86 protein-coding genes, 1 pseudogene and 1 riboswitch (1 of these 88 running past the window's edge) are annotated in these 115,343 nt (G+C 71.3%); of the genes and pseudogenes, 33 read left to right on the top strand and 54 right to left on the bottom strand.

The window, feature by feature from the left end; translation table 11 throughout:
• On the bottom strand, positions 1–415 hold the 5' portion of the coding sequence (gene hemG / locus AB0L56_RS15560) for a protoporphyrinogen oxidase (protein WP_365423450.1). It extends 1,043 nt beyond the left edge of the window; the window shows 415 of its 1,458 coding nt (coding positions 1–415); its start codon is at positions 413–415; the stop codon falls past the left edge of the window.
• 177 nt (positions 416–592) lie between these two features.
• Here hemG and AB0L56_RS15555 point away from each other — a divergent pair, with 177 nt between their 5' ends.
• Together AB0L56_RS15555 and AB0L56_RS15550 are read left to right on the top strand one after the other, a co-directional pair.
• Positions 593–1,558 carry a DUF4349 domain-containing protein gene (locus AB0L56_RS15555; RefSeq protein WP_365423447.1) on the top strand — a complete coding sequence of 322 codons (966 nt, stop codon included), beginning with the start codon at positions 593–595 and terminating at the stop codon, positions 1,556–1,558.
• A gap of 50 nt (positions 1,559–1,608) precedes the next feature.
• Complete coding sequence (locus tag AB0L56_RS15550) at positions 1,609–3,006, top strand: FAD-dependent oxidoreductase (RefSeq protein WP_365423444.1); 1,398 nt, start codon at positions 1,609–1,611, stop codon at positions 3,004–3,006.
• Between the two features lie 12 nt (positions 3,007–3,018).
• Here AB0L56_RS15550 and AB0L56_RS15545 read toward each other — a convergent pair whose 3' ends face one another.
• Positions 3,019–3,348, bottom strand: a complete 330-nt coding sequence (locus tag AB0L56_RS15545; RefSeq protein ID WP_365423441.1) for a hypothetical protein — start codon at positions 3,346–3,348, stop codon at positions 3,019–3,021.
• 134 nt (positions 3,349–3,482) lie between these two features.
• On the opposite strand from AB0L56_RS15545, the gene AB0L56_RS15540 reads away from it, so the two are divergent.
• Entirely contained in the window at positions 3,483–4,307 is an 825-nt protein-coding gene (locus tag AB0L56_RS15540; RefSeq protein WP_365423438.1) for a rhomboid family intramembrane serine protease, read from the top strand.
• Between the two features lie 44 nt (positions 4,308–4,351).
• Here the strand turns inward: AB0L56_RS15540 and hemE are convergent, their stop codons facing one another.
• Positions 4,352–5,446: a uroporphyrinogen decarboxylase gene (gene hemE / locus AB0L56_RS15535; protein ID WP_361033946.1), complete on the bottom strand. Its 1,095-nt coding sequence runs from the start codon at positions 5,444–5,446 to the stop codon at positions 4,352–4,354.
• A 145-nt stretch (positions 5,447–5,591) separates the two neighbouring features.
• On the opposite strand from hemE, the gene AB0L56_RS15530 reads away from it, so the two are divergent.
• The 5 genes from AB0L56_RS15530 (at position 5,592) to AB0L56_RS15510 (ending at position 12,350) form a co-directional block, all read left to right on the top strand.
• A complete protein-coding gene (locus AB0L56_RS15530; protein WP_365423435.1) occupies positions 5,592–6,266 on the top strand; it encodes a DUF3000 domain-containing protein in 675 nt (224 codons plus the stop codon).
• Between the two features lie 268 nt (positions 6,267–6,534).
• Positions 6,535–7,197 (top strand): response regulator transcription factor, encoded by a 663-nt coding sequence (locus AB0L56_RS15525; RefSeq protein ID WP_004923664.1) that lies wholly within the window; start codon positions 6,535–6,537, stop codon positions 7,195–7,197.
• Between the two features lie 171 nt (positions 7,198–7,368).
• Positions 7,369–8,658: a ribonuclease D gene (locus AB0L56_RS15520; protein WP_365423432.1), complete on the top strand. Its 1,290-nt coding sequence runs from the start codon at positions 7,369–7,371 to the stop codon at positions 8,656–8,658.
• Between the two features lie 348 nt (positions 8,659–9,006).
• On the top strand, positions 9,007–10,224 hold the full coding sequence (locus AB0L56_RS15515; RefSeq protein WP_365423429.1) for an acetyl-CoA C-acyltransferase: 1,218 nt from the start codon (positions 9,007–9,009) through the stop codon (positions 10,222–10,224).
• Positions 10,221–12,350: a 3-hydroxyacyl-CoA dehydrogenase NAD-binding domain-containing protein gene (locus AB0L56_RS15510; RefSeq protein WP_365423426.1), complete on the top strand. Its 2,130-nt coding sequence runs from the start codon at positions 10,221–10,223 to the stop codon at positions 12,348–12,350. The genes AB0L56_RS15515 and AB0L56_RS15510 overlap by 4 nt, the downstream gene beginning before the upstream one ends.
• A gap of 59 nt (positions 12,351–12,409) precedes the next feature.
• Here the strand turns inward: AB0L56_RS15510 and AB0L56_RS15505 are convergent, their stop codons facing one another.
• On the bottom strand, positions 12,410–13,900 hold the full coding sequence (locus AB0L56_RS15505) for a hypothetical protein (protein WP_365423423.1): 1,491 nt from the start codon (positions 13,898–13,900) through the stop codon (positions 12,410–12,412).
• A gap of 71 nt (positions 13,901–13,971) precedes the next feature.
• On the opposite strand from AB0L56_RS15505, the gene AB0L56_RS15500 reads away from it, so the two are divergent.
• The gene (locus AB0L56_RS15500) at positions 13,972–14,865 is read left to right on the top strand and encodes an endonuclease/exonuclease/phosphatase family protein (protein WP_365423420.1); all 894 of its coding nucleotides are present in this window, start codon (positions 13,972–13,974) and stop codon (positions 14,863–14,865) included.
• A gap of 62 nt (positions 14,866–14,927) precedes the next feature.
• Here the strand turns inward: AB0L56_RS15500 and AB0L56_RS15495 are convergent, their stop codons facing one another.
• Positions 14,928–18,737 (bottom strand): bifunctional glycosyltransferase family 2 protein/CDP-glycerol:glycerophosphate glycerophosphotransferase, encoded by a 3,810-nt coding sequence (locus AB0L56_RS15495; protein WP_365423417.1) that lies wholly within the window; start codon positions 18,735–18,737, stop codon positions 14,928–14,930.
• A gap of 390 nt (positions 18,738–19,127) precedes the next feature.
• Between AB0L56_RS15495 and AB0L56_RS15490 the strand changes: the two genes are divergently transcribed.
• Entirely contained in the window at positions 19,128–20,216 is a 1,089-nt protein-coding gene (locus AB0L56_RS15490) for an LCP family protein (RefSeq protein WP_365423414.1), read from the top strand.
• Positions 20,217–20,246: 30 nt separating this feature from the next.
• Here AB0L56_RS15490 and AB0L56_RS15485 read toward each other — a convergent pair whose 3' ends face one another.
• The gene (locus tag AB0L56_RS15485) at positions 20,247–21,362 is read right to left on the bottom strand and encodes a hypothetical protein (protein WP_365423411.1); all 1,116 of its coding nucleotides are present in this window, start codon (positions 21,360–21,362) and stop codon (positions 20,247–20,249) included.
• 211 nt (positions 21,363–21,573) lie between these two features.
• Positions 21,574–22,438: pseudogene (locus AB0L56_RS15480) on the bottom strand (hypothetical protein).
• Between the two features lie 65 nt (positions 22,439–22,503).
• On the opposite strand from AB0L56_RS15480, the gene AB0L56_RS15475 reads away from it, so the two are divergent.
• Positions 22,504–22,875 carry an NTP pyrophosphohydrolase gene (locus AB0L56_RS15475; RefSeq protein WP_365423408.1) on the top strand — a complete coding sequence of 124 codons (372 nt, stop codon included), beginning with the start codon at positions 22,504–22,506 and terminating at the stop codon, positions 22,873–22,875.
• A gap of 619 nt (positions 22,876–23,494) precedes the next feature.
• Here AB0L56_RS15475 and AB0L56_RS15470 read toward each other — a convergent pair.
• The 9 genes from AB0L56_RS15470 to ngcE form a co-directional block, all read right to left on the bottom strand.
• Complete coding sequence (locus AB0L56_RS15470; protein WP_365423405.1) at positions 23,495–24,997, bottom strand: amino acid permease; 1,503 nt, start codon at positions 24,995–24,997, stop codon at positions 23,495–23,497.
• 147 nt (positions 24,998–25,144) lie between these two features.
• Positions 25,145–27,073, bottom strand: a complete 1,929-nt coding sequence (gene dxs, locus AB0L56_RS15465; protein WP_361037392.1) for a 1-deoxy-D-xylulose-5-phosphate synthase — start codon at positions 27,071–27,073, stop codon at positions 25,145–25,147.
• A 261-nt stretch (positions 27,074–27,334) separates the two neighbouring features.
• Positions 27,335–28,627 (bottom strand): sugar ABC transporter permease, encoded by a 1,293-nt coding sequence (locus AB0L56_RS15460; RefSeq protein WP_361037390.1) that lies wholly within the window; start codon positions 28,625–28,627, stop codon positions 27,335–27,337.
• A complete protein-coding gene (locus AB0L56_RS15455) occupies positions 28,624–29,415 on the bottom strand; it encodes an ATP-binding cassette domain-containing protein (RefSeq protein WP_361037388.1) in 792 nt (263 codons plus the stop codon). The genes AB0L56_RS15460 and AB0L56_RS15455 overlap by 4 nt, the downstream gene beginning before the upstream one ends.
• Before the next feature lie 181 nt (positions 29,416–29,596).
• A complete protein-coding gene (locus tag AB0L56_RS15450) occupies positions 29,597–30,709 on the bottom strand; it encodes a sugar ABC transporter substrate-binding protein (protein ID WP_361037386.1) in 1,113 nt (370 codons plus the stop codon).
• Positions 30,710–30,829: 120 nt separating this feature from the next.
• Positions 30,830–32,041, bottom strand: coding sequence for an ROK family transcriptional regulator (locus AB0L56_RS15445; protein WP_365423399.1), 1,212 nt, complete (start codon positions 32,039–32,041; stop codon positions 30,830–30,832).
• A 190-nt stretch (positions 32,042–32,231) separates the two neighbouring features.
• Positions 32,232–33,155, bottom strand: coding sequence for a carbohydrate ABC transporter permease (locus AB0L56_RS15440; RefSeq protein WP_365423396.1), 924 nt, complete (start codon positions 33,153–33,155; stop codon positions 32,232–32,234).
• A gap of 4 nt (positions 33,156–33,159) precedes the next feature.
• A complete protein-coding gene (locus AB0L56_RS15435) occupies positions 33,160–34,086 on the bottom strand; it encodes a sugar ABC transporter permease (protein ID WP_365423393.1) in 927 nt (308 codons plus the stop codon).
• A gap of 82 nt (positions 34,087–34,168) precedes the next feature.
• A complete protein-coding gene (gene ngcE, locus AB0L56_RS15430) occupies positions 34,169–35,638 on the bottom strand; it encodes an N-acetylglucosamine/diacetylchitobiose ABC transporter substrate-binding protein (RefSeq protein WP_365423390.1) in 1,470 nt (489 codons plus the stop codon).
• Positions 35,639–36,012: 374 nt separating this feature from the next.
• Here ngcE and AB0L56_RS15425 point away from each other — a divergent pair, with 374 nt between their 5' ends.
• Positions 36,013–39,825: a GH92 family glycosyl hydrolase gene (locus tag AB0L56_RS15425; RefSeq protein WP_365423387.1), complete on the top strand. Its 3,813-nt coding sequence runs from the start codon at positions 36,013–36,015 to the stop codon at positions 39,823–39,825.
• A 520-nt stretch (positions 39,826–40,345) separates the two neighbouring features.
• Here AB0L56_RS15425 and AB0L56_RS15420 read toward each other — a convergent pair.
• The 3 genes from AB0L56_RS15420 to acnA all read right to left on the bottom strand — a co-directional run bounded on the left by AB0L56_RS15420 (position 40,346) and on the right by acnA (position 45,112).
• Positions 40,346–41,848 (bottom strand): caspase family protein, encoded by a 1,503-nt coding sequence (locus AB0L56_RS15420; RefSeq protein ID WP_365423384.1) that lies wholly within the window; start codon positions 41,846–41,848, stop codon positions 40,346–40,348.
• Positions 41,849–41,858: 10 nt separating this feature from the next.
• A complete protein-coding gene (locus AB0L56_RS15415) occupies positions 41,859–42,266 on the bottom strand; it encodes a hypothetical protein (RefSeq protein WP_365423381.1) in 408 nt (135 codons plus the stop codon).
• A 122-nt stretch (positions 42,267–42,388) separates the two neighbouring features.
• Entirely contained in the window at positions 42,389–45,112 is a 2,724-nt protein-coding gene (gene acnA, locus AB0L56_RS15410) for an aconitate hydratase AcnA (protein ID WP_365423378.1), read from the bottom strand.
• Between the two features lie 311 nt (positions 45,113–45,423).
• On the opposite strand from acnA, the gene AB0L56_RS15405 reads away from it, so the two are divergent.
• The 4 genes from AB0L56_RS15405 to AB0L56_RS15390 all read left to right on the top strand — a co-directional run bounded on the left by AB0L56_RS15405 (position 45,424) and on the right by AB0L56_RS15390 (position 48,947).
• Positions 45,424–45,630, top strand: a complete 207-nt coding sequence (locus AB0L56_RS15405; protein ID WP_365423375.1) for a DUF4236 domain-containing protein — start codon at positions 45,424–45,426, stop codon at positions 45,628–45,630.
• Between the two features lie 64 nt (positions 45,631–45,694).
• On the top strand, positions 45,695–47,224 hold the full coding sequence (locus tag AB0L56_RS15400) for a UDP-N-acetylglucosamine 1-carboxyvinyltransferase (protein WP_365423372.1): 1,530 nt from the start codon (positions 45,695–45,697) through the stop codon (positions 47,222–47,224).
• Between the two features lie 338 nt (positions 47,225–47,562).
• Positions 47,563–48,189 (top strand): RHS repeat-associated core domain-containing protein, encoded by a 627-nt coding sequence (locus AB0L56_RS15395; protein WP_365423763.1) that lies wholly within the window; start codon positions 47,563–47,565, stop codon positions 48,187–48,189.
• 200 nt (positions 48,190–48,389) lie between these two features.
• On the top strand, positions 48,390–48,947 hold the full coding sequence (locus AB0L56_RS15390) for a hypothetical protein (RefSeq protein ID WP_365423369.1): 558 nt from the start codon (positions 48,390–48,392) through the stop codon (positions 48,945–48,947).
• Between the two features lie 606 nt (positions 48,948–49,553).
• Here the strand turns inward: AB0L56_RS15390 and AB0L56_RS15385 are convergent.
• The 4 genes from AB0L56_RS15385 to AB0L56_RS15370 all read right to left on the bottom strand — a co-directional run bounded on the left by AB0L56_RS15385 (position 49,554) and on the right by AB0L56_RS15370 (position 57,977).
• Entirely contained in the window at positions 49,554–50,816 is a 1,263-nt protein-coding gene (locus AB0L56_RS15385; protein WP_365423366.1) for a TIGR02679 family protein, read from the bottom strand.
• A gap of 89 nt (positions 50,817–50,905) precedes the next feature.
• On the bottom strand, positions 50,906–55,129 hold the full coding sequence (locus tag AB0L56_RS15380) for a TIGR02680 family protein (RefSeq protein WP_365423363.1): 4,224 nt from the start codon (positions 55,127–55,129) through the stop codon (positions 50,906–50,908).
• An 8-nt stretch (positions 55,130–55,137) separates the two neighbouring features.
• Positions 55,138–56,373, bottom strand: coding sequence for a TIGR02678 family protein (locus AB0L56_RS15375; protein ID WP_365423360.1), 1,236 nt, complete (start codon positions 56,371–56,373; stop codon positions 55,138–55,140).
• Complete coding sequence (locus AB0L56_RS15370; RefSeq protein ID WP_365423357.1) at positions 56,370–57,977, bottom strand: TIGR02677 family protein; 1,608 nt, start codon at positions 57,975–57,977, stop codon at positions 56,370–56,372. Before AB0L56_RS15370 ends, AB0L56_RS15375 begins: the two co-directional genes overlap by 4 nt.
• Positions 57,978–58,323: 346 nt before the next feature.
• Between AB0L56_RS15370 and AB0L56_RS15365 the strand changes: the two genes are divergently transcribed.
• Both AB0L56_RS15365 and AB0L56_RS15360 read left to right on the top strand, forming a co-directional pair.
• Positions 58,324–58,920, top strand: coding sequence for a hypothetical protein (locus AB0L56_RS15365; RefSeq protein ID WP_365423354.1), 597 nt, complete (start codon positions 58,324–58,326; stop codon positions 58,918–58,920).
• 177 nt (positions 58,921–59,097) lie between these two features.
• Positions 59,098–59,706, top strand: a complete 609-nt coding sequence (locus AB0L56_RS15360) for a dihydrofolate reductase family protein (protein ID WP_365423351.1) — start codon at positions 59,098–59,100, stop codon at positions 59,704–59,706.
• 57 nt (positions 59,707–59,763) lie between these two features.
• On the opposite strand, the gene AB0L56_RS15355 is transcribed toward AB0L56_RS15360, so the two are convergent.
• Entirely contained in the window at positions 59,764–59,949 is a 186-nt protein-coding gene (locus AB0L56_RS15355; protein WP_365423348.1) for a DUF397 domain-containing protein, read from the bottom strand.
• Entirely contained in the window at positions 59,946–60,836 is an 891-nt protein-coding gene (locus AB0L56_RS15350) for a helix-turn-helix transcriptional regulator (RefSeq protein WP_365423345.1), read from the bottom strand. The genes AB0L56_RS15355 and AB0L56_RS15350 overlap by 4 nt, the downstream gene beginning before the upstream one ends.
• 340 nt (positions 60,837–61,176) lie before the next feature.
• Here AB0L56_RS15350 and AB0L56_RS15345 point away from each other — a divergent pair, with 340 nt between their 5' ends.
• The 3 genes from AB0L56_RS15345 (at position 61,177) to AB0L56_RS15335 (ending at position 63,429) form a co-directional block, all read left to right on the top strand.
• Positions 61,177–61,644 carry a hypothetical protein gene (locus AB0L56_RS15345; RefSeq protein ID WP_365423342.1) on the top strand — a complete coding sequence of 156 codons (468 nt, stop codon included), beginning with the start codon at positions 61,177–61,179 and terminating at the stop codon, positions 61,642–61,644.
• 121 nt (positions 61,645–61,765) lie between these two features.
• On the top strand, positions 61,766–62,755 hold the full coding sequence (locus tag AB0L56_RS15340) for a hypothetical protein (RefSeq protein ID WP_365423340.1): 990 nt from the start codon (positions 61,766–61,768) through the stop codon (positions 62,753–62,755).
• Between the two features lie 122 nt (positions 62,756–62,877).
• Entirely contained in the window at positions 62,878–63,429 is a 552-nt protein-coding gene (locus tag AB0L56_RS15335) for an ATP-binding protein (RefSeq protein WP_365423337.1), read from the top strand.
• Here AB0L56_RS15335 and AB0L56_RS15330 read toward each other — a convergent pair.
• Positions 63,352–64,290 carry a helix-turn-helix domain-containing protein gene (locus AB0L56_RS15330; protein ID WP_365423335.1) on the bottom strand — a complete coding sequence of 313 codons (939 nt, stop codon included), beginning with the start codon at positions 64,288–64,290 and terminating at the stop codon, positions 63,352–63,354. The two genes, AB0L56_RS15335 and AB0L56_RS15330, sit on opposite strands and share 78 nt — an antisense overlap.
• Before the next feature lie 322 nt (positions 64,291–64,612).
• On the opposite strand from AB0L56_RS15330, the gene AB0L56_RS15325 reads away from it, so the two are divergent.
• Positions 64,613–65,107, top strand: a complete 495-nt coding sequence (locus AB0L56_RS15325; protein WP_365423332.1) for a DUF6010 family protein — start codon at positions 64,613–64,615, stop codon at positions 65,105–65,107.
• Positions 65,108–65,206: 99 nt separating this feature from the next.
• On the opposite strand, the gene AB0L56_RS15320 is transcribed toward AB0L56_RS15325, so the two are convergent.
• Positions 65,207–66,274: a tellurite resistance/C4-dicarboxylate transporter family protein gene (locus AB0L56_RS15320; protein WP_365423329.1), complete on the bottom strand. Its 1,068-nt coding sequence runs from the start codon at positions 66,272–66,274 to the stop codon at positions 65,207–65,209.
• An 83-nt stretch (positions 66,275–66,357) separates the two neighbouring features.
• Positions 66,358–67,320 carry a WYL domain-containing protein gene (locus AB0L56_RS15315; protein ID WP_365423326.1) on the bottom strand — a complete coding sequence of 321 codons (963 nt, stop codon included), beginning with the start codon at positions 67,318–67,320 and terminating at the stop codon, positions 66,358–66,360.
• Positions 67,321–67,442: 122 nt separating this feature from the next.
• On the opposite strand from AB0L56_RS15315, the gene AB0L56_RS15310 reads away from it, so the two are divergent.
• Positions 67,443–68,129, top strand: a complete 687-nt coding sequence (locus AB0L56_RS15310; protein WP_365423323.1) for an alpha/beta hydrolase — start codon at positions 67,443–67,445, stop codon at positions 68,127–68,129.
• A 46-nt stretch (positions 68,130–68,175) separates the two neighbouring features.
• Here the strand turns inward: AB0L56_RS15310 and AB0L56_RS15305 are convergent, their stop codons facing one another.
• A complete protein-coding gene (locus AB0L56_RS15305) occupies positions 68,176–68,685 on the bottom strand; it encodes a hypothetical protein (protein WP_365423320.1) in 510 nt (169 codons plus the stop codon).
• Positions 68,686–68,766: 81 nt separating this feature from the next.
• Between AB0L56_RS15305 and AB0L56_RS15300 the strand changes: the two genes are divergently transcribed.
• Positions 68,767–69,870, top strand: coding sequence for a hypothetical protein (locus tag AB0L56_RS15300; RefSeq protein WP_361026394.1), 1,104 nt, complete (start codon positions 68,767–68,769; stop codon positions 69,868–69,870).
• A gap of 44 nt (positions 69,871–69,914) precedes the next feature.
• On the opposite strand, the gene AB0L56_RS15295 is transcribed toward AB0L56_RS15300, so the two are convergent.
• Positions 69,915–70,466, bottom strand: coding sequence for a YciI family protein (locus tag AB0L56_RS15295; protein WP_365423317.1), 552 nt, complete (start codon positions 70,464–70,466; stop codon positions 69,915–69,917).
• Between the two features lie 226 nt (positions 70,467–70,692).
• Positions 70,693–71,052, top strand: a riboswitch (cobalamin riboswitch).
• Positions 71,053–71,081: 29 nt separating this feature from the next.
• Here AB0L56_RS15295 and AB0L56_RS15290 point away from each other — a divergent pair.
• Genes AB0L56_RS15290 through AB0L56_RS15275 form a run of 4 tightly spaced genes read left to right on the top strand, consistent with a single transcriptional unit; the run spans position 71,082 to position 73,774 of the window.
• On the top strand, positions 71,082–71,792 hold the full coding sequence (locus AB0L56_RS15290) for an energy-coupling factor ABC transporter permease (protein WP_365423314.1): 711 nt from the start codon (positions 71,082–71,084) through the stop codon (positions 71,790–71,792).
• Complete coding sequence (locus tag AB0L56_RS15285) at positions 71,789–72,160, top strand: energy-coupling factor ABC transporter substrate-binding protein (protein WP_361026385.1); 372 nt, start codon at positions 71,789–71,791, stop codon at positions 72,158–72,160. Before AB0L56_RS15290 ends, AB0L56_RS15285 begins: the two co-directional genes overlap by 4 nt.
• Positions 72,161–72,167: 7 nt before the next feature.
• Positions 72,168–72,917, top strand: coding sequence for a cobalt ECF transporter T component CbiQ (cbiQ, locus tag AB0L56_RS15280; RefSeq protein WP_365423310.1), 750 nt, complete (start codon positions 72,168–72,170; stop codon positions 72,915–72,917).
• The gene (locus tag AB0L56_RS15275; RefSeq protein WP_365423307.1) at positions 72,914–73,774 is read left to right on the top strand and encodes an ATP-binding cassette domain-containing protein; all 861 of its coding nucleotides are present in this window, start codon (positions 72,914–72,916) and stop codon (positions 73,772–73,774) included. The genes cbiQ and AB0L56_RS15275 overlap by 4 nt, the downstream gene beginning before the upstream one ends.
• Before the next feature lie 15 nt (positions 73,775–73,789).
• Here AB0L56_RS15275 and AB0L56_RS15270 read toward each other — a convergent pair whose 3' ends face one another.
• The 4 genes from AB0L56_RS15270 to AB0L56_RS15255 all read right to left on the bottom strand — a co-directional run bounded on the left by AB0L56_RS15270 (position 73,790) and on the right by AB0L56_RS15255 (position 82,792).
• The gene (locus AB0L56_RS15270; RefSeq protein ID WP_365423304.1) at positions 73,790–74,305 is read right to left on the bottom strand and encodes a hypothetical protein; all 516 of its coding nucleotides are present in this window, start codon (positions 74,303–74,305) and stop codon (positions 73,790–73,792) included.
• Between the two features lie 140 nt (positions 74,306–74,445).
• Entirely contained in the window at positions 74,446–75,240 is a 795-nt protein-coding gene (locus tag AB0L56_RS15265; protein ID WP_361026373.1) for an SGNH/GDSL hydrolase family protein, read from the bottom strand.
• 262 nt (positions 75,241–75,502) lie between these two features.
• A complete protein-coding gene (locus AB0L56_RS15260; RefSeq protein ID WP_365423301.1) occupies positions 75,503–80,407 on the bottom strand; it encodes a DNA repair ATPase in 4,905 nt (1,634 codons plus the stop codon).
• A 339-nt stretch (positions 80,408–80,746) separates the two neighbouring features.
• Positions 80,747–82,792: a flotillin family protein gene (locus tag AB0L56_RS15255; RefSeq protein ID WP_365423299.1), complete on the bottom strand. Its 2,046-nt coding sequence runs from the start codon at positions 82,790–82,792 to the stop codon at positions 80,747–80,749.
• Positions 82,793–83,327: 535 nt separating this feature from the next.
• Here AB0L56_RS15255 and AB0L56_RS15250 point away from each other — a divergent pair.
• Positions 83,328–84,386 (top strand): helix-turn-helix domain-containing protein, encoded by a 1,059-nt coding sequence (locus tag AB0L56_RS15250; protein ID WP_361026364.1) that lies wholly within the window; start codon positions 83,328–83,330, stop codon positions 84,384–84,386.
• Between the two features lie 340 nt (positions 84,387–84,726).
• On the opposite strand, the gene AB0L56_RS15245 is transcribed toward AB0L56_RS15250, so the two are convergent.
• A complete protein-coding gene (locus tag AB0L56_RS15245) occupies positions 84,727–85,167 on the bottom strand; it encodes a DUF6299 family protein (RefSeq protein WP_365423296.1) in 441 nt (146 codons plus the stop codon).
• A 230-nt stretch (positions 85,168–85,397) separates the two neighbouring features.
• Between AB0L56_RS15245 and AB0L56_RS15240 the strand changes: the two genes are divergently transcribed.
• Positions 85,398–85,592, top strand: a complete 195-nt coding sequence (locus AB0L56_RS15240; RefSeq protein WP_361026358.1) for a DUF5999 family protein — start codon at positions 85,398–85,400, stop codon at positions 85,590–85,592.
• Between the two features lie 575 nt (positions 85,593–86,167).
• On the opposite strand, the gene AB0L56_RS15235 is transcribed toward AB0L56_RS15240, so the two are convergent.
• The gene (locus AB0L56_RS15235; protein WP_365423293.1) at positions 86,168–86,566 is read right to left on the bottom strand and encodes a RidA family protein; all 399 of its coding nucleotides are present in this window, start codon (positions 86,564–86,566) and stop codon (positions 86,168–86,170) included.
• Positions 86,563–87,690 carry an acyl-CoA dehydrogenase family protein gene (locus tag AB0L56_RS15230; RefSeq protein WP_365423290.1) on the bottom strand — a complete coding sequence of 376 codons (1,128 nt, stop codon included), beginning with the start codon at positions 87,688–87,690 and terminating at the stop codon, positions 86,563–86,565. The genes AB0L56_RS15235 and AB0L56_RS15230 overlap by 4 nt, the downstream gene beginning before the upstream one ends.
• Positions 87,691–87,805: 115 nt before the next feature.
• Between AB0L56_RS15230 and AB0L56_RS15225 the strand changes: the two genes are divergently transcribed.
• A complete protein-coding gene (locus AB0L56_RS15225) occupies positions 87,806–89,416 on the top strand; it encodes an AMP-binding protein (protein WP_365423287.1) in 1,611 nt (536 codons plus the stop codon).
• 34 nt (positions 89,417–89,450) lie between these two features.
• Positions 89,451–90,275, top strand: a complete 825-nt coding sequence (locus tag AB0L56_RS15220; RefSeq protein WP_365423284.1) for a PaaX family transcriptional regulator C-terminal domain-containing protein — start codon at positions 89,451–89,453, stop codon at positions 90,273–90,275.
• A 15-nt stretch (positions 90,276–90,290) separates the two neighbouring features.
• Here the strand turns inward: AB0L56_RS15220 and AB0L56_RS15215 are convergent, their stop codons facing one another.
• Both AB0L56_RS15215 and AB0L56_RS15210 read right to left on the bottom strand, forming a co-directional pair.
• On the bottom strand, positions 90,291–92,606 hold the full coding sequence (locus AB0L56_RS15215; protein WP_365423281.1) for a bifunctional salicylyl-CoA 5-hydroxylase/oxidoreductase: 2,316 nt from the start codon (positions 92,604–92,606) through the stop codon (positions 90,291–90,293).
• A 4-nt stretch (positions 92,607–92,610) separates the two neighbouring features.
• Positions 92,611–93,438, bottom strand: a complete 828-nt coding sequence (locus tag AB0L56_RS15210) for an enoyl-CoA hydratase family protein (RefSeq protein ID WP_365423278.1) — start codon at positions 93,436–93,438, stop codon at positions 92,611–92,613.
• A gap of 310 nt (positions 93,439–93,748) precedes the next feature.
• On the opposite strand from AB0L56_RS15210, the gene AB0L56_RS15205 reads away from it, so the two are divergent.
• Positions 93,749–94,192, top strand: coding sequence for an ATP-binding protein (locus tag AB0L56_RS15205; protein WP_365423276.1), 444 nt, complete (start codon positions 93,749–93,751; stop codon positions 94,190–94,192).
• A gap of 10 nt (positions 94,193–94,202) precedes the next feature.
• Here the strand turns inward: AB0L56_RS15205 and argF are convergent, their stop codons facing one another.
• The 15 genes from argF to AB0L56_RS15130 all read right to left on the bottom strand — a co-directional run.
• Complete coding sequence (gene argF, locus AB0L56_RS15200) at positions 94,203–95,210, bottom strand: ornithine carbamoyltransferase (protein ID WP_365423273.1); 1,008 nt, start codon at positions 95,208–95,210, stop codon at positions 94,203–94,205.
• 72 nt (positions 95,211–95,282) lie between these two features.
• Entirely contained in the window at positions 95,283–96,506 is a 1,224-nt protein-coding gene (locus AB0L56_RS15195; RefSeq protein WP_365423270.1) for an arginine deiminase, read from the bottom strand.
• A gap of 29 nt (positions 96,507–96,535) precedes the next feature.
• Positions 96,536–98,320, bottom strand: coding sequence for an HEXXH motif domain-containing protein (locus AB0L56_RS15190; protein WP_365423267.1), 1,785 nt, complete (start codon positions 98,318–98,320; stop codon positions 96,536–96,538).
• Positions 98,321–98,410: 90 nt separating this feature from the next.
• Positions 98,411–98,632 carry a hypothetical protein gene (locus AB0L56_RS15185; RefSeq protein WP_365423264.1) on the bottom strand — a complete coding sequence of 74 codons (222 nt, stop codon included), beginning with the start codon at positions 98,630–98,632 and terminating at the stop codon, positions 98,411–98,413.
• Between the two features lie 721 nt (positions 98,633–99,353).
• Positions 99,354–103,889: an FxSxx-COOH system tetratricopeptide repeat protein gene (fxsT, locus tag AB0L56_RS15180; RefSeq protein WP_365423261.1), complete on the bottom strand. Its 4,536-nt coding sequence runs from the start codon at positions 103,887–103,889 to the stop codon at positions 99,354–99,356.
• Position 103,890: 1 nt separating this feature from the next.
• On the bottom strand, positions 103,891–104,976 hold the full coding sequence (locus AB0L56_RS15175) for an AAA family ATPase (RefSeq protein WP_365423258.1): 1,086 nt from the start codon (positions 104,974–104,976) through the stop codon (positions 103,891–103,893).
• A complete protein-coding gene (locus tag AB0L56_RS15170; RefSeq protein WP_365423255.1) occupies positions 104,973–106,529 on the bottom strand; it encodes a hypothetical protein in 1,557 nt (518 codons plus the stop codon). The genes AB0L56_RS15175 and AB0L56_RS15170 overlap by 4 nt, the downstream gene beginning before the upstream one ends.
• Positions 106,530–106,806: 277 nt before the next feature.
• The gene (locus AB0L56_RS15165) at positions 106,807–109,362 is read right to left on the bottom strand and encodes a polynucleotide kinase-phosphatase (protein ID WP_365423252.1); all 2,556 of its coding nucleotides are present in this window, start codon (positions 109,360–109,362) and stop codon (positions 106,807–106,809) included.
• Positions 109,359–110,822, bottom strand: coding sequence for a 3' terminal RNA ribose 2'-O-methyltransferase Hen1 (locus AB0L56_RS15160; RefSeq protein ID WP_365423249.1), 1,464 nt, complete (start codon positions 110,820–110,822; stop codon positions 109,359–109,361). Before AB0L56_RS15160 ends, AB0L56_RS15165 begins: the two co-directional genes overlap by 4 nt.
• A 163-nt stretch (positions 110,823–110,985) precedes the next feature.
• Entirely contained in the window at positions 110,986–111,909 is a 924-nt protein-coding gene (locus AB0L56_RS15155) for an LLM class F420-dependent oxidoreductase (protein WP_365423246.1), read from the bottom strand.
• 456 nt (positions 111,910–112,365) lie between these two features.
• Complete coding sequence (locus AB0L56_RS15150; RefSeq protein ID WP_365423243.1) at positions 112,366–112,836, bottom strand: DUF6099 family protein; 471 nt, start codon at positions 112,834–112,836, stop codon at positions 112,366–112,368.
• A 200-nt stretch (positions 112,837–113,036) separates the two neighbouring features.
• Entirely contained in the window at positions 113,037–113,411 is a 375-nt protein-coding gene (locus AB0L56_RS15145; RefSeq protein WP_365423240.1) for a nucleotide pyrophosphohydrolase, read from the bottom strand.
• Entirely contained in the window at positions 113,404–114,582 is a 1,179-nt protein-coding gene (locus AB0L56_RS15140) for an ATP-binding protein (RefSeq protein ID WP_365423237.1), read from the bottom strand. The genes AB0L56_RS15145 and AB0L56_RS15140 overlap by 8 nt, the downstream gene beginning before the upstream one ends.
• Before the next feature lie 121 nt (positions 114,583–114,703).
• A complete protein-coding gene (locus AB0L56_RS15135) occupies positions 114,704–115,099 on the bottom strand; it encodes a cell division protein SepF (protein ID WP_361026286.1) in 396 nt (131 codons plus the stop codon).
• 52 nt (positions 115,100–115,151) lie between these two features.
• The coding region (locus AB0L56_RS15130; protein ID WP_365423780.1) for a hypothetical protein at positions 115,152–115,343 on the bottom strand (192 nt) is incomplete at its 5' end.

Here is a 115,343-nt window from a genome sequence, read left to right as displayed (position 1 = left end):
GGGGCAGGTCGGCGTCGCGCCCGATCCGGGCGACCCCTTCGTCGGACAGCACGCCGGCCAGCGCCGCCGCGGTGCCCGGTACGCCCATGACATGGCCCTTGGGCATGGGCCGCAGCATGCCGCGGGTCCACAGCGCCGCCGTGGCGGTGGCCGGCGGCTGGAGCCGGTCGGCGAGGCCCACGGCCCGGGCGAGGGCGACCGCCTCGGGACGGCGCGCCAGCAGCGACTCCGCGCCGAGGTCGACACGGGCGCCCGCGATCTCGCCGGGCAGCAGCTTGCCGCCGACCCGATCCGAGGCCTCCAGCACGGTGACCCGCGCCCCGCTCTCCAGCAGCCGGTGCGCGGCCGCCAGACCGGCGATTCCGGCACCCACGATGACGATCCGCCGCCCGCCGGCCGCTTGTGATCCGCTCATGACTCCACCCTCTCAAACGCCACCGCGGCTCCCGCCAGGGCCATGTGGCCCTGCCGAGTCCCTACCGTGACCGCATCGGGACCGTCCCACGCCAACGTCCCGGGCCGTTCGGGCGTCAAAGAATCGTCAGTCATCACAACGACGTCGGTCGTCGTCACGACGCTGGGGGAGTCCCATATGCGCACACCACGGTCCCTACGACCCGCCCAGGCCCTGTCCGGGGTCCTGCTGGCGGCGACGCTCGCGGTCGGCGGGTGCAGCGCCGGCCTCGGCGACTCCGCCGATTCCGGGGGCGACGACAAGGCCGCCGCCGCGCCCGCCGAGGGAGCTGCCGCGGACGCGGGCGGGAAGCAGGACGCCCCGGGCGGCTCGGCGGGCGGCGGCAGGGCGACCGCGCCGCCGAAGGCCACCGCGAACCACATCATCCGCACCGCCTCGCTGACCGTGCGGGTCAAGGACGTGTCCAAGGCACTGGACGAGGCCCGCGCGACGACCGAGAACGCGGGCGGCTACGTCGGCGACGAGACCACGCGCCGGGACGCGGAGGGCCGCGAGCACACCCGTGTGGTGCTGCGCGTGCCCGTCGACAGATACGCGGAGGTCCTCGACGATCTCGAGGGCGCGGGCAAACTCGTCGAACGCCGCGCCAAGGCGGAGGACGTCACCGACGAGGTGGTCGACGTGGAGAGCCGCATCGCGTCGCAGCGCGCCAGCGTCGCCCGGATCCGCGAGCTGATGGACCGGGCCACCAAACTCAGCGACGTGGTCACCCTGGAGGCTGAGCTGAGCACCCGCCAGGCGGACCTGGAGTCCCTGCTCGCCCAGCAGGCGTCCCTGAAGGACCGCACGAGCCTGGCGACCATCACCCTCTCCCTGTCCGGGACATCGGCGGAGAAGGCCCAGGAGGAGAACGACGATCCCGGGTTCGTGGACGCGCTCGCGGGCGGCTGGAACGTGTTCTGGACGCTGCTGCGCTGGCTGATGCTCGGGATCGGCGCCATCCTGCCCTTCGCGGCGGTCGCCGCGCTGCTGATCCTGCTCTGGCGGAAGGCCGTACGTCCCCTGCTGCCGCGGCGCCCGCAGACGGCCACCCCGCCGCCGGCGACCGGCGGTCGGGACGACGAGGAGCGGGACGAGGAGTGAACCGAACGGTCCCCGAACGCAGGGAATCGCCCGGCCCGTAGCGTGGGGCCATGGACACGAGCGATGCGCGCGGGGCACGGGAACGGCTGGTGGTCGTCGGCGGTGACGCCGCGGGGATGTCCGCGGCGTCACAGGCCCGCCGGCTGAGGAGCCCGGGGGAGCTGGAGATCGTGGCGTTCGAACGCGGCCACTTCACCTCCTACTCGGCGTGCGGCATCCCCTACTGGGTGAGCGGTGACGTCACCGACCGGGACCGGCTGATCGCGCGCACCCCCGAGGAGCACCGTGCGCGAGACATCGACGTGCGGCTGCGCACCGAGGTCACCGAACTCGACCTCGACAAGGGGCGGGTCCGCGCGCGGGAGCTCGACTCCGGCGCCGAGTCCTGGACGTCGTACGACAAACTCGTGATCGCCACCGGCGCGCGGCCCGTCCGCCCGGAACTGCCCGGCATCCACGCCCCCGGCGTGCACGGCGTGCAGACCCTCGACGACGGACAGGCGATGCTCGACACGCTGGCCGCCACACGCGGCCGCCGCGCGGTGGTGATCGGCGCGGGATACATCGGCGTCGAGATGGCCGAGGCGATGATCAAGCGGGGCTACGAGGTCACGGTCGTCAACCGCGGCGAGGAGCCCATGGCGACCCTGGATCCCGACATGGGCCGACTGGTGCGCCGGGCCATGGAGGGCATGGGCATCACCATGGTCAACGGCGCCGAGGTCACCGAGCTGCTGACGGGGGACGACGGCAGGGTGCGGGCGGTCGCCACGGAGCAGGCCGAGTACCCGGCCGACGTCGTCGTCCTCGGCATCGGGGTGCGGCCCGAGACGACCCTCGCGCGGGCCGCCGGACTCCCCCTCGGCGAGCACGGCGGGCTGCTCACCGACCGGTCGATGCGGGTGCGCGGGTACGAGAACATCTGGGCCGGCGGCGACTGCGTGGAGGTCCTCGACCTGGTCTCCGGGCAGCAGCGCCACATTCCGCTCGGCACGCATGCCAACAAGCACGGCCAGATCATCGGTGCGGGCGCCGCCGGCGGCTACGCCACCTTCCCGGGCGTGGTCGGTACGGCGGTCAGCAAGGTGTGCGACCTGGAGATCGCCCGCACCGGGCTGCGGGAGAAGGACGCCCACCGCGTGGGCCTGCGTTTCGAGACGGTCACCATCGAGTCGACCAGCCGCGCGGGCTACTACCCCCACTCCTCCCCCATGACGGTGAAGATGCTCGGGGAACTTCGCACGGGCCGCCTCCTCGGCGTCCAGATCGTCGGCCGCGAGGGGGCGGCCAAACGCGTGGACATCGCGGCGGTCGCCCTCACGGCCGGTATGACGGTGGACCAGATGACCGCGCTCGACCTCGGCTACGCGCCCCCGTTCTCCCCGGTCTGGGACCCGGTCCTGGTGGCAGCCCGCAAGGCGGCGACAAAGATCATGCCGACCTTGTGAGGGGCCGTCCCTTCACCCCGTCCCGTTGATCCTCTCGATCGCCTGCCGCGCCTGCTCCGCGGGCGGCCGGGACGGCAATGAGGACACCGAGGACACCGACGCACTGGACGGCACGGGGGGCGGCTGCTCCCCCGCCGGCCTCGCATGCGCGGCAGCCTTCACGGAACGCAACCGGTGACTCACCGCCTCGTCCAGCGTGACCGGCCGCTGCATCTGGGACGCGAGCCGCCCCGCGTCCTGGCCGAGCCGTGCGATGTCCTCCCAGGGGAGACGCACCACCAGCGTGAGCTCGGCCTCGCCGTCGGGCAGCGCGTGTATCGCGGGAGTCACTCGGTCGTTCATCGCCAGTTTCCTCACGTCGGCCCCGCGGACCCCTTCCCCGCGCCGCGGGCGGTTGACGAGTGATACGCACGGCCGGACGGCGGTGTTCAGCGGTACCGCGGATTCACCCGCCCCCGCCCGGGCACCTGTGGAACGTGGTCATCCCCGTCCATGACGTGAATCCGGTGCGGCGCACCCCCTGGGTGACGTACGCGCTCATCGCCGCCAATGTCGTCGTCTTCGTGGCCCTCACCCCGGGCGTCGTCGATTCGCTGACCGGCGGGAGCAGTCTGGCCGACCTCTGCCGCCTCGAGGCCTTCCTGGAGCGGTACGCGGTGGTGCCGAGGGAGCTGATCCACCACCAAATGCCGAACCTCGTGCCCACGGGCGACACCGCGGTGGGCCCGCAGGGCCCGGGGTGCGTGGTGGACCAGCCCGGCTACGAGAAGTCTCCCGAGCTGAGCGTGCTGACGTCGATGTTCCTGCACGGCAGCTGGCTGCATCTGCTGGGCAACATGCTGTTCCTGTGGGTCTTCGGGAACAACGTCGAGGACCGCATGGGGCACGTGCGGTACCTGCTGTTCTACCTGGTGTGCGGGTACGCCGCCGCATACGTGTTCGCCCTGGCGTACTCCGGATCGGGCGAGCCGCTGATCGGGGCGTCCGGGGCGGTCGCCGGTGTCCTCGGCGCGTATCTGGTCCTGTATCCGAAGGTCAGGGTCTGGGTGCTGGTGCCCTTCCTGATCTTCCTGCCGCTGCGGCTGCCCGCCTGGCTGGTGCTGGGCTCCTGGTTCGTCCTGCAGGCGGTGTACTCGTCCGGTGCGGGCGTCACGGGGGCCGGCACGGTGGCGTATCTGGCCCATGTCGCCGGCTTCGTCGTGGGCATGCTGCTCGCCTGGCCCCTCAGGCCGGCCACTCCCCCACCGCAGGTCCCGGACCACCCGCTGTACGGCCGGCAGGCGCGGCGCACCTGGCCGTGATGCCAGGTGCGTGTCGCACGGCGCGCGCTGCGCGCGCGGGTGGGTCAGCGCGCGGTGCGCGTGTGGACGTACTCCGTGAGGCGGGTCAGGGCGTCCGGGTCGGTGGACGGCATCACGCCGTGGCCGAGGTTGAAGATGTGGCCCTCCAGGCCGGCCGCGGAGTCCAGCACCTCCTGCGTCTTGGCCTCGACGGCGTCGGACCCGGCGAACAGGACGGTCGGGTCGAGGTTGCCCTGGAGTGCCTTGCCGGGACCGACGCGCCGGGCGGCCTCGTCCATCGGGACGCGCCAGTCGACGCCGACGACGTCCGCGCCGGCCTCGCCCATGAGCTTCAGCAGCTCACCGGTGCCGACGCCGAAGTGGATGCGCGGGACGCCGTGATCGGCCACCGCGCGGAACACCTTCGCCGAGGCGGGCAGCACCGAGCGCCGGTAGTCGGCGGGGGCGAGCGCTCCGGCCCAGGAGTCGAAGAGCTGGACGGCGGAGGCGCCGGCCCGGATCTGGACGTCGAGGAACGCGGCCGTGATGTCGGCGAGGCGGTCGAGCAGATCGGCCCAGAGCGCGGGGTCGCCGTACATCATCGCCTTGGCGTTCTCGTACGTGCGGGAGGGGCCGCCCTCGACGAGGTAGCTGGCGAGGGTGAAGGGGGCGCCCGCGAAGCCGATCAGCGGGGTGGACCCGAGTTCACGGGTCAGCATGCCGATGGCCTCGGTGACGTAGGAGACGTCCTCGGGGGTGAGGTCACGCAGCCGGGCGAGGTCGGCGCGGGTGCGGACCGGCTGCTCGACGACCGGGCCGATGCCGGGCCTGATGTCGAGGTCGATGCCGATGGCCTTGAGCGGGACGACGATGTCGCTGAAGTAGATCGCCGCGTCGACGTGGTGGCGGCGCACCGGCTGGAGCGTGATCTCGGTGACCAGGTCGGGGCGCATGCAGGAGTCCAGCATCCCGATGCCCTCGCGCACCTTGCGGTACTCCGGCAGCGAGCGCCCGGCCTGCCGCATGAACCACACCGGCGTGTACGGCACCGGCTCGCGACGGCACGCCTTGAGGAAGGCCGAATCCTTGACTGCGTCGTTCTTGACGGGATCGGTGGTCGCGGTCGGCGGCTGGCCCGTCGGGCTTGCGTTGGCACTCACACCGGCCAGTCTCGCACGCCCCGCGAGCCTCCCCGGACGCCAGGTCGCCCGGTGTGCGCTGCGCGCGGGGCACGATCCGGACACCCCCCGCCGCCGCGGGTGTCTCTCCCTGCACGGGGGCGCCGTTCCGCTTAATCTTCCCCGCATGGCTGCGGCTCAGGGACGACTGTCGGACGGCGCTGGCGGAATGGACGAGGCGAAGGGGACCGAGAAGGATCCCGGGCACGGGGGCGCGCCCCCGCCGCCCTTCCGGGCGGCCGTCGACTCGCTGCGCGGCGCTCGGCTGCGGCCGCGGGTGGAGGTCGATCCCGTGCCCGCGCCGAAACGCCTCGCTCCGCACGCGTACGCGCTGGAGGCGGCGGTCGTCGACGGCGAGGAGGACCTGGCCGACGGCCGGCTGGTGCTGCTGTACGACCCGGCCGGGCACGACGGCTGGCGGGGCACCTTCCGGCTGGTGACGCTGGTGCGCGCGGAGCTGGAGCCGGAGATGGCGGCGGACCCGCTGCTGCCGGAGGTGTGCTGGTCCTGGCTGACCGGTGCGCTTTCGGCACGCGGTCTGACGTACGGCGAGCCGAGCGGCACGGTGACGCGGGCGAGTTCACACTACTTCGGCGGGCTGGCGGAGCGGCCCGCAGCCTCGCAGATCGAGATCCGGGCCTCCTGGACGCCCCGGGAGGGTCCCGCCGGGGTACCGGACGCGGGGGCCCATCTGGTCGCGTGGTGCGATCTGCTGGCGCAGGTGGCGGGGCTGCCGCCGGCCGCTCCCGGGGACGCGTCGGTGGTGACGCTGCCGCAGCGCAGGGGACCGCAGCCGCGCTGAGCTTCCCGCTTTGAACTCCGCGCAATCATCACTGACCGTCTCTTTGTCGATACGGCCACTTTCGGAAGCGTTGCGACGCAGACCGAAACCGTTCGATCTTCGAATGATCGATCGCGCGTCCGAATTGCCCGGATTGTTACTCATCACTTCGTGATCATTCGTTAAAGGACACCAGGTTTGTTGCCGAAGACGACTGTGACCTTGAAAGCACGGTTCGTCCCGGCTTCACCCCCCACGAGCCGGCCCCGTCCCGCACCCAGGAGGCCTGGTGTCCGTTCTCCTCGAGCAGCCCGCAAGCCTGGTCGCCTACCGCCCGAACAAGCCGACCGCCATGGTGGTCGTGGCCGACCCGCGCGTCCGTTCCACCGTCACCCGCCATCTGTGGGCGCTCGGTGTGCGCGATGTCATCGAGGCCTCGTCCGTCGCGGAGGCTCGTCCCCGCATCGGCAACCCCCGCGACATCTGCGTCGCCGAAGTCCATCTGCCGGATGGTTCCGGCCTCACCCTCCTCTCCGAGACCCGCGCCGCCGGCTGGCCCAACGGCCTGGCCCTGTCCGCCGCCGACGACATCGGCGCCGTGCGCAACGCGCTCGCCGGCGGAGTGAAGGGATACGTCGTCACCGGCACCCGCACCAACCTCGGGCTCCCCACCCGACCCGGTGCCGCCCCCATCGGCGCCGCCGCCGCCCGTCTCCACCGCCGCCCCCCGGGTGCCCCGAGCCACCCGGGCGGCTACCGCGAACTGTCCGGCCGCGAGGTCGAGGTGCTGCGGCTGGTGGCGGAGGGCCAGTCGAACAAGGCGATCGGCGTCTCCATGGGCCTGTCCGCCCTGACCGTCAAGAGCCACCTCGCCCGCATCGCGCGCAAGCTCGGCACGGGCGACCGCGCCGGCATGGTGGCCGTGGCCCTGCGCACCGGCATCATCCACTGACCCCCCGGCCCGGCCCCCTGCGACCTGCCCGCGCCCGTCGGCACCGCGGTCGGCGGGCGCCCGCGCGTGCGCCGTCGTCAAGGGAGCCGCCGAGGCCTGTTTTCGCCGGTCGGCCCCGCCCACGCGCGTAGGGGCAGGTCAGGCCCCGGCCCGTGCGGATACTCTTGACAGGTGACCGACGCCCACGACACCGCAGCAGACAGTTCACTGCGCACCACCGGAGGCGCCCCTCCGGACGACGGCGGATCTTCTGCTACGGAGGCGCCGATCCCCTTGCTGGAGCCGCGCGAGGGCATTCCGCCCGTCGTCGCGGACGAGGCCGCGCTCGCCGAGGTGATCGCCGCCTTCGCCGCCGGGACCGGCCCCGTCGCCGTGGACGCCGAGCGCGCCTCCGGCTACCGGTACGGCCAGCGCGCCTACCTCGTCCAGCTGCGCCGCGAGGGCGCGGGCACCGCGCTGATCGATCCGGTCGCCTGCCCCGACCTGTCCGGTCTCGGCGAGGTGCTGTCCGGCACCGAGTGGGTGCTGCACGCCGCCACCCAGGATCTGCCGTGTCTGCGCGAGATAGGCATGGTGCCCACGCGTCTCTTCGACACCGAGCTGGCCGGACGCCTGGCCGGGTTTCCCCGGGTCGGTCTCGGCGCGATGGTCGAGAACGTGCTCGGCTTCGTCCTGGAGAAGGGACACTCCGCCGTCGACTGGTCCACCCGCCCGCTGCCCGAGCCCTGGCTGCGTTACGCCGCCCTCGACGTCGAGCTGCTGGTCGACCTCCGGGACGCGCTGGAGAAGGAGCTGGAACGGCAGGGCAAGCTCGACTGGGCCCGCCAGGAGTTCGAGGCGATCGCCTCGGCGCCGCCGCCGGAGCCCCGCAAGGACCCTTGGCGGCGCACGTCCGGCATGCACAAGATCCGTCGCCGCCGGCAGATGGCCGTCGTCCGGGAGTTGTGGCAGACCCGCGACCGGATCGCCCGCCGCCGGGACGTCTCTCCGGGCAAGGTGCTGTCGGACGCGGCCATCGTCGAGGCCGCGCTGGCCATGCCGGCCAACCCGCACGCGCTGGGCGCGCTGAACGGGTTCGGGCAGCGGGTCGGGCGGCGGCAGCTGGAGCAGTGGCAGGCGGCGGTCGACCGGGCGAAGGCGCTGAGCGAGGACCGGCTGCCCCAGGCCGGCCAGCCGGTCACCGGTCCTCCGCCGCCGCGGGCGTGGGCCGACAAGGATCCGGCGGCGGCGGCGCGGCTGTCCGCGGCGCGGGCGGGGGTGACTGCGCTGGCCGAGCGGCTGGGGATGCCGGCGGAGAATCTGATCGCGCCGGACACTGTGCGCAGGGTGTGCTGGGAGCCTCCGGCGGTGGTGGATGCGGAGTCCGTGGCGGCGGCGGTTGCCGGTCATGGGGCGCGGGCGTGGCAGGTTGAGCAGGTCACCCCGGTGCTGGTTGCTGCGCTGGCGGCGGCGCCTGCGTAGTCGCCGGTTCGGCTGGTCGTCGTACGGGGGTGCGGGTACGGGGTTCCCCGTGAGGGGTTGTCGCCCCCGCCGCCCCTTCCCGTCCCGTCCCTGGGGGCTGCGCCCCCAGACCCCCCTTTCGGCCCTTCGGGCCTCGTCCTCAAACGCCGGACGGGCTGACTTCCAGCCCCTCCGGCGGTTGAGGAGCGGGGGTCCGGGGGCAGCGCCCCCGGGACGGGACGGGAAGGGGCGGAGGCCAAACGTGTGATGTTCGCCGCTCCAGGTGGTGGGGGTGGGCAGTTACGTTACTCGTTAGTAGCATGGCCCTTAAGCAAGCGCTCAGCATCCCGTACCTGGAGGAGAGCCATCGTGCCTCGTACCGTCAGGGACGTCGTCTTCGTCGACGGCGTCCGCACCCCGTTCGGCAAGGCGGGCCCGAAGGGCATCTACCACGAGACCCGCGCCGACGACCTTGTCGTGAAGGCGATCCGGGAGCTGCTGCGCCGCAACCCCGGTCTCGACCCGAAGAGGATCGACGAAGTCGCCGTCGCCGCGACCACGCAGATCGGTGACCAGGGCCTGACCATCGGCCGTACGGCCGGCATCCTCGCGGGTCTGCCGCAGTCCGTGCCGGGCTACTCCATCGACCGCATGTGTGCCGGCGCCCTGACCGCCGTCACCACGGTGGCCGGCTCCGTCGCCTTCGGCGCGTACGACGTCGCCATCGCGGGCGGTGTGGAGCACATGGGCCGTCACCCGATGGGCGAGGGCGTCGACCCCAACCCGCGGTTCGTGTCCGAGAAGCTCGTCGACGAGTCCGCCCTGTTCATGGGCATGACCGCCGAGAACCTGCACGACCGCTACCCGAGCATCACCAAGCAGCGCGCCGACGAGTACGCCGTGCGCTCCCAGGAGAAGGCCGCCAAGGCGTACGCCAACGGCAAGATCCAGGCCGACCTGGTGCCGATCTCGGTGCGCCGCACCAACGAGGAAGCCGGTGAGACCGGCTGGGGCCTGGTCACCGCCGACGAGCCGATGCGTCCGGGCACCACCCTGGAGAACCTGGCGAACCTCAAGACGCCGTTCCGCGTCCACGGCCGGGTCACCGCGGGCAACGCGGCCGGTCTGAACGACGGCGCCACCGCCTCCCTCATCGCCTCCGAGGACTTCGCCCGCGAGAACAACCTCCCGGTGAAGATGCGCCTGGTCTCCTACGCCTTCGCGGGCGTGGAGCCGGAGGTCATGGGCTACGGCCCGATCCCGGCCACGGAGAAGGCCCTCGCCCAGGCGGGGCTGTCCATCTCCGACATCGGCCTGTTCGAGATCAACGAGGCCTTCGCCGTCCAGGTCCTCGCGTTCCTGGAGCACTACGGCATCGCCGACGACGACGCGCGCGTCAACCAGTACGGCGGCGCCATCGCCTTCGGCCACCCGCTCGCCTCCTCCGGCGTCCGTCTGATGACGCAGCTGGCCCGCCAGTTCGAGGAGCAGCCGCAGGTCCGTTACGGCCTCACCACCATGTGCGTCGGCTTCGGCATGGGCGCCACGGTCATCTGGGAGAACCCGCACTTCGAGGGGGACAAGTGAGCACCACCGCAGAGCTTTTGAAGGGTGCGGCCGAGCTGTTCCCCGGCGAGGTCGTCACCAGCGCGCACGTACGCCACTTCGACCTGCCGCTCGGCGCGGGCCGGTTCGCGCTGATCACGCTGGACAACGGTCACGACCACACCAAACCGACCACCCTCGGCCCGCAGTCGCTCGCGAACCTCGACGCCGCGATCGACCGGGTCGAGAAGGAGGCCGCGGACGGCGAGATCGTCGGCGTCGGTGTCACCGGCAAGCCGTTCATCTTCGCCGTCGGCGCCGACCTCAAGGGCGTAGAGCTGCTGAAGCGGCACGAGGACGCGCTCGCCATCGGCAAGGGCGGCCACGACGTCTTCAAGCGGCTGGCGAACCTGGCCGTGCCGACCTTCGCGTACTACAACGGCGCCGCCATGGGCGGTGGCGTCGAGGTCGGTCTGCACTGCACCTACCGCACGGTGTCCGCGGCGCTCCCCGCCTTCTCGCTGCCCGAGGTGTTCCTCGGTCTGGTCCCGGGCTGGGGCGGCTGCACGCTGCTGCCGAACCTGATCGGCGCCGACCGGGCCGTCTCGGTGATCATCGAGAACAGCCTCAACCAGAACAAGCAGCTCAAGGGCGCGCAGGTGCACGGGCTCGGGATCGCCGACGCGATCTTCGAGGGCGCGGACTTCCTGGAGCAGTCGCTGATCTGGACCGCGTCCGTCCTCAAGGGTGAGCTCGTCGTCGAGCGTCCGGTGATCGACCGCGGTGAGGCCTGGGACCAGGCCGTCGCCAAGGGCCGTCTCATCGCCGACTCCAAGGTGCACGGCGCCGCCCCGGCCGCCTACCGCGCGCTGGACATCATCGCCGCCGCCAAGAACGGCGACCTCCAGCAGGGCTACGACGCCGAGGACAAGGCGCTCGCCGACCTGATCATGGGCGGCGAACTGCGCTCGGGCATCTACGCGTTCAACCTGGTGCAGAAGCGCGCCAAGCGCCCCGCGGGCGCCCCGGACAAGAACCTGGCCCGTCCGGTCACCAAGGTCGGTGTCGTCGGCGCCGGTCTGATGGCCTCCCAGCTCGCGCTGCTGTTCCTGCGCCGCCTCGAGGTGCCGGTCGTGCTGACCGACATCGACCAGGAGCGCATCGACAAGGGCGTCGGCTACGTCCACGCCGAGATCGACAAGCTGCTCGGCAAGGGCCGGATCAACCAGGACAAGGCCAACCGCCTCAAGGCGCTGGTCACTGGCGTGCTGGACAAGGCCGAGGGCTTCGCGGACGCGGACTTCATCATCGAGGCCGTGTTCGAGGAGATGGGCGTCAAGCAGAAGGTGTTCGCGGAGGTCGAGGCGGTCGCGCCCGAGCACGCGATCCTCGCCACCAACACCTCCTCGCTGTCGGTGTCGGAGATGGCCTCGAAGTTGAAGCACCCCGAGCGGGTCGTCGGCTTCCACTTCTTCAACCCGGTCGCGGTCCTCCCCCTGCTGGAGATCGTGCGCGGCGAGAAGACCGACGACGCCTCGCTGGCCACGGCGTTCGGCGTCGCCAAGAAGCTGAAGAAGACCGCGGTGCTGGTGAAGGACGCCCCGGCGTTCGTCGTCAACCGCATCCTGACCCGCTTCATGGGCGAGATCCAGAACGTCATCGACGAGGGCACCCCGGTCGAGGTGGCCGAGAAGGCCATCGAGCCGCTCGGCCTGCCGATGTCGCCGCTGGTGCTGCTGGAGCTGGTCGGTCCCGCGATCGGTCTGCATGTGTCCGAGACCCTCAACCGCGCGTTCCCCGAGCGGTTCACCGTCTCCCCGAACCTCAAGCGGGTCGTGGAGGCGGGCAAGCGCGGCTTCTACGTCTACGACAGCGGCAAGCCGGAGCTGGACCCGGAGGTCGCCGCGCTGCTGAAGCAGGGCGACACCGTCCTCACCGAGGAGCAGGTGCGTGCGCGGGTGCTGGACGCGGTGGCCCAGGAGATCGGGCTGATGCTCGACGAGGGCGTCGTCGCCGAGGCCCAGGACATCGACCTGTGCCTGATCACGGGCGCCGGCTGGCCCTTCCACCTGGGCGGAATCACTCCGTACCTGGACCGCGAGGGCGTGTCGGAGCGGGTGAACGGGAAGCGGTTCCTGGAGGCGGGGGTGGCTTCGGTTCCGGCGTGACGCGGACGTGACGCATGAAGGGGCCTCCGCCTTGGGCGGGGGCCCCTTCGTCGTGGGTGTCAGCGTGCTCCGTCGTAGGAGAGGGGTGAGGCAGCGCCGGCCGGGAGGCCGAGGACCGTGAAGGGAACCGGGGTGGCCGGCGACTCCGCGCCGCTCGCGGTCACGGCGAACACCTCGACGAAGTGGGCGCCCTCGCCCCAGGCCCAGCCGGAGTCCCAGGACCACGTCCCGTCGGGCGCCACCATCGCGCCGCCCAGGAGCACACCGTTCTCACGGAAACCGACCTGCGCCGCGCCCGGAGCGGACCCCCTGAACACCACGCGGGCGTCCATGACCTGTTCGTGCACCCCCGGCACCGTCACCGTCGGCGCCGCACCGTCGCCCGCGGGCAGCCCGGCGCCCCGCGGCATGACGGGCGCGTCCACGACGACGAAAGAGACCTCGGTCCGCTCGGAGTGGAAGCCCTGCGCGTCCACGGAGAACAGCCGGACCAGGTGCTGGCCCTTCGTCCAAGGATTGTTCGCCTCCCAGGACCAACTGCCGTCGGGGGCGACGGGCGGCGAGGCCAGAAACTTGCCGTTCTCCCACAGGCTCACCCGCACGGCACCGGGAGCGACGCCGCAGAGGCGCACCGCCGAGGCGGGGACCTCCTCGTTGACGGCGGGGGTGGCGACCATGGGCGGCGGGAAGGTCTCCCGGCCCTTCAGCTGGGACGTCGAGGCGAGGTACGCGTCGATGGCGGACCTGTCCCGGTCGGGCTCCTCGTAGCCGTTGCGCACGAAGCCCAGACGGGGAGGTGTGCCGTCGGCCAGCAGGTTGACGATGCCCATGAGGGCGGGGACATTGCGCCGGGTGACCTGGGTGTGGTCGGTGATGAACGGGGACTCGCTGAACAGGAAGTTGAAGTTGCCGTAGTTCCGGAACAGCCCGAGGAACGGCTCCACCTGCACCGGGTACTGCTCGTCCTGCGGTGAGGAGAGCAGGTAGATGTTGGCGTCACGGTTGACCTCGGCCCGCACCAGATCGGGCAGCAGGGCGTCCAGCGCGCGGACCTTCTCCTGCGGCACGCCCTCGCCCAGCATGTAGGCGGCGACCTTCGGATGCACGGTGCTCACGTACGTCCCGATCAGGAACTGGGGCACGATCGAGACGATGTTTTGGAAGCCGTAGCGCAGTCCGAAGTACAGGGCCGCGCTGCCGCCCTTCGAGCCGCCCCACATGGTGACGTCGGCCGGGGTCAGCGACAGCGCCTCCATGACGTTGAAGATCAGGCCGGCGACGGACTGCTCCAGGGAGAAGTCCATCTCCTTGCACAGGTAGTAGCTGTTCATCCCGTCGAACCGGTCGCGGATCCAGAGGATGTTGGCGCGGACGTTGTCGAACACGCCGTTGGACCACCCGTAGTCGTCGGGCGCGGAGAAGTTGGCGAAGACGACGACGAGGTGCCGGTTGCCGTTCTTGGCATGGGCGAACCGGTACTCGACGGGGAACGTCCCCGAGGCCTCGATCCCGTTGAGCAGGGGCCGCCCGGTCGTAGGTGCCTTGGACATGTACGGACTCCACACTCTCAGGGATGTTGCGTGTTTTGGCTGGTCATCGGCGGATCGGTCATGATGGCGGGATGCTCCGACGCCCCGCTCCCGTGTTCCGCGCGCCGGGACGGCGACTGCTCGCCGCCCTCCTGCCGGCGGTCGTCCTGGCGGGGCTCACCGTGTCGGGAGACGGGCGGACCGGGACGGTCCCCTCCCCCACCGAGGCGGGTCCTCTCACCGTGGCCACCTGGAACATGTGCGGGGTGCTCCGGTGGAACTGCGCGGGAACGGGCGACCGTGACGCCAAGCGGGAGCAGATGGAACGGCTCGCCACCGAGTCCGGGGCCCGGGTGATGTTGCTGCAGGAGACCTGCGCGGCCGATGTGGAGGCGGTGCGCGACGCCCTCGGGCCGTCGTGGCACTCGGCGTTCCGGCCCTACACACGGCGTGGGTCCGACGGGCAGCGATCCACGGTCCGCTGCGGTGCGTCCGGAGGAGGGGACGCCGGCTACGCCCTGCTGTCGGCGTACCCGCTGACGGACGTGCGCACGGTGTCCTCGCCGCAGCCGGACACCGGAGTGCGGCGCGGCATCCTCTGCGCGTTCGTCGCGGCGTACGACGTGACGGTGTGCACCGCGCATCTCGCCCCGCACGTGGGCGAAGGCATGCCTGCGCAACGGGACTTCCGTGGTGATCAGCTGAAGGCACTGGCGGACGCGGTGCCCGAGCGGCGGACCGTGTACGGCGGCGACCTCAACGTGGACCCGCCCGGGGAACACAACCCGGACTCCTGGGTCTGGCCGGAACGGCCGTACGGCACACATCGGGAGTGCGACCAGGGCTCGGCCCGGGCGACCCACGACTCGCTGCACAAGCTGGACCACCTGTTCACCGGGCTGCCCCGTACCGGGTGCCGGGTGATCGACACAGGAGTCTCCGACCATCGGGCCCTGGTGATCGAGGTCGACAGCCGTGCCGGCTGAGGCGGCGCAGCGGTGACCGCCGCCCGGCGCGCAGGAGACGGCACCGGGCGGAGCCGCCGGGGTCACACGATCACGCCTTGGTGGTTCCGGTCGTCGGCGGGCGGGGTGTGCTGCCCCGGAGAGGGCTGGGAAGGTACCCCTCCCATCAGCCCCGTGGACGGCTGCCGGCCGGTGAACCACTGCGACTTGCCCGACCGCACGGGCGTCATCGGACGGCCCGCCTGCCGCACGTCGACGGTGCCGACCGCGGGCGCCCGCGCCGCCTCCGGCCGGAGGTCTCCCCCCGCGACGAGCATCCGGTCCGCGAGCCGCGCGGCGGCGTACCCGTCGTCCAGGTCGCAGAACTCGCGCTGGAACCACTCGTACCGCTCGGCGTAGAGGTCCTGGATGCGGTCGATGTCGCGGATGGCCGCCACCAGTTCCTCGGACGTGTGGAGGAGCGGTCCGGGGGCGCTGGTCTCGAAGTCGAAGTAGAAGCCGCGCAGTGTGTCGCGGTAGTGGTCCAGGTCGTAGGTGAAGAACAGGATGGGCCGCCCCGTGTTGACGTAGTCGAACATCAGGGAGGAGTAGTCCGTGATCATGACGTCGGTGATGAGCGACAGATCGGCCATGTCGGGGTAGTCGGAGACGTCGAAGACGAAGCCGTCACCCGCGCCCGGGACCGGGTCCACCACGTTGGGGTGGCGGCGCACCATCAGGACGTGGTCGGAACCGAGTTGCTCACGCGCGACCTCCAGGTCGATCCGGAAGTCGAGCTTGTACTTGCCGGGCGCGTAGAACTGGTCGTCGCGCCAGGTCGGCGCGTACAGCACGACCCGCTTGCCCTCCGGCAGACCGATCCTGCGGCGGATCTGCTGCTCCTTCGCCTCCATGCCGGGCCGGCGCAGGACGTCGTTGCGCGGGTAGCCGCTCTCCACCATCTCGCCGGGGAAGCCGAAGGCCCGCTTGAGGATCGGGGTGGAGAAGCTGTTGGGCGACACGAGCATGTCCCAGTTCTGCACCTCCTTCTCCACGCGTTCCAGGTAGCGCTGGTCGGCGAAGTGGATCGACTCGATGTCGTGGCCGATCTTCTTCAGGGGCGTGCCGTGCCACGTCTGCACGACGACCTGGCCGTCCCGCTTCTTGAACCAGTCCGGGAGGTGGTTGTTGGCGACGACGTACCGGCTGGTGGCCAGGGCCTCGTACCACTCCGGAGACCACATGCGGACGGGCGTCGCCGTGGGCGGCACCTGCACCTGGTCGTCGCGCACCACCCACAGGTGTTCGAGGCCGACACGGCGGCGCACGAGTTCCTCGTGCAGGGCACGGGGACTGTCGGAGTACTGGGTGCCCTTGAAGGCGTCGAACAGCACGGCGTCGCGCACCGGCTTGCGACGGGCGTCGGGGTAGGCCTTCGTGCGCAGCAGCTTCTGCCGGTACGGACCGCGGGCCTCGTCGGGCATCGCCGAGTGGACGAGCAGCGACAGCCTGTCCCAGGCCTCGGCCTGCATCTCGTACCGGCGTTCGCTGCGCTCGTACTCCAGCGGGAACGCCCTGACGAGGTCCTGGTCGATCTTCACCATCAGGTCCTCGAGGCGGTCCTCGCGCGCCACGGCGGACAGGTCCTGGCGGCGCAGGAAGAAGTCCCACCGCCCGGACGCCAGCGGGATGTCCCCGGCCAGGGTCCGCATGGCGGCGGGGGTCAGCACGGAGCGGAACTCGTCGCCGTTCCAGGTCAGCGGCACGGAGCGCTCCGCACCGTGCGCGCGCGAACGGACCACCATGTGTGCGGCCCGGTACTCGTCCTCGGTCAGCCGGTCGGCCGCCAGGTAACGGCCCCGGATCTCCAGGGATCCGTCCTCGTGCCACTCGCATTGCGTCGCGACGGGGAGGGTGGCGCGCTCGAAGAGCACGAGATACCCGGACCCGTTACGGTGGACGACGACCTCGCGGTCGCCCTCCCCGGTCTGGAGCGACGCGGGCATGCGGTAGTGCCCGTCGGTCGTCTCCTCCGCCATGACCGGGTACATGGCCGTCTTGCGGCCCTCGACATGGAAGGTCGTCTTCCACCCGTTGCTGCCCATGCCCCAGGACTGCGGGACGTCCGCGTCCGTCGCGGCGTTCGCACGGGACTTGGGCACGAGGCTGCTGAGCGGCACCCTGGTGGAGAAGGTGCACCATCCGTCGCCGCCGGGCGTGAAGTACACCCGGGCGTCGTGCCGGCCGGCTCCGTTCAGGCTGGTGACGCGGAACTTGCCCCATTCCGGCACCTTGGGGCCGAGGTGGACGCCGCGCAGCTCCACCTGGTCGCCCACGAGGCGGTGCTGCGTGATGCGGCAGCGCACGACCTCGACGCGGAGCTTGAACTTGCCCTGGACGAACACCGGGAGGACCCGCGTGTTCTTGTCGACGTACCGGTAGGGCGGGTTGGCGGCGGAGCCCGCGCCCCCACGGTCGATGCCCCGGTACCGGAAGAGTCCGCGGCTGAGTACGCCGGCGGCCACGTCCCAAGTGCCCTCGACCCACTGGCCCTTGCGCTTGAGGCGCGTGGTGTCGATCCGCGACTCGAATCCGGCCCAGTCGTAGCAGTAACGATTCTGCTTACTGTCCTCGGTGGCGCGCGGCGCATAGACCGTCTTCGCCGGGGTGACCAGCATGCGGCCCTGCTTCTTGTTCCGCAGAGCGATCGCCTTGACCGACATGTGCTTCTTGTGCACGTTGATGAAGCGGACGTAGGCCGTTCCCGACACCACGAGCGTGTCGGACTGACCGTCCCACCGGGCGTCCGACAGGGCGCCGTGCAGGGACAACTCCTTGTCCAGCCGGTAGGCCTTCTTGTCGAGACCCACCGCCCGGTCACCGAGGTAGGGGTAGTTCAGATAGCGCCGGAACCGCCGCTGCACCGGCATGGGACCGCCGCGGCGCTCGAACTCGATGACCTCGAGGAGCTCCGCCAGACGCCGCTCGCGCACCAGCAGCCACTTGACGCGGGCGTCCGCGGGCAGTTCGTCGATGATGGTGAGATCGGTCTCGTCCAGAAACTCGTTGGCCCACTGCACGAACGAGTCGCGGTACTCGTCGTCGGCGTCCGGCAGCACCTTCAGGTGCAGCATGAGGTCGGACTTCAGGCAGGCGAGGTCGTACTTCCGCTTGCTCTGCGCGTACACCTCGGCGTTCTGCTCGCCGAGGAAGCTGCTGACGGACTTCACCGCCGCGACCCGGTCGCGCAGGTTCGACAGTTCCGAGTGGCGCTGGGTGATGGACGGCGCCGCGCCGCCCTCGCGGCGACGCCAGAAGTAGACGACGTCCGATATGACGTCGACCTTCGTGGCGCTGAAGTGGGCGTACATGTTCACCCACGAGTCCTCGTACATCACGCCCTCGGGAAACCTGATGGAGCGGCCGTCCCAGAAAGAGCGGCGGAACAGCTTGTTCCAGACCGTGCGGTCGTAGATCAGCGCGTCGAACTCCGTGATGTGCGTGCCGCGGCGGTTCTTCTGCATCGGGCCCTTGTGCAGGGGCGACTGCCACTTCTTGGTGGAGTTCATCATCTGCACGTTGCCCGAGACGAAATCCGCCTCGGATTCCTCGAGGGTGCGCACGAGGAGTTCGTAGGCGTACTCGGGGATGACGTCGTCACCGTCCACGAAGGCCAGGAACTCCGACGCGGGGTGGGTGTTGCGCAGTCCCACGTTACGGGCGTGGCCCGGGCCGTGGGCGTGCTGGCGCACGAGGCGGAAGCGCGGGTCGGCCGCGCAGAAGTCGCCGGCTATCCGCACCGAACCGTCCGTGGACCCGTCGTCCACGAGGACGACCTCGAATTCGCGGAACGACTGGCGCGCGATCGACTCCAGGCATTCGGCCAGATAGGCCTCGACGTCCTGAAAGGGCACGACGACACTCAGGCGCGGCCGAACCACCAACTCGTACTCCCACCAAGACAATTCGCCCACCGGACTTCAGCAGCCCGCACTGGACGCCCACCCCGTTACGCGGCTGACGCACACACCGCCGGGTCACGCCGATCCGGCACCTGTCGACCGTGTGAAACTGTTGACCATGCAGTCACAGGATGCGCACATCTTAGGCCAACTTTGAACAAGGTCAAGACCGTTTCACGGTGCACACAACGCCCTGACGCGGGACAACCCCACTGGCCACGGGGCAGGATCCGCTGCTTATAGTTCTCCCCCTGACGTGATCGCATCAGTGGACCGGCTCCTCCCCCCACCCGGGCCCTGCCACTCCGCTGCGCGGAGCCCGCGAGGAGAGGAACCGCACACATGGCACACAGCACCACCACGGAGCCTCGGCATGCCCAGCCGGAGGACGGCGGCGGACGCCGCAGGTCCGGGCGGCCCCGCCGCCGCTGGGGCCGTATCGTCCTGCTGTCGCTGGTGGTCCTGCTGCTCGCCGCGGGCGGCACGGGCTACTGGCTCTACAGCGGCCTGAACGGCAACATCACGGGCCTCGACCTGGACGAGGCGCTGGGCGAAGACCGTCCGGAGAAGCTGCCCACGTCGGGGCAGAACCTCCTGGTCCTCGGCTCGGACTCACGCGCCGGCAAGAACGGCGAACTGGGCGCCGGGCGCGCACCGGGCGCCCGGTCGGACACCGCGCTGGTCGTGCACATTCCCGAAGGACGCCGTGCGGCCGTCGCCGTGAGCATCCCGCGCGACACGCTCGTCACGCGCCCGGAATGCACCAAGTCGGACGGCTCGGCCCTGCCCGCCGCCGACCGCGTGATGTTCAACTCCGTCTACTCCACGGCCGGTCCGGCCTGCGTGGTGAAGACGGTGGAGAAGATGTCCGGCGTCCGCATGGACCATTACATGGAGATCGACTTCGCCGGCTTCAAGGGACTGGTCGACGCGATCGGCGGCGTGACCGTGACCGTCGACAAGCCCATCAAGGACAAGTCCAGCGGCCTGGACCTGAGCGCCGGTACCCACAAGCTGGACGGCACCCAGTCCCTGGCGTTCGTGCGTACCCGGCACGGCGTCGGCGACGGCAGTGACCTGGGCCGCATAGGCCTCCAGCAGCAGTTCATGGTCGCCCTGCTGACCGAGGTGAAGCGGCAGGACCTGTTCGGCAGCCCCACCAAGACCTACAAGATCGCCGACACGCTGACGTCGGCGCTGACCACCGACGCCGAACTGGCGTCGCTGACCAGCCTGGCCGAGTTCGCGCGCAGCATGAACGGGGTCGATCCCTCCACCATGGAGACGATCATGCTCCCGGTGGCGTACGACAAGGTCGACCCGAACCGGGTCGTGGCCGCCCAGCCCCAGGCCGGCCAGCTGTGGGAGGCCGTCCGCACCGACTCGGACATCCCCGAGTCCGCGAAGAAGTCGCCCGCCACGGGCGGGTGACCCTCCACGGCGCCCCGGCGGCGAGGCCGTTCAGCTCCCGAGCGTGGTCCAGCGCGTGAGCGCGAGGCCCTCGCCGTCGCCCTGCCGGGCGACCCGCGGCCGCCCGTCGGCGCCGATCAGGGCCATCACCACACGATCCCGACCGTCCAGCGCCAGGGCCGGGGTGCCCTGGCAGGTCTCGGCCAGTTCGTACCACCAGAACCCGTCGGCCTCCTTCTCGGTGCCGCCCATGCCGAGCACGGCGGCACCGCCACGGCTGCGGTGGGCGAGAACGACGCAGTCGTACCCGTCGACGGTGGTGCGGAGCGCCGCGTACGGGCGGTCGGCCGGGGTGCCGCCCAGGGCGGCCGGCCAGCCGCCGACCCGCCAGGCCATGGCGCCGTCGCTCTCGGCGTCCGTCCAGAAGAACGTGGCGCGGCCGGGGCCCGTCTCCAGAGCCGCGACCGTGCCCGGCTCGGGCCGCAGGGAGAAGGCGCGAGGACCGGCGAAGTCACCGCCTGGTTCGGCCTGTCGCCAGACCAGAACGCCCGTTTCCGCGGCGGCGCACACCTCGACGCGTCCGTCGGTCAGCGCGATCGCCGCGGGCGAGTCGTGGACGGCGCCTCCGGGCAGCACCTCCCAGTTCCGCCATTTACCGTTCGGAGCCTCGCGCCGGAGCTTCAGTCCTCCGCGGTCGCCGTGGACGACGACGTGCACGCTGCCGTCCCGTGCGACGGCCCCCGCCGGTGCGGCAGGCGCGGCGGAGGCGTCCGTGTACGGGTTGCCGAGAGAACGCCAGTCGGAGAAGGCAAGGCCCGTCTGGTACTGCACGGCGTGCGCGAGATCGGTGCTCCGTGCGCCGTCGGCGCCGGCGCGTTCCCTGCGGCCGAGGAAGTGCACGTAGGTGTTGGCCCCCTGGAGCACCGTGAGATGTGTGACACCGGGGGCCGGGACGAGGTGCGGGCCCGTCCAGTCAGGGCCGCCGACGGTGGTCTCCGACCAGCGCACCACGCCGTCCTGGGCGAGCGCGTACAGCGTCAGCTTGCCGTCCTTGCCCCGGGTGAGCCACTGCCCGTGGGCCGCTCCGACGGCGGGCCCGGACTGCTCCGCGGCATTGCGCCCGCCCTCGCCGGGAGTGCCCGTGAGACGTGCCGGCCTCTTTCCCATCGCCTGGTGAAACCTTCCTGCAGCCCGCCGCGCCACCGACACGGAACCTCGGCATTTTGCACATCATATGTGCACGGTTCACCGGTAGCGCGTGGTGCGCCGTCGGCTCCGCCTGCGCACCTTCGGCGCGTGACGTCCGTGGGGGACCGGCCAGTCCGCGGGTGCGGGGAGCTGTCGGGCCGGGCCCCCTCCGGGCCCTTCCCCGGACCCCTCAGACCTCCCGCCACGCCCGGAGGGCAAGCCCCGGCTCGTCCTGGCGGCGGGTGAGCAGGAGGGTGCTGGTGGACGGGGTGAGGGAGGCCGCGACGATCTCGTACTGCTCGTCGAGGGCGACGGGCACCAGCGCGTCGACGGGCAGTTGGGGACCGGACACGGTCCACCAGGCGCCGGCGGACTCCTGCTGGGTGGGGTACGCCGCGAACGCGACACGGCCGCTCACCGAACGCTGGGCCAGTACGGTGCAGTTGTGGCCGTCGATGTCGCAGCGCAGGGCGGAGACGGGGCCGGGACCCGCTGCGGCGATCAGGCGGACCGGTGTGCCGCCGGGGCGCCAGGCGCACACCTCCCCGCGCTCGCCGGTGAAGAAGAGGGTGGTGTGCTCGGCCGATGTGGCGAGGGCGCGCAGGGTGCCGGGCCGTACGGGTACGTCGATGCCCTCCGTCCGCACCGGCCGCGTACAGCTCGACTGGGCCCGACTCCCCGGTGACGGTGGCGAGTTGCTCGTGAACGTCCTCCCCGCCGAGCCGGTCCCACGACTCCCAGCCGGGGCGCGGCCCCGGTCGTCGATGGCGACGGCCGGAGTGCCGGTGCGCTCGCCCTTCTTGTCGGGGTGGCCGACGGGGGTCCAGTCCAGCGGGGCGAGCCGGGGGCAGAAGTGGGTGGAATGGACCAGGCCGGCCTCACCGTTCGCGGTGGGCCGCCAGGCGACGAGATGGCCGTAGCCGTCGGCGCCCTGGCCGACGGCGGCTCCAGGCGCCGCCGGGCGCGAGTTCCGCGCGGCACAGGACGGCGTCGTCCGACGGCAGGTAGACGGTGAGGCGGCCGTCGCGGCCGCGCAGGAGCCAGTCGCCGTTCACCGCTTCACCCTATGCACGACAGTTCGCGGGGCGCGGGCGGGGCGGCCCCGTGGGACCCTGACGGCATGAACGACACCGCCGCCCCGCTCGTGATCGTCGACGCCGCGAATGTCGTCGGGTCGGTGCCCGACGGATGGTGGCGGGACCGCCGGGGCGCCGCGGAGCGCCTGCGCGACCGGCTGGCCACGGAGGGCGTGCCCGGCCTGCCCGGGCCCGTGGAGATCGTCCTGGTGGTCGAGGGAGCGGCCCGGGGAGTGGAGTCGGTGCCGGGCGTCCGCGTGGAGTCCGCCCCGGGCAGCGGTGACGACCACATCGTCGACCTGGTCGCCGAGGCGGGCGACCGCCCGGTCCTGGTCGTCACGGCCGACCGCGAACTCCGCCGCAGGGTCACCGCCCTCGGCGCCGAGACAGTGGGCCCCCGCACGATCCGCCCCTGACCCCGGCTCCGCTGGTCGAGCACCGCCCCCCGCCGTCCGCCCCCGGGCGCGGGTACTGACCTCCGGGCGGTCCGGCACCCCGCCCCCGGCGCCGCCGCCCGGCCCGACCACCGCGACCCCAGCCCAACGAACCCCGGACACCCGGCAAACACCACGCAACAGCCGCCCACCGAGCACGGACCCGCCGCGGATCCACTCCCCCGGGGCCTGGGTCCCGACCTTCGGGCGGTCCAGCACGCCACGCCCCCGGCGGCCGCCGCCCGGCCCAACCACCCGCGACCCCAGCCCGACAAACCCGGGACACCCGGCAGATACCACGCAACAGCCGCCCACCGAGCGCCAACGCGCCGCAGATCCGCTCCCCCGAGGCCGGGCCCCCGGGGTCCCTGCACCCCACGCCCCCGGCCCGGACCACCCACAGCCCGACGAACCCTGAACAGCCGGCAGACACCACACAACAACCGCCCACCGAGCGCGGACGTGCCGCAGATCCGCTCCCCCGGGCGCGGTCGGGCCTCCTGACGCTCCGGCGCCCCGCGACCTCGGCGCGCCGCCGGTGTGGCGGGCATGGGGCTGCCCCGTGGCCCTTCGGAGGGGGCACGGGGCCGGGGGTCGGTTGTCAGCGGGTGGGTGGGGTGGGAGTTTGGTCCGGGGTTTGGGCCAGGCGGCTGTGGGTGCGGCTGTAGAGGAAGTAGACGACGATGCCGATCGCCATCCAGATGCCGAAGCGGACCCATGTCTCCGCGGGCAGGTTCAGCATCAGCCACAGGGACGCGCAGACCGACACGATCGGCAGGACGGGCACCCAGGGGGTGCGGAAGGCGCGGGGCAGGTCGGGCCGGGTCCTGCGGAGGATGATCACGCTGATGGCGACGATGACGAAGGCGAACAGCGTGCCGATGTTCACCAGTGCGGCCAACTCGTTCAGCGGGGTGAAGCCGGCCAGTACGGCGATGAGGACGCCGAGCAGGATGGTCGGGCGGTGCGGGGTCCTGAACCGGGGGTGGACGCGGGAGAAGAAGCGGGGCAGCAGGCCGTCGCGGCTCATCGCGAAGAAGACCCGGGTCTGCCCGAGCAGCAGGATCATGCAGACGGTCGTCAGGCCGACGGCGGCGCCGAAGCTGATGAAGCCCGCGAACCAGGGATGCCCGGTGGCTTTGAAGGCGTCCGCGAGCGGGGCGTCCACGGACAGTTCGCTGTAGTGCTGCATACCGGTGACGACGAGCGATACCAGGACGTACAGCAGGGTGCAGATCAACAGGGATCCGAGGATGCCGCGGGGCATGTCGCGCTGCGGGTTCCTGGTCTCCTCGGCGGCCGTGGCGACGATGTCGAAACCGATGAAGGCGAAGAACACCACCGAGGCGGCGGTGAAGATGCCCATCACGCCGAAGTTGGCCGGGGCCCAGCCGAACATCAGCTGGATGAGCGGCGAATCGAGGCTGTCCCCGGCGGGCACGGGCTTCGATTCCGGGATGAACGGGTCGTAGTTGTCGGCGCTGATGAAGAAGGCCCCCGCGATGATCACCACGAGGACCACGGTCACCTTGACGGCGACGACGACTGAGGTGACACGGGCGGACAGCTTCATGCCGAGGACGAGGATGCAGGTGAGCACCAGCACCAGGACGGCGGCGAGGATGTCGAAGCCAAAGGCGTCGGATCCCTCGCGGCTGCCCAGTGCCGCGGGCATCTCCCAGCCCGCGTTCTCCATGAGCGACTGGATGTAGCCCGACCAGCCGACGGCCACCACCGCCGTACCGAGCGCGAACTCCAGGACCAGGTCCCAGCCGATGATCCAGGCGGGCAACTCACCCAGGGAGGCGTACGAGAAGGTGTAGGCGGAGCCCGCCACCGGCACGGTGGAGGCGAACTCGGCGTAGCAGAGCGCGGCGAGCGCGCAGACGACACCGGCCACCACGAAGGCCAGGGCCGTGGCCGGCCCGGCGTTGTTCTTGGCGACCGTACCGGTGAGGACGAAGATGCCGGTGCCGATGATGACACCGACACCGAAGACGGTCAGATCCAGCGCGGAGAGGGACTTCTTGAGCGCATGCTCCGGTTCCTCGGTGTCGCGGATGGACTGCTCTACCTTCTTCGTCCGGAAGAGGGGGCTTGTCACGGGTACCTCCCACGCTTGTCGTCCTCGACATGATCGAGAGGGGGCGTAGGTCGTATGCCCCGGAGCGTGCGCCTTCACGCAAACGGGCCGCCCGCGCCACTCTTCACAGTGGCACGGGCGGCCCATCCGGGCGACGCGTGGTACGGGTCAGTCGCGGGCCGGCTGCACCGCGTCGACCGCGGAGCGCTCGGTGGGGAGGCCGTCGAGCTTGGCGACCAGGCCGGTGACCTGACGGGCGATGTCGGGTGCGGTCAGCCCGATCTCGGCCATCACCTCCGCGCGGGAGGCGTGGTCGAGGAAGCGGGGCGGGATGCCGAAGTCGCGCAGCGGTACGTCCACGCCGGCGTCGCGCAACGCCTGGGCGATCGTGGAGCCCACACCGCCGACGCGGGAGTTGTCCTCGACGGTGACGACGACGCGGTGCTTCTCGGCGAGCGGGGCCATCGCCTCGTCGACGGGCTTGACCCAGCGCGGGTCCACGACGGTGGTGGAGATGCCCTGCCGGTCGAGGAGGGCGGCGATCTCCAGGCACATCGGGGCGAGGGCTCCAACGGACACCAGCAGCACGTCCGGGGCGTCCGTGCCGGGCTCGCGCAGGACGTCCATGCCGCCGACGCGGCCCACGGCGGGCACGGCGGGTCCGACGGCGCCCTTGGAGAAGCGGACCACGGTCGGGGCGTCGTCCACGGCCACGGCCTCGCGCAGCTGGGCGCGGACCTGGTCGGCGTCGCGGGGGGCGGCCAGCCGCAGCCCGGGGACGACCTGCAGGATCGACATGTCCCACATCCCGTTGTGGGAGGCGCCGTCCGTGCCGGTGACACCGGCACGGTCGAGCACGAAGGTCACGCCGCACTTGTGCAGGGCCACGTCCATCAGCACCTGGTCGAAGGCACGGTTCAGGAAGGTGGCGTAGACGGCGAAGACGGGGTGCACACCGGCGTGGGCGAGGCCCGCCGCGGAGACGGCGCCGTGCTGCTCGGCGATGCCGACGTCGTAGACCCGGTCGGGGAAGCGCTTGGCGAACTTGTCGAGACCGACCGGCTGGAGCATGGCGGCGGTGATGGCGACGACGTCCTCGCGCTCCTCGCCGAGCTTGACCATCTCCTCGCCGAAGACGGACGTCCAGTCGGCGCCCGAAGTGGCGATCGGCAGGCCCGTGTCGGGGTGGATTTTGCCGACGGCGTGGAAGCGGTCCGCCTCGTCCTGGAGGGCGGGCTGGTAGCCGCGGCCCTTCTCGGTGAGGCAGTGCACGATCACCGGGCCGTTGAAGCGCTTGGCCCGGGCCAGCGCGGACTCCAGGGCCTCGATGTCGTGGCCGTCGATCGGGCCGACGTACTTCAGGCCGAGGTCCTCGAACATGCCCTGCGGGGCGATGAAGTCCTTCAGGCCCTTCTTGGCGCCGTGCAGGGTGTCGAAGAGGGGCTTGCCGACGACCGGCGTGCGCTCCAGGAGGTCCTTGGTGCGGGTCAGGAAGCGCTCGTAGCCGTCGGTGGTGCGCAGGGTCGCGAGGTGGTTGGCGAGGCCGCCGATGGTGGGCGAGTAGGAGCGCTCGTTGTCGTTGACGACGATGACGAGCGGGCGGTCCTTGGCGTCGGCGATGTTGTTCAGCGCCTCCCAGGCCATGCCGCCGGTGAGCGCGCCGTCGCCGATGACCGCGACGACGTGGCTGTCGTCCCGCTTCATGAGCTGGTTGGCCTTGGCGATGCCGTCGGCCCAGCCGAGCACCGTGGAGGCGTGGCTGTTCTCGATGACGTCGTGCTCGGACTCGGCCTGCGAGGGGTAGCCGGACAGGCCGCCCCTCATCTTCAGCTTGGAGAAGTCCTGCCGGCCGGTCAGCAGCTTGTGTACGTACGACTGGTGGCCGGTATCCCAGAGCACCTTGTCCCTGGGCGACTCGAAGACCCGGTGCAGGGCGATGGTGAGCTCCACCACACCGAGGTTGGGGCCGAGGTGGCCGCCGGTCTTGGAGACCGCGTCGACGAGGAAGGTCCGGATCTCCCCGGCCAGCTGGACGAGCTCCTCCGGGCTGAGCCGGTCCAGATCGCGCGGTCCCCTGATGCGGGTCAGCAGCGGCACCCGTGCCTCCTTGCAGTAGAGCTGATCGAGCTGTTGCCGGGCGGGTCGAGTCTAATGTTCCGCTCGACCGGAACGACTCCGGGCAGTGCGTCGTACGTCACCCGGTCAGCGGTACCCCGATTGCAACCGCCCCCTACATGCCTGTTGCCCGGTACCTGAAAGGCACCGGGCAACAGGGACGTACTTAAGGGGCGCGGGATTCGATGTGCGGCTCCCCCGCTTGGGCGCGATCAGCCACAGCACACCCCCGCAGCAAAAACACTACGCGCGCCCCGCGGTCTTCTGCGTCTTGCGCGTGACCGCGTCGATCACGACCGTGGCCAGCAGCACACCACCGGTGATCATGTACTGCACCGGCGAGGCGATGCCCTCCAGGGCCAGACCGTAGGTGATCGAGATGATGACCATCACACCGAGCAGCGCGTCCCAGGTGCGGCCACGACCGCCGAAGAGCGACGTACCACCGATGACGGCCGCGGCGATGACGTTCATCAGGAACTCACCGGTACCCGCGCCCTGGTTGGCGGAGGCGATCTTCGAGGCGACGAACAGACCGCCGATGGCGGCGAAGGTACCGGCGATCGCGAAGACCGAGATCCGGACCATCTCCACGTTGATACCGGCGCGGCGGGACGCCTCGACGCTGCCGCCGAGCGCGAAGACCTTGCGGCCGTAGGAGGTGCGGCGCAGCACGAAGTCCGTGAGGACCAGGAAGACCAGGAAGATCACCACGGCCAGGGGCAGGCCCTTGTACTGGTTGAAGACGATCGCGACGGCGAACGCCAGGACGGCGAGCAGCACGGTCCGCACGATGATCTCGTTCAGCGGGCGGGACGGCACACCGGCGGCCTCGCGGCGGCGGTTGTCGGAGAACGCCAGCAGGAAGTAGCCCACGGTCGCGAGGATCGCGAGTCCGTACGCGGCGGCCACATCGCTGAAGTAGTAGCTGGTCAGCTTGACGACGATGCCCTCGGAGTCGAGGTTGATCGTGCCGTTGCTGCCGAGGATCTGCAGCATGAAGCCCTGCCAGAACAGCAGTCCGGCAAGGGTCACGGCGAAGGCCGGGACGCCGATGCGGGCGAAGATGAAGCCGTGGATGGCGCCGGCCACCGTGCCGGTGAGGACCGCCAGCACCAGGGCCAGGATCTCGTTCATCCCGTGGGTCACGCTGAGGACCGCGAAGGTGGCGCCCGCGACACCGCTGACCGAGCCGACCGACAGGTCGATCTCGCCGAGCAGCAGGACGAAGACGATACCGACGGCGATCATGCCCGTGCCGACCATGGCGACGGACATGTCGGAGAAGTTGCCGGCGGTGAGGAAGTTGGGGTTCAGGCTGGTGAAGATGGCCCAGATGATCAGCAGGCCGACCACGACGGGTATGGAGCCGAGGTCACCCGCCTTCATCTTCCGCTTGAACTCGTTCCAGTAGCCCAGGAAACCCTGTTCACGGACCAGCAGCCGGGGGTCCACCACGGTGACCGCGGCCGCGGCCGCCTCGGGGTTCTCCACGGCGTGGTCCTCGACGGGGGCGGAGGTCTTTTCGGTGCTCACTTCTTGATCTCCCCATTGGTGCGCGCCGCACGACGGGTCACGGCGTTGTCCGTGGCGCCCGTGATGGCGGAGATGATCTCTTCCTGCGAGGTCGACTTGACCTCGAAGACGCCGTTGTTGCGGCCGAGGCGCAGCACGGCGACCTTGTCCGCCACGGCCTTCACATCGGCCATGTTGTGGCTGATGAGGATGACCGCGTGACCGCGCTCGCGCAGCCGCTCGACGAGGTCGAGGACCTGGGCGGTCTGCTCGACGCCGAGGGCGGCGGTGGGCTCGTCGAGGATGACCAGCTTGGGCTCGCCGAGCATGGACCGGGCGATGGCCACGACCTGGCGCTGTCCTCCGGAGAGGGAGGCGATCGGGATCCGCACGCTGGGGATGCGGATCGAGAGCGTGTCGAGGAGCTCGCGGGAGCGGCGCTCCATCTCGACCTCGTCCAGGACACCGCGCCGGCGCAGTTCCCGTCCCAGGTAGAGGTTGCCGACGACATCGATGTTGTCGCACAGCGCGAGGTCCTGGTAGACCGTCGCGATGCCCAGGTTCTGGGCGTCGTGCGGCCTGTTGATCTGGACCGTCCTGCCGTCCCACTCGATGACGCCCTCATCGATGGGATGCACGCCGGCGATCGTCTTGACCAGCGTGGACTTTCCGGCACCGTTGTCGCCCACCAGGGCGACCACCTCACCGGCGTGGACCTCAAGCTCTACGTCGGTGAGCGCCTGGACGGCACCGAACCGCTTGGAGACCCCGCGCAACGCCAGCACGGGCGTAGCGGACACGTGAACCATCTCCTTCGCCGCCTGACCCGGCGGGAGGTTGTGCAGAGAATTTGGGGGGTTGTTCCGTCCGGCGCCCCACGTAGCTTGCGGGGCTGTGGTGTGCGGGGCGCCGGCGGAAGCGCGGGGCAGTCGTCCCTTCGGGGAGTCCGGGTCACGGACTCCCCTGTGTGTCACGGGACTTGACGACTGCTTACTTGAGGCCGATCTTGTCGCAGGCGGCCTTGTACTTGTCCGTGCAGATCTCCTGGACGGTGTAGATGCCGTCCTTGATCACGGTGTCGTTGATGTTCTTCTGGGTCAGCGACACGACCGGGACGAGAACCGACGGCACACCCTTGGTGGTGGGGCTGTCGACCTTGTCCTTGGCGAGGGAGTCCAGCGACTTGCCCTGGGCGAGCAGGACGGCCATCTCCGCGGCGACGTCCGCCTCCTGCGGGTAGGGCTTGTAGACGCTCATGTACTGCTCACCGGTGACGATGCGCTGCACGCCCGCGAGTTCGGCATCCTGGCCGGTGACCGGGATGTCGTCGATGCCGGCCGCCTTGAGGGCGGTGATGATGCCGCCCGCCATGCCGTCGTTGGCGGAGTAGACGCCGACGATCTTCTTCTTGCCGAGGGCGGAGATGGCGCCCTCCATGTTGGCGTTGGCGTTCTCCGGCTTCCACTCCTTGGTGTCGTACTCGCGGCCGACCTTCACCTTGCCGTCGAGGACGGAGTGCGCGCCCTTCTTGAACATGGCGGCGTTCGGGTCGGTGGAGGAGCCGTTCATCATGACGATCTGGCCGTCCTTGGCCTTGTCGCCCAGGGCCTCCAGCAGGGCCTCGCCCTGCGTCTTGCCGACCGTCTCGTTGTCGAACGAGGTGTAGGCGTCGATCGGGCCCTCGGCGAGGCGGTCGTAGGCGACGACCGGGATGCCCTGGTCCTTGGCCTTCTTGACCGAGCCGGCGATGGCCTTGGAGTCCACCGCGTCCACGATGAGCACGTCCACCTTGTTGGTGATCATCGTGTCGACCTGCTGGTTCTGCAGGCTGGCGTCCTGCTTGGCGTTGGCGTAGACGACCTTGCCCTTGTTGTTCGTGAGCTCCCTGACCTTCTTCTCGATCAAGGGCTTGTCGAACTTCTCGTACCGCGCGGTCTGGTTCTCCGGCAGGAGCAGACCGACCGTGATGTCATCGCCCTTGGCGGCGGAAGCGCCCTTGTCCTTCTTGTCGCCCGCCTCTTCGGCGCTGCCACAGGCAGCGAGCGAGACGGCCATGGCACCCGCGGCAATGGCGATAGCAGCACGACGCATACGCGTGTTCATTCAGAAACCTCCCTGACGAGGCCGCGTCGTTGCGGCCGAGGTGGCTGGAAGTCAACTCGGCCACACGTGCGACGTCAAGAAGTAAATCCTTAACGAGATGGCAACGGTGCCATCCGTTCTCTAAGTGAAGGCAGAACCGACGGTGGCGAGTGACCCCGTAGCAGTTCCATCCAAAAGGGTTGAATCGCCCATTTCGCTCAGTGCGAGAGCGAGCGCTCCGAGCACCTCCGCACGGCCCCCAAGTGCCCCGGGGAGCACGGACAGTTGACGTGCCGCACTGGGGATCGCATAGCGGCCCACGGACTCCCGGATCGGCCCGAGAACCAGCTCGCCGGCCTCGGCGAGATCGCCGCCGAGCACCACCCGGCTCGGGTTCAGCAGGTTGCAGAGATTGGCGACTCCGCTGCCGACATGGCGGCCGACGTCGGCGATCACTCGACGGCAGCCCGGGTCACCGTCCCGGGCCAGCCTGACCACGTCTTCCATCGTCAAGTCGGTGCCATGGCTGGGCTGGAGGAGCGGGAGCACATAGCGCGCCGCCGCGAACGTCTCCAGGCAGCCGCGGTTGCCGCAACGGCACACGGGGCCGGCCTCATCGAGAGTGATATGCCCTATTTCGCCCGCGGTGCCGCCCGGCCCGCGATAGATCTTCCCGCTGATCACCAGACCCGCTCCGACACCGCTGGCGACCTTGATGTACGCCAGGTCGCGTACGCCCCTGCCGCTGCCCCAGACCATCTCGCCGAGGGCGCCCAGGTTGGCGTCGTTGTCCACGTGCACCGGCACGCCGAGCCGCCCCCGCAGCTCCTCGGCGGGCCTGGTGCCGGTCCAGCCGGGCAGGATCGCGGTCGAGCCCAGCGTGCCGGACTCCACGTCGATCGGGCCGGGTACGCCGAGGCCCACCCCGGCGACCTTGGAACGGTCCACGCCGGTGGCCTCGATCAGCCTGCTCACCAGCTGTTCCGCCCGGTCGAAGCCCTGTGTCGAGGAGGCGTCCACGTCCAGGGGTTCGGACTCCTCGGCCAGCACCTGATGGGCGAGGTTCCCGATCGCGACCCGCAAATGGGTGTGCCCGAAGTCGACCCCGATGACGATGCCGGCGTCCCCGCTCAGCGAGACGCTGCGGGCCCGGCGGCCGCCCGACGAGGTGGGGGTGACCTCCACCGTTCCGCCGTCCTTCAATTCCCGGACGATGTTGGAGACCGTGGCCGCGGACAGGCCGGTCGTCCTCGCGATCTCCGCCTGGGTGAGGGAACCCGCAAGACGTACTGCCCGCACGACCCGCTCCAGGTTGGCTCGGTGCAGCGACGACTGCGACCCCGGAGTCTCCACGACGACCTCCTGCGCGGGGCCGCATCGGTGAGGCCCCTCTCATGTCCAACTAGTGAACTCTAAGATGAGCCGTTCGGGTCGCCTCCCGTCAAGAGGTTGAACCGTTTCGGGGGACGACAGGGACAACGGTCACAGACACGGACGCCGCCCCCGGGGCGGGAGCGGCGCGTGCGGGAGCGGCTGCGCAGCGTTACTTCAGCGCACCCGCGGTGAGGCCCTGGACCACCTGGCGCTGGAAGACGATGTAGGCGGCGAGCACCGGGAGCATCGCCATCACCAGGCCGGCGAACAGCCCGGACCAGTCCCCCTTGTAGCCCTGGCTGACCGCCAGCTGCACCAGGCCCTGGGTGAGGACGTGCTTGTCCTCGTCGGTGTTCAGCACGGTGGGCAGCATGTACTGGTTCCACTGGCCGAGGAAGTTGAAGATGCCCACGCTGATCAGGCCCGGCTTGGCCATCGGCAGCATGATCTGGAAGAACGTCCGGCTGTGCGAGGCGCCGTCCACGAAGGCGGCCTCGGCGACGGAGGTCGGCAGGCTGCGGAAGAAGGCGGTCAGGAAGAACACCGTGAACGGCAACGAGTAGGCGATGTAGACCAGGATCAGGCCGTGGATGGTGTTCAGCAGTCCCATGTTGTTGACCACGTAGAACAACGGGACCAGGGCGAGCATGATCGGGAAGCTCATGCCGCCGATGAACAGGTAGTAGATGAACCGGTTGCCCGGGAATTCGAAGCGGGCCAGCACATAGGCCGCCATCGAGCCCAGCACGAGGGTGCCGATGAGCGAACCGCCCACCACCAGGACGGTGTTGAGGAAGTAGTCGCTCATATGGGCCTGGGTCCAGGCCCGCGACCAGTTCTCGAAGTGCAGCCGGTCCGGGAGCGACCAGGGGGAGCCGAAGATGGAGGCGTCGTCCTTGAAGGACGTCATCACCGCCCACACCAGCGGCATGGCCACCATGATCGCCCAGACGACGAGGATGCCGTGGGAGAAGACATTGAGGACGGTGCCCTCCCGCTTCTCACGTGCCGGCCCGGGCGCCGGCAGGCCGGCCTTGGTGACAGGGGCGCCGGACTCGGCGGGTACCGGAGCGGAGGTCTCGGTCGTCTGCATGTGATCAGTACTCCAGCCGCTCGCGCCGCCCCAGCCGCATCACGACGGCGGCGAAGGCCAGCGTGACGACGAGCAGGGCGACACCGATGGTGGTGGCATAGGCGGCCTGACCGTCACGGAACGCCTTCTGGTACACGTACAGGACCATGACGGTGGTCGAGTAGTCGGGCCCGCCGGGTCCGGTCGTCATGATCTGTACGACCGCGAACGACTCGGCGCCCAGGGCGAGGATGCCCATGTACACCCAGCCGGACTGCACGGTGTCCCACAGCAGCGGCAGGGTGACGCGGAAGAACATGGTGAAGCGATTGGCCCCGTCCAGCAGCGCGGCCTCGTACAGGTCCGCCGGGATGGAGGCCATACCGGCGGAGAACAGGACCACGAAGAAGCCGACCGTGGACCACACGAGCACCGCCATCACGGCCCACAGGGCGAGGTCCGGGTCGCCCAGCCACAGCGGCTGGACGTCGTCGATGCCGACCGCCCGCAGCACGGAGTTGATCGCACCGCTGTCCGGGTTGTACGCGAACGCGAACAGCAGGGCGACGATGGCGATCGAGAGCACCTGCGGGAAGAAGTAGACGATCTTGTAGAAGCCGGAACCGCGGACCCCGCTGATCACCGGTCCGCCCCGGCGCCGCCGGCCGCCCACATTGATCATGAACGACAGGAACAGCGCCAGACCGAGCGTCACCACCGGCACCAGCAGCGCGAACAGCAGGCTGTGCTGCAGCGACTTCCAGAAGATGGAGTCGTCCCACATGCGCTCGTAGTTGGCGAAGCCCACCATCGAGAACTCGGGACTCAGACCGGTCCAGTCCGTGAACGAGTAGTAGATCGACTGGATGAACGGCCAGATGACGAAGAGCGCGTACAGCCCCAGGGGAACCGCGAGGAACTCCACGATGAACCGGTACTTGCCGTGCTGCATTCCTAGCGACCCCGTTCTGCGCGCGGGTGCCGCCAGGGCCAACCCGGCGCGGCTGCGCCGGGCCGGCCCTGGGGACGGGTTCTCACTGGTGCTTGTAGTGCTTGACCGACGAGTCCTTGGCGGTCTCGTCGGCGAAGGCCTGGATCTTCTTGATGGCCTCGGCCGGGGTGATGCGGCCGGCCATCATCTCGCCGAGGCCCGCCACACCGATCTTCTCCTTCTGCAGCTGCACGTACCAGTCCTGCAGGCGCGGGTTCAGGACGTTCTCGCCGGCCAGTTCCAGCGCCGCGACACCGGACGTGAGGCCGGGGGTGAGCTCGATGCCGTCGGTGCCGCCGTTGTAGGCGGTCAGCGACTTCACCTTGCTGGTGAAGTTCTTCGAGGAGGCCTCGCTGAGCATGATGCGCAGCTGCTCCATGCCGCCTTGGCCGTTCTTCGCCTTGGCCGGGACGATGAAGGGCTCGCCGCCGGAGGCCCAGATGGCGCCGAAGGGCATCTTGTCGCTCTCGTCGAGGCCGGTGGGCGCGGACACCGTGACCTCGAAGTCCGCCGGGATGACCTTGGCCGACTCGTTCTCCACCCAGGAGCCGTTGGGGAGGAACAGCGCCTTGCCCTTCGCCCAGGCGGTCTGGGACTGGATGTGGTCGAGGCCGGGCGTGCCCTTGAGGATGTAGCCCTTCTTGTAGAGCTCGTAGTAGGCCTCGAAGCACGCCTTGACCGCCGGGTGCTTCCAGGCGTTCGGCTCGAGGTTGTCGATGGCGTCGAGCACCTCGCGGCCGCCGACCTTGCCGATCATCGGGTAGAGCGAGAAGGGGATGTAGTACGGGTACTTGCCCGCGTACGTCCAGCCCGCCATGCCCTTCTTCTTGGCCTTGGCGCAGACGGCGAGCATCTGGTCCCAGGTCTTCGGGTACTCCTCGTCCAGCGAGTCCAGGGCCTTCTTGGAGTACCAGACGCCGTAGACCGTGTAGGCGTAGTAGAGGATCCAGACCTTGTCGCCGTCGAACTGGCCCATCTCGACGATGCCGGGGCGCAGCGTGTCGCGGACCTTCTTGTTCGGGTCGTCGTAGGACGGGGAATCCAGCAGCGGGGTGAGGTCGGCGAGCTGGTTCTTGCCGACGAGGACGCCCATGTCCATCTGCTCGGCACCGGAGTTGTCGATGAGGTCGGGCGGGTTGCCCTGGTTGAAGCGCGGCTGCAGGGTGGACTGGATCTTCTGCGTCGCGGAGAACTTCACCTTGGCCTTGGGGAAGTTCTTCTCATAGATCTTGACGGCGTCCTCGGCGTACTCCTTGCCGAAGCCGCCGTCGAAGAGGACGAATTCCATCTGCGCGGTGTTATTGACGCCGAGCGGGTTCTTCGCGGTCTTCTTGCCGGCCTTGGCCTTGCCCTGATCGCCGCCCCCTCCCCCGCTGGCACAGGCGGACAGGAAGCTCATCGTCGGTACGGAAATCAGGCCGAGCGCGGCGGACCGCTTGATCAGTGCGCGGCGTCCCACGCCGGCCATGCTGTTCTCACCGGTGCCGTTGTTGTCGGCGGATGTGGATCCCATGCTCAAGTCCTCGCCTTCTCCAGGACTCAGGCGGTGAACCGGATCCTTCCCGGCACCGCGTTCGGGTCTAGCTGGGTCGTGCAGGAAGTGCGGCCGTACAAGGTCGGGTGCGGTGAAGATGCCCCGGAATGCCGACAGGTATAGTCCAGTTCGCGCCAAGGGGGCAAGATCGAATGCAAGGTTCATCGCACGTCTTTTCCGAGTTGAGACCTCGCGGAAATATGGGCGTCCGGCGACTTCCATAGCGGAAATGTCCTTATCGCCGGACGCGAATGCCACAAGCAACCCCTTGACACCATGGGCCACTTGGCCCACTACTGGTCACTGCGCACCGCGATTGACAACGTTGTCCAGCGCAGGGAGGGTGCTCGCGCATGGAACAGAGGGTTCGGCACAGATGGAGCACGGCGGTCGTCACGGCGACCGCCTTCGCTTTGGCCGCGGGCTCACAGGGCGTGGCCGTGGCGCTGCCTCAGGCGCCGCCGAAGACGGACCATGAGTTCGCGTCGTCGTTCGAGTCCGGGGACCCCGCCCCGGACTGGCAGAACACCGTCGACACCGCACCGGGCGGCGGGAAGCGTGCCTCTGGCGTGGACGGTGGGTTCACGTCCGGCATCCCGGGCAATGTCACCGAGCATGTCACGGGGGTGCGCGCCAGCGGGGAGAACACCGGCGGCAGGGAGGTGAAGGGCAATCTCTTCGACGGCGAGTCCGGCACCAAGTGGCTGACCTTCGCGCCGACCGGCTGGATCGAGTTCGACCTGAACGAACCGAAGAAGATCGTCCAGTACGCCCTCACCTCGGCCAACGACCACGACGAACGCGATCCCGTGGACTGGACGCTGAAGGGCTCCGCGGACGGCGAGACCTGGCAGACGGTGGACACCCGCTCCGGACAGTCGTTCGAGGAGCGCTTCCAGACCAGGACGTTCGACCTCGCCGAGCCGGCCGAATTCCAGCACTGGCGGGTGGAGTTCACCAAGAACAACGGGGCGCGCGACGCTCTGCAGCTGTCCGAGATCCAGTTGTCCACCGGCGTCGCCGATCCGATACCGAAGGACATGCTTTCGCTCGTCGACAGCGGCCCGGCCGGCTCGCCGACGGCGAAGGCGGACGCCGGCTTCACCGGCAAGCGGGCCCTCAGATACGCGGGCCGGCACACCACAAACGGCCGGGCGTACTCGTACAACAAGGTCTTCGACGTCAACGTGACGGTCGACCGCCGCACGGAGCTGTCGTACAAGATCTTCCCGTGGATGGCGGACCGCGAGCTCGACTACGACGCCACGAACGTCTCCGTCGACCTGGCCTTCACCGACGGCACCTATCTGAGCGGCCTGAAGGCGACGGACCAGCACGGCTTCCCGCTGACGCCGCGCGGCCAGGGCGACTCCGAGGTGCTGTACGTCAACCAGTGGAACAGCGTGCGCTCCGCGATCGGTTCGGTCGCCGCCGGAAAGACCGTCGACCGGATCCTGGTGGCGTACGACTCCCCCAGGGGCCCGGCGAAGTTCCGCGGCTGGCTGGACGACGTGGCGCTGAAGCGGGTGGCGCCCGAGCGGCCGAAGGCCCATCTGTCCGACTACGCGGTGACCACCCGGGGCACCAACTCCAGCGGCGCCTTCTCGCGGGGCAACACCTTCCCCGCGACGGCCGTGCCGCACGGTTTCAACTTCTGGACCCCGGTCACCAACGCCCGCTCGACGAGCTGGCTGTACGACTACGCGGGCGGCAACAACGACGACAACCTCCCGACCGTCCAGGCGTTCAGCGCGAGCCATGAGCCCAGCCCCTGGATGGGCGACCGGCAGACCTTCCAGGTGATGCCCTCGGTCGCCTCCGGCACCCCGGATCTCGGGCGTGAGGCACGCGAGCTGGCGTTCCGGCACGAGAACGAGACCGCGCGGCCGTACCACTACGGGGTGCGGTTCGATAACGGTCTGAAGGCCGAGATGACGCCGACGGACCACGCGGCGATGATGCGCTTCACCTTCCCGGGCGACGACGCGAGCGTGCTGTTCGACAACGCCGGCGACGAGAACAACCCGGAGCGGGGCGGTCTGACCCTCGACAAGGACAACGGCACCTTCTCCGGCTACTCGGACGTCAAGTCCGGCGGGTCCACGGGAGCGACGCGGCTGTTCGTCCACGGCGAGTTCGACAGCGAGGTCACCGGCGGTGACTCCAGCGGCCTCCGGGGCCATCTGCGCTTCGACGCCGGCCGGGACCGCACGGTGACGCTGCGCCTGGCCACCTCGCTGATCAGCGTCGACCAGGCGAAGGACAACCTGCGCCAGGAGCTGCCGAGCGGCGCCTCCTTCGACAAGGTCAAGCGCGACGCCCAGCGCCAGTGGGACCGCATCCTCGGCAAGGTGGAGGTCGAGGGCGCCACCCCGGACCAGCTGACCACGCTGTACTCCAGCCTGTACCGGCTGTACCTGTACCCGAACTCGGGCCACGAGAAGGTGAACGGGACGTACCGGTACGCCTCCCCGTTCTCGAAGGCGGAGGGCCCCGACACCCCGACGCACACCGGCGCCAAGATCGTCGACGGCAAGGTGTACGTCAACAACGGTTTCTGGGACACCTACCGGACCACCTGGCCGGCGTACTCCTTCCTGACCCCGTCGAAGGCCGCCGAGCTGGCGGACGGGTTCGTGCAGCACTACAAGGACGGCGGCTGGACCTCCCGCTGGTCCTCCCCGGGCTACGCAGACCTGATGACCGGCACCTCCTCCGACGTGGCGTTCGCGGACGCGTACGTCAAGGGCGTCGACCTCGACGCGAGGACGGCGTACGACGCGGCGGTGAAGAACGCCACCGTGGTGCCCCCGTCCTCCGGTGTGGGCCGCAAGGGCATGGCCACCTCGCCGTTCCTCGGCTACACGAGCACCGAGACGCACGAGGGCATGTCCTGGGCGCTGGAGGGCTTCCTCAACGACTACGGCATCGCCAAGATGGGCGAGGCCCTCTACAAGAAGACCGGCGAGAAGCGCTACCAGGAGGAGTCCGCGTACTTCCTCGACCGCGCCCAGGACTACGTCAACCTCTTCGACCCCGAGGCCGGGTTCTTCCAGGGCCGCGACCTCAAGGGCGACTGGCGCGTGAAGTCCTCGGCGTACGACCCGCGGATCTGGGGCCACGACTACACCGAGACCAACGGCTGGGGCTACGCCTTCACCGCCCCGCAGGACAGCCGCGGCCTGGCCAACCTCTACGGCGGCCGCAAGGGCCTCGCCGACAAGCTCGACGAGTACCTGTCCACGCCCGAGACGGCCTTCCCGGAGTTCAAGGGCTCCTACGGCGGGGTCATCCACGAGATGATCGAGGCGCGGGACGTGCGGATGGGCATGTACGGCCACTCCAACCAGGTGGCCCACCACGCCCTGTACATGTACGACGCGGCCGGGCAGCCCTGGAAGACGCAGAAGAACGTGCGCGAGGTGCTGGCCCGCCTGTACACCGGCAGTGACATCGGCCAGGGCTACCACGGCGACGAGGACAACGGCGAGCAGTCGGCCTGGTACCTGTTCTCCTCGCTCGGCTTCTACCCGCTGGTCATGGGCAGCGGCGAGTACGCCATCGGCTCCCCGCTGTTCAAGAAGACGACCGTGCACCTGGAGAACGGCCGCGAGCTGGTCGTCAAGGCGCCCAGGAACAGCGCGGAGAACGTCTATGTGCAGGGCGTGAAGGTCAACGGCAAGCGCTGGAACTCCACTTCGCTGCCGCACTCGGTGATCGCCAAGGGCGGGGTCGTCGAGTTCGACATGGGCTCACGTCCGTCGTCGTGGGGCACCGGCAAGAACGCGGCGCCCGTGTCGATCACCCAGGACGACGAGGTGCCCACGCCCCGCAAGGACGCCCTGAAGGGCGAGGGCGAGCTGTTCGACAACACGTCGGCGACCGGTGCCACGGTGTCCACCGTGGAGCTGCCCGTCACCGGGGAGACCAAGGCGGTGCAGTACACGCTGACCTCCTCGGACCACACCAAGGCGCCCACGGGCTGGGTGCTGCAGGGTTCGGCCGACGGGGAGACGTGGACGGACCTGGACAAGCGGACGGACGAGTCCTTCCGCTGGGACCGGCAGCTGCGCGCCTTCTCCGTCGACGCGCCGAAGGCCTACGGCCACTACCGGCTCGTGCTGAGCGGTGAGGCGGCGCTGACGGAGGTGGAACTGCTGAGCTGACCGCTGCGCGCGCGGCGGGTCCGGGTGTCGCCCGGATCCGCCGTTTCTCCGTGGACGGTCCGTCCTCGCTCGTCCGGCACCCCGGACTTGCGCAGGAAGTAGCAGGTGCGGCGCCAACTGGACTGGCTGAGCGCGGGGTTGTGCCTCTGATGGGAGGCGGGGGCGGCTGCGGGGTCATGGATCGAGCACGGGCGTGCGGGTGTGCGGGCCGGGCGAAGTGGCAGCGTCTCTGCGTCGGCGGGTTCCGGTCCACCGGATCGTGGGAGCGCTCCCACCACGCCCGTGGGTGGGACGGTAGCGCCGTGTGGCGCCAACTGGACCGGCTGAGCGCGGGGTTGTGCCTCTGATGGGCGGCTGGGGCGGCTACGGGGTCACTGATCGGGCACGGGCGTGCGGGTCGGGCGAGGTGGCAGCGTTTCCGTCGGCGGGTTCCGGTCCACCGGGTTATGGGAGCGCTCCCACCACGCCCGTGGGGGGACGGTAGCGCCGTGTGCCGCCGTTGTAAACGGCCCCCGGGTGGTCAGTCGGTGGCGAGCGCGCGCCGGCCGAGCTCGTCTGCCTCCCGGTCCCCCTCGAAGACGCGGACGACCTCCATCAGCGTGCGCTCCCCTCCCTCCACGGCGAGGACCGGCCGCAGGATGCTCACCACGTCCTCACGCAGACGTACGCCCCGGACATCGACCGGGCGGCCCAGCTGCTGTCCCAGCGCGGCCGCGAACTGCATGCGGTTCGGCCCGTCCTCCATGCACGACAGTTCACACATCGCCTCGGTGAGCCGCACCAGGGTGCGCAGGCCCAGAAGGCGGCCGAGGCCGCCGAGTTCGGCCCCGGAAGGAGGCTCGTACGCCCCGTCCGGGGACGGACTGTGACTCAGAGCGAGCCGTGCCGCGTCGTCCCGCTCCAGCCGCCCCCGCACGTCCATGGCGACCGCCCGCCCCTCGAAGACCTCGATCACCAGGAGCAGGACGTGCAGCCCCCCGGGGACCTGCTGGGCGGCACGGACCAGCGTGACCGCGTCCATCCTCAGCCGGACGCCGCGCACATCCACCCGGCGGCCCAGGTGGTCTCCCAGCACCGTGGCGAAGAGCGCGCGGCTGCGCGCGTCCTCCATGCACGGCAACCCGCACATCGCCTCGGTGAGCGACACCATCTGGCCCAGTGCCGCCCGGGGGCGCCGGCCCGGCGGTCCCTCCGTGCGGGGTGGGACGTGCGCCGACTCCCGGCCCGGCGGGAGCGGGTGTGGCGTCGCTGCCTCGTCGTCCCCACGGTCCGGCGGGCGGGACCGCAGGACCGACCGCGCCACCACGACCCGGTGCTCCAACTGGACCCACATCTGGGGGCGCTGGGCGACGCGGCCCGCCTGCAACCGCTCGTACACGTAGTCGTACAGCTCGTCCACGCCGATCAGGCCGTCCGCGTTCCGGTCGGCCTCTCCCGTGCGCAGCCCCTCGATGACGGCTCCGGTGAACCGGGAGGGCTCCGGGTCCAGTTCGCTGAGCCGCTCCCCCTCCCAGGCGTACTCGGTCCGGTTGGTCGCGGTGATCACCACCCGGCCGTGTCCGGCGAGTTCGTCCTGGATGTGCACGGTGGTGTCGCCCTTGCCGCCGGGCAGGAAGGCGCCGCTGTAACAGCAGTCGAGGAGCAGGACGATGGACCGCGCCCGGCAGCGGCGCATCTGGGTGTGCAGGAACGCCGCGGACACGGACGTGGACGCGAGCAGTCTGCGGTCGGTGTCGGCGGCGGCGAAGTGCAGTTCACCGTTGTCGTCCTTCAGGCCGTGGCACGACAGGTGCAGCAGGAGCAGGTCGTCCCTGCGGCGGTCGAGGAAGAAGTCCTCGATGGCGCGGGTCACTTCGTGGTGGGGCCCGTCGACGAGCGTGCGTACGTCGAAGTCGCCGATCCGCGGGTCCCGGAGCACCTGTTCCAGCCCGTCGGCGTCCCGGGAGGGCGAGCGCAGGCGGGCCAGCGACGGGTTCTCGTACCGGCCCGTGGCTACGAGCAGGGCGAAGCGGCGCCCGGACACGGCCGTCGCCTCAGTCCGCCGGGCCGGGTGCGGCATCCGGACGTCGCGTGCCGTCCTCGGGTGCGGGGGCGCGCGCGGCCAGGAAGGCCTCGATGAGCCGCTGCTGGTCGGCGGAGGAGACGGCCTCCAGGTCCAGGCTGTCCTCGCCCAGGGTGATGCTGACCGTGCGCACCGGGCGGGTCTCGATCCAGGTCCGCACCAGGTCGAGCACCGAGCGCAACGCGATGGGTGCCACGGTCACGGCGAGCGCGCCGACGGCGATCGCGTCGACCGGTTTGGCGCCGGCGGGGACGGCCCCGGAGCGGCTCGGTTCGACGTCGTCGACGTCCAGTTCGAGCAGCCGCTCGCGCAACTGGAGGGTCAGTTCGTCTAGTTCTTCCTGATCGCTGTCCTGACCGCCGGTCAGGACAAGGTGCAAGCGCTCCGTGCGGCCCACCGCCACCCCCGTCATCCGGTGAGACTTCAGCGTACAACGGGGGCGACGACGGGGGCCGCACCCCCTTGGCGGGGATGCGGCCCTCAACTGTCGTGCTTCTGCGCCTACTTGCGGATCAGGCTGCGCAGCACGTACTGCAGGATGCCGCCGTTGCGGTAGTAGTCGGCCTCACCGGGGGTGTCGATGCGGACGACCGCGTCGAACTCGACGCCCGTGTCGGTGGTGACCTTGACCGTGCTCGGGGTGGTGCCCTCGTTGAGCGCGGTGACGCCGGAGACGGAGAAGGTCTCCTCGCCGGTCAGGCCGAGGGACCCGGCGGTGTGGCCGTGCGGGAACTGCAGCGGCAGGACGCCCATGCCGATGAGGTTGGAGCGGTGGATGCGCTCGTAGGACTCGGCGATGACGGCCTTGACGCCGAGGAGCGCGGTGCCCTTGGCGGCCCAGTCGCGGGAGGAGCCGGAGCCGTACTCCTTGCCGGCCAGGACGACCAGCGGGATGCCGGCGGCCTGGTAGTTCTGCGCGGCGTCGTAGATGAAGGAGACCGGGGCGCCCTCCTGCGTGAAGTCACGCGTGTAGCCGCCCTCGGTGCCCGGCGCGACCTGGTTGCGCAGGCGGATGTTGGCGAACGTACCGCGGATCATGACCTCGTGGTTGCCGCGGCGCGAGCCGTAGCTGTTGAAGTCGCGGCGCTCGATGCCGTGCTCCATGAGGTACTTGCCGGCCGGGGTGTCGGCCTTGATGGCGCCGGCCGGGGAGATGTGGTCGGTGGTGACCGAGTCGCCCAGCTTGGCCAGCACGCGGGCGCCGGTGATGTCCTCGACCGGGGCCGGCTCCATCCGCATGCCCTCGAAGTAGGGGGGCTTGCGGACGTAGGTGGACTCGGGGTCCCACTCGAAGGTGTCGCCGGTCGGGATGGGCAGCGCCTGCCACTGGGCGTCACCGGCGAAGACGTCGGAGTAGGACTTGGAGAACATGTCCTCGCCGATGGCGTTGGCCACGACGTCGTTGACCTCGGCCTCGGAGGGCCAGATGTCCTTCAGGAAGACCGGGTTGTTGTCCTGGTCGTAGCCGAGGGCCTCGCTGGTGATGTCCACCTTCATGGAACCGGCGATCGCGTAGGCGACGACCAGCGGCGGGGACGCCAGGTAGTTCATCTTGACGTCCGGGTTGATCCGGCCCTCGAAGTTGCGGTTGCCGGAAAGCACCGAGGTGACCGCGAGGTCGTGCTCGTTGACGGCCTTCGAGACCTCCTCCGGCAGCGGGCCGGAGTTGCCGATGCAGGTGGTGCAGCCGTAGCCGACGAGGTTGAAACCGACCTTGTCGAGGTACGGCGTGAGGCCCGCCTTCTCGAAGTAGTCGGTGACGACCTTGGAGCCCGGGGCGAGGGTGGTCTTGACCCACGGCTTGCGGGTCAGGCCCTTCTCCACCGCCTTCTTGGCCACCAGCGCGGCGGCGACCATGACGTAGGGGTTGGAGGTGTTGGTGCAGGAGGTGATGGCCGCGACCGTCACCGCGCCGTGGTCCAGGGTGTAGGTGGTGCCGTCGGGGGCGGTCACCTCGACCGGGTTGGACGGGACGCCGTTGGAGACCGCCGGGGCGTCGGAGGCCGGGAAGGACTCCAGGATCGCCTCGTCGACGTCGCCGCCGTCCTTGACGTAGGCGCGGACGTCCTGCCCGAACTGCGACTTGGCGTCGGCGAGGACGATGCGGTCCTGCGGGCGCTTGGGGCCGGCGATCGAGGGGACGACCGTGGACAGGTCCAGCTCGAGCTTCTCGGAGAAGTCCGGCTCGGCCTTCGGGTCCAGCCAGAGGCCCTGCTCCTTGGCGTACGCCTCGACCAGCGCGACCTGCTGCTCGGAGCGGCCGGTCAGGCGGAGGTAGCTGAGGGTCTCGTCGTCGATCGGGAAGATCGCGGCGGTGGAGCCGAACTCCGGCGACATGTTGCCGATGGTGGCGCGGTTGGCCAGGGAGGTGGCGGCGACGCCCTCGCCGTAGAACTCGACGAACTTGCCGACGACGCCGTGCTTGCGCAGCATCTCGGTGATGGTGAGCACCAGGTCGGTGGCGGTGGTGCCGGGCTTGAGCTCACCGGTGAGCTTGAAGCCGACGACGCGCGGGATCAGCATGGAGACCGGCTGGCCGAGCATGGCGGCCTCGGCCTCGATGCCGCCGACGCCCCAGCCGAGGACGCCGAGACCGTTGACCATCGTGGTGTGCGAGTCGGTGCCGACCAGGGTGTCGGGGTAGGCCTTGCCGTCACGGGTCATGACGACGCGGGCCAGGTGCTCGATGTTCACCTGGTGGACGATGCCGGTGCCGGGCGGGACGACCTTGAACTCGTCGAACGCGGTCTGGCCCCAGCGCAGGAACTGGTAGCGCTCCCTGTTGCGGCCGTACTCCAGGTCGACGTTCTGCTTGAACGCGTCGTTGGTGCCGAACTTGTCGGCGATGACGGAGTGGTCGATCACCAGCTCGGCCGGCGCCAGCGGGTTGATCTTCGCCGCGTCGCCGCCGAGCTCCTTCACGGCCTCACGCATGGTGGCGAGGTCGACGACACAGGGCACGCCGGTGAAGTCCTGCATGATCACGCGGGCCGGCGTGAACTGGATCTCCTGCGACGGCCGCGCCTGGGAGTCCCAGCCGCCCAGGGCACGGATGTGGTCGGCGGTGATGTTGGCGCCGTCCTCGGTGCGGAGCAGGTTCTCCAGCAGCACCTTCAGGCTGTAGGGAAGGCGCGCGGAGCCCTCGACCTTGTCCAGCCGGAAGATCTCGTACGACTCGTCGCCCACCTGCAGCGTGCTGCGGGCGTCGAAGCTGTTCGCCGACACGACAGTCTCCTTCATTGATGTGCGCGTTACCACCGCATCCTGCCGCCACGCCGCCCTGGCCGATCCGCTAAGGTAAGGCTAAGTTAGGTAACCCTCACCAGGGTGGCGGCTGCGGTGCGCCTCGGCAGATATCTCGATGTCGAGATAACTCTAGTACACCGGGCCCGGATGGTCATGCCCGGGCTCCGGCGCGCCCTCCTTCCCCTCCCCACCCTCCCGCCATACCGCCGCGGATGCCATCAGGACGCCGAAGCGGGGTAACCGACTGAGACGAAGTCAGTTTCAGGTACAACCGACAGGGAGGCCCAGGGATGCCGCTCACGTTTCGCAAAAGTTTTCGGATCCTTCCGGGGGTGCGGCTGAACATCAACAAGCGGTCGTGGTCCATCACCACCGGGGGCAGGAACGGCCCTCGCCACACCCGCAGCAGTACAGGACGTCGTACGACATCGATGGATTTGCCCGGACCTTTCGGATGGCGCCGGACCACGCGTAGCCGTCGGACCAGGGGACATTGACGTCATGTCACCCGAATGGACCCCCCAAGAGGTGCCATCTCATATCTGAGATAGCCTCAACCTCATGGCAGACGACTACCTCGTACGCATCGGCAAGCTCATCCGTGACGCCCGGCAACACCGCGGCTGGACGCAGACACAGCTCGCCGAGGCGCTCGGTACCAGCCAGAGCGCCGTCAACCGCATCGAGCGCGGCAACCAGAACATCAGCCTTGAGATGATCGCCCGCATCGGCGAGGCGCTGGACAGCGAGATCGTCTCTCTCGGCTACGCGGGCCCGATGCATCTGCGGGTGGTGGGCGGCCGCAGGCTCTCCGGCTCCATCGACGTCAAGACGAGCAAGAACGCGTGCGTGGCACTCCTGTGCGCCTCGCTGCTCAACAGCGGGCGCACGGTGCTGCGCCGCGTCGCCCGCATCGAGGAGGTGTACCGCCTCCTCGAGGTGCTCAACTCCATCGGAGTGCGCACCCGCTGGATCAACGACGGCGTCGACCTCGAGATCGTGCCCCCGGCCGAGCTGAACCTCGCGGCCATCGACGCGGACGCGGCCCGCCGCACCCGCTCCATCATCATGTTCCTCGGCCCGCTGCTGCACCGCATGGACCGCTTCATGCTGCCGTACGCCGGCGGCTGCGACCTCGGCACGCGCACCGTCGAGCCGCACATGATCGCGCTGCGCCGCTTCGGCCTGGAGATCGCCGCGACCGAGGGTCAGTACCACGCGGTGGTCGACCGCGCCGTCGCCCCCGACCGTCCGATCGTGCTGACCGAGCGCGGGGACACCGTCACCGAGAACGCGCTGCTCGCCGCCGCGCGCCACGACGGCATCACCGTCATCCGCAACGCCTCCTCGAACTACATGGTCCAGGACCTGTGCTTCTTCCTGGAGGCGCTGGGCGTCAAGGTCGACGGCATCGGCACCACCACGCTCACCGTGCACGGCGTGCCCGCCATCGACGTCGACGTCGACTACTCCCCCTCCGAGGACCCGGTCGAGGCGATGAGCCTGGTGGCCGCGGCCGTGGTGACGGAGTCGCAGCTGACGGTCCGCCGGGTCCCCATCGAGTTCCTGGAGATCGAGCTGGCGGTCCTCGAGGAGATGGGCCTCGACCACGACCGCACCCCGGAGTACTTCGCCGACAACGGCCGCACGCGCCTTGTGGACCTCACCGTCCGCCCCTCCAAACTCGAGGCGCCCATCGACAAGATCCACCCGATGCCGTTCCCCGGCCTGAACATCGACAACGTCCCGTTCTTCGCGGCGATCGCGGCGGTGGCCCAGGGCAAGACCCTGATCCACGACTGGGTCTACGACAACCGCGCCATCTACCTGACCGACCTCAACCGCCTCGGCGGCCGCCTCCAGCTCCTCGACCCCCACCGCGTCCTGGTCGAGGGCCCGACCCGCTGGCGCGCCGCCGAGATGATGTGCCCCCCGGCCCTGCGCCCGGCCGTCGTCGTCCTGCTCGCGATGATGGCAGCGGAGGGCATGTCGGTGCTGCGCAACGTGTACGTCATCAACCGGGGGTACGAGGACCTGGCGGAACGGCTGAACTCGATCGGGGCGCAGATCGAGATCTTCCGGGACATCTGATGTGCGAGTGCCGCCGCACCCCGTCTGACCTGCTACTTAGCGGGACAGGGAGGAGTGTGGCGGCATCTCTGGGACTTCTCTGGGACTTTGCGCCTGCGGCGGTCTACGAGCCATGGTCCACAGGCTCTGGCGACCGGCCTCGGTTACGCGAAGATTGCGTCGGTGGCGGCGCTGCCTCGTGCACCAGCGCGGGCAGGAAGTGGGAGTACTTCCGCAGCGTGAACCCGGGATCGGAGTGCCCCAGCCAGCGTGCCAGCGAGACGACCGATTGTGCTGCCGGATGGCCCGGGCGACGCTGGACGGCAGCGGCACGTCCCTGACCTTGCGCCCCGACGGTCCTGGACACCGACGAGTTCGGCAACGCCCGGGCTGGCCAGCAGGCCACCCGGTACAACTGGCTCGGCGCGCACCAGCGTTCGTCGGAGACGGTCACCGGGCTGTCGCTCATGGGCGCCCGCCTGTACGACCCGGCCACCGGCCGTTTCCTGTCCGCCGACCCCGTCCAGGGTGGCAGCGCCAACGCGTACGACTACGCCAATGCCGACCCGGTCAACCAGTTCGACCTGGACGGTCGCTCAGCGGCGAAGAAGCGTGCAGAGGGCAGGGCATGCTGGAGCCTGGGATACAGCGGGTGCGTCTTCGCGTCGTACCTGTCGGGCATCCTGCTGTGGAACATCGGCACCAGCAAGTCACGCAACAACGCCGTCCGTCACTTCATCTGGCAGGCAGCACTGACCTTCTTCTTCGGCGCGGCTGCCGCCAAGCGGCTCGGCGACGCCCACGAGTACGGCGACCACAGCCGCGACTCCCGCAAGGACCAGTACAACAACCGGCAGGCACGCGCCTTCGTCGGCAGCAGCTGGAACCGCAGGCAGATGGTCTACTGCAACAGCCGTGGCCGCCTGTTGCAGTACCTGTACACAGTCGGGAACTGGCTCTACAACCGGGGATACCTGGCGAGGTGATCCCACAGCGGTCATGCGACCCTTGTGTCCGCTGACCTGCCCCGGCACCCGCGCATCACCTCCGGCGCCCGTCGCCTCCTCAACACCGTCCGGCCCGAGCCCGTCGCGGCTTCCCTCCGGACCGGCTGCCCACCCCCGCACCAGCCCTTCGAGCCCGCACCCACGCCCTCCGGGAGACCCTCATGCCGCTGCGTTCGCCGATGCGCCCAGCACGTTCGACCGCACTGCCCACCACACTGCTGCTGGCCACCGCTCTCATGACCGTGGGCCTGACCGGCTGTTCCTCCCTGACCCCTTTCAACACCTGCGAGGGGACCGAAGCACGGGTGAAGGAACTGAGTGCGCAGCCCATACTGACCTCCGTCCCACCCGGCGCTACCGTCCCGAAGGACCTCGCCTCGGTGGACACGGAATGCGTCGACGACAGCGGTGACGCCTGGTTGTACGCCGAGCGGACCTACGCCTTCCCCGGTTCCCGGCAGAAGGTCGTCGACTTCTACCGCACCACCGCCAAAGCGGGTGGCTGGCGCCTGCAGTCCGACCCCGCGGACCCGGACGTCGCCGACACGGTAGCCGGACTGTGCTTCACCAAGGGCGGGGACGGCCACGCATTGATGCTGACCGTGCGGTTCACGACCGCCCGCCAACTGAAGATCGAGTACGACTACGACGCCGGGCCGGAGTTCGACTCGGGCTCCGGATTCCACGTCGAGGTCGGCTCCGAGACGGACGGGGCGAAGACCGGGTGCTTCGACTGAAGCTCCCCGGGAGTCGTGGTGTAGGAGCGGGCCGCGTTCCTGCGGGCCGGCCGGGCGCGGCTGAGCGGCGACACGAGCACGAGGGGCTGCCCTCCGTCGGCGGGACCACCCGCCGAAACAGCGTCCACAACTCGTCCGGCACCAACCGCTCCACCAGATCCGTCATGCACGACTCAACGAACGATCACGCCCGTCGCAAGACCGGAGTGCACGCGTCCGCGCGGCCCATACGAGGCGGAAAGATCACCCGCTGGCGCTGGGAGTCTCCTGGGACTTTTCTGGGACTTTCGGCTGCATCAATAGGGCAAGAGCGTGAATCAATCGAAAGATCATTCCCGCAGGTCAGCGCCCCCTTACCACCCATCACCGCAGGTCACAAAGCTGGCTGGTCTCTTCCGGGACATCTAGCGTTTTCACAGAAACCACCGCCACGCCCCTCCAGGGGGTGTGCAGGCGCATCCCGGACTTTCTGGGACTCTGGGGCCGGGCGTGAAGGCTTTCGAGCCACACACACTCCACACGACGCATCGTCGGAAAGATGCGCACGGCGAGGGAGTGAGTCGGTACTCGTGGTACTTTGCGCCCGCCGCGGCCCCGAGATACGCCTCAGCGGGCCCCCGTGCCGAGGTCCGTGAGCAAGTCGTTCAGCACCGTTTCCTCCTCGACCCGGACACCGCACTCGGCCAGAGCGACGGCCAGAGCCGGGTCCCAGGGGGTTGCGGCGGGCGGGCCCGTCAAGTCCTGGGCTTCGGCCATTGCGGTCACTGCTGCTCGGTATTCCGCCGCCGTGTAGCGCCACGGCCGCCAGGGGACGCTGCGTGCCAGTGCTGTGGCGATGCGCACCCCGCCCCAGTCGAAATCGCCGTGATAGAGAAGGCGGACTCCCCGCGAAGACTGGTCGCGCAGCAACGTGAGCGCGGCAGCCGACGGTTGCCCCTGAAGGCACACCATCGGCGGGCACGCCCGGCCGAGGGTGTCGGCGGCGGCGGACAGTACCGCGGGGTTCTCGCAGATGTGAACGGTGCCCGTCAGGGGAGTGGAGGCAACGGGTGCGCGGCAGCCGGTGAGTGAGCGGAGCGTCAGCACCGCCGGCTCCCCCGCGTCGGCCATCCAGTCGAGGGCTGGGGTACCGCGCAGGTTGAGGGTGAGGACAGTCGATGACAGGTCGTCCATGAGCAGGCCTGCCGAGGTCCACGCCGCCCGCCGCCACTGCGCCCCGGAGCCGTCGGGGAAGCCGGTGAGGCAACGGATGCCCGACAGGACAAGAGTGGCGAGCGGCGTCCCCTCGTCCAGGGCATGGGCGCCCGAGAGGTTTCGTGCCGCGAACGCCGCCCGCGACATCGGGGGTGACGCGGGCAGTGCACGCAACGCGCGCACGGCGCCCTCCACCAAGAGGGCCGCCGCCTCCGGTGTCCGGGCGAGGCGTCGTACAAGACCGTCACCGCGGATCCGTTCGGCCCAGTGGGCCAGCTCCGGGTCGAGGGTGTCGAGCGGGGTGTACGCCTCCTCCCAGGCCCGTTCCTCTCTGTTCCGCTTCTCGGCATGGAGTACGACCGGACCGGCGAGAGCGACGACGGCCGCCGCCAGTCCGCCCGGGCTGACACCGGAGCGACGCAGGATCTCATCCACGGTGTCGAGGCGAATGCCGAGGGAGCCGCGGGCTCGCGGTGCCCGTCCCAGGAGGCGTTCCGCGGCACGACGTTGGGATTCCTCGGGGTTGGTCAAGGTGACGGTGCCGGTGAGAGGCCGGCCGCGTGCCATCCGTTGCCGCACGCGGTCCACGAACCAGGTGAGGCCGGGATCCCCGAGCAGGCGTGCGAGGCGCTCGGTGTCGACTTCGGTCCGGGCTTCTGCCGGTGCGGGCCCCATCGGCACTGTGTCCGCGGCTGCGTCCGGCGGTGTCGTGCGTCCGGACGCCGCCCGGCCTCCGTCGCGGTCAGGCGGGGTCGCCGCATGGTTCACCTCCACGGGGCCGCCTGTCCGCCGGCACTGTCGACCACGGCGGTCCGCCCTGGCTCACGGGATGGACGCACAGGCCCGTCGGACCACTCGCCGGAGTGTCCGGCACCGGCAGCCGCCGCGAACGCGTCCGGCCGGGCACCGGGCTCCGTGCCGCGCCGCCGTTCACTGCCGTCCCATTCCCACCGTGTCACCAGTACGGCGTCGATGTCGTCGACGCGGGAGAGCTGGACGATGGCGATACCTGGCACCTGGGGGTAGCAGGCCCATTCACGTTCACTGGTCATGACGACGTCGAGGTCGAAGGCGCGCAGCAAACCGAGGCACTTGGCGCGTGAGTCGTCGTCGACGCCGGCGAACGCCTCGTCCAGGGTGACCAGGCGCGGGGCGTGCGCTCCGCCCGCGCTCGCGTAATGCGAGGACGCGGCCGCGAACAGGGGCACGGACGCGGCCAGCACCCGCTCCCCGCCCGAGGCCGGACCAGTGGCCGGCACCCACTTGCCGTGCTGGTGGCGTTCGACGCCGAACTCGTGCCAGGACCGGTAGTCGAGGGCGGCGGTGAGATCCTCCAGCCAGCTGCCGGCACTGTCGTCGGCCTGCCGATGGGCGATCTGCTCTTGGAGGAACGCGCCGACTGCGGCCCGGTCCTCGGGCGACCACGCGTCGGCCGACTGACGCAGCCGTTCGCGGGCCTGAGCCAGCCCCTGCGGAGCCCGGCGGGACGCTTTCCACACCAGCCGCAGCTTCATGCCCGTGGAGGTCGGGCGCTCCTCCAGCTCCCTGTTCATGGCGGCCACCTGCCGTTCGGCCGCCCCGATCAGTTCCTGGAGCGTCCCGGCGACCTCGGTGATCAGATGGGTCTGGAGGATCTCGCGCTCGCGTGCTGACAGGATGCGGGTCAGTTCGGCGACCTCCACGGCGAGCGCCTCCGCGAGTTCGGGCACGGCCCGTTCCCGGCCCTGATAGACGATGTCGACTCGCATGCCGTCCTCGCTCGGGCGGGCGGTGGCGGTGTGCCCGTGCCGCGACAGCGCGTCCTGGAGCTTTCCGAACTCCTCGCTCAGCCGCTTCTGCAGGCGCTCCCACGCCGCGTCGGTGTCGTCGATCGCAGAGAGTCGGGACTCCACTGCTCGCGCGAGAGCGACGGCGGGGGTGGCCGCCCACGTCCCTCCGCCGACGTCCGGTACATCGATGTCGGGCAGTGCGACGGCGAGCAGCCCCGTTGCGGCGAACCGCTGGAGCGCCGCGACCGCTTCCTCCCGCGCGGCGGTCGCCTCGCTGACGTCCTCGGCGAGCCGTTCGATGCGCCCCTCGGCGCGGCTGGCCCGCCGGTCGGCGTCGCCGTATTCCTCGCGGGTCTGCCGCTGCTCGTGCTCGCAGACCCGGGCAGCCTCCGCCGTCTCCTCCAGTTGCCTCTGGAGTTCGGCGACGGCCGCTCCGACGGTGGAGCGGAGCGTCCTGAGGTGTTCGTCCGCCGCCGCGCTCGACCGAGCCGCGTCCGTGGCGCGGGCCGCGAGTTCTGACACGAGGAGTTCAGCCCGGCCGGTCTCCTCCTGCTCACCGGCCACTGCGCGCTCGGCCTCCGCGCGTTCGCGCAGTGCCGGCCACAGGGCCGCCAGGAGGGCGGTGTGGTCGGCGAGCGCCTGGCGCACGGCGCCAAGTTCCGTGGGGTCGGCGGGGAGGTTCAAGGCCTCTGCGGTGTCGGCGAGTTCGGCCGCCGCGCGTGCGGCGCGCTCCGCGGCCGGAGCCAGTTCCGCGGCCCTCTCCTCCCGCCGGGCCCGGGCGCGACGGACCGCTTCGGTCGCGGCGGTGACGCGTGCGTGTGCGTGCCGCAGGTCGTCGTCGCCGGGCAGTGCGGCGAGTTCGGCGTCCAGCACGGCTCGGCGCCGGATCATGACGCGGGACTCCTCGGCGAGTCGTTCCCGCTCCGCCGTCAGGTCGTCGATTTCGGCACGCAGTTCCCCGATGCGGACGCGGCGAGCCTGTTCGCGTGCTCCTTCCCCCAGGTACTGGGCGCTGTCCTTCGCCCAGCTCCCGGTGAGCGCCCCGACGCGGAAGCGCCCGTCCGCGCAGACCCAGGTGTCGTGCCCCCCGGCCTCCCCGGAGGCCTTGCCGGCCCCGTCGCCATCGCCCGCGACCAGCCCGATCGAGGCGAGCAGGCGCGCGACCGTCTCCTCCCCCACGGCGGCGGCCCCCGCGTCCGCGGGGTCGACGGCCGGGCACAGCGCGCGGTCGAGGCCGGTCCCGCCGAGCAGCCCGACCGGGTCGAGCAGTACGTCGTGTCCGTCCGCCGCGACCGCGGAGCCGTCCGGCCGCACCCAGGCGTCGAGGAGCCCGGACGCCTGCAGCGCGGCTTCCAGTCCCGCCCGGTCGGCCCCGGTGACGTGCGGGTGGAAGTCGACCAGCCGCCACAGCGGGGCGCCGGGGCCCCGGTCCCGCACGCCGGGTGTGCGCGTGGGAGGAGCTGCGGGGCCGCGCTCCCCGCCCGCTTCCAGGGCGGTCAGTTCCTCCTCCGCCCGTTGCTGCCGCTCCGCCGTCGCCGCCTCTTGGTGGGCCAGTCCGGCCGCCCGGTCGGCCAGGAGGGAGGCGGCGGCGCGATACGCCTCGCTCGCCGCCGTACGGGCCGGCATCGGGCCGTCCAGAGAGCTCGACCAGTCCTGTACGGCGTCCAGGATCCCGGGGAGCCCGGGCACCCGCAGCTCCACACACCCGGAAAGACGCTCTCGTACGGCCGTGACCAGCGCCCGCCCTTCCCGGGCGACGTGCTCCTCCGCTTCGACCAGTCGCTCCTCCCCGTGCACGACCTCCTCGTCGGCCTCGTCGACGCGCAGCCGAACGGCACGGTGCCGCTCCTCGGCCTGCTCGGCCCGCGTGACGAGCTCCGCCACGTGCTCGACGGCGCGCTGCCTGCGCGCGGTCGCCTCGTCCGCCTCCCGGCGCAGAACCGCGTCGGGGGCTCCCTCCGTCCTGGGGAGCTCGAGCCGGGCGGCCACCGCGCTGTCGGCCACACGGTCCCGGATCCCGTCCAGCGCCTCCCGGGCCGCGGTGAGCCGGTTGTCCGCGGTGGCGAGCCGGCCAAGGGCCCGGGTATGTGCCTCGGCCGCCGTACGCCGGTCCGCCTCGGCCCGCTTCAGGTCTGCGGCCGTGCGGGAGGCGTCGTCCGCCGCCCGGTCGAGCGCGCGGGCGTCGCGCATCTCGGGCCGCGACCGCAGCGTGGCGTCCTGGGCGGCCAGTCGTGCGGCCCGCTCGTCGAGGGCGGTGCCCCTCGCGGCGGCCTCCTCGCGTTCCGCCGAGGCCCGGTCCCGGTCCGCCTGTGCCCTGGCCAGTTCCCGTTGCAGGTTCTCGTACCGGGCGTGTTCGCGGCGGGGCAGGCGGGCGCGGCGCCGGGAGGCGAGGCGGGCGTAGCGGCGGTAGTGGTCGAGGAACGCCGAGGACGCCTGCTCGGCCTCGCGGGCCGCCCGTAGTTCCTCCTTCTCCTCGTCCAGCGACCGGAACGCCTCCGCCGCGTCGGCGACGACCGCCTGGTCCATCGGCGGCAGCGCCTCGGTCAGTGCCCGGGAAAGGGCGGCCTCGCTGGGGCGCTTGGACAGCTGGGGCTGGCGCAGCTGGATCAGGAGGTCGACGAGGGCGCCGTAGCGCCGCTCCCCCAGCCCGAACAGGGCTTCGTCGACGGCCCTGCGGTAGGCCTTCGCCGTGTCGTACACCATGCCGTGGGCGCCGACGGCCTCGGCGAGCCGGTCCCGGGACAGGGCGGTCCGGGTCGGGTCCAGCAGATCGAGGCCGGCACCGACGCGCTGGTCGGTGACCGCGAACCAGTGACGGGCGATGCCGCGTCCGGCGACCGCCTTGAGTCCGCACAGCAGCGTGCGGAAGTGCGCCTCACCCGTGCCGGCGTCACGTCGTCCGAACTCGATCCAGGTGTAACCGAGCCGTTCGGGGTGCGGATGCGCGCCACCCAGCAGGAGGTTCCACTCCATGCGCTTGCCGGGGTCGCCGTCGGGTTCGACGCGGCGGGCGGAGAGGTCGCCGTCCAGGAGGAACGGCAGGGTGAGGGCCAGCACCTTCGACTTGCCGGTGCCGTTGTTGCCGCGCAACAGCAGCCGGCCGTCGCGGAACCAGAACTCCTCGACGTCGTAGTGGAAGAGATCGACGAGTCCGATGCGCAGGGGCCGCCACCGGCCGGGCGCGGGAGTGGGCAGCACGGGGGCGGGGAGCGCGGTCACGGGGCGGTTCACCTTTCGTCCTGCACGTTCACGGCCGGGCGGCGGGCCCGTCCGGGTTCCCTGACGACGGGTTCGCCGACCGCGTACCGGGCGAGGGCCGGCCGCGGGACGACGCCCCGCTCCGTGCGTTCGGCGAGTCCCAGCGCCACCAGCCTGGTCAGCGCCTTCTCCACCAGTTCGGGTTCCGCTCCCGGCTCTCGCGCCGACTTGGACCAGAACGTGCCGTGCTCCGCGACCAGTTCTCGCACACGGTCGGCCAGTTCCGCCGGTGCGACGGGCCCGGCCGCCCGTGTCAGGTGCCCCGCGAGGAGCAGGGTGATGTGGCCGTGGGTACCCTGCTCCGGCATGCGCACGTCCGTGAGGTCGTCCAAGGGGTCGACCATGGCGATGCCCTCGGCCCGGATCTCCGGAACAAGTCCGGTCAGTTCGTTGATGCGCGCCGTGATGAAGCCGCGCTGCCGGGTGAGGTAGGCAAGTTCGTCGTCGGCGAGGTCGTCGTAGTAGAGCACCGGGTCGTCCAGGAGGACGCGGGTCAGCTTCCAGCGGATCGCCCGGAATCTGAGCTCGTCGCTGTCGAGCGCGGTCCGCGCCGTCATCTCCGTCAGGCGCTCCTCGAAGCCCTCGGCCTCGACCATGGAGGGACCTCGCAAGGACGCGGGCATCCCGGCCAGCACGCGCCGCCGCACGTCGTACAGCACGTCCCCCGATCCGCTGACGTAGGCGTCCTCGTCGCCGGCGACCCGCCGCAGCACGCCGAGCCGCAGCAGGAGGCGGACGACGGCCGCGAGGTCGAGGCGCTCGTCGCGCCGTTCCATAGTGAACCTGATCCCGGCGGCCGCGAGTTCAGGATCGGCGGCGGCCAGGACGACCTGCTCGGCGAGGCGGCCCAGCGCCACCTGCGACTCGCCCCGTTCCAGCGCGGCCAGGGCCAGGCAGAGCAGGACGTAGCGACGACGCGTGAAGGGGAGGGCGCTGCGGGTGGCCTCGCGCGCCGGGTGTGTGGCGTTGGTGAGGGTGCCCGGCGTCTTGCGCAGCCGTGCGGCGTCGGCGTCCGTGCGCAGCGCCCAGCCGACGTTGCGTTCGAACCACTCCCGCAGCTCGGCGGTGTGCCGGCGCACCAGCTTGAACTCGTCCGCGTACGGTCCGTCGGCGGTGAGCAGCGGCTCTTTCAGCAGAACGCGTGCGGCCTTCTGGAGGTCGGCCTGCCGCTGGCCGTCGAGGACCTCGGCCAGGGGACCACTCATCGGTCCTCCATGAGTTGGGGGGCGGTGTCCCGTCGCGGGGCGGGGAGGGAAACGGGCGCCGATGGCGATGCACGGTCACCCTGTCCCGCCGTGAGGTCGACGATGTCGATCAGGTGGTCGGGGCCGCTGAACACACCGTCGGGAGTGCGCACTTCTGCTGTCGAACCGTCGTCGAGGGCGGTCAGCCGAATCTCCATCGATCCGTCCCCGCTGGTGGCGACCGTGGTGATGGTGCCCGGCCGCCAGGTGGCGAGCGCGTCGCCGAGCAGCCGCAGGAACAGCTGGAATGCATGGGGGTCGAGTCCTCCGAGCCGGGACAGGCGCACCGGTCCGTCCGTCACGAGACGGTCCCGCGCCCGCCTGGTCTCCTCCGTCTGCCGGGCCGCGATCTCGGCAAGCCGGCGCTTCGCCTCTCCCCGGTCGGCCACCCGGCGCGGCTTGCCGCGCCTCTCATAACTGCCGGTGCGGCGCAACTGGGGGCTGATCCTGAGCGGTCGCGCCTCGCTCCACGAGGTAGAGGCCGGCTCCGGGGCGGCCGTCCGTTCGGCGAGGGTGTCGGCGTCGACGGTCAGGTGCCGGGAGGAATGCAGCCCGAACGCCACGCGCCAGAGCCGGTGCCGCGCCTCGTCGTCCGGGGCCTCGGCGAACCAGCGCGCGAGGGTGCGGAAGTCGGCGGAGCGGTCCGAGCGCCCGGCCCGCCGCTCGTTGAGCTGCCGTACGACGCCCAGAAGCTGCGGGATCGAGCCGAGCGCCCGCCCGCGCAGCAGTCTGGCCTGTGACTCCCGCCCCTCTCCCGACACGAACCACTCGGAGAGCCCGGACCACCGGGCGGCCCACCGCTCGTACGCCACCGCCTCCGCCCGCTCGGCGTCCTCGGGAGCGGCGTCGGCGGCCTCACGGGCGGCGGCGAGCCGCAGCAGCGGACCGACCCGCTCCGGCTCCTCCAGCTCCCCGATGAGCAGGGCGATCCGCCCGCCGAGGGTGATGAGGTCCTGGATGAACCGCTCCAGGTACTGGATCAGCCGGTCCTTGTAGGCGAGGAACGCCTCGACCTCGATGTCGTGCAGGTCGATGGTGCGCTGGAGCGAACCCATGAAGGCGCGGGCGTTGTCGGCGAGGTCGGTGAACCGCGCCGTCAGCACGGACAGGGCGACGTAGGTCTTGGCCGGGTCGGGTTCGTCCTCCGCGGCGATCACCAGGAGCGCCCGAAGCTGTGTGACGATGTCGTGCAGCGCGACCGCCTGGAGCTCGCCGCGCCGCCCCAGCACCTCGTCGTACGTCCCCAGCGCCGCCTCGGCCGCCTCACCGGCCCGGGTGAGCTGGTAGATGAACCGCCTGCGGTAGAAGTCCTCGACCGCCGTCACGCGCGCGTGATCGGGGTCGGCCCGCAGGTTGCCCCACTCCACGAGCTTGTCCAGCGCCTGCGTCACCGCCTCTGCGTCGGCGGGCCGACTCCCCGCGTCCAGCGCCGCGTACACGTCCTCCGGCCGTAGATGCACCGCGAACCGCTCCTTGGCGGCGAGGAAGGCGCGCACCACCTGGCGGTAGAGGGGGGCGTTGGGGGTGGTGAGGTGGGCGAAGGGGGTGTAGTCGGCGGAGGTCATCTCGGCACATTCTTCCACCCCGTTCACGAACTCACGTGGGAGTCGTGCAGACGCACTCCGCTCACACCGTCATGCCGGACCGTCGAACCGGAGGCACCAGCCCCAGTGGGTGGCGAGCCCCGCGACGAAGAGCACCCTTCGGCGGCCGGTTTCCTCCGCACCCGGGGGCCCGCAGCTCCGCTGGGTCGGGCGGCGTGCGTTCGGTGCGGGTGCGGTGACCTCGATCCTGGCCGTACGCGTGGGTGCGCACACGTGCAGGAGCAGGTGGAAGTCCCGGCCGGGGCCATGACCGTGCCTGCCGTACGGCGTTGGCGGTCAACTCGCCGAGGACCAGCACGATCTCCTCGTGCGATCCGGTGCCGTCAGCGTCGGCCGTTGGATGCTCCGCGAACTCACCCTGCTGTACGGCGCGCTCGCCGTCGTCGGTGTCGGCGCGGCCTCCCTCGTCGGCGGCGAGGCGCTGCGCGAGGCGGGCCCGGCGGCCCAGGTGTTCACGCCGCTGATGCTCGGGCGGGCGCTCGACAGCGGAGGCGTCCTCGTCGCGGCCCTGGCCTGCGTCCTCTTCCTCACCGCGCTCGCGGCCGTGGTCGATGTGACCCTCGCCGCCGGGATCACCCTGCGGCGGGGCGTGCTGCGGGCGTCCGGCACGGCGGACGGTGCCGCGTCACCGTGGTCGGCGGCGCTGACGGGAGTGGTTGCCGCGGTGGTGGCGGTCGTCACCGCGGACTGGAACCTGGTGGTCGTCTCGACGCTCTGGCTCGCCATCTGCGGCGCCGCCCTCGCGCCCGTACTCCTGTACGCCCTGTACTGGCCCGGGTTCACCGCCCGCGGTGCCCTGTGGTGCCTGTGGGGGCGTTGTCGCCGTACGTGTCCGGCGTACCCGGGTCCATCTCTCCGGGGCACGACTTCAGGATCTGGGACATCACGATCCCGGGCGTGGTGACAGTGCCGGCCGGATTCCTGCTGGGCTGGCTGGGCAGTGTCACGGATCCTCGCCGGGCGGCGTACCGGCGCCGCCGGGAGCTGGACACGGTATGAGCCGTCCGCGTGCCGCGCGCCGATGACTTCCGGCGGGTGGCACGGTCTTATCCGGTATACGCACCCGAATCCGGAGGACACCATGTCACGCAAGATCACCGCCAGCCTGTTCATCTCGCTCGACGGCGTCGTCGAGGCGCCCGATCAGTGGCACTTCCCGTACTTCAACGACGAGATGGGGGCCGCCGTCGGCGCGAGCCTGAACAACACGGAGGTCATGCTCTTCGGCCGTAAGACCTACGAGAGCTTCGCCGGCGCCTGGCCCGAGCGGGAGGCGGCCGGCGGCGAGGACGCGGGCTTCGCCAAGCAGCTCGGCGACATGCGGAAGATCGTGTTCTCGCACCGGCAGCTCGACCTGGGGTGGCGGAACTCCGAGCAGGCGCAGGGGGACGTCGCCGAGGTCGCCGCCGCACTGAAGAGTGAGCCAGGCGGGGACATCTCGCTGAGCGGTTCGGTCTCCGTCGTCCGGCAACTGCTGGCCGCGGGCCTCCTCGACGAACTGCATCTGCTCGTCCACCCCATCGCCGTACGTAAGGGCATGCGGCTGTTCGACGAGGGCGAGCCGTCGATCCCGCTGAAGCTGCTGTCGTCGAAGACGTTCACCACGGGCGTCGTGTACCTGGTATACGGCCCCGACACCGCACCGCCCACCGGGGGTTACGAGGAGGCGGTCGCCACGCTGGGCGAGTGAGCACCCGTCCTGGCGTGCCGCCCGCCACTCCAGCGGGCGGCGCGCCCTCGAATTCGCTCAGCGCTCCGACGCGAACCGTACGAACTGGCCCCAGCCCTCGCAGCCGACGGCGAAGGCCGGGCGGGTCACGTCCTTTGAGTCCCGTACGTGGATGACGTGCTCTGTGACGGCAACCTCCACGCAGTCGTCGCCCGAGCTACCGCTATAGCTTGACTTGAACCAGGCGAGTTCCGTCGCGCTCATGCCTCTCCTCGCAGTCGCTCCAGCAAGGCCCGGGAGTCTTTGGGGTGCAGGGCCTGCGACCGCAGTGTGTCATAGCGCTGTTGGAGAACTCTCACCTCTTTCGAGTCGCCAATCAGCCGCCCGCTTTCCTGGCCCTCCGAGTAGGCGAGCCGACGTCCCTCTGGGGTCTCCAGCAGGCGCACAGGCCCGTCCATGCACGAGTGGTACTCGGCTTCCAGCGGCATGATCTGCAACGTCACGTTGCGAGGCGATGTGTGCTCCAGAACGTAGTCCAGTTGCTCGCGCCGTACCTCACCGCCGCCCAGCCTCCGTCGCAGGACCGCCTCCTCGACGATGAAGTGGAAGGGAACTGTCGGACGCTCGTACAGCATCCGCTGCCGCCCCATCCTGGCCTCGACCTGAGCCTCCAACTGCTCATCCGTCAGCAACGGAATGCGGTTCTCGAAGAGGGCCCGCGCATAACCCTCCGACTGCAACAACCCCGGCACCAGCCGACACTCATACGTACACAGGCTCACCGCCTCCCGCTCCAGCCGAGCCCACCGCCGGAACCACGCCGCCAGCCCCGCCTCCCCCCGCGTCAGGTGCCGTGCGGCCTTCCGCAGCGCACCGGTATCACCAAGGGCGTCCTCTGCCCGCTCCACGAACGCCTCGTCCGGCATCCGGCGCCCCAACTCCACCGACTCGACCGTGTGCTTGGAGTACTGGACAAGGGCGGCCAGCTCGGCTCGGCTGAGCCCCGCGTGTTCCCGCAGTGCCTGAACGAACGCCCCGAACGTCCGCAGACTGTCCGACGGATGCGGCTCCCGCTCCCACTCCCCCGCCGGAACCGCCCGCGCACCGCCGGCGCTCCCGGCCACCTCCCTTTCGACCCCGACCACGTCCATCGCCGCCCCTTTCCTCGCCTCCGCACGGCACCGCGACGGCCGTCTCTCACGCCGCCCGCGTCCACCCCCAGCCTGACGGATCATCAGACGTACCGTCTACTCTTCGTGTCCGTACGCTGACCCAGCGTACGGGGCGCCACACTCGCCCCCGCCCCCGTCCGACCGCCACTCTGAGGTGACGGAGATCCGGGACAAGCCGTCCGAGTCCACCGCTCACCTGCGGAAACACCCAGGCGGCACGCCCCCTCCGAGCTTTTTGCCCCTCCTCCCTCCCCCTGTCGCCGGCCGGACCGGGTTCCTCCCCGCATCCGGCCGGCGCTCCGCACTCCCGGAGCAGCACGTGCACCATCACGCCTACCTCTGGACCGGCCCGAAGGCGCGCTTCGACGACGAGGCCCTGCGGCGGCCCCCGCACCCGGACCCGCCCCCGGCCGGGAGCAGGCCGGAACTGATCGAGCGCTACCGCCTGGTGGCCGCTGAGTTCCGCACATCGGACCTCCCGCCCCTGGAGACGGCGTACTGGCTGATCAAGCCCCGCTCGGTGGTACGGGGCACCTGGGAGGAGGCGAAGGAGGCGGCGGCCTGGCTGGGCGAGCGCCTGGCCGAGTACGCCCCGCGGTTCGCCGCGGAACACGACCGGGACACCGCGCGCCTGGCCCGGCTGGTGGACTCCGCCGCCGAACGCCTGCATGCAGGCGGCGACGTCTCGTACGGCCACTACCTCGAACGCCCCGCGTACCTTTCCCTCGCCGTGCTGACGTGCTCCCCCAACCGCACGACACCCGAACTGGCCTGCCCGTGCGCGTAAAGCAAACCCGCACCCGCCATGACCCATGCCTCGGCGTCAACCGCGGAGGCCTCCACCACCAAAGGGGTGATCACACCTCAAAAGCCAACGAATGTTCTTGTTTCGCGCATAGTTTCACCTCATGCCCAACGTCAGTCACGACACCCTGCACGGCTTCCTGCCGGGACGTCCGAAAGCGCTGAACCGTGCGCTGGAGCTCCTGGACCTCGGAATCCCGCCCGGTGTCACCACCGAGACCCTCCCGACGGACGCGTCCGTCGCCCCGAAGATGTTCACCCGGCAGATGGACTCCGTGCTGCGGGTGGTCCCTCCCGACGGGCGCGATCCGTTCATCCTTCTGGTCGAGGCGCAGACCGGCATCGAGACCAAGAAGGAGACCTCCTGGCCGTACTACATCGCGTACTTGCGTGACCGGTACAAACTCGACGTCGTCCTGCTGGTCCTGTGCGTGGACACGGCGACAGCGGCGTGGGCGGCCAGACCTCTGCACACCGGTCTGGGGCGTCCGACCCAGGCGACCTGGCCGCACGTGCTGGGCCCGGCGAACGTTCCGCGGGTAAGCCGGATCGAGGACGCCTCGGCCGACCTGGACTTCGCCGCATTCTGCCTGTGGATCCACAGCAACGACCCGGACATCGAGGGCATACTGACGGTCATGGGCGAGGCGTTGGCCCAGGACACGGACCGCGAAGAGCGGGACGACATGGCGGGACTGATCGAGGACGGCTTGGGCAGCGAACACGCCCGGAAATTCTGGAGGAACCTGATGGAAACCCTCTTCACCCCCAGGCGAGGCACCATCGTGGGCGACGCCCGTCTCGCAGGGCAGGAAGAAGGACGCGAGGAAGGACGCGTGGCCGGAAAGGCCGAGCAGCTGCTGCGCCTGATGGAGCGCCGCGGCTTCTCGCTGACGGGGGAGACCCGACAGCGGGTCACCACCTGCACGGACATGCCGCTCCTGGACCTCTGGTTCGACCGCGCCATCGACGCCACCACCCTCGACGAGATCTTCGCCACCCCCTCCTCCACGAACCGCGTCCCCGCCCAGAGCCCGGAGCAGACCGCAGTCCCCAGCCAAGGCCTGACGGCCCCCAGGTCCTCAGCCAACTGACACCGAGGGCGCACACCCCGCCGCACCCCACTCCGGGGTGCGGCCCTCCGCTTCCGTACGGTCACCCCGCGTACGGGGCGTGACGCTCGCCCCCGCCCGTGTCCGGCCGCCACTCTGGCGCCATGAACCACGCAACACCCCAAGTGGGCGCCCCCGTCGGCACCTTCACCCAGCTGCTGTCGTCCACGCGGCGCGGCGCCCGTCTCGCCCGGCTCCTCACGGTGACCGAGCTGCGCTCCCGGGGCGCTTCCCACGACCTCACGGAGCATGCCGAACTCGTCGTCGCGGAGCTGGCCGCCAACGCCGTACTCCACGGGCGCGTGCCGGGCCGCTGCTTCCGGCTCACGCTCGTCCTCAACCCGGCGGCCGGCCGCCTCCGTATCGAGGTCAGCGACGCCCGCGGCGACCTCCGCCCGCTAACCCTCCCCGCGGCCACGGAAGTCGACCCACTCAGCACCACCGGACGCGGCCTGACCCTCGTCACCGCCCTCACCGACCGCTGGGACTGCGTCCCCTACCCGCCCAGCGGCAAGACCGTCCGGGCGGACCTGTCCGATGCGACATGGCCGGATCGACGGAGGCTCCGAGTCGCTGGTTCAGCTGAACGAGCGTCGGTAGGCCTGCGGGCTGACGCCGGTGGTGCGTTTGAAGCGGTCGCGGAAGGTGGTGGGTGAGCCGAAGCCGACCTGGCTGCCGATGCGTTCGACGGAGTGCTCCGTGGTTTCGAGGAGGTGCTGTGCCTGGCGGACGCGGGCTCGGTGCAGCCATTGAACCGGGGTGGTGCCGGTTTGATCGCGGAAGCGCCGGATCAGGGTCCGGGTGCTGGTCCCGGCCCGCTCGGCGATGTCCGCGAGGGTGAGGTCGCGGGCCAGGTTCTCCCGTAGCCAGGCGAGCAGCGCCTCCAGCTCGGAGCCCTGCGGCGTGGGGGCGTGGTCGTGGACGATGAACTGCGCCTGCCCGCCCTCCCGTTCCAGAGGCATCACCGACAGACGGGCGGCGTCGGCGGCGACGGCCGAGCCGTAGTCACGGCGGATCATGTGCAGGCACAGGTCCATACCCGCGGCAGCGCCGGCCGAGGTGAGGAACTGGTCGTTGTCGACGTAGAGGACGTTCGGGTCGACGTCGATGTCCGGGTGGGCCGCGGCCAGAAGCCCGGCCGCACGCCAGTGGGTCGTGACGCGCAGCCCGTCGAGGAGCCCGGTGGCGGCCAGGGGAAAGGTGCCTGCGCAGATGGAGGCGATGCGCGTGCCGTCGGCAGCGGCCGACCGCAGTGCGTCGCGCACGGCCGGAGGGAGCGGTGCGGTGGGATCGGTGACACCCGGCACGATGATCGTGTCCACGTCCTGGAGGCCCTCCAGACCGCAAGGGGCGCGCAGGGTGAACGCTCCGGCGTCGATCTCGTCGTGCTCGGCGCACACCCGGACCTGGTAGCCGGGCCGCCCGTCGGGCAGGCGGGTCCGGGAGAAGACCTCGATCGGGGTGGACAGATCGAACGGGATCACCTGATCCAGCGCGAGAACAGCAACGGTGTGCATGGCCGGAACCTACCTCCCCATCAGCTCGACGGATCCGGACCGAAACTCGGGCAGCTCTATGCCATTGCAGTTCTGAGCCCTCTGGAAGCTCTTGGCACTATCCCGTTGAAATCCGTCACTCGTGCCACTGGGCGATCACGACAACAGCCGGTTGACTTCGGAGCCTCCGATGGAGATCGACCCCCGAAAGACCATCCATGCGCATCCAGGTCGTCCTGTTCGATGGCTTCGAACCGCCCGGCGTCACAACCCCTACGAGGTGCCGCACGCGGGCGGCTCGACGTCGGACGGCCCGCGCCCAGCCGGAAGAAGTCAGGCCCTCATGAACCTTGTGTCACCGGTGATCGTCGGCATCCTCTACTGCCTGCTGATGTCCCTGATCAAAGAACCGCACCGACGCCGCTTCAACGCGATCATGGTGGGCGGAGCCGGCGCCGCATATCTGAGCGGGGGCGGATTCGGCCCGTGGGAGCTCCCGTTCGTCGCGCTCATGGCCTACGTTGCCTACCGCGGCCTGGAGTCCTGGACCTTCATCGGCATCGGCTGGCTGCTCCACACCGCATGGGACATGGCCCACCATCTCAAGGGCAATCCGATCCTGCCGTTCTCCCACGACTCGTCCCTGGGATGCGCCATCTGCGATCCGGTCATCGCCCTGTGGTGCTTCCGCGGAGGACCTTCCCTGACCGCGCTCGTCCGCCGCTCACCGTCCTCGTCCACGTCGCCTGCGACGGTCTCGTACTCCCGCTCCTCGGCGGGCAAGGCCCGCAGCCGGGCGACGGACACCGAAGGCGCTCACGGTCACCGTCCAGCGTGACGGAACGCTTGCCGTGCCGTCCGCTTACAGTGCTCGTACACCGACTCGGCCTACGCGGTCCCGCACACGTTCCCGCCCCCGCGGGGCCGGTCAGGTGGGTCAGGTTCCCTGTGGCTCGCGGGAGCGGGTGGTGAGGAGGGTGTGGAGCATGGCGAGGAAGACCAGGGTCCAGGCGGTGAGGGCGACCCAGAGCCAGGCGCGGCCGATCCATTCCACGATGGGGAGGTGGTCGGCGCGGCCCAGGTAGATGCCGGCGACGGCGTACATGCCAAGGGGGAAGACGACGCTCCACCACGTGGGCTCGTAGACCAGGGGCACCCGGTGGACGTAGTGGCGCCAGACGCCCAACGCCGTGAGCACGGGAATGAGCCAGGTCGCGAAGCACCAGAAGACGACCGACATGCCCGCCACCAGGCCGCGCACCGCGTCGACCATGGGGTCGCTCTCGATCTCCACGATGCGCGCCCCCGCGACCACCGTGATGGCGACCGCGCCCATTGAGACCCAGTAGGGCGGTTCCAGTTCGCGCGGTTCGAGGGGGTAGAGCATCGCCCGGAGCGAGACGAAGACCGCGGAGGCCGCGTAGAGCACGCAGCCGACCGACCAGGAGAAGACCGCGACGACGGACAGGCTCTCGCCTGCCGCCTCGTAGTGGGGTTCCAGGGTCGCGGCGGCCACGGCGACCGACTGGCTGGCGACCACCCAGACGAACCAGGTCCCGTTGGCTGCCGCCACCACCGGGCGTTCGCTGCGTCCGAGGACCGCCAGCCAGGGGATGGTGTAGCCGAGGACCACCCAGGTGAGCGCGGCGATCACGAGGAGCACGGCGGCGGGGATGAAGTAGCGCTGGCCGGCCAGGCCGACGGCGAGGACGTCGGTGCCCGCCACGAAGGTGAAGAAGAGGAACGCCTTGCGGGCGTCGTGGGCGTCGGCGGCGAGTTCACGGCGGTGCGCGACGAAGCGCCAGACGGTGAGGACGACCAGCAGGGCGTACGCGACGGCTGCGAGGACGAGCAGGGACCGGGAGACCGTCGTCCAGCCGCGCAGTCGGCAGCCTACGGAGAGGATGCCCGTGGCCATGACGAGGGCGAAGTACCCCGGGGACAGGCGCGCCGGTGTCAGGCCGGCCAGCCGGGGCGACGGGGGCACGGATGGTGAAGGCAGCACCCAGGCACCGTATGTGACCAGCGCCCCGGTGGGTCGCACCCGCTAGCCGGGGGCCGGCAAGCGTCGGGCTCCGGCTGTGCCGCTCAGGGCCGGTCCGTCGCCGCGGCCGTGAAGCGCGCCCCGAGGGCGGCGACTGCCGTACGGAGTTCCTTCCCGGCCTTGACGCGGAAGGGGAAGGGTATCCTCGCCAGCCACTCCTGCGCGTACATGTCCGGGTTGCGGGTGCTGCCCTCCAGCAGGCAGCCCTCCCCCGAGGGTTCGAGCCGTCCCATGGGGGGACGGATCCAGGGGGCGACCTCGGCCAGGGGTGCGTCGAAGACCACGCGGGTGGGGAACTCCCAGCCGAGGCCCAGGTTCTTCTCCAGTACGGCGATCGGGTCGAGGCTTCTGGGTGGTACGAAGCCCCCTCCGGTCGGCCGCACGGCGCGGACGCGGTCGATGCGGTAGGTGCGGATGGCGTCCGCGCGATGGGAGTGGCACAGCAGGTACCAGCGCCCGTGGCGGACGACGACGGACCAGGGATCCACCTCCGCCTCCCACTCGTTGCCGGCTTCGCTGCGATAGGTGACCGACACGCGGCGGGCGGCGGCGACGGCCTCGACGAGTTCGCTGGTGACGGCGGGATCCGGGCGTGCCGAGTGGGGGTCGGGGGCGGCCGACGCGTACGAGCGGAGCAGCGCCGCCTGGCGGCCGACGCCCTCCGGCAGCGCCTTGACCACCTTGTCCAGGGCCGTGCCGACCAGATCGCCGGCGTCGGCCGCGGCCGGCTGGCCGCCGAGTACCGCCATCACCAGGCCGACCGCCTCGGCCTGTGTGAACTGCACGGGGGGCAGTCGCGTACCGCGTCCCAGCCGGTACCCGCCGTGCGGCCCCCTCGCGGACTCCACGGGGACGCCGGCCTCGCGCAGGATCCCGACGTACCGGCGTGCGGCCCGCTCCGTGACGCCCAGCCGCACGGCCAGTTCGCCGGCCGTCGTACTGGGCCGGGCCCGGAGGATCTCCAGGGTGCGCAGCGCTCGCGCGGTGGGGCTGAGGTCGTTCGGCACGGGAGCAGGCTAGGGCCTGTCCGGCGGCTCCGTGTCGGGACTTGGCTGAGATCCGGCAGTGGATCGTCCGGATCTGCTCCTACGGTGGGGCTCCAACGCAGTCGGAGAAGGAGATACCGATCATGGACATCGTGCTTGTCGGCGGTCTGTGGCTGAGCGGTTCCGTCTGGGATCGCGTCGCGTCCGCGCTGGAGGCTCTCGGCCACCGGCCCGTGCCGCTCACGCTCCCGGGACAGGGGGACGGTTCCGTCTCCGCCACGCTCGACGACCAGGTGGAGGCCGTGCTCGCCGCCGTCGACGGGGCGTCCGGCAGGCCCATGGTCGTCGGTCATTCCGCGGCGTGTGCGCTGGCCTGGTTGGCCGCCGACCGGCGCCCGGAAGCGGTGACGAAGGTCGCCCTCATCGGCGGCTTCCCCACCGGCGACGGCGAGCTGTACGCCGACTTCTTCGAGATGCGCGACGGGGTGATGCCCTTCCCGGGGTGGGACCCGTTCGAAGGGCCGGACGCCGCCGACCTGGACGACCAGGCCCGGAAGGAGCTGGCGGCCGGCGCGATCCCGGTGCCCGAGGGGGTGGCCCGGGGCGTGGTGCGGCTGGCGGACGCACGGCGGTTCGGCGTCCCTGTCCTCGTCGTATGCCCCGAGTTCACCGCGGCGCAGGCGCGGGAGTTGATAGGTGCCGGCGACGTTCCGGAGCTGGCCCGGGCCGAGCGGGTCGACTTCGTCGACATCGACTCCGGCCACTGGCCCATGGTCACCCAACCCGAGGAGCTGGCACGGATCCTGGCCGCGGCGGCCGACGCGGGCTGACGGCACCTGACGGCGACGGCGGACGTGACCCGTGCCTGGTCCCGTCTCAGGCGGCTTCGTGCACGACGAGTTTGAACTCCGCCAGGACGATCTTCCGCGCCACGCTGTCGTCATGGGTGGCGCGGAGGGCCAGCGGGACGTCCGGGTCGACGAAGATGCCCCACTGCTTCGTCCAGCACTGCATGCCGGGGCTGGGCGGCCGGTGCTCCGTCGCCGTGGTGTCGTTGGGCGACGGGGTGAGGCCGAGCGGGTCCCGGACGAACTGGTCCCGCAGTTCGTCGTAGCCCCCCGCCTCCCACTGGATCATCGCGTAGAGGACGCCCCAGCCGGCTGTGCTGGGCCATATCAGTCCGGAGCGGTCGTCCGAGTCCCAGTTGGTGACCACGTGGCCGTCCGGCTGGTTGACCTGGTGCATGGCGAAGCGGTCGGTGGACTCGGCGCTCCCGAAAGGGAACCTGATGATCGTGTAAGGGCTGTTCGCCGGGATCGACTGCGGAGTGTCCCGCTTCAGGGAACAGACCTGCACTCCGGACGGATTCGCTGGAGGGGTGGACATGACTCTTATATGCCCATCAGTGTGCGGTTCGATGTGGCCTCCGGTCAGCAAATCATTTGAGGCGTACAACCGTTCGGTCCGATGATCGGTCTCCTGAGTGACCGCTCCGGTCGCCTTCACAAGGAGAACGTCATTTCCGCCATACGCAAGACCCTGACCGCCACCGCCGTCGCCACCGCCGTCCTGGCCGGTTCCGCCGCCTGCGGCACGGTGGAGAACCTGTCCGCGGGTCAGAAGCTCGACAACGCCTTCGACAAGCTCGGCGAGGAGCGCTCGCTCTCGTTCGAGCTGGATCTGGACACCGACGCCGCGACGCTCAAGGCGCTGGACGACGAGGTGGCCGAGCCGGGTGAGGAGATGCCCGACGAGGTCGCCGAACTGCTCAGCGGGGCGCGGTTCTCCGTCTCCATGCAGTCGAAAAAGCCGCTGGAGAAGTCCGAGGAGAAGGACTTCAGCGCCATGGCGATGACGCTCAGCGGCCCGGACGGCGACCTGCTCGGGTACCGGATGGTCGGCGACTACACCTATCTGCGCGTCGACGCCGAGGCGCTCGGGAAAATGTCCGGCAGCCCCATGCCTGCGGCCGAGGAACTGCCCGACAGCGCGGGGGCGTTCAAGAAGCTGCTGGCCGGCGAGTGGCTCAAGCTCTCCACGAAGGAGCTCGAGGAGGCCGACAGACAGATGTCGGGGGCGGAGGGAGCCGAGCCCTCGGCGGAGCCCACCCTGGATGCCCGGGCGCAGAAGAAGCTGATGAAGGCGCTGCGGAAGGTCATCGCCCAGGAGGTCGACTTCAAGACGTCCGGCGGGTCGGACGGCACCGAGCACATCAAGGCGACTGCGCCGTTCCGTACGCTGATGACCGAGCTGTTCGACGCACTGCGGCCGCTCCAGAAGGAGCTGCCGGGGGCGGCCGAGCTGCCGACGAAGAAGGACTTCGCGGACGCTCCGAACGAGAAGGTCACGGCCGACTTCACGCTGAAGAACGGCGAGCTGACCGAGGTCTCCGTGGACTTGGCGAAGCTCGCGGAGAAGGCGAAGGTCAAGAAGTTGGCTCTGGTGGTGCGCGTGGGCAAGGGCGAGAAGGCCACGGCGCCGGCGGGTGCCACCGAGGTGAAGATCGACGAGCTCATGGAGGGCTTCTTCGGCGGCGCCATGGAGGCGGGCTTCGGGGAAGAGGAGTTTTAGGACACTTCGGGAGACCTACGAGACCCCGGCCGACGGGCCCGTCGTCATCTGCGTCCGCCGAACTCCCAGTCGTGGACCTCGACGACGGCGTACCCGTCCGGCGGCAGGGCGGCGCGGGCCGTGCCCCGGTCGGGTGCGCGGACCAGGGCCGCGGTGCCCAGCCAGGCCGTGCCGTCGTCGGACAGCAGCGGCCCGTAGGCGATCAGTTCGTCCGGGTCGCCGGCCGGCACGTCGAGGTCCGGGGCCCGGCCCGTGCCGAAGCCCAGGACCAGGTAGCGGTTGCCGCCGGTCCGGCCGCCGGGGAAGTCCCCCATGGTGCGGCCCAGCACGTTGTGCCAGCGGCGCAGCAGGACGTCCCGGTAGACGCCGGCCTGGTGGTTCGGCTCGTCGAAGGCGAAGGCGCGGGCCGCCGCGGGATCCGGCAGGCCGACGATGTGGACGCTCCCTGTGGGTGTTTCCCCGTCGTCGGCGAAGGTCGGGCCGCGGACGATCAGTTGCTCGGCGTACCGGTCCATGTAGGACCAGTGCTCCTCCCCCAGTTTCTCGCGCAGGGGCAGGGACCCTGGGCGGTCCCGGTGGTAGCAGAAGAACTCCATGGGCCCCCTCCGACGCGCGTACCGCCCATCATACGCACGCGGCCGGATGCAGACGGGCGCGTGCAGGCGTCCGTGGTGCGGGGCCTTGCCGAGGACGGCGGCCCCCAGTCACCCGGTTCCCGGGCGGCCGTCGCGGGCCCGAACGCGCAGGTGTGCGCCGGGGGCCGAGCCGCCGGGCGCCCTCCGCGCGCCCCCGTCGGCGCTTGTCACCGGGCCGCGACGGGGACTACTGTCACCACGCCTTGGTGACGGGAAATCGGTGCGATACCGGTGCGGCCCTCGCCACTGTGATCGGGAAGTCCGGCTCCGGCCCTCACGGGCAGCCACTGGGTTCTAGGGCCCTGGCGCCACATTCCCGTCTGCCGCGCGACGCCTGGCACGCACGCTCGCCGCGTTGCCGAATCGCCCACGTGGCTCCGCCACGAGGGCGCTCCGGCGCCTTGCGATCGCACGCGCCAGACGCCGCGCGGCCCGCCCTTCGGGCGGACGACGGGAATGTGACGCCAGGACCCAGGAACCCGGGAAGGCGGAGCACGGGCGGTGGTACCCGTCAGCCAGGAGACCGGCCAAGGCGCGTCAACCATCCACGAGGTGCTGGAGAGGGTCTGCTGAGCCATGCACATTGCCGAGGGTTTCCTGCCTCCGGCGCACGCGGTCGCCTGGGGCGTCGCGTCGGCGCCGTTCGTCGTCCACGGAGCCCGGTCGCTCATCCGTGACGTCAGAGAACATCCCGAGAGCACGCTGCTGCTGGGCGCGTCGGGAGCGTTCACGTTCGTCCTGTCCGCGCTGAAACTGCCCTCGGTGACCGGGAGTTGCTCCCACCCCACCGGCACAGGGCTGGGCGCGATCCTGTTCCGCCCGCCGGTCATGGCGGTGCTCGGGACGATCACCCTGCTGTTCCAGGCGCTGCTGCTCGCCCACGGCGGGCTCACCACGCTCGGCGCCAACGTCTTCTCCATGGCGGTCGTCGGCCCCTGGGCGGGGTACGGCGCCTACCGGCTGCTGCGCCGGTACGACGTGCCGCTGATGGGCGCGGTGTTCTGCGGCGCGTTCGTCGCCGACCTGTCGACATACTGCGTGACGAGCGTCCAGCTGGCGCTGGCGTTCCCCGACCCGAGCAGCGGATTCCTGGGCGCGCTGGGCAAGTTCGGCTCCATCTTCGCCGTCACGCAGATCCCGCTCGCGGTCAGCGAGGGGCTGTTGACCGTGCTGGTGATGCGCCTGCTGGTGCAGTCCAGCAAGGGCGAGCTGACCCGGCTCGGGGTGCTGGTCACCTCGGTGGCCGACGGCAAGCGTGCCGAGTCGGCCGAGGCGGTGGCCCGATGAGCCGCAACGCGAAGATCAACACCCTGCTCCTGCTGCTCGTCGCCGCCCTCGCCGTGATCCCGCTGGCGCTCGGGCTCGGCGACCACAAGGAGGAGCCGTTCACCGGCGCGGACGGCGAGGCGGAGACCGCGATCACCGAGATCGACCCGGACTACGAGCCGTGGTTCTCCCCGCTGTACGAACCGCCGTCCGGGGAGATCGAGTCGGCGCTGTTCGCCCTCCAGGCGGCGCTCGGCGCGGGCGTCCTGGCGTACTACTTCGGGCTGCGGCGCGGGCGGCGGCAGGGTGAGGCGCGGGCCCGTGAGCGGGCCCGCGCACACGACCCGGACGCGGGGGTGCACTCAGGCGCCGACGGCGGACGGGACTGACGGGTCCGTGCTGCCGATCGACGCGGCGGCGCACAGCAGCCGCTGGCGCCGCCGTCACCCCGTGGACAAGGCCGTCCTCGGCCTCGGTCTCACGGTCCTCGCGATCTCGCTGCCCCCGTGGCCGGGCGCCGCGTTGGTGCTGGTCACCGCGCTGGCGCTGCTGCTCGGCCCGGCGGGGGTGCCGGCCGGGCGGCTGTGGCGTGCGTACCGAGTGCCGCTGGGGTTCTGTGTCACCGGGGCGCTGACCCTGCTGGTGAGGGTGGGCGGACCCGGCGGGTTCGTGTCGCCTGCCCCCGAAGGGCCGCTGCACGCCGGGGAGTTGCTGCTGCGCACCTCGGCCGCCTCGCTGGGCGTGCTGCTGTTCGCGTTCACCACACCCATGTCGGACCTGCTGCCGCGGCTGGTGCGCGCCGGGGTGCCCGCACCGCTGGTGGACGTGGCGCTGGTGACGTACCGGATGAGCTTTCTGCTGCTGGACTCGGTGCGCCGGGTGCACCGGGCGCAGGCGGCGCGGCTCGGGCACACCACCCGCGCGGCGACCTGGCGTTCGCTCGGCGGACTCGGGGCCACCGCGTTCGTGCGGTCCTTCGACCGTGCGGCGCGGCTGCAGACGGGGCTCGCGGGCCGCGGCTACGACGGCGCCCTGCGCGTGCTGGTGCCCGAGGCCCGGGTGTCCGCCCGGTTCACGGCCGCGAGCCTGGCGCTCCTGACGGCGCTGGCCGCCCTCACCTTCGTACTGGAAAGGCCCTTGTCGTGAGCGGATCCGTGCTGGTGGCACTGCGGGAGGTGTCGTTCGCGTACGAGGACGGGCCGCCGGTGTTCACCGGGCTCGACTTCGAGGTGCGCGAGGGGCGGGCGCTGGCCCTGCTGGGGCGCAACGGCAGCGGCAAGACCACGCTGATGCGGCTGCTGAGCGGCGGACTGCGACCGCACGGAGGGGAGTTGCTGCTGTCGGGCCGTGCCGTGCGGCACGACCGGAAGGGGCTGACGGCGCTGCGTACCACCGTGCAGCTGGTCGTGCAGGATCCGGACGACCAGCTGTTCGCCGCGTCCGTGGGGCAGGACGTGTCGTTCGGGCCGCTGAACCTGGGGCTGCCCGACGCGGAGGTGCGCGCGCGGGTGGCGGAGGCGCTGGAGGCGCTGGACATCGCCGCGCTCGCCGACCGGCCCACACATCTGCTGTCGTACGGACAGCGGAAACGGACGGCGATCGCGGGCGCGGTCGCGATGCGGCCGCGGGTGCTGATCCTGGACGAGCCGACGGCGGGTCTCGATCCCGACGGTCAGGAACGGCTGTTGGCGACCCTCGACGGGCTGCGGGCGGGCGGCACGACGGTGGTGATGGCCACGCACGATGTGGATCTCGCCCTGCGCTGGGCCGACGAGGCGGCCCTGCTCACTCCGTCGGGCGCCCACACCGGCCCGGCCGCCGAGATGCTGTCCCGCCGGGACCTCCTCACGGCGGCGGGGCTGAGGCTGCCGTGGGGTGTGGCGGCCGGCCTGTTCCTGCGGGCGCGAAATCCGGCCGGCGGTGCGGACGCCGGTCCCCGTACCCCGGAGGAGCTGGCGGCGCTGGCCGCCCTGCCGGAGTACGGGGAGCGGAGGTCGGGCTAGGACCTCAAGGACGGGTCAGCAGCCGCCGCAGTTGTAGTAGGTGACGTCCCAGTGGTTGCCCTCGTCGGCGTAGACGTTGCCCGAGCCGGAGCGCCACTGCTGGGCCCCGTCGCCGCGCACGCCGATGTAGGTGAAGGTGTTCTTGATGTAGTTCCCGACGCAGGTGCCCTTGCTGTAGTCGAGCTTGTAGCCGTTCCAGTGCGAGTACGTGCCGGAGGCGTGCCCGGTCTCCGTGCCGCCGGTGATGTTCAGGGCGCAGCCGCTGGCTCGCTTCAGGGTCTGGGCGCCCTGGGCGGTGGCCAGGTTGAGCTGGTCGAAGGACGTGCAGGTGGAGACGTTGCGGTTGGAGCAGCCTCCGGACGACGACCAGGTGATGCCGACCTCGCGGAACATGGAGGTCGCGGTGGCGTGGCTGATCTTGGTGACGGCGAACGCCTCGCCGGCGGTGCCCATCACGGCGGCGCCCGGGGCGACGACGAGGGCGAGGGCGGTCAGGACCGAGCGGAGCTTCGGAGCCTTGACGGTCTTCATGGGGGGAACCTTCCTGCTGGGGCCAAGGTGGGTGAGGGACGGCTGTGCAGGCGGAGCAGACAGATGATGCCCGGGGTCTACGCGCGTCCGCCAGAGGACAAAACGGAATGCTGCCGCCTGCGTGGGTCGGTGCCGTCCCGTCAGACCGTCGAGCGGAAGGCGGGGAGGTACCCGGAGGACTGGCCGACGGCCTTCGGGTGGTAGGAGTTGCCGATCGGGAAGGTGACGCTGTGCAGCCAGGCGTCGCCCGAGCAGAGCTCGTGACCGGTGAACTCGTCGACCACGCTGGACCAGGCGAACCCGGCGTTGGCCGCGCGCTTCGCCATCACCCCGTTGAGCACGTCGCCCGCGTTGTTGATGGCGCTGCGCTCGGTCTCGCTGAGGCCGGCGATGCAGCTGCCGGACAGCTTGTAGAAGCGCGGGTAGCCGAGGACGACGACGCGGGCCTGCGGGGAGCGGGAGCGGATCGCCGAGTACAGCGAGTCGAGCTTGCCCGGCAGGGAGTTCTGCATCTGCGAGACGGCGTTGTTCACGGCGGCGAGGCAGGTGGACTCGCTCCACAGGACGCAGGTCTGCATGACGTCGGCGAAGCCGATGTCGTTGCCGCCGGCGGTGACGCTGACGAGGGTGGTGGTGGAGGACAGCGCGCTCAGCTGCGAGGAGGCCACGCTCGTGGTCGTCGCGCCCGAGCAGGCGACGAATCTGAACGACGCGGGGGCGTTGGCGTTGCTCCACAGCTGCGGGTAGGCGGCGGTGCTGCGTTTGCAGTCGCCGCTCTCGGAGGTGTAGCTCCCGGCGCCCACTCCGGAGGAGTAGGAGTCGCCGAGCGCCACGTAGTGGTGGCCGGCGGCCGCGGCAGGGTGTGCCAGGCCGAGGACGGTCGCCACACCGAGGATGAGGGTGGCGAGAGTTGTTCCCAGTGAACGCGTTGACACGTGTATCCGCCTCTCACGACGAAACTCGCGACGGTAGTTGAGGGAGCAACAGGTGTTGTAGCAGTGCGGGATACCGCGCGGTAACTACCGGTCGAAAAGTCATCCGCTATGACCCGAATACTGATTTGACCGATCCTGCTCCGCGCGTAGATAAACCTCGGAGGCCTGGGATTTGCGTCATGTTCACGCCAACCTTGTGGCGAGAAAGGGGCGCCCCCGCGCGGCACCCGGTCTGGTCGAACGGTGCTTTCGACGCTCCCGTTCAGCCCTCCCCGTCGTGCCGCGCCCGAGCCGCGAAGAGGCGCCGGGGGTCGGCCGCGCGCGTGATCGCCGACTCGACCGCCGCGATGCGGTCACCGAGCAGGGCGAGGGCGGACACCGCGCGGGCGAGGGCGTCGTCGTCGGGGCCGCCCAGGGTGAGGGTGCGGACGTGGGCCGCCTTCACCTCCGCCCAGCGGGCGGCCTGTTCGGGCGTGAGCGTGCCGCGCAGCTCGGCGAGCTTCAGCAGGTTCGCCTCGGCGCCGGTGGTGAGGGTCTGGGCCTCGGCGGTGTAGTGGTCCTCGACGACGGCGGACAGCTCGGCGTCGTTCATCACGGGCTGGATTCGCTGGGCGATCTTGTTCATGTTGCGGTAGGAGCCCTGGAGCAGGAACGGCGGCTCGGTGCGGGTGTCGTCGGAGCGGGCCGCGGACGCGATGTAGGCCGCGTTCACCGCGAGCACCGTGCGGCGGGCGGTGAGCAGGTGGCGCAACACCGCGAGCAGACGGTCGAGTTCGGTCGGCGCGTACGGGTGGAGCAGGCGGTCCGGGCGGGCCGTCGGGTCGTCCGAGGCGAGCCGGATCAGCAGGTCCAGGTCGGCGCGGTCGCGTCCGGCGAGCGGCGCGAGCACCGGGTTGGCGGTGAGGGCGTTCTCCACGAAGCTGAGCGCGAAGACGTCCTCCTTGCCGGTGAGGACGTCGCCGAGGTTCCAGACGTCGGCGCGGTTGGCCAGCATGTCGGGGACCCGGAAGGCATCGCCGGACTCGGTGTAGGGGTTGCCGGACATGCAGACGGCGAAGCGCTTGCCGCGCAGGTCGTAGGTGCGCGGTTCGCCCTCCCACACGCCTTCCATCCGGCGGGTGGCGTCGCACAACGGGATGAACTTCTGGAGCAGTTCGGGCGAGGTGTGCTGGATGTCGTCCAGGTACAGCAGGATGTTGCTGCCGGCCGCCAGCGCGAAGTTGATCTTCTCGACCTCCTGGCGGGCGGTGGCGTTCGGCGCCTCGGCCGGGTCGAGCGAGGTGACGCCGTGGCCGAGCGCGGGTCCGCTGACCCGCACCAGCACCAGGCCGAGGCGGTGGGCGACGTACTCCATGAGGGTCGTCTTGCCGTAGCCGGGCGGGGAGAGGAGCAGCAGCAGGCCGCCGGTGCCGGTGCGGGCGGACTCCCCCGTGGTGCCGAGCTGTTTGGCGAGGCTGTCGCCGACCAGCGGGAGATAGACCTCGTCGACCAGCCGGTTGCGGACGAACGAGGACATCACGCGGGGCCGGTGGTCGTCCAGGCGCAGCCGGGTGCGTTCGGCGGCCACGAGGGCGGTGCGGCGGCGCTGGAAGGCACGGAAGGCGGGTACACCGGACGCCCTGAACTCCTCGGTGCGGTAGAGGAATTCGTCCAGGCGGAGGGTGAGGCGGCGGTCGGTGATCCGGGGGTGGGTGGCGATCAGGCCCTCCACCGTGACGGTCAGCGGGGCGTCCGAAGCGTGGCGGGGCACGTCCGGGCAGAGCTCGGCGGCGACCGCCTCCGCGAGGTCCCCGGGGGTCACCTGGTCGCCGGTGGCGGTGGTGTACGCGGTCAGCCACGCCTCGACCAGTTGGCGGCGGGCGGTGAGGTCGGCGAGGGCGGGGAGGTCGTCGTCGTAGGCCTTGGTCGCGACCGTGCGGCGGAACGTGTCGAGGCGGGTGCGGGTCCGGGCGCTGATGACAAAGCCGTCGGGGCCGGTGGTCAGTTCGTCGAAGAGGTACGCGGCGCAGGCCTCGGGGCGGACGGTGGCGTTCTCGTCCCATTCCCTGATGGCGCGGGCCAGTTCGGTCCGCAGCGCGTCCAGTGCGGGCGGCGGGCCGAAGGCATCGCGGACCCGGGCGAGGGAGCGGGCGCGTCGGGTGAGGTCCTCGCGCTCGCGTTCCGTGGTGCCGTGGGCCCAGTACAGCAGGGCGTGGGCGCGGGCCGCGGACGCGTGGCGCAGGGTTCCGGCGCCGTCGTACAGGGGCAGTACGGCGGTGAGGACCGCGGTGGCGTCATGGTCGTGGACGCCCCGCTCGTAGCCCTCGTCGTACGCCTCCTCCGCGGCCCCCCGAACCAGGGCGGCCAGGTCGTCGGCGCCGGTCAGGGCGTCGGGGCCGGGCTCGTGCAGCAGGCGGGCGGCGAGGTGTTCGGCGCGGTACACCTCGGATGACTCGGACGGCAGGTGCCGGTTCCACAGGGGGCGGTCGGCGAGCAGGGCCGGGTCCGTGACGGGGGCGCGGTAGTCGGTGCCGGTGAGGGCGAGCGCGAGGCCGTCGCCGTGCGGGACGACGGTGAGGTCGAAGGGCTGGGTGGAGACGGCGAATTGGTGGGCCCCCAGGCGGATGGTGCGTCCGCCGTCCGTGTAGAGGTCGGTGCGGTCGCGCAGGGCACGGGCGGCCTCCTCGTGGGCGGAGCGCAGCCGGCCCTCGAGTTCCTCGGCCCGTACCCGGTCGCCGAGTTCGCGCAGTTCGCCGGCGGTGCGGCGGACCTTGGCGACGAGGGGGTCGGAGGCGAAGTAGGTGCTCACCGCGTCGGTGTCGGCGAGGGTGGCGGAGCGGCGGGCGATCGTCTCCAGGACGCGTCCGGCGGCGGAGGCGAGCTGCTCGGCGCGGCGGGCGCGGGCGTCGGTGAGGCTCTGCTTGCGCGCGGAGAACGCCTCGTAGATCTCGGTGCGCTTGGCGGCGAGTTCACCGAGGACGTCGTCGAACTCCGCGAAGCGGGACTCCAGCGATTCCAGCTGGGTCAGGACCCGGGTCAGCTGGTCGTCGCAGTGCTCGGGGTCGTCGGCCGCCGCGAGGGCGCCGGTGACCGTCTGGCCGAGCAGGGCGAGTTCGGCGGCGAACCCGGCGCGTGCCTCCCGGTCGAGCAGGCCCCGGCGGTGGGTGTCGAGGGTGGCGCGGGCGCGGTTGACGGCGCCCATGGCCTCGGCGACCCGTTCGAGGACGGCCGTACGGACGGTGGCGTCGGCGATGTCGAGTCCGGAGACCACCTCGGTCACCGTGCGCAGTCGGTCGGCGAGTTCGTCGAGGCGGGCGGCGACCGGGGCGGCCTCGGCGGTGGTGGTGAGCGACTCGATGTCGGCGTGCAGCCGTTCGAGGTCTGTGTGGTGGGCGGCGAAGGCGTCCTCGCGGGCCAGGAAGGCGATCGCGCGCTGCCCGAAGGAGGCGAGGTCCGTCTCGGCGGCGTCGGCCAGTGCGTGGATGCGGGCGTGGTCCGCGTACCGCATGTCCTTCAGGGTCAGCAGATGGCCCTGGGCGTGGCGGAGTTCGGTGAGGCCGGTGACCCAGGCGGTGGCCTCCCGGGGCTGTTCGCCGCGCAGGCGGCGTACCACCGAGGCGATCCGGCCGTCCGCCTCGTCGAGCGCGTCGGCGGCCCGGCGGGTGAGGTCCCGTACGGTCTCGAACTCGGCCAGCACCTGTACGGCGGTGGCGTGCACCTCCTCCAAGGGAGTGCGCAGGTCGCCGAGTTTTGGCTCGCCCAGCCAGTGGTGGGTGTCCAGGGCGCGGACGCAGGCGGCGGCCAGAGTTGTGTGGATCCCCGCCGTCGGGGTGGTCTCGGCGGCGGAGCGGGCCAGGGACAGACAGTCGGAGATGCCGCGCACGAGGTCGGCGTTGCCGACCCGGGCCAGCGCCCCCTCGCCGGCGGGCTGTGCGGCGGCGTGGGTATCGGAGACGTAGGGCGAGTGCCAGAGCTGGACGGGGTGGACGCGGGCGGGGTCGTCACCCTCGGGGCGCAGCAGGACAAGCTGTCCGTCGTCGAACAGCGCCCAGCCGTGGCACGCCATGGGGGTGGCGACCGCTTCCCGGATCTGGTTGTACGACAGCAGCAGGGCGCGTCCGCGGTCGGGCGCGTGGAACGCGTACAGCACGTCCTCGCCGTGGGGCGAGCGCACCTCGCGTTCGAACTCCATGCCGTCGGTGTCGATTTCGTACGTCTTGTGGGGGCCGGCGGCGAGGCAGTAGCCGCCGGGGAACACGATGCCCTGGTCCTCGGGCAGCCGGCGGCAGCCCTGTCCGATGCCGTCGAGGCGGACGACGGTGCGGGTGAGGGTGTTGAAGACCAGGTAACGGGCTGCGGTCTCCTTGTAGGGGAGGATCCGCAGCAGGATCAGGGGGCCGACGCGTGCGTGGGCGATGTCGGCGTCGGCGAGGGACTGCAGGGGCTCGTCGACCGGCTCGGTGTGGATGCCGTCGGGGGTGTCGGTGTCGTTCTCGGCCTTGACGGTGAGGGTGCCGCCGAGGGTGTCGACGAAGACCTCGTCCTGGACGGAGACGTGCGGGTGGCGGCCGAGGACGTGGTGCTCGCGGGTGGCGGGGGTCCAGGTGATGTCGGCGGGCGGGACGCGCGCGTGGTCGCGGTCGCCGCGCGCGTCGAGGAAGGCGGTGCGGCCGTCCTCGGAGACCGACCAGCGCAGGACGCGGATGTCGCCGGCCTTCTCCCCGGTCTGGAAGACGGCGAGCAGCTTGCCGTCGACGCGGCGCAGCCGCAGCAGACGGGCCTGGCGGTAGTAGCGGTGCAGGGCGGTGAACTCGCGGACGAAGGCGGGGTCGTCGAGGAGTCCGGGCACGGCGTCGCCGGGAAGGCGGTTGAGGTCCCGGTCGTGTGCGGCGAGCACGTCGCCGACCGTGGTGTCACGGTCGGGGCGGGGCCGGGCCTCGTAGCCGAAGAGGAGTACATCGCCCACGGCGACGATGTCGCGGGGGACGCTGTTCCGGTCGGTGCGCAGCCGCTCGGTGCCGGTGAGGCGCAGCTCCGGGGCGCCGAACTCCTCGGCGCGGCGGTGGTTGAGTGCCTCGGCGCGGCGGGCGAGTTCACCGGCCTGCGCGGTGAGGCGGTCGCGCAGTACCTGGTAGGCGCCGCCGTCGACGGCCGCCTCGGCCGCGCCCGGCGCGGGTGCACCGGACATACCCGGGCCGGATGCAGCCCGGGACCGGTCCCCGTCGGGCGCGCCTTGCTGCCTGCCCGCGCCGGACGTCCCCCGGGGACCGTTCAAGCCGGGGGCCCCTTCGGAGCCGCTCGCTCCGGGGGTGCCGTGGCGGGCGCCGGCCGTGGGAGCAGTGGTGGTTCCGGGTGCGCCCGAGCCCGGCGTTGCGTGCGGGGCCGTGTGCGTGGGCTCGTGGGTGCCGGTGGTCATGGCTGCCTCTCGGGAAGGGACCGGCCGGGAGCCGCCGTCCCCTGTGCGGCGGCTCCCGGCCGGATGGCGATCAGGGCCTGTCCGGCGGAACAACCCTGCGGGTCAATACACCTACGTCCTGGCGCGGCCGTTGAGCTCGGCCAGCGGTGTGTCGGACAGACCCAACTCGCCTGCTTTCTCGATCAGTTCCTGGAACCGACCGGTGTTCTCTCCGCCCTGCCGCATCAGCCGCATCAGCAGCGCGGAGACCGTGAGGTTCTGCACGTCGCCCGTGGAGACGGACCCCAGGATCCGGCTCAGGTCGTCGGTGAAGCTCGCCGAGCCGTCCAGCCAGGGGCCGGCGAGCGCCTTGGCGGTCTCGGAGTTCTGGACGAAGCCGTCCACGCTCTTGCCGAGCGCGATCGAGGAGACGAGGCGGTCGAAGAACACCGACTCCCCGCCGACGATGTTGATGTCCGCATTCTCCAACCCGGTGGCGAGGACGGTGGCCTGTGCCTCGGCGACCTGCCGCTGTACGTCCAGTCCGGCCAGCCGGATGTCCTTCTCGGCCTCCAGCCGCAGCCGGTACTCCTCATGGCCGCGGGACGCCTCGTCGAGGGCGGCCATCGCCGCCGCCTTCTCGGTGAGGCCGGCCGCCTCCGCGCGGAGCCTGCCGCTGATGGCCTCCGCGTCGGCGAGGGCCTTGGCGCGTGCGCCCCCGGCCTCCGCGCGCAGCCGGGCCTCGGTGGCCTCGGCCTCGGCGCGGCCCGCCTTCTCGATGACGTCGGCCTCCTTCTCGCGGACCTGGACGACGGCCAGCCCCTCGGCGGCGGACTCCGCCTGGATTCCTTCGGCCAGCCGCAGCTTGGCCTGTGCGTCGAGGTCGGCGGTCTTCAACCGGGCCTCGGCGAGGGTGAGTTCCTCGGCCGCGCGGTGGGTGGCGGCCTGCTCGGCGGCCTCGGCGGCCTTGATGTCCTTGACCAGCTTCTCCTGCGCCTCGGCCTCCGCGGCGATGATCACGGCCTGGCGCTGCCGCTCGGCCTCCTCGACGGCCCGCAGCTTCTTGATGGACTCCTCCTGCTCGGCGACCGTACGGTCCACCGCCACCCGCTCGCGGATGACCTCGGCGATCTCCCGCTTCTCCGCCTCGACCTCCTTCTCGGCGGCGATCCTGGTCAGTTCGGTCTCCCGGTCCCGGGCGATGACCTCCAGCAGGCGGTCCTTCTCAATCCGCTCGCTCTCCACGGCGATGACCCGCTCGCGGTTCTTGGCGGCGACGGCGACCTCGCGGGCCTGGTTCTCGCGCTGCACGCCGAGCTGCTCCTCGGTGCGCAGGAAGGCGCTCTGCGCGCGCAGCCGCTCCTCCTCCACCACCCGTGCGGTCTCGGCCTCCTCGCGGGCCCGTACGGTCTCGATCTCCCGCCTCTGCTTGATCTCGGCGTCGGCCTGCCGGCGTTCCAGCTCCAGGATCGCCTCGCGGGCGTCGACGTCCTGCCGGGTGATCTCCTTCTGCTCGTTGCGCTGGGCCTCGTTGGTGCGGATGTGCTCCACGGCCGTGAGTTCGGTGATCTTGCGGATGCCCTGTGCGTCGAGCACGTTGCCCGGGTCGAGCTGGGTCAGCGGCGTCTGCTCCAGGTAGTCGATCGCGGCGTCTTCGAGGTGGTAGCCGTTCAGGTCGACACCGATGACCTCGATGATCCGGTACCGCAGTTCCTCGCGCTTGGTGTAGAGGTCGGTGAAGTCCATCTGTTTGCCGACGGTCTTGAGCGCCTCGGAGAACTTGGCGTGGAACAGTTCCTGCAGCGTGTTCCGGTCACTTGCCCGCGCGGTGCCGACGGCCTGGGCGACCTTGATGACGTCGTTGACGGTCTTGTTGACCTTGACGAAGAACGTGATGCGTATGTCCGCGCGGATGTTGTCCCGGCAGATCAGGCCCTCCTTGCCGGCCCGGGTGATCTCGATGGTCTTCACCGAGATGTCCATCACCTCGGCCTTGTGCAGCACCGGCAGTACGACCGACCCGGTGAAGGTCACATCGACCTTGCGGACCTTGGAGACGATCAGCGCCTTGCCCTGTTCCACCTTGCGGAAGAGTTTGGTGACGAGCAGCAGGCCGATGAGTACGAGCAACAGGGCGACGCCGGCGAGTACGGCGATGCCCACGGTGGCGGCATCCATGGGGACACGTCCTTCTGGGCTGAAAAATTGGCAGAAGTCGGGTGTTGTGGTGCCTCGTTGACGAGACGGATGAATGTCCGGTGGAGGAGGAGACGGCTCAGTGGGCGCCGCGGTTCTGCGGCGCCTGCGGACGGATACCGTCCGCGGGCACCCGCACCGCGCGCTGAACACCGCCCCGGTCCGCACCGCGTGAGCGCGGGGACCGGGACGGCCCGGGTTCATCCGGGCAAAGCCGGTGCAGCGGCCGCACGAACCGGGTGACGGGCGGGACCGCGGCGGGACGGACGGATGTGCGCATCCCCGCCCCCTTCCGTTCACCGCTCGACGTCTTCGGGCAGCACTGCTCCCCTCCGGTCCCGGCGCCAACACCTGCCGGTGTCCGGCACCGGAACCTTCCGCAGTGCTCCCCGCGGACCATGGTTCACTGGAGGGACGGGGGCGCGCATTGCCGGTTTCCGGCAATGTTTACTAGGGTCTTCATGCCGACGCGTACACACGAACGCATCAGGGTTGCGTCAAGAGTTGGGGGGACCGCGTGACGGAACGGGAGCTTCCGGAGCAGTATCTCGATGGCTATACCCAGATCCTGGCGGAGGTCGCGGCGACGGGCAGACGCCTCAGCCGCGACGAGATCGCCTCACGGCGGGCCCTGGGGGAAAGGGCCGCGGAGGCGGGCTTCGGTCTGCGTTCCCTCGTCAGCGCGCATCTGACGGCCGCCCGCGGCGCATGGCCCGGCGGCGGGGACTCGGCGGACGGCGCGCTCGCGGCCGTCCAGCAGGTCGTGGACGCGTTCGCCGAGGGCTACGAGCGGGCTCAGCGGCTGGCGGTGCGTCAGGAGGAGGCGGCGCGGCGGGAGTTCATCGACGACCTGCTCTACGGCCGCAGCGATCTGGGCCGGCTCGCCGAACGCGCCGAGCGCTTCGGCCTGCGGCTGTCCCACGAGCACGCGGTCGCCGTCGCGCGGGGCGCGGTCGCCTACGACGAGGGTGACCCGGTGCCGCGGCAGGTGGAGCGCGCGCTGATAGCCCGCTTCGGTGACCGCAGCATCCTGCTCACCACCAAGGACGGCCGGCTGCTGTGCATCGCGCCCGGGCATCAGACGGAGGTGCTCACCCACTTCGCCAAGCAGGCGCACGCCGCCACCGACGGCGGCCAGGTCGCCATCGGCCGCCCGCAGTCCGGGCCGGGCGGGGTGGTCCAGTCGTACGAGGAGGCCCTGAGCTCCCTGGAGATCGCCGAGCGGCTGGGACTGGACGACCCGTTGCTGCGCGCGGCCGATCTACTGGTCTACCCGGTGCTGGCCCGCGACCGCCAGGCCATGGCCGACCTGGTGCACCACACCCTGGGGCCGCTGACCACGGCCCGTGGGGGTGCCCAGCCCCTGCTCGACACGCTCACCGCCTACTTCGACTCCGGCTGTGTGGCGGCGGAGGCGGCGCGGCGGCTCTCGCTGAGCGTGCGGGCGCTGACGTACCGCCTGGAGCGCATCAGCAAACTCACCGGCGCCAACCCCTCCGACCCGTCGCACCGTTACATGCTCCAGACGGCGGTGATCGGCGCACGTCTGCTGGACTGGCCGGGCGCGGGTCCGTGAGCCGGACAGGCCCCTCGCGCGGGGTCTGTCTCGGACGCCGGACGCCGGCCGCCCAGGGACGGTCGCGAAAGCCCCCTCCCTCGGCCTCCAGCCCGGAGGCGCCCCCGGCCGGGCGGGGGTCAGGTGCGCGCTCCGGGGGTCCACCCGGCCCACGGCGAGGAAGTACCCGGTGCGGCGGGTGGGGGCATCCCCCGCGCCTTCAGGCGACGGCGTCGGTCGACGCCGAGGGCGACGGCCGCCGCCGGACGCAGCAGCCGACGGCCCCGGACGCGTACGGTGCCGGCGCCCGGTCACGGCAGGAACGGCGCCGGTGCCCTTCCGGCGGCAGGCCGGGCTCGGGTCAGTCCTGGACCAGGGTGATGTCCTTGTGCTTGACCGCGTGCGGGACGGGCAGCAGGAGGAAGCCACTGGGGCGCAGTTCCATGACCGTCGCCTCGACGTGCGCGGAGCCGGCCTGCAGGTCCTCGACCGTCACCAGGCCGGAGTTCTTCCAGTGGTGCTCCTTGCCGTCGCACACCGCGCGGGTGCCCCCGATGCCGTAGTGGATCCCCGGATCGGACTGGCTGACCGAGGAGCCGACGAAGACGGGTCCGGTGGCGGCGGTGCAGCGGTAAGTGCCGGAGAGGGTGATGGTGCCGTCGGCGGCGATGTGCCCCTGGGCGTCGACCGTCACGGACTCCTTGGGCGGGGCCGGGGCGGCCGCCGAGGGGGCTGCCCCGGCGGTGCCGAGCAGCAGGAGCGCGGCACCGGCCGCGGCACCGAGGAAGGGACGTACAGGCACGGGGAAACCTCCGGGAATGAGTGGAATGAGGCTTTCCAGCAGTACCCGGCCCCAGGGCCCGCGGCCACTCGTCCTCACCCCTTCGGCGGAGGGCATCGGCCGTCGGGGAACCGTCCCGGGATTGTCCTGGAGCTGTCACGTTTCACGGCAGGCCGTTCCGGTGAGTGCGCGGGCGGAGCATGGTCGGTCCATACGACACGTTCGGACCGTCACCGATGTGGAGGTGCGCCATGTGTGCCCACCAGCCTTCCTGCCCCCGGCCCGAGTCCCACGTCCCGCATGTGGTGGCCGCGCACCCCGAGCAGGGGTGGAGCCTGCTGTGCGACGGCGTCATCGTCTTCGACGACACCGGCGAACTGCTCCCCGACGGCCGGGTGATCGCCCCGCACCGGGTCCCCGCCGACCACCTCACGGTCGCTGCCTGACTCCATCCCCGGCGCGGGAGGCGGCCGTATTCGCGGGCATCATCCGGTCCTCGCCCGCCCGGACGACCGGCGCGGGCCGGTCGACGTACCGCAGACCCTGGGCGGCCCGAGCAGTTCCAACCGCCGGACGTGGCTCCCATAGTGCCGAAGTCCCGCCGGATCGCCGGGTCCGTCCGCAGGGGCCGCAGCCACCGGTCGACGAGCTGTTCCGGCACCGGGCGCCCGGCGAGCGCGCGGAAGCCGATCGGGAGCCTGCGCAGCGGTTTCGGGCCCGGTGTGCGGACCATGAGCGGGGTGCCCCCGGGGACCCGGCAGGCCGCGGTGATCATTGTGCCGGGCACGCCCGGCGGGTAGGTGTCGAAGGCCTCGCAGCAGATCAGCAGCAGCCGGGCCGGCCGCTCGAGGTGGCGGGCAGCGACCGTCTGGGCGCGTCCGCAGTCGCTCGAGCCGTACGGCAGGGTCGGCGCGAGGATCCGGTGGCCGGTCCGCATTCCGGCGATGACCTTCCGCCGGACGGAGGAATCGTGCAGGAGTCCGTGCGGCAGCACGTCGCGCCCGTGTTCAGTTCGGCCCGGTCAGGGCAGCAGCGCGAAGCCGTCGAGTTCCACGAGTGCCTGTTCGTCCCACAGGCGGACCACTTCGACGACCGCCATCGCCGGGTAGTCGCGTCCGGCCAACTCCCGCCATACGGCGCCGATTTCCCGGGCGTGGGTGCGGTACGCGGCGACGTCGGTGGCGTACACGGTGACGCGGGCCAGGTCGGCGGGGGCGCCTCCGGCGGCGCGCAGGGCGGCGAGCAGGTTGGTGAGGGCACGGGTGAACTGTGCGGGCAGGGTGTCGCCGACGACCTTGCCGTCGGAGTCGAGCGCGGTCTGGCCGGCCAGGAACACCAGCCGGGAGCCGGTCGCGACGACGGCGTGCGAGAAGCCGGCCGGCGGGGAGAGTTCGGGCGGGTTGACGCGCTCGGCGGTCACCGGTCCTCCAGGTTCTTGTACGACTCCTTGGCGATGATGCCCCGCTGCACCTCGCTGGCCCCCTCATAGATGCGGGGTGCTCGGACTTCCCGGTAGAGGTGTTCCAGCAGGTGCCCGCGCTCCAGGGCGCGAGCGCCGTGCAGTTGGACAGCCCGGTCGACGACGTACTGCGCGGTCTCGGTGGCGAGCAGCTTCGCCATCGCGGAGCGCCGGGGGACGTCGGCGGCGCCCGCGTCGTACGCCGTGGCCGCCGCGTACACCATCAGCCGGGCCGCCTCCGTGCGCAGGGCCATCTCGGCGACCTGGTGGGCGACGGACTGCAGGTCCTTCAACTTGCCCCCGAAGGCGTCCCGCCGGGCGGTGTGGGCGAGGGTGGCGTCCAGGGCGGCCTGGGCCATGCCGACCGCGAAGGCGCCGACGCTGGGCCGGAACAGGTTGAGGGTGCCCATGGCGACCCGGAAGCCGCCGTCCGGCTCGCCGAGCACGTCGTCGGCGCTCACCGGTACGGCGTCGCACCGCAGGGCGCCTATGGGGTGCGGGGAGAGCATGTCGAGGCGGCTGCCGGTGAGGCCGGGGCGGTCGGCGGGGACCAGGAAGGCGGTCACGCCGCGGGCGCCGGCGCCGGGGGTGGTGCGGGCGAAGACGGTGTAGAAGTCGGCGTCGGGGGCGTTGGAGATCCAGCACTTGTCCCCGGTGAGCCGCCAGCCGCCGGGGCCGTCGGGGTGGGCGGTGAGGGACAGGGCCGCCGCGTCCGAGCCGGCTCCCGGCTCGCTGAGCGCGAACGCCGCGACGACGCTGCCGTCGCTCACCCCGGCCAGCCAGCGCTCGCGCTGGGCGGGGGTGCCGTGGGCGTGCACCGGATGGGCGCCCAGGCCCTGGAGGGCGAGGGCGGTCTCCGCCTCGGTGCATCCGTGGGCGAGTGACTCGCGCATCAGGCACAGGTCGAGCGCACCGGAGGTGAACAGCCGGGACAGCAGGCCCAGAGTGCCGAGTTCGGCGACCAGGGCGCGGTTGACCCGGCCGGGTTCGCCCTTCTCCGCGAGCGGGCGCAGCCGCTGCGACGCCAGCTCGCGCAGCTCCGCGCACCAGGCGAGTTGTGCCGGTTCGAGCGAGAATGCGGTCATCGCCGGTCCTTCCCTCGCGGCTGGGCCACTCCGAGGTTATCGCGGACCGTTGACTGTCGTCACCAACACGATACGCTCCTGGTGCGAGCCCACCACGCCAAGGGGGCGAACCGCCATGAACCCACGGGTCACCGCGCACGTCGACACCTTCGCCCGCGAGCATCTCCCGCCACCCGACCAGTGGCCCGAGCTCCGCTTCGACCTGCCGGAGCTGCACTACCCCGAGCGGCTCAACTGCGCCGCCGAACTGCTGAACGGCCCGCCCGACGACCGCCCGGTGTTCCACACCCCCGACGGCGCGACATGGACGTACGGCGAACTACGGGCACGGGTGGACCGGCTGGCGCACATCCTCACCGGCGACCTGGGGGTCGTCCCGGGCAACCGGGTGCTGCTGCGCGGCCCCACCACGCCGTGGCTGGCCGCGTGCTGGCTGGCGGTGCTGAAGGCGGGCGCGGTCGCCGTCACCGTGCTGGCCCAGCAGCGCGCGCACGAGCTGAGCACCATCTGCTCGATCGCCGAGGTGCGCCACGCCCTGTGCGACATCCGGGCCGTGGACGACCTGGCCAAGGCCGAGATCCCGGACCTGAGGATCGTCACCTACGGCGGCGACTCACCGGACGACCTGCTGCGCCGTCCGGCGCCCGGCACACCGTACGAGGCGGTGCCGACCGCCGCCGACGACGTCGCGTTGATCGCCTTCACCTCCGGTACCACCGGACGGCCCAAGGGCTGCATGCACTTCCACCGGGATGTGCCGGCGATCGCGGACACCTTCTCCCGGCACGTGCTCAAACCGGTCCCGGACGACGTCTTCGCCGGCAGTCCCCCGCTGGGCTTCACCTTCGGTCTGGGCGGCCTCGTGGTGTTCCCGATGCGGGCCGGCGCGAGCGCCCTGCTGCTCGAACAGGCCCACCCCGAGCAGCTGTTGGCGGCGATCGCCGAGCACCGGGTGTCGGTGCTGTTCACCGCGCCCACCGCCTACCGGGCGATGCTCGGCGCGGCGGACTCGCACGACCTGTCCTCGCTGCGCCGTTGCGTCTCGGCGGGCGAGAACCTGCCGGCCGCCACCTGGAACGCCTGGTACGAACGCACCGGGCTGCGCATCATCAACGGCATCGGCTCCACCGAACTGCTGCACATCTTCGTCTCCGCCGCCGACGAGCACATCAAGCACGGAACGACCGGAGTGCCGGTGCCCGGGTGGCAGGCGCGCGTGCAGGACGCGGACGGCGTCCCCGTGCCCGACGGGGAGCCGGGCCTGCTCGCGGTGCGCGGTCCCGTCGGCTGCCGCTATCTCGCCGACCCACGCCAGCGGGACTATGTGCGCGGCGGCTGGAACATCACCGGCGACACCTATGTCCGCGACCCCGACGGCTACTTCCGGTACGTGGCCCGCGCCGACGACATGATCATCTCGGCCGGGTACAACATCGCCGGGCCCGAGGTCGAGGACGCGCTGCTGCGTCACCCGGACGTCGTGGAGGCGGCCGTGGTGGGGCGGCCGGACGAGGCACGTGGCGAGGTCGTGGTGGCGTACACGGTGGTCAAGGAGGGCGCCGAGCGCGACGCCGAGGCGCTGCGCGCCTTCGTGAAGTCCGAGCTCGCACCGTACAAGTGCCCCCGCGAGATCGTCTTCGTGGACGCGCTGCCGCGCACGGCCACCGGCAAGCTCCAGCGCTTCCGGCTGCGCGCCCCCGCCGGCCCGGGAGATGACCAGGACTGATGCCGGGGAACAGCGCCCGCCGATACGACCTAAGATGATCAACGTGTCCGACCAGCATGCTCCACGGTCTCTCATCGTCACGCTCTACGGCGCGTACGGCCGCTTCGCGCCGGGCCCGGTGCCCGTCGCCGAACTGATCCGGCTGCTGGCCGCGGTGGGCGTGGACGCCCCGTCCGTGCGTTCCTCGGTGTCCCGGCTCAAACGGCGCGGGCTGCTTGTTCCGGCGCGCACGGCACGGGGCGCCGCCGGCTACGAACTGTCGGCGGACGCACGCCAGTTGCTGGACGACGGCGACCGCCGCATCTACGCCACCGCCCCGCCCCGGGACGAGGGCTGGGTGCTCGCCGTGTTCTCCGTGCCGGAGTCCGAGCGGCAGAAACGGCACGTGCTGCGCTCCCGGCTGTCCGGCCTCGGCTTCGGCACGGCGGCACCGGGCGTGTGGATCGCGCCCGCGCGGCTGTACGAGGAGACCAGGCACACGCTGGAGCGCCTGCGGCTCGACGGGTATGTCGACCTGTTCCGCGGTGAGCACCTCGGTTTCGCCCCCACCGCGGACGCGGTCGCGCGCTGGTGGGATCTGGCCGACATCGCCAAGCAGCACGAGGCGTTCCTGGACCGGCACGCGCCCGTGCTGCGCTCCTGGGAGGAACGGACCGGCACCCCGCCGGAGGAGGAGGCCTACCGCGACTACCTCCTCGCCCTGGACTCGTGGCGCCATCTGCCCTACGCCGACCCGGGCCTGCCCGCCGCCCTGCTCCCCCCGGACTGGCCCGGCACGCGCTCGGCGGCCGTCTTCCAGGCGCTGCACGAACGACTCCGCGACGCGGGCGCCCGCTACACGGCCCTGGAGTCCGCCTGAGCCTGACCAACGGTGTCAGTCACCGCTGAGGGTCAGGCGCGGCTTGGGCGCGTCCGTGCGCCCGGTCTGCGGGCGGCGGCTGCCCGCGCGGTACTGCGGCGGCCAGACCACGCCCGGGCCCTCGTAGCCCTGTTCGGCCGCCGCGTGCAGGGTCCAGTGCGGGTCGTAGAGATGCGGCCGGGCCAGGGCGCACAGGTCCGTACGCCCGGCGAGGAGCAGGGAGTTGACGTCGTCCCACGAAGAGATCGCACCGACCGCGATCACCGGGACGCCGGCCTCGTTGCGCACCCGGTCGGCAAACGGGGTCTGGTACGAACGGCCGTACTCCGGCTGCTCGTCGGCCACCACCTGACCGGTCGACACGTCGATCGCGTCGGCGCCGTGCGCGGCGAAGGCACGGGCGACGTCGACCGCGTCCTCCGCGGTCATGCCGCCCTCCGCCCAGTCGGTGGCGGAGATGCGCACGGTCATCGGCCGGTCCCCCGGCCAGACCGCGCGCACGGCGTCGAAGACCTCCAGCGGGAAGCGCAGCCGCTTCTCCGGTGAACCCCCGTAGGCGTCGGTGCGGCGGTTGGTGAGCGGGGAGAGGAAGCCGGAGAGCAGATAGCCGTGCGCGCAGTGCAGTTCCAGCAGGTCGAAACCGGCCCGCGCGGCCCGCGCCGCGGCGGCCGTGAACTGCTCCCTGAGATCGGTGAGCTGGGCCCGGGACAGCTCCCGGGGCACCTGGCTGCCCGGCTTGTACGGCAGCGGGGACGCGGCGACGAGGGGCCAGTTGCCGTCGTCGAGCGGTTCGTCCATGCCCTCCCACATCAGCTTGGTCGAGCCCTTGCGCCCGCTGTGGCCGAGTTGCACGCCGATCGCGGTGCCGGGCGCCCGCACATGCACGAACGCGGTGATCCGCCGCCATGCCTCGGCCTGCCGGGCGGTGTACAGGCCCGCGCAGCCGGGGGTGATGCGGCCCTCCGGGCTGACGCACACCATCTCGGTCATCACCAGGCCGGCGCCGCCGAGGGCGCGGGCGCCCAGGTGCACCAGGTGGAAGTCGCCGGGAACGCCGTCGGCTGCCGAGTACATGTCCATGGGCGAGACGACGACGCGGTTGCGCAGGGTCAGACCGCGCAGCCGCAGCGGTGTGAACATCGGCGGCATGCCGGGCGGGCAGCCGAACCCGCGCTCCACCGCCTCGGTGAAACGGGCGTCGCGCAGCCGCAGGTTGTCGTGGGTGACGCGGCGGCTGCGGGTGAGCAGGTTGAAGGCGAACTGGCGGGACGGCTGGGAGAGGTAGAGGGGCAGGTTCTCGAACCATTCCAGGCTGGCCCGGGCGGCGCGCTGGGTGGACGCGACGACGGGCCGGCGCTCCGCCTCGTACGCGGCCAGCGCCTCGTCGAAGGAGGGCTGTTCGCGCAGGCAGGCGGCGAGCGCCAGCGCGTCCTCGACGGCGAGTTTGGTGCCGGAGCCGATGGAGAAGTGGGCGGTGTGCGCGGCGTCGCCGAGGAGTACGACGTTGCCGTGCGACCAGCGTTCGTTGACGACCGTGCGGAAGGTGGTCCACGTCGAGTTGTTGCCCCGCAGCGGGCGCCCGCCGAGCGCTTCGGCGAAGATCTTGGCGCAGCGCCCGACGGACTCGGTCTCGTCCATCTCGTCGAATCCGGCGGCGTACCAGACCTCTTCGCGCATCTCGACGATCACGGTGGAGGCGCCTTGGCTCTGCGGCCCGCGGGCGTAGGGGTAGCCGTGCAGTTGCATCACGCCGTGCTCGGTCTCGGCGATCTCGAACCGGAAGGCGTCGAAGGCGAAGTCGGCGGCCAGCCAGATGTAGCGGCAGCGGTGTGCGGTGATCCGGGGCCGGAACACGTCCGCGAAGGCTTCACGGGTGGTGCTGTTGACTCCGTCGGCGGCCACGACGAGGTCGTGGGTCTGCGCCAGGCGGGCCGGGTCGGGGGCCGGGGAGCGGAAGCGCAGGTCGACGCCGAGGGCGCGGCAGCGGTGGTGCAGGATCTGAAGGAGGCGGCGTCGGCCGAGGGCGGCGAAGGCGTGTCCTCCGGAGGTGTGGCGGGTGCCCCGGTGGACGATGTCGATGTCGTCCCAGCGGACGAAGTCGCGTTGCAGGGCCGCGTAGACCTGCGGGTCGGCGTGCTCGATACCGCCGAGGGTCTCGTCCGAGAGGACGACGCCGAAGCCGAAGGTGTCGTCCGGGGCGTTGCGCTCATAGAGGGTGATCTGGCGGCCGGGGTCGAGGCGTTTGAGCAGCGCGGCGGTGTACAGACCGCCGGGCCCTCCGCCGATGATCGCCACGCGTTGCCCCCGGGGGTGTGCGGTGCCGTGCGTCATCCGGTCACCGCCCCTGCCACTTCGGAGGGCGCTTCTCCGTGAAGGCCGCGTGGAACTCGGCGTAGTCCTCGCCGGTCATCAGGAGGGCCTGGGTGGAGGCGTCCAGTTCGACCGCCGCCGCCAGGGGCATGTCCAGTTCAGCGGTGAGCAGGGCCTTGGTCTGGGCATGGGCCAGGGCGGGGCCGTCGGCGAGGCGGCGGGCCAGGCTCCGGGCGGCCTCGTCGGCATGGCCCTCGTCCGTCAGTGCGCTGATCAGGCCGATCCGCTCGGCCTCCGGGGCGCGCACCGGATCGCCCAGCATCAGCAGCCGCGTCGCGTGCCCGAGGCCGACGACCCGCGGCAGCAGATACGCGGCGCCCATGTCGCCGCCGGACAGGCCGACCCGGGTGAAGAGGAAGGCGAAGCGGGCGCTGGGGTCGGCGACCCGGAAGTCGGCGGCCAGGGCGAGGACGGCGCCCGCGCCCGCCGCCACTCCGTGCACCGCGGCGATCACCGGGAACGGGCACTCCCGTACGGCGCGCACCACCTGGCCGGTCATCCGGTTGAAGTCGAACAGCTGGGCGGTGTCCATGGAGAGGGTCGCGCCGATGATCTCGTCGACGTCGCCCCCGGAGCAGAAGCCGCGCCCCTCGCCGGCCAGCACCAGGGCGCGCACCGCCCGCTCCCGGGAGAGCTCGGCGAGCAGGTCGCGCAGGTCGGCGTAGGCGCCGAAGGTGAGCGCGTTGCGCTTGTCGGGGCGGGCGAGGGTGACGGTCGCGACGCCGTCGTCGAGGTCGACGCGCAGATGCTCCCAGCGCGCGGTGCGGGCGGCGGAACCGGTGAAGGGACTCATGAGGGCGGCCTCCTCGGGCGGGCACTGCGCTGCTCAGTGAGCTCTGCCCCTCGAAGTTATCACCTCTTGGTGACTGTCGTCATGAGCGCGCGATACCGTTCGGGGGCCGTCACGTCCGTCACGGCTCGTCGACACGCCGGTAACGGTGCGAGCGGCGGTGCGAGGCCGGGCGCCGGCGTGGGTAAGCCGCTCAGTGCCGGGGCCGGACGCCCCGGCCGGCGCCCGGGCAGGACTCCGGGGCCCGCCCCCCTCGAAGGGGTGGCACCGGTGCGCCGTACGATGGACGGCTGAACGCAGGAGCACCTGCTCCATGAACGGACCCGCTGTGCACGAACCCTTCGCTGCTTCCACCTCCTGGCGCGTAGCGCTGCCGCACTCGACCGCGGCAGTGCCGGTGGCGCGTGCGCTGGTCCGTACGGCACTGGCCGAGCGGGAGCACTCCGCCGACAGCGACACGGCGGAGCTGCTGACGGCGGAGCTGGTGGCCAACGCCGTGGAGCACACCTCGGGGAGCGCCCCGATAGAGCTGGTGGTGCGGCTGCTGCCGACCGGGTTCCAGGTCGAGGTGCACGACGCCGACCCGGCGCCGCCCCGTGACCTCACCCGTCCGGTGATCGGCATGCCCGACCCCTGGCAGGAGCACGGGCGCGGGCTGCTGCTGATCCGCTCGCTGAGTTCGTCCTGCGGTCACCGCCCCACCGAGTCCGGCAAGGCGGTGTGGTTCCGGCTGCCGGGACAGCGGCGCCCGCGCTGAGCGGGCGGTCTCAGGCGAGGGTGGCGACCAGGACCGCCTTGATCGTGTGCATACGGTTCTCCGCCTCGTCGAAGACCACCGAGTGCGCGGACTCGAACACCTCGTCGGTCACCTCCAGCGACCCCAGGCCGTGGGCCTCGTACACCTCACGGCCCACCTGCGTGCCGAGGTCGTGGAAGGCGGGCAGGCAGTGCAGGAACCCGACGTCGGGGTTGCCGGTGGCGCGCAGCACGTCCATGGTCACCGCGTAGGGCGCGAGCGCGGCGATCCGCTCGTCCCAGACCTCCTTGGGCTCCCCCATGGAGACCCAGACGTCCGTGGCGACGAAGTCGGCGCCCGCGACGCCCTCGGCGATGTCCTCGGTGAGCGTGATGCGGGCCCCGCTGCCGGCGGCGAGTTCGCGGGCCCGGTCGACGATCTCCTGGGCGGGCCAGTAGGTCTTCGGGGCGACGATACGGACGTCCATGCCCAGCAGGGCCGCGGTGACCAGGTAGGAGTTGCCCATGTTGAAGCGGGCGTCGCCCAGGTAGGCGAAGGCGATATCGGTGAGCGGCTTGGCGCTGTGCTCGGTCATGGTGAGGACATCGGCGAGCATCTGGGTGGGGTGCCAGTCGTCGGTGAGCCCGTTGAAGACAGGCACGCCGGCGTACCGGGCCAGTTCCTCCACCTTGGCCTGGCTGTCGCCCCGGTACTCGATGCCGTCGTACATCCGTCCCAGCACCCGGGCGGTGTCCTTCACCGACTCCTTGTGGCCCATCTGCGAGCCCGCCGGATCGAGGTAGGTCGTCGAGGCGCCCTGGTCGGCGGCGGCCACCTCGAACGCGCAGCGGGTACGGGTCGAGGTCTTCTCGAAGATCAGCGCGATGTTCCTGCCCCGCAGATACTGGTGCTCGGTCCCGGCCCGCTTGGCTGCCTTCAGCTCGGCGGCCAGTTCCAGCAGGCCGAGGAACTCCTCCGCGGTGAAGTCCACCTCCTTGAGGAAGTGGCGGCCGGCGAGGGCGGTCGGAACAGTCGCCATGGGGCGCTCCAGGGATGGGGGAACACGAACCATTGGAAGTGTATACGACAAGTTGTATTTCTATACGGCGCTCTATACGGCGTCTCGCTCTACGGGACAGCTCATGCAGCGCGGCCCTCCCCTGCCCCGGCCCAGCTCGCTGCCCGGGATTTCTATCACCTCGATGCCCTGCTTGCGTAGATGGGTGTTGGTGGTGGAGTTCCTTTCGTAGGCGACGACCACGCCCGGTTCGACGGCCAGGACGTTGCAGCCGTCGTCCCACTGCTCGCGTTCCGCGGAGTGCACGTCCTGGGTGGCGGTCAGCACCCGGATCTCGCTGAGCCCGAGCGCGGCGGCGATCGCGCGGTGCATGTGCTCGGGCGGATGGTCGGTGACCTTCAGTTCCTTCTCGTCGGAGCCGGGCTCGATGGTGTAGGAGCGGAGCATGCCGAGGCCCGCGTACTGGGTGAAGGTGTCGCCGTCGACCATGGTCATCACGGTGTCCAGGTGCATCAGGGCGCGTCTCTTCGGCATGTCGAGGGCCACGATGGCGCGGGCCGAGCCGGCCGCGAAGAGTTTGTGCGCGAGCATCTCCACGGCCTGCGGGGTGGTGCGCTCGCTCATGCCGATCAGCACCGCGCCGTTGCCGATGACCAGCACGTCCCCGCCCTCGATGGTGGACGGGTAGTCGGCCTGACCCTCGGACCAGACGTGGAAGGTCTCCTCCCGGAACAGCGGGTGGTGCCGGTAGATCGCCTCGAAGTGCACGGTCTCGCGCTGCCGGGCGGGCCACCGCATCGCGTTGATGGAGACACCGTCGTAGATCCAGGCGGAGGTGTCCCGGGTGAAGAGGTGGTTGGGCAGCGGGCGCAGCAGGAAGTCGTCGAGCTCCATGACGTGGAAGCGCACGGAGATCGGCTCCGGGTGGGAGTCCAGGAACTCCCGCTTGGTCATCCCGCCCACCAGGATGTCGGCCAGTTCGGGCGCCGGGAGGGTCTCGAAGGCGGCGCGGAGGTGGTCCGCGGCCAGCGGGCCGTACTCCTTCTCGTGGAAGACCCGGTCCAGTACGAGCGCGCGGGCGTCGGGCAGCGCGAGCGTCTCGGAGAGCAGGTCGCCGAAGAGATGGACGGTGACACCGCGCTCGCGCAGGACGTCGGCGAACCCGTCGTGCTCGGCGCGCGCCCGGCGCACCCAGAGCACGTCGTCGAAGAGCAGGGCGTCCTTGTTGCTGGGGGTGAGCCTTTTGAGCTCGAGATCGGGCCGGTGCAGGATGACGCGGCGCAGCCGCCCGGCCTCGGAGTCGACGTGGTAGGTCATGCCTTCATCCTGACCACCCGGGCGCGGGTTCACCCCCGGTTCGGCACATCCGCGCTCCGCCGTCCGTCGCCCGGCGCCCCGGACAGCAGCAGCTCCGGACGGGCCAGCAACCGGCGGGCGGCGGGGCCCGGCTCCAGCGCCGCCCGGGCGACGATCCATCCGGCGAGCAGGTGCGGGTCCCCGGGCTTGCGTTCCAGCTCCTCGGTGTACCCCTGGAACGCGGCTCGCGGGGCCCCTGCGGCGAGGTGCTCGTCCGGGGTGCGGGGCGCGGCCGGCGGCACGGCGAAGGCGTGGGTGCGGACGTCGGGCCAGGAGGAGCGACCGGACCGGAAACGGAGGCCGTCGGGAGCGGCGGCGGGGTTTTCGGGTGGCACGGAGTGCCCTTCCGGTCCGGGGAGGGCGGTGGGCCCGGTAGGCGAGGGCGGGGCGAGGTTGCGCAGGCGCCACTCGGTGCGGTGCAGGGCGGCGGCGATGCGGGCCCGGGTACGGGCGGGTGGGGCGACGGGTTCGCGCAGCCAGCTGTCCAGGCTGCGGGCGAGGCCCCCGACCAGGGCGCGGCCGGCCCCGGTGAGCCGGCCGCTGGTGAGCAGGGTGCGCACGACGAGGCGGCTCTGCGTCCGGCGCAGCGCGAAGTGGTAGGCGGCCGTCTCCGCGTGCTCGGGGTCGGACAGCCGGTCCCGCCAGAAGCCCGCGACGCCGGTGAAGGCGTAGGCGCCGTGCAGCAGGCCGGTGAGATGGCGGGGGTCGGGGCGCCACGGTGCGTAGTAGCGCTCCGCGCGGTCGTCGGTCAGCAGCGGGAAGAGGTGGATCAGGGCGGCGAGCTTGCTGTGCTGGAACTCGTGGACCAGCGCCTCGGCCAGGGCGAGCGCCGAGGAGGGGCGGGCGATGACCATGGCGCCGTACGCGTCACCGCTGGACGCCGACACGCGCACCTCGGGCGGCGGCGGGGGCAGCGGGCTGGTCCGCGCCCAGGGGACGACGGCGCGGATCGCCGCGGGGTCGAGTCGTCCGGGCCCCGGTCCGGGCGCGGTCGCGAGGAGCGCCACGGCCTCGTCGAACAACCGCTGCCAGGCCCCCGCCTCGTCGTCGTCCAGCCGGGCGGGCGCGATGGGGTCGTCGAGGTCGCGATAGGGGTCCAGGTCCTCCAGGGGGATGGCGACTTCTCCGGCCGGGGTGGTGTGCGTGAGGGTGCGCAGCGGAAGCCAGTGGGGGTCGGCGGGCGCTGCGTCACCGACGGCCGCCGGGGCGGGACGGCAGGTCAGGGTCGACCGGCGGCCGTCGGGGGTGGGTCCGCTCAGGGTCAGTTCCCCGGCGCGGGTGCTGGCCGTGCCCACCGTCAGGCCGGACGACCCGTGCGGGAGCCGGGACAGTCCGAGGCCGGGCAGGGACAGCGCGCCGTCGTCCAGCGGAACACGCAGAACCGTTTCGGTACCGGCGTGCAGCGAGGCGGCGACCGCGAGGGCGTTCAGTCTGCCCGCCTCCGCCCACAGGGGCGGGCCGGTCGCGGTGCCGTGCACCCGGCGCAGCAGGTGGGCGATCCAGGCCCCGGTGGCCGGGGCGAGCAGCAGCCGCTCGGCCGGCTCCGGCGCGTGCTCCGCCGACTCCTTGAACACGCGCCAGGCCTCCGGCACCGGGGTCAGCGGAGTGGGCAGGTCCCGGATGCGCGTCAGCAGGGTCCGCAGCAACAGCAGCCGGCGTGCCCGTTCGCCCCGTTCGAGAAAGGCGACGGCCGCCGCGGAGCCACCGCCGGCGGCCAGTTCCGCGAAGAGGCGTTCGGGCATGCGGAACGGGACGGTGCGCGGCTCGCTGGTCATGAGGAACGGGACCTCCGGTGACGGATGCGGGCAGGAAGCCGGCGGCCCGTGGGGACCTGGTCCGGGCTACTGCCGCCGGGGCGGGGACGGTCACTCGGCCCGGGCGCTCCCCTCGTTCCCGCCCCTGATGCTGCCGCGCGCCCGCAGGACCTCTTCGAGCACGCGGACGGTCGGGCGGAGCGGGGCGAGATCGTCCAGCGCGGTCAGGGGCAGGCCCGCGAGGTCGGCCAGATCCGACTCCCAGACGTCGGTCCCCGCACCGGTGGCCGGCTCACGGTCGGCGGTGTGGCGCAGAGCGGGCGGCTGATCCAAGATGCTCCCCCTTCTCGCACGGTGGCACGCGATGCCCCGTACCCATGTCCCTTTTCCATCATGGCCATTCCTGCCCGGGTCGAAAACCGTACGATCACGCCACCCGATCTTTTGGACGGTCTCGTCCGCCTTGTCGCCTCCGTCAACTCGGCCGAACGGAACAGCAGTTCGCCACGCGCACCGGGCGGAGCATGCCGGACGGGACCGGTGTGATGGCCTGCGCCATCTGTCCGGACCGAGGGCGGGTGCGTCCGGGCGGGCGAACCCACGACGGCCGGGGTTCCCCGGCCGATGACGCGGGTACGGCAGAGCACGGCTCCCTTCCCTGAGGGCCCGGAGGTGTGTTCGTACGGCCGGAAACAGTTCTTCCGCATCGGGCCGGGACCGCGCGCACGCCCCTGCGAACTTCACAGGGCCCGGCCCGCGCACCACTGCTCCGTCCGTGACAACGACCGCTGTCATGTGCCCCCAGTGACACCGGTGGCGGAGGATCTGCGGTGCGCTGCTCGTCGGGTTCGTCTGTTCCCGGGAGAAGGGCGGCATACTCGATCCGGATCTGCTGCGTCCGCTGCATGACATCAGCGCGCTGCTGCTGCCGTTCTTCTTCGTCATCTCGGGTCAGGCCGTCGCGCTCAACGAGAGCACGACCGCGGTCCCCGGCCCCCGACACGGCGCCGGCCCCGCTCCCGGGTCCTCCGGGGAGCGGGGCCGCTGCCGTGTGTCACAGGGGCATCGGGGCCATGTCGCACTCGATGCGGGCCCGCTGGAGGGCCGCCGCCAGCCAGTGGTGGTCCGGACGGAGCACCCGGCTGAAGCCCTCCACCGCCTTGCGCTGCAACTCCTCCGCCTCGGCGCCACGGCCCAGACCCCGATTGTCGAGGGCGAGGTTCGCGGTCACGGCCAGCGTGAGGGGGTGGTCCTCTCCGGCGACCTCCGCCAGCAGCGGCAGGGTGGCCGAGTCGATCGCGTGGGCCCGCTCGAAGTCGAGCTGCCCGTACGCCGTGTTCGCCCGGCCGATGGCCACGGTCAGGGTGGTGATGTGCCGCTCCCCCACCGTTGCGGTCAGCCGGCGGTCCGCGTCCTCCTCCAGGTCGTGGGCCGTGTCGTGGGCCCCCAGCGCACGCCAGGTCGCGGCGAGATTGGCCTTCGTCAGCAGCGTGTACGCGTGGTCCCGGCCGAGGCGCTGCTCGAACCGCCGTACGGTCGACTCCGCCAGCTCACGGGAGCCTTCCAGGTCGCCGGCCAGGCGGCGGTCCACGGAGAGGTTGGCGGCCGTCGACAGGGAGTCGAAGTGGTCCTGCCCGTACCGGGCGACAAAGCGCCTCAGGGTCTCCTCGCAGAGCTTCGCCGCCTCCGTGAGCGCACCGTCGCGGCGCTGGCAGACCGCGAGGTTGCCGGCGATGCGCAGGGTGAGGGGGTGCTCCCCGCCGATCGCCGCCCTGGCGCGGCGGTACACGTCTTCCTGGAAGTCCCGCGCGCCCATGTAGTCGCCGCTCTCGCGCATGTCGATGGCGAGACCGTTGAGGCTGTTGAGGGTGAAGAAGCTGGCCGGGCCGAACAGCAGTTCACGCTGCCGGGCGTTCTCCTGGTCCAGCGGCAGCGCCTGGCGGAAGTCGCCGCACAGCCGGAGGTCTCTGCCCCAGGCGTGGATGGCGCGCAGCGTCACCGGGTCGTCCGGGCCGAACAGCGACCGGGCCAGCTCGGTGGCCTCCTCGGTCAGCTTCCGGGCCTCGAGGAACCGCCCCTGGTAGCCGCGGGCGTCGGCCATCTCGCACAGCGAGTCGACCATGTCCTCGGTGTCGGCCTCGATGCGGCGCGAGACCTCCAGCGCCTTCTCGGTGAGCGGGATGGACTCCGGCACCTGGCCGTTCTGGCGGAGCAGGAATCCCAGGCTCTTCGTCATGCGGATGACCTGGTTGTCCTCCTCGCCGGAGGCCGCGAGCCACGCGCTCCACGCCTGGCGCGCGAAGTCGGCCGCGCCCTCGTGGTCGCCCCAGTAGTACAGGAACCAGACGGTGTCGAAGACCAGTTCACGCACATAGGTGTCGGTGCAGGTCACCGCGTGCGACGTCAGCACATGCGGGAGCAGCGCCTGGTAGGCGCGCCATTCCAGTGACGAGCCGGGCGGGCCCGGCTTGGCGGCCGACAGCAGCTGGTGGGCGGCGTCCCGCATCCGCTCGCGCTCCTGCCGGCCCAGTTTGGCCAGGAGCACCGTCTGCAGCAGACGGTGCATCTGGAGCGTGTCGGACCGCGGGTCCACCTTGATCAGGGAGAACTGACTGAGGTCGCGGACCGCGCGGTTCAGCTTGATCGCCTCCCGCAGCAGCGGGTCGACCTCGGGCGTCACGTTCACCCCCCGGCTGCCGCGCAGCATCGACCGCGGGATCGGCTCCGGCGCCATGCTCGCGCAGATGTCGAGGAGCTGGCGGGCGCCCGGGTTGTTCTGCTGGATCCGCTCCAGCGAGATGTCCCAGGCGGCGGCCACGGAGACCGGGTAGTCGGGGGCCGGGTCGAGTTCGAGGATCTCGGGGCTGCGCTGGGCGAGCAGGTCCAGGTACTCGTCGACGAGCATGCCGGTGACCGCGCGCCAGGCACCGGCCTGCTCCACCGCCAGCGGCAGATCGCCGAGGGCCTCGGCGAGCCGGCCGGCGTCGGCCTCGGTGAGGTCGGGCGAGCGCCGCTGGAGCAGCTCGATCGACTCCTCGCGGTCGAACACGTTGACCGGCAGCGGGGTGGCGACGCGTTCCCACGCCCGGTTCCGGGATGTGACGATGACCTTCCCCGGCCCGTTGGTCGGGAAGTACTGGCGGACCGCCTCGACGTCCTCCGCGTTGTCGAAGACGAGCAGCCAGTTGTCGTACGGCGTGCCGGTGCGCAGCGCCTCCAGGACGGCGGGCACGGCGGTGTTCGCGGCGGGCGCGCCCGTGCTGTCCTGTCCCGGCGGGGCGACGCCCAGCTGGGCCGCGAGCTGGGCCAGGGCGGCCAGGATCAGGCTCTCCCGTTCGGCGGGGATCCAGCAGATGACCTTGTAGTCGTGCTGGTGGGTGTAGATGTACTCCAGCGCCAGCTGGGACTTGCCGACACCACCCAGCCCGTGCAGCGCGTGCGGGAGCACGGCCGCCGTGTCCTGGGCACTCAGTTGGTCCTCCACGGCCCTCAGCAGCGCCTGCCGGCCGACGAACGAGGTGTTCCGGAGGGGAACGTTCACCAGAAGGGCGGGCGTCGGGGTCATGGTGCTCTGCATGAGCGGCTCAGCCTCCGGGGCTTCTTGTCGGGTGGCGTCGGTTACCGGGCTTGGCACGGGCTCTCCTGGTTCGTCGGGACCGTTCGACGGTGGCAGGTTTCCCCCTCCGTCGGACGATCCCCCATCAATAGCGCGGTTCACCTCAGAGGGCGTAACTCCGGACGAATCAGCATGCACCCGTTCGGCCGTGTCCGCGCCGGTGTCGCGGGAGAGACGGGGCTCGATCCGACGCGCCCGTTCGGAGTACGGCCCGGAGAGCGCCCGCATCACCGCCAGCTCGCTGCGCGCCCAGTCGCGCCGGGACGGGTCCGGCAGGGCGGCGCCCAGGGGGTCCCGCAGGGCGGCGCGCAGGGCGGCACCGCGCTCGCCCGCCGCGGGCAGCTCGCCCACCACGCTGACGGTGTGGGCGAGTTGGCTGCGGGTGGTGGCGGAGAGGAGTTCCTCGCGGACCCCCTCGGCGAACTCGGGCCGGCCCTCGGCGCCGCTGTCCCAGTCGATCAGCCCGCCCATCAGGATCTCCGCCAGATGGTCCGGCCGGGTCTCCGGCATGATGCGGTGCCGGAGCTGCTCGAAGAGGTCGAAGTCGAACGGCACGGCGGCGAGCTGGGAGGCGAGCCGGCGCGCGGCGGGTGTGGCGAGGGTGAAGAAGCGGCGGACGGCGGCTCTGGCGGCGCGCGGGAAGCGCGGGGCGCGCAGCCCCGGCGCGGGTGCGCCCTTGACGAGGGTGCCGGCCAGCACGATCGGCAGCGGGCGGCGCACTCCGCGTTCCCCCGTCACCAGGCCGGCCCAGGCGGCGAGCGAGCCGGGCTTGAGGGACAGCACGGGCACCGGCACCGCGCCGTCGCCGCCGTCCGGCAGCGGCCGCAGCGGATCGGGCCCGCCGGGCGGGGGCCAGTGCGTGAGGGCGTCGTTGGGGGCACCGAACCCGCCGGCCTCCAGCACGGCCTCGTAGGGGTAGAGCGTGGAGCGGCGCCGCATATGGGGCGGCAGCAGGTGCACCAGGGCGGTGGGGCCGGCATGGGCGAGGCGGCCGAGGAGTTCGTCGGCGGCCGGCGCGGCCCAGCCGTGGGCCAGTCCGTCGGTGACGACGAGGAAGACGCGGCCGCCGCGGCCGTCGAGGAGTTCACCGGGGTCGGAGCCGGCCCGTCCGGTGCCCCAGCGCAGGGTCGCCGGGCCGGTCCGCGGCACGTTCACCCGGACGGTGCGCACGGTGCGGAAGGCGCCGCTGTGTTCGGCGGCCCTGGCCAGGCGGGCGACGGAGTCCTTCCAGATCCGCAGCGTCGGGGCGTCGTCGACGAGCAGCACCAGGTGGAAGGCCGAGGAGCGGGCGGGGCGCAGGAAGGGCATCCACATGCCGTCGGCGACCCCCTGCTCGGCGGTGGTCTCCTCGTCCAGCTCCAGGGTGTCGCGGGAGGGGACGCGGCGGGCGAGCAGATGCAGGGCGCGCGCGAACTGCGCGGTGACGCGGCCGGGGCCGTGCGGCGACCGGTCTTCCGCGGGCAGCAGCGGCCGCCCGACGTCGGCGGCGAAGGGCCCCTCGGGGTCGGGTAACAACTGTGCCGCCGGGCCCGGGTGGCCGGCGGACCGCGGGCGGGGCGGGTCGACGGGGATGATGGTGGCGTCCCCGGTCGGCGGGCCGTCGTGCGTGCCGTCGGTCGCGGAGGGGGCCGGGGTGGCAGGGGGCGCCGGGAACGCTTCGGCCGCGGGCGAGTCCGGCCGTTCCCGCTCCTCGGCCGGCGGTGCGGGCGGCGCGGGCCGGGACGGCGCCACGGCGGCGGGGGCGGCCGGGTGCGCGCCGACGACCGGGCCGCCGTGACGGTCCCAGTACGCGGCGAGCCAGACGGCGTCGGCGACCTCCTGCCAGCGCGCGCCGGACGGGTCCGGGGCGTCACGCGGCGCTGCTCCGCGCTCGTTCGTCCGGTCGGGCTCAGGGAACGCCGAAGGAGGCGACGACCCCGAACGGGGGAAACCGTCGCCGAGCCCGGATGCGTGCTCCCTGGGGTAGCCCTTCAATTCAGCGGCCCTTCGCGAGATCGCGTAGGAGCATTTCCACGAGCTTAGTCCCGTGACCGTCCGCCTGGAAACCACCCGCCGTAGTCATCTGGACAGCGTTGAGCAACTGGTCCAGCGAGTGGGTGCCGCCCGCCTGGACGCGTTGGACGAACAGCTCCACCAGGTCTTCCGTGCCCTGGGGCCGGGCGCCCAGGTGCCCCTCCACCATGGCCAGCAACTGCTCCCGAGTGGGCGTACGCATCTCCAGCGGCAGACACCGCCGGCGGAACGCGGCCGGAAACTCACGCTCTCCGTTGCTGGTGATCACCACGACCGGGAACTCCCGGCACTCGACCCGCCCGTCGCGCACGTCGGCCCGGCTTCCGGGGTCGCTGGTGTGGACGCGGGCCGTGTCGGCGGCGTCACGCACCAGTTCCGGGACGTCATAGCTTCCATTCTCCAGGACGTGCAACAGATCGTTGGGCAGGTCGATGTCGCTCTTGTCGAGCTCGTCGACGAGAAGCACCCGGGGACGATCGTAGGGCAGCAGGGCCGTGCCGAGAGGCCCCAGGGTGATGAAGTCCCCCAACGCCGGGGGAAGTTGACGCGTACGCGACTCGTCGGTGGTGTCACCGTCGTCGCCCGCCGTGTCCACGTCGTTCCCGGCCGCGCGGTTCAGTCCCGCGCGCCAGGCGGCGATGGCCTGGGCCCTGCCCATGGCGTCATGCGCGTACAGGCCGTCGCGCAGCACGGTGCGGCTGACGATGTTCCACTCCAGCACCCGGCCCAGTCCGAGTTCCCTGGCGATCAGATAGGCGAGGGTGGACTTCCCGACTCCGGGCGGGCCCGTGATCAGCAGCGGCCGCCGCAGCAGCAGGGCGGCGTTGACGATGTCGATCTCCTCCTCGCCCAGCTGCGGCGCCATGTCGCCGGGGCCGAGGCGGCGCACCGCGGCCTGGGCGTCGGCGGGCGGCACCGGACGGGGCGGGCCGCCGCCGAACGTGCGCCACGGCGGCGGCTGCGGCAGCGCGGGCGGTACGGCCGGTTCCCTGCCCGTGCCGTGGAACACCCGCCAGCCGTTGGGGGCCGTCTGCTCCTGCGCGGTCATGCGGTCGCCTCCTCGTCGGCGAGATCGCCGGGATCGGTGGGCTGGAAGTCGATCGGCCGGGTCGGGTCGTCCCAGAAGAAACCGATGTGACGGCCGAGCAGTTCGCCCGGCCCCTGCCCGTCACTCTCGGCGTTCCTGCGCAGCAGATGCACGGCGGTCGGAATGCGTGCGGGCGTCTGGGCGGCGGCGAACAGGGCGGTCACCACCTCTCGTCGTTCCTCGGCGAAGACTCCTCGGCGGTCCCATACGGCCAGCCCTATCCCTTCCGCAATGGCGGCCTTCAGCGCCGCCAGGGCACGGCTGTCGCTGGGCGCGTCCAGCACCACCGCCGTATGTCTTGCTTCCCCGGCGAGGCCCGCCTGCCACGCGTCGAGCCGCGCACCGTCCCGTTCCCGCCAGCCGTGCACGGCGACGCCCTGCTCCCGCAGCGTGCGCCAGCGCTGCCGCCACTGGTCGCGGATCACGGTGTCGTCCGAGCACATCCGCTCCAGACTGCGCAGATGAACGCCGTACTTGAGGCTGAGCGGCAGCGGCTGGCCGTCCCCGACCCGGTGCGTCAGCCCGGCCACGTCGTGATTGAGCAGGTCGTAGGGAAGGACGAACTCGATGTACGGCGGTGGGGGCCGACGTCCGCCCGTGTCCGGCTCGCGCTGTGCCGTCCAGAGCCGGGTGCCCTGTCTCAGCGCGTGTCCGACGGCGGTGCCGAGGTCGTCCAGGGTGGTGTAGGCGGGTTCCCCCGGCTGGGGGTTCCAGTGCCCCGGCACGGTGTTGAGCCAGGGACGTACGACGATGTCGCGGGTGCCGTCCCGCGCCGGTTCCACGGCGATGATCAGGCAGCACGGTATGTCGGGGTCGCCCGGCGTCGCGGGGGCGGTCTGCCGGCGCTGCTCCAGTTGCTCGGTCAGTCCGGCCCGGCGGGCCCAGTCGTCGGCCCAGCCGGCCAGGGCGGTGCGATGGGCGGGGGTGGCGGCGAGCCGGGCGGCGTGGTCGACGAGGAGCACGGCGGGCGGGAGTCCGTCCAGCTGCGCGGTCCAGCCGAGGACGTGGGAGAAGAGCTGATCCGGCGTCAGCCCTATGGGGAGGTCGAGGCCGTTGAGCTCCTCGACAAGGGCGTCCCGCAGACGCGTGGCGGGTAACTCCCCCCGGGCGAGGACGGCGCGGGCGCTCCGCTCGTCCTCGCGGGAGACGACGGGGCCCGCAAGGAGCTCGGGCGGCCCGGTCCGCACCGGGGGCCGCTCGAGCAGTTCGTCGAGCACGCGGTCGAGTTCGTCGCCCGCGAGGTCGCCTTCGAGGATTCGGACCACTTCGACCAGTACGCGTTCGCCGCCGGCCGTGTTCAGCGCCGCGCGCACGAGAAGGACGACGTCCTCCCGTAACTTGACGCCGCGGAGGTCGACCTGGGCGCCCAGCAGATCGCCCAGCACCACGGCGAAGTGCAGACGCCCCTGCGCGTCCTCCATACAGCCGAACTCGCACAGGGCGTTGGTCAGCCCCAGGAGCACCCGGCTGCCCCGCGCACGCTCGAATTCACCGTGCCCTGTGTCCGTTGTCACCGACTTTCCCCCTGAGCCGGTTCGCCTGCCTGACCGATCAGCGAAGTTAGCACGGCAACCAACGGTTAACCAGGGACGAATGAGGTAGGACCACCGGCCCCCGTCCAGGATCCCCCACAAGGGTGAACCCCGGCCCGAATCCCGCGGCCCGCACCAGCACTGGGCGCCGAACGACGGCGCCACAGCCGGCCCCACCGCACCGGCGCGGCCCAGCGCACGCAGACAGGCGCACCGGCGCGCCGCCGCCTCGCCGATGTGGTGGCCCGGTTCGTCGGGGTTACAGGCGGGGGTCGACCGGTTCTGATTCCAGGGACAGGACGGCGAAGACCGGTTCGTGGACGCGCCACAGGGGCTCGCCCTCGGCCAGGCGGTCCAGGGCCTCCAGGCCCAGCGCGTGCTCGCGGATCGCGAGGGAGCGCTTGTGGTTCAGGAAGCGGTTGCGCAGGCGGGCCAGGTTCTCCGGCCGGGTGTACTCGGGACCGTAGATGATCCGCAGGTACTCGCGGCCCCGGCACTTGATGCCGGGCTGCACCAGGCGGCCCGAGCCGTCGCGGACCAGGGCAGCGACGGGCTTGACGACCATGCCCTCGCCGCCGCGTCCGGTCATCTCCAGCCACCAGTCGACGCCGGCCCGCACCGACTCGGGATCGGCCGTTTCGACGTAGAGGCGGCGGGTGGTCTGCAGCAGGCCGGTCGCGTCGTGCTCGACCATGCGGTCGATCAGCGCGAGCTGCTGGTCGTGAGGCACGGCGGCGAGGCTCCGGCCCTGGACGGCGAGGATCTGGAACGGCGCCAGGCGCACGCCCTCCAGCCCGTCGGTGGTCCAGCAGTAGCGGCGGTAGGCGTCGGTGAACGCCGAGGCGGATTCCGCGCGCTCGCGCTGGCGGTTCAGCAGCTCCCGCACCTCCACACCCCGGGCCGCCGCGGCCTCCAGTGCGGCCAGGGCGCCCGGGAAGACCGCGCCGGAGGCGGCGCCGACCGCGGCGTATTGCGAGCGCAGCAGCCCGGACGCCTTCAGGGACCACGGCATCAGCTCGGCGTCCAGCAGCAGCCAGTCGGTGCCGAGTTCCTCCCAGAGGCCGGCCTCGGTGACCGCCGTGCGCAGCCGGCCGAGGATCTCCTCCGTGACGGAGGCGTCGTCGAAGAAGGGACGGCCCGTACGGGTGTACAGCGATCCGGTCCCACCGCCGACGGCGCCGAAGCGCCGCTCGGCCACGGCCGCGTCGCGGCAGACCAGGGCGACCGCGCGGGAACCCATGTGCTTCTCCTCGCACACCACCCGCGCGACTCCGTCCCGCTCGTACTGGGCGAAGGCCTCCACCGGGTGCTCCAGATAGCCCTCCAGGTGGGAGGTGGCGGTGGGTGCCATGGTCGGCGGCAGGTACGGCAGCAGGCGCGGGTCGATCGCGAAGCGGCTCATCACCTCCAGGGCCGCGGCGGCGTTCTCCTCGCGGACGGACACCCGGCCCGCGTGCCGGGTCTCGACCACGCGGCGGCCGTGCACGTCGGCCAGGTCCAGCGGACGCCCCTCGTGGCCGCCGGGGGCTTCCGTGCGCAGCGGGCGGGCCGGCTCGTACCAGATCCGCTCGGCCGGTACGTCGACCAGTTCCCGCTCCGGCCAGCGCAGCGCGGTGAGTTTGCCGCCGAACACCGCGCCGGTGTCCAGGCAGATGGTGTTGTTGAGCCAGGTGGCCTCCGGGACGGGCGTGTGGCCGTAGACGACGGCCGCCCGGCCCCGGTAGTCCTCGGCCCACGGATAGCGCACGGGCAGGCCGAACTCGTCGGTCTCGCCGGTGGTGTCGCCGTACAGGGCGTGGCTGCGGACCCGGCCGGAGGTGCGCCCGTGGTACTTCTCCGGCAGACCGGCGTGACAGACCACCAGCCGGCCGCCGTCGAGCACATAGTGGCTGACGAGCCCCTCGACGAACTGCCGTACCTCGGCGCGGAATTCCTCGCTCTCGCCCGCCATCTGCTCGATGGTTTCGGCGAGTCCGTGGGTGTGCTGCACCTTGCGGCCCTTGAGGTACCGGCCGAACTTGTTCTCGTGGTTGCCGGGCACGCACAGCGCATCGCCCGACTTCACCATGGCCATGACGCGGCGCAGCACGGCGGGGCTGTCCGGCCCGCGGTCGACGAGGTCGCCGACGAAGACGGCGGTACGGCCCTCGGGGTGCGAGCCGTCGACGTAGCCGAGCTTGCCGAGCAGGGCCTCCAGTTCGGCGGAGCAGCCGTGGACGTCGCCGATGATGTCGAAGGGCCCGGTGAGGTGGGTGAGGTCGTTGAACCGCTTCTCCGTGACGACGGTGGCGTGCTCCACCTCCTCCACGCCGCGCAGCACATGCACCTTGCGGAAGCCCTCGCGCTCCAAGTGACGCAGCGAGCGGCGCAGTTCCCGGGTGTGGCGCTGGATGACCCGGCGCGGCATGTCGGCGCGGTCCGTGCGCGCCGCGTTGCGCTCGGAGCACACCTGCTCCGGCACGTCGAGCACGATGGCGATGGGCAGGACGTCGTACTGCTTCGCCAGGTCGATCAGCTGCCGCCGGGCGTCCTGCTGGACGCTGGTGGCGTCGACGACGGTGCGACGGCCGGCCGCGAGGCGCTTGCCGGCGATGTAGTGCAGCACGTCGAAGGCGTCACGGGAGGCGCTCTGGTCGTTCTCGTCGTCGGCGACCAGGCCGCGGCAGAAGTCGGAGGAGAGCACCTCGGTGGGCTTGAAGTGGCGCCGGGCGAAGGTGGACTTGCCCGAGCCGGACGCGCCGATGAGCACCACGAGGGAGAGGTCGGTGACGGGCAGGGTGCGGCCCCGCGTCATCGCGGTGGTTGCGGTGGTCATGCGGCCTTCGCCTCCTTCACGGTCGCGGTCTCGAACACGGCCATCTGGGTGGGCGGTCCGACCTCGGCGTCGTCCGGCCCGACGGGCAGGAAATCGACGTGGTAGCCGTGCCGTTCGGCCACCTTCTCCGCCCAGGCGCGGAACTCCGCTCGGGTCCACTCGAAGCGGTGGTCACCGTGGCGGACATGGCCGGCCGGCAGGCTCTCCCAGCGCACGTTGTACTCGACGTTGGGGGTGGTCACGACGACCGTCCGGGGGCCGGCCGCGCCGAACACCGCGTATTCCAGGGCGGGCAGCCGGGGCAGGTCGAGGTGCTCGATCACCTCGCTGAGCACGGCGGCGTCATAGCCCTTGAGCCGCTTGTCAGTGTAGGCGAGGGAGCTCTGGAGGAGGCGTACGCGCGACGCCTGACGGTCCCCCATGCGGTCCAGTTTCAGCCGCCGGGAGGCGATGGTGAGCGCCCGCATCGACACGTCGACGCCGACGATCTCGGTGAAGGACGGGTCCCTGAGGAGCTGCTGCACCAACTGTCCCTGGCCGCAGCCGAGGTCGAGCACCCGTGCGGCGCCGGAGACGCGCAGTGCGGCGAGGATCGCTTCCCGCCGCTGCACGGCGAGCGGCGTCGGCTTCTCCTCCTGCCCGGCGTCCTCCTCGACGGCGTTGTCGATGTCCTCCACCTCGCTGTCGTCCGCCTCGGCCAGCCGGACCAGCTCCAGTCTCTCCATGGCCTGCCGGGTCAGTGACCAGCGGCGGGAGAGGTACCGGCTGGTGATCAGCTTCTGCTCGGGATGTGCCGGCAGCCAGCCCTCGCCGGCCCGCAGCAGCTTGTCCACCTCGTCGGCGGAGACCCAGTAGTGCTTGGCGTCGTCGAGGACGGGGAGCAGGACGTAGAGATGGCGCAGGGCCTCGGCGAGGGTGAGCGTGTCCGCGTCCAGGACCAGGCGTATGTAGCGCGAGTCGCCCCACTGCGGGAACGCGCTGTCCAGCGGAACGGGCTCCGCGGTGACCGCCCAGCCGAGCGGCTCGAACAGCCCCCGGACGAGTTCGGGGCCGCCGCGCGCGGGCAGCGCGGGCACCTCGATGCGCAGCGGGCGCGGCTGTCCCGGGAGTTCCGGCCGGGCGTTGCACACCCCGCGCATGGCGCTGGAGAAGACGCCGCTCAGTGCGACGGCGAGCAGGGAGGAGGCCGCGTACGGCCGGTCGTTGACGTACTGCGCGAGTGCGGCGTCGGGTGCGCCGCCGCGGCCCTTGCCCTTGCCGCGCCTGACCAGTGCCACCGCGTCCACCTCGAGCAGCAGCGCCGCCGTGCAGCGCCGGGCGTCGGCCTCGGGGTAGAGGACGTGCGCTCTGCCGTAGGAGGTGGAGAACGCCTGCGCCTTCTCGGGATGCTTGTGCAACAGGAAACCGAGGTCGGTCGCCGGGCGCTGCGCGGAGCCGGTGGTACTGATCGTCAGAAACACGGTGGTTACACCTCGAACACCTTCTGAGCTGCGGATAGGGACCGGGAATCCGGAACGTCCGGTCAGCGTACGGGGGATGGGGCCGCGGTGTTCGAGGATTTTCGGGGCGTCGGCGGCGGGCGGGGCCGACCCGGTGGGTGCGGTCCCGTCCGCCGGGCGTGCCCTACGGGAGCTGGGACTGGACCTGGGACGAGATCAGCTCCAGGTGGTCGAGGTCGGAGAGGTCGAGCAGTTGGAGGTAGATGCGCCGGGAGCCGATCTCGGCGTAGCGGCCGATCTTGTCGACGACCTCGTCCGGGGAGCCCGCCAGGCCGTTGGCCCTGAGCTCCTCGACCTCGCGGCCGATCGCGGCGGCGCGCCGGGCGACCTCCTGGTCGTCCTTGCCGACGCAGACGACGAGGAGGTTGGAGTAGACGAGGTCGTCGGGGGCGCGGCCGGCCTCCCGGGCGGCGTCCCGGACCCGGGCGAACTGGCGCTCGGCGTCCTCGATCGAACCGAAGGGCATGTTGAACTCGTCCCCGTAACGGGCCGCGAGGCGCGGGGTGCGCTTCGCGCCGTGGCCGCCTATGAGCACCGGCAGCTTGGCCTGGGCGGGCTTGGGAAGCGCCGGGGACCTGGTGAGGTCGTAGTGGGTGCCGTGGTGGTCGAAGGTCCGGCCGGGTTCGGTGGCCCACAGGCCGGTGATGATCTCCAGTTGCTCTTTGAGGCGGGCCAACCTGTCCTTCGGGAAGGGGATGCCGTACGCCTTGTGCTCCTCCTCGAACCAGCCGGCGCCCAGGCCAAGTTCGACGCGACCGCAGGACATCTGGTCGACCTGGGCGACCTGGATGGCGAGCACGCCGGGGAGGCGGAAGGTGCCCGCGGTCATCAGGGTGCCGAGGCGGATGCGCTTGGTCTCACGGGCCAGGCCGGCGAGGGTGATCCAGGCGTCGGTGGGGCCGGGCAGGCCGTCCGAGGAGCCCATGCTGAGGTAGTGGTCGGAGCGGAAGAAGGCGTCGAAGCCCAGGTCCTCGGTGGCCTTGGCGACGGTGAGCAAGGTGTCGTAAGTGGCCCCCTGCTGGGGCTCGGTGAAGATGCGAAGATCCATGTCTCCATCCTGCCCGCTCGCTCGCGGGGGCGGGCGCGCCCGCCGTTGGGCGTGGCCTGGGCCACGGTCGGGTGACATCGGGGTGGGCCGGGGTGTGCGGTGTGACCGGGTCCGGGTGAAGATCGTTGGCTCGGGCGGAGCCGGAGCGCCCGGCTCCCGCTCAGGCCGGTGTGCGCCGGGGTGTCAGGGTGTCGGTCCGCGTGGACCACGGGCCGGGGAGGCCGTCATGTCCGAGGAGAGCGTGCCGCAACAGGGCGGGGTGGCGGCGAGGCCGCCGAAGGGGCTGTTGCAGCAGATGGAGGAGCTGATGGCGGCGCTGAACGCGGACCTGTCGGCACTGGACGCGGAGCTGCAGGCGGCGGGCCCGGGGCGGGACGGTGGGGCCGACGGGGTCGCCGCCGGTGCGGTGGAGGAGAACGAGGATCGCTGGACCTGCGGCGCGGGAGGTCGGTGTGGTCAACCGGCCTCCCGCTCCGGTAAGACCTCGTCGCGGTCCGCCAGTCTGCGGAGCATCTCCAGGACGCGGTCCCGGGACTCGTCCGCCGCGTCGATGGCCTCCATGCACTGCCAGTACGTCGCCTCGTCGTCGACGGAGGAGGCGATGCCGACGAGGGCGATACCGACCTCGCCGAGCAGACCGCCGAGATACATCAGGGACTGGCGGGCCTCGCCCAGTTCGGTGAGCTCGGCCGCACGCAGTTCGCCCGCACGGAACTCCCGGGTGCCCAGCACGCCACAGCCCCGGCCCGCCAGCTCCGTCAACCCCAGTGCCTCGCCACGCAGTTCGGGTGGTCCGGCGACCGCGAGCCGGCTCCCTATCGCCTGCGCCAGGGCCTGCGCCTGCCACACCTCGGTCAGCAGCTCCGGTATGCCCCGGCTGGCGGCCAGGGCCCTTCTGCTCGTCACGATGAGCCGCACAGCGTCCATGCGCTGCCCCCGTCTGTCCGACGCGCTGCCCACGCGTCCGCATCCGTTGAACTTCTCTGTTCACTACCCAGAGTGAGGGCGCGTGAGACAAAAAGCCAGAGGAAGACCGAAATCTGTGGACAACAATTCGAGCGAGGTCGAGCTTTCGAACACGAAGAGTGAAAACGGAGTCATCGACTCCCTCCGACTCCGAGGCCCGTTCACGGGGGCTCGCTGCGCGGCTTTCCGGCCGGGAACCTGTGCTCGTTGCGGTCGATCTTGGCGGCGAGCGCCGACAGCGGGTCGACGCCGAGGACCTCGCACAGCTGGACGAGATAGGCGAGGACGTCGGCGATCTCGTCGGTGACGCGGTGCGCCGTGTCCGGGTCGTCCATGACACGGGCCGACTCCTCGGGCGTCAGCCACTGGAAGATCTCGAGGAGTTCGGAGGCCTCCACGCTGAGCGCGGCGACGAGGTTCTTCGGGGTGTGGTACGGCTGCCAGTCCCGCGCGGCGGCGAACTCGGCGAGGCGGCGCTGGAGTCCGGCGAGGTCGAGGGGCTCGCGCGGGGCTTCGTCGTCGTACGGATCAGTCACGGTCCAGGTGTACCACCGTCACCCCGGGCACCCCCGCCGCCCAGGAGGCGTCGCTCACCGCGCCGGCCAGGCGGATGTGCCCGCGCTCGCACATCCGCGCCGCCAGCCGGAGCAGGTGCGTGCGCTGGCCGGGGTCCAGGGACCGGTCCAGACCGTCGGCGAGGACCGTGAGGGTGCGGAGCGCGGCCGGGACCTCGCCGGGCACGTCGGTCTCCAGCACTCCGGGGCCGGTGAGCAGCACCAGCGCGAGGGCGGTGTACCGCAGTTCTCCGTCGCCGAGCCGCCGCAGCTCGGTACGGGAGCCGTCGCCCCGCTCGAGCAGGGCACGGACCAGGCGGCCGGCGTCGTACGGTTCGGCGAGCAGGTCGGCGACCGGCCCGGCGCAGCCGGCGCGCACCGCGTCGACCAGAAGCGCGTGCCGGCGTCCGCACTCGGCGCGGGTGCGCCACAGCACGTCGGCGAGGTTGTCGCAGCCGCCGAGCAGCCGGCCGGACCCGACCGGCATGGGCCCGCGCATCCGGTCGGGGCGGGGGTCGCAGGGGAAGACGGAGCGCAGCGCGACGACCATCTGCTCGGCGGCGGCGAGCACTTGGCGCTGCCCGGGGGTCTTGCCGGCGACGCGCAGCGGCAGCAGCGCGGTGCCGAGCCGGTCGTCCGGCAGCGGGGCGCGGGTGACCGGGGTGGCTCCCGCCGTGTGCCAGGCGGCCTGCACGGCGCGCTGCCGGGGGTCGCGCAGCGCGGTCTCGAGCAGGACCACCCCGTCGGCCGTCAGCCGCTCCCCCACGATCCGCAGTTCGGGTTCGGCCTGGACGGCGACCTCCAGCCGGACCGGTCCCGCAGGGCCGTCGGCGGTACAGCCGATCCGGAAGCCACGGCGACCCTGGGCGTCGGGACGTGCCCGTTCCGGTACGCATCCGCCGGGCTCGGGGAAGACGTCCTCCAGCGCGGCCCCGCCGCCGAGCCGGGCGAGCGCCTCGCAGGCCCGCAGCGCACTGGTCTTGCCGCTGCCGCTGGGCCCGGTGAGCAGCGTGAGGTCCGCCAGGGGAAGCTCGACGCCACGGTGCCCGGCGAACGCGGAGAGCAGCAGCTCGGTGACCCGGGGCAGGCCGGGCCGGGCCGACGGCAGGGGGGTCGGGGTTGTGTCCGGGCGGGACAGGGGTGGCGAGGTCATGTGCGGGACGCTAGGGGATGTCGTGCGGGGTGAACCGTTCCGCTTGGGCGGCCTTCCTACGATTGGGCGGCGCGGGTCCGGTTGCGGTTCGCGCCCCCGTGGACCGTGCGCGCCCCTGCGTTCACGCCCCTGTGATCCCCATCCCCTCCATCAGCCCCGTGACCTCCGTGCCGGAGGGGGTGAGGAGGAAGACGTTGCGGTCGACCCGGTGCATTGCGCTGGCCAGGCCGAAGACGACGCCGGTGCTGAAGTCCAGGACGCGTTTGGCGACGTCGGCCTCCGCGCCCGTCAGGTCCAGCAGCACGGGTATGCCGGACATCAGGGTCTCGGCGACGTCGCGGGCGTCCGCGAAGACGTTTACGCGCAGGACGACGAAGCGGCGGCGCGCCTCTGTCTCGGCGTCGGGCAGGGCGCGGTGGCCCACGGCGGACGGCCACGCGTCGCGGCCCCGCAGGGGGACGACCTGGGCGAGCCCCTCCCACTGTTCGTCGGTGACATCGTGGCTGCTCACCGGCATGCTCCGTCCGCTGTCGGGCTGGCAGTCTGCATCGGGCAATTCTTGCTTATGGTCACCCGTTCGGCCCAATACGACACGCTCCGCCATCACGCTGCCGCTCACAACCCGCGTCCTTCGCCCCCGCCGCCCCTTCCCATTCCCGACCCCGGGGGGTGGACACCAGGGAGAGCCGGTCGAGTTCGGCGAGCCGGCCGTGGTGGACGCGGCGGCCGTCACGCAGCACGGTGACCGTGTCGCACACCGC

Origin of the sequence: Streptomyces sp. NPDC052079, assembly GCF_040680275.1 — a bacterium.
Classification (GTDB): domain Bacteria; phylum Actinomycetota; class Actinomycetes; order Streptomycetales; family Streptomycetaceae; genus Streptomyces.
This window is presented reverse-complemented; position numbering and strand designations above follow the sequence as displayed.

Excerpts from the sequence above, each read along its gene's own strand:
- AB0L56_RS15555 (WP_365423447.1), top strand. The coding sequence starts at position 593 with ATGCGCACACCACGGTCCCTACGACCCGCCCAGGCCCTGTCCGGGGTC.
- AB0L56_RS15550 (WP_365423444.1), top strand. The coding sequence starts at position 1,609 with ATGGACACGAGCGATGCGCGCGGGGCACGGGAACGGCTGGTGGTCGTC.
- AB0L56_RS15545 (WP_365423441.1), bottom strand. The coding sequence starts at position 3,348 with ATGAACGACCGAGTGACTCCCGCGATACACGCGCTGCCCGACGGCGAG.
- AB0L56_RS15530 (WP_365423435.1), top strand. The coding sequence starts at position 5,592 with ATGGCTGCGGCTCAGGGACGACTGTCGGACGGCGCTGGCGGAATGGAC.
- AB0L56_RS15505 (WP_365423423.1), bottom strand. The coding sequence starts at position 13,900 with ATGTCCAAGGCACCTACGACCGGGCGGCCCCTGCTCAACGGGATCGAG.
- AB0L56_RS15500 (WP_365423420.1), top strand. The coding sequence starts at position 13,972 with ATGCTCCGACGCCCCGCTCCCGTGTTCCGCGCGCCGGGACGGCGACTG.
- AB0L56_RS15490 (WP_365423414.1), top strand. The coding sequence starts at position 19,128 with ATGGCACACAGCACCACCACGGAGCCTCGGCATGCCCAGCCGGAGGAC.
- AB0L56_RS15485 (WP_365423411.1), bottom strand. The coding sequence starts at position 21,362 with ATGGGAAAGAGGCCGGCACGTCTCACGGGCACTCCCGGCGAGGGCGGG.
- AB0L56_RS15475 (WP_365423408.1), top strand. The coding sequence starts at position 22,504 with ATGAACGACACCGCCGCCCCGCTCGTGATCGTCGACGCCGCGAATGTC.
- AB0L56_RS15455 (WP_361037388.1), bottom strand. The coding sequence starts at position 29,415 with ATGGTTCACGTGTCCGCTACGCCCGTGCTGGCGTTGCGCGGGGTCTCC.
- AB0L56_RS15450 (WP_361037386.1), bottom strand. The coding sequence starts at position 30,709 with ATGAACACGCGTATGCGTCGTGCTGCTATCGCCATTGCCGCGGGTGCC.
- AB0L56_RS15440 (WP_365423396.1), bottom strand. The coding sequence starts at position 33,155 with ATGCAGACGACCGAGACCTCCGCTCCGGTACCCGCCGAGTCCGGCGCC.
- AB0L56_RS15435 (WP_365423393.1), bottom strand. The coding sequence starts at position 34,086 with ATGCAGCACGGCAAGTACCGGTTCATCGTGGAGTTCCTCGCGGTTCCC.
- ngcE (WP_365423390.1), bottom strand. The coding sequence starts at position 35,638 with ATGGGATCCACATCCGCCGACAACAACGGCACCGGTGAGAACAGCATG.
- AB0L56_RS15425 (WP_365423387.1), top strand. The coding sequence starts at position 36,013 with ATGGAACAGAGGGTTCGGCACAGATGGAGCACGGCGGTCGTCACGGCG.
- AB0L56_RS15405 (WP_365423375.1), top strand. The coding sequence starts at position 45,424 with ATGCCGCTCACGTTTCGCAAAAGTTTTCGGATCCTTCCGGGGGTGCGG.
- AB0L56_RS15400 (WP_365423372.1), top strand. The coding sequence starts at position 45,695 with ATGGCAGACGACTACCTCGTACGCATCGGCAAGCTCATCCGTGACGCC.
- AB0L56_RS15390 (WP_365423369.1), top strand. The coding sequence starts at position 48,390 with ATGCGCCCAGCACGTTCGACCGCACTGCCCACCACACTGCTGCTGGCC.
- AB0L56_RS15385 (WP_365423366.1), bottom strand. The coding sequence starts at position 50,816 with ATGGGGCCCGCACCGGCAGAAGCCCGGACCGAAGTCGACACCGAGCGC.
- AB0L56_RS15375 (WP_365423360.1), bottom strand. The coding sequence starts at position 56,373 with ATGAGTGGTCCCCTGGCCGAGGTCCTCGACGGCCAGCGGCAGGCCGAC.
- AB0L56_RS15370 (WP_365423357.1), bottom strand. The coding sequence starts at position 57,977 with ATGACCTCCGCCGACTACACCCCCTTCGCCCACCTCACCACCCCCAAC.
- AB0L56_RS15360 (WP_365423351.1), top strand. The coding sequence starts at position 59,098 with ATGTCACGCAAGATCACCGCCAGCCTGTTCATCTCGCTCGACGGCGTC.
- AB0L56_RS15355 (WP_365423348.1), bottom strand. The coding sequence starts at position 59,949 with ATGAGCGCGACGGAACTCGCCTGGTTCAAGTCAAGCTATAGCGGTAGC.
- AB0L56_RS15350 (WP_365423345.1), bottom strand. The coding sequence starts at position 60,836 with ATGGACGTGGTCGGGGTCGAAAGGGAGGTGGCCGGGAGCGCCGGCGGT.
- AB0L56_RS15340 (WP_365423340.1), top strand. The coding sequence starts at position 61,766 with ATGCCCAACGTCAGTCACGACACCCTGCACGGCTTCCTGCCGGGACGT.
- AB0L56_RS15335 (WP_365423337.1), top strand. The coding sequence starts at position 62,878 with ATGAACCACGCAACACCCCAAGTGGGCGCCCCCGTCGGCACCTTCACC.
- AB0L56_RS15330 (WP_365423335.1), bottom strand. The coding sequence starts at position 64,290 with ATGCACACCGTTGCTGTTCTCGCGCTGGATCAGGTGATCCCGTTCGAT.
- AB0L56_RS15325 (WP_365423332.1), top strand. The coding sequence starts at position 64,613 with ATGAACCTTGTGTCACCGGTGATCGTCGGCATCCTCTACTGCCTGCTG.
- AB0L56_RS15310 (WP_365423323.1), top strand. The coding sequence starts at position 67,443 with ATGGACATCGTGCTTGTCGGCGGTCTGTGGCTGAGCGGTTCCGTCTGG.
- AB0L56_RS15305 (WP_365423320.1), bottom strand. The coding sequence starts at position 68,685 with ATGTCCACCCCTCCAGCGAATCCGTCCGGAGTGCAGGTCTGTTCCCTG.
- AB0L56_RS15300 (WP_361026394.1), top strand. The coding sequence starts at position 68,767 with ATGATCGGTCTCCTGAGTGACCGCTCCGGTCGCCTTCACAAGGAGAAC.
- AB0L56_RS15295 (WP_365423317.1), bottom strand. The coding sequence starts at position 70,466 with ATGGAGTTCTTCTGCTACCACCGGGACCGCCCAGGGTCCCTGCCCCTG.
- AB0L56_RS15290 (WP_365423314.1), top strand. The coding sequence starts at position 71,082 with ATGCACATTGCCGAGGGTTTCCTGCCTCCGGCGCACGCGGTCGCCTGG.
- AB0L56_RS15285 (WP_361026385.1), top strand. The coding sequence starts at position 71,789 with ATGAGCCGCAACGCGAAGATCAACACCCTGCTCCTGCTGCTCGTCGCC.
- AB0L56_RS15270 (WP_365423304.1), bottom strand. The coding sequence starts at position 74,305 with ATGAAGACCGTCAAGGCTCCGAAGCTCCGCTCGGTCCTGACCGCCCTC.
- AB0L56_RS15260 (WP_365423301.1), bottom strand. The coding sequence starts at position 80,407 with ATGTCCGGTGCACCCGCGCCGGGCGCGGCCGAGGCGGCCGTCGACGGC.
- AB0L56_RS15255 (WP_365423299.1), bottom strand. The coding sequence starts at position 82,792 with ATGGATGCCGCCACCGTGGGCATCGCCGTACTCGCCGGCGTCGCCCTG.
- AB0L56_RS15240 (WP_361026358.1), top strand. The coding sequence starts at position 85,398 with ATGTGTGCCCACCAGCCTTCCTGCCCCCGGCCCGAGTCCCACGTCCCG.
- AB0L56_RS15230 (WP_365423290.1), bottom strand. The coding sequence starts at position 87,690 with ATGACCGCATTCTCGCTCGAACCGGCACAACTCGCCTGGTGCGCGGAG.
- AB0L56_RS15225 (WP_365423287.1), top strand. The coding sequence starts at position 87,806 with ATGAACCCACGGGTCACCGCGCACGTCGACACCTTCGCCCGCGAGCAT.
- AB0L56_RS15220 (WP_365423284.1), top strand. The coding sequence starts at position 89,451 with ATGATCAACGTGTCCGACCAGCATGCTCCACGGTCTCTCATCGTCACG.
- AB0L56_RS15215 (WP_365423281.1), bottom strand. The coding sequence starts at position 92,606 with ATGACGCACGGCACCGCACACCCCCGGGGGCAACGCGTGGCGATCATC.
- AB0L56_RS15210 (WP_365423278.1), bottom strand. The coding sequence starts at position 93,438 with ATGAGTCCCTTCACCGGTTCCGCCGCCCGCACCGCGCGCTGGGAGCAT.
- AB0L56_RS15205 (WP_365423276.1), top strand. The coding sequence starts at position 93,749 with ATGAACGGACCCGCTGTGCACGAACCCTTCGCTGCTTCCACCTCCTGG.
- argF (WP_365423273.1), bottom strand. The coding sequence starts at position 95,210 with ATGGCGACTGTTCCGACCGCCCTCGCCGGCCGCCACTTCCTCAAGGAG.
- AB0L56_RS15195 (WP_365423270.1), bottom strand. The coding sequence starts at position 96,506 with ATGACCTACCACGTCGACTCCGAGGCCGGGCGGCTGCGCCGCGTCATC.
- AB0L56_RS15190 (WP_365423267.1), bottom strand. The coding sequence starts at position 98,320 with ATGACCAGCGAGCCGCGCACCGTCCCGTTCCGCATGCCCGAACGCCTC.
- AB0L56_RS15175 (WP_365423258.1), bottom strand. The coding sequence starts at position 104,976 with ATGACCGCGCAGGAGCAGACGGCCCCCAACGGCTGGCGGGTGTTCCAC.
- AB0L56_RS15165 (WP_365423252.1), bottom strand. The coding sequence starts at position 109,362 with ATGACCACCGCAACCACCGCGATGACGCGGGGCCGCACCCTGCCCGTC.
- AB0L56_RS15155 (WP_365423246.1), bottom strand. The coding sequence starts at position 111,909 with ATGGATCTTCGCATCTTCACCGAGCCCCAGCAGGGGGCCACTTACGAC.
- AB0L56_RS15150 (WP_365423243.1), bottom strand. The coding sequence starts at position 112,836 with ATGGACGCTGTGCGGCTCATCGTGACGAGCAGAAGGGCCCTGGCCGCC.
- AB0L56_RS15140 (WP_365423237.1), bottom strand. The coding sequence starts at position 114,582 with ATGACCTCGCCACCCCTGTCCCGCCCGGACACAACCCCGACCCCCCTG.
- AB0L56_RS15135 (WP_361026286.1), bottom strand. The coding sequence starts at position 115,099 with ATGCCGGTGAGCAGCCACGATGTCACCGACGAACAGTGGGAGGGGCTC.